Genomic DNA, 98542 nt, shown 5'->3' with positions numbered 1-98542 from the left:
GAACGCCGGAAGTAGTTGGGGGTTGCCCCCTGTGAGATATGGAAGTCGCTTAGCGTTTATCCGCCATAGCTCAGTTGGTAGTAGCGCATGACTGTTAATCATGATGTCGTAGGTTCGAGTCCTACTGGCGGAGTTTCAAAGAGGTTTTTACCTCTTTTTATTTTTAGTGATAGATATAATGGAGACAAGGTATTCTATAGTCTTATTGATGAGCTATGAAACTTCTATTAGTACTTAGTGTATTTTAAAGTTTGACTTTGTATTCTTTATAGTTGAATGAAAAAAGCAGAAGTTAGTCTGAGACTGGTTTCTGCTTTTTTGATTAGAGTTTATTTGATAAAAATGGTTCCTAGGTCTGGTCTTACTCCTGTGTTTGGGGTTCAAAGAAAGCTCGGTAAAGTGCACGAATGGCCGCTTTTTCCTGATTTTTTTCAACAACAAACATGATGGACACTTCGCTTGAGCCTTGGGACATCATTTGAATGTTGATGTTGTTTTCTGAAAGAGCTTTGGTTGCAGTGGCTGTAACCCCGATATGACTTTTCATTTTTTCACCAACAATCATGATAATGGAAAGGTCGTGTTCAATTTCTGCATGATCAACCTCAGCTTTTTGGACAAGTTGTCGAAGGATCTCTTCCTCTTTGATAGGAGTTAATTCGCGCTCGCGCAAGATAATAGAGAGGTCGTCGATTCCTGTAGGCATGTGCTCCCAACCAATATTCAAATCTTCTAGAATTTGAAGGACGCGTCTACCAAAGCCGATTTCTCTGTTCATCAAGTACTTGGACATGTTAATGCTGACAAATCCTGCATCTCCAGCAATCCCAACGACCGGGAGATGGTCCTTACTGTGTTTATGGACAATTTGAGTACCTGGATGTTTTGGGTTGTTGGTATTTTTAATAACCAGCGGGATTTTGCCGCGGTAAGCTGGAAGCAGAGCTTCATCATGGAGAACTGTAAAGCCTGCGTAAGCTAATTCTCGCATTTCCCGATAGGTTAGCTCAGGAATGGAATGTGGCTTGTGAACGATGCCGGGATGGGCAGCAAAGATTCCGTCAACATCAGTGAAGTTTTCATAAATATCTGCTTTGACACCCGCAGCAATGATTGATCCTGTAATATCAGAACCTCCACGAGAAAATGTACAGATTTGGCCATCTTGAGTTACACCAAAGAAACCAGGAATAACTAGAACTTCATCAGAATTGTTGAGTTCTTCTATTTTGTCATAGCTGGAAGGGAGAATTCGAGCATTACCTGGCTCATTGGAAACAAGGAGTCCTGCTTCTCTCGGATGAACATAGCGAGCTGGAACGCCATTTTGACTGAAATAAGCTGCAATTAATTTAGCGTTGTTGTTTTCTCCTGCTGCAAGAAAAGTATCATAAAGAAATGCGTTATCTTCAATTGGCAAAGTTGCAAGGCTTGTGATGCTTTTGGAAATTTTCTCCAGAACTTTTGGTTTCAAACCTAATTCCGCCACAATATCTGCATAGCGATTGATAATCCACTGTTGGTTTGGTGTGACATCATTTCCTGCAATATACTCTCGGTAATATTTAATCAGAGCATCGGTTACTTTGATATCGTCATCATGGCGTTTTCCTGGCGCTGATACTACAACAAATCGACGTTCAGGATCAGATTTGACAATGTTCAAAACTTTTTCTAATTGAGTCGCAGAAGCCAGTGAACTTCCGCCAAATTTTACAACTTTCATTGGTTCTCCTATCTTATTTTAAAAATTATAACAAAATTCTGAAAATTATTCAAACGCTGTTTTTATACTATTTTTATCCAAATTATTACTTTTACACTTCAAATTTGAAGAGCATCTAATTTTTCCCATTTTTTATTTCCTTTCTTTTATATTTTATGATAAAATATAAGTTGTGTATAATTTGAATATCAAATTATTTAAGAATAAAATAAAACGGCTGATTTGAGATCAGGTCGGGAATGGAGCTGAAATGACATTTAATGGAATTCTCTATCATGTAGCAGATGAAGTAGCAACGATTACTTTCAATCGTCCTGAAGTTTCAAATGGCTTTAATATTCCTATGTGTGAGGAAATTTTAGAGGCTATTGAACTTGCTGCTAAGGATGAGTCCGTCAAATTTTTAGTTATCAATGCGAATGGAAAGGTTTTTTCAGTGGGTGGAGACTTGGCTGAGATGCAGAGAGCAGTCAGTGATGATGATGTCCAATCCTTGGTGAAAATCGCTGAATTGGTCAATGATATTTCTTTTGCTATGAAACGCCTTCCTAAGCCAGTTATCATGAGTGTTGATGGTCCTGTTGCTGGTGCGGCTGCCAATATGGTCGTTGCAGCGGATTTCTGTATTGCGACTGAAAAATCCCGTTTCATTCAAGCATTTGTCGGAGTTGGTCTGGCGCCAGATGCTGGCGGTCTTTTCTTACTGACTCGTGCTATTGGGGTGACTCGGGCGACCCATCTGGTTATGACTGGGGAAGCTCTGACTGCAGAGAAAGCTCTGGATTATGGCTTGCTTTATAAAGTCTGTGAAGCAGAGAAATTAGAAAAAACAACGGAACAGTTGCTCAAGAAGCTGAAACGTGGCTCTCTGAATTCTTACAGAGCCATGAAAGAAATGGTCTGGAAGAGTTTGTTCAGCGGCTGGTCTGAGTATGCAGAACTAGAGTTGGAACTGCAGAAATCGCTGGCTTTCACAGAGGATTTCAAAGAAGGTGTTCGGGCTTATTCTGAGAAACGTCGTCCAAACTTCACTGGTAAATAATGTATTGGTTCAAGGTTGCTTATTTTGCAAGTTGTTTACAAAAATATTTGAAAATCAAATTAATTTTCAAAAAAGCTTGCAAATTACTTTTCTATCTGATAAAATTTGATTGTCAAAGTATTTTCTTAAGGAGGGTTGGTTTTGAATTTTCAGTTAGTAAATGATTACTTAACGTCTATTTTCAATAATGTCTTGGTTATTGAAGAATCGAGCCTAAGAAGCAGTCGCTTCAACGATGTCTCCATTAAGGAAATGCATACAATAGATGTCATTGGAACAACCCCAAATGCTACTCCAAGTGATATATCACGAGAATTGATGGTTACTTTGGGAACTGTTACAACCAGTTTGAATAATTTGGAGCGTAAGGGTTATATTGAGCGGCGTCGGTCGGAAGTTGACCGTCGTGTGGTACATCTGAATTTGACAAAGAATGGGCGGCTTTTGTATCGTCTTCACAAGCGATTCCACAACCGCATGGTCATGCAGGTAGTGGATGGGATGAGTCCAGAAGAGAGACAAGTGATGCAAAAGGGCCTGCAAAATTTATATAGTTTCCTAGAGGATTTGAAATAATGAACTATGCTAAGATTAGTCAGGTGGCTCATTATGCTCCCCGTCAGGTTGTCAGCAATGATGATCTGGCCGAGATTATGGATACCAGTGATGAGTGGATTTCAAGTCGAACTGGGATTAAAAACCGCCATTTATCGTCAGATGAAACGACCAGTGATTTAGCTACAAAAGTAGCAGAGAATTTGCTGCAAAAGTCAGGGACTTCTGCTCAAGACCTGGACTTTATCATTGTTGCCACCATTACGCCGGATTCTTTAATGCCTTCAACGGCTGCGAGAGTACAGGCCAATATTGGGGCCAAGAATGCATTTGCCTTTGATCTGACGGCGGCCTGCAGTGGCTTTATCTTCGCCTTATCAACTGGGGAAAAATTAATTTCTTCTGGCCGTTATCAAAAAGGTCTAATCATAGGTAGTGAGACCCTTTCTAAGACGGTAGATTGGTCGGATCGTTCAACGGCTGTTCTCTTCGGAGATGGTGCTGGCGGTGTACTGTTGGAAAGTGCTTCAGAACAGCATTTTTTGGCAGAAAGTCAGTTTACGGACGGATCTCGCGGAGATAGTCTGACCTGCGGAAAAATGGGTTTGGCTTCACCTTTTTCTGAAAAAGGTGAGAATCAACCTTATCTGACAATGGACGGTCGAGCTATTTTCGACTTTGCTATTCGTGATGTTGCTCGTTCTATCAAAGAAACCATCGAAAGCAGTCAGCTTTCAGCGGAAGATTTGGATTTTCTGTTGCTGCATCAAGCCAATATCCGTATTTTGGATAAAATGGCTAAGAAGCTTGGTGTTGCTCGTGAGAAACTTCCGGCCAACATGATGGAATATGGTAATACTAGCGCAGCTAGCATCCCGATTTTATTATCTGAGTGTGTCGAGCAAGGACTAATCAAACTGAACGGAAATCAGACAATTTTGATGTCAGGTTTCGGTGGAGGTTTGACATGGGGCACGCTTATTGTTACAATTTAGTTAATCAAGTGGAAACACATGATAAAAAATATTTTATTTTTAAAGGAGTCTATCCATGGCAGTATTTGAAAAAGTACAAGAAATTATCGTTGAAGAACTTGGCAAAGAGCCATCAGAAGTTACTCTTGAGTCAACTTTCGATGATCTTGAAGCAGATTCATTGGATTTGTTCCAAGTGATTTCAGAAATTGAAGATGCATTTGACATCCAAATCGAAACTGAAGAAGGTTTGAACACAGTTGGTGATTTGGTTGCTTATGTAGAAGAAAAAACTAAATAAGCAAGTAACTGAGAGTATCGAAAGATATTCTCTCTTGTTTAGGTAATAGTTTGACTGTCAAAGTAAAGAAAATACATCCAGTATGTGATAGTTTGAGATCAAGCTATTACTTAAGCAATGATAAAAGGAAGGTATTATGCAAACACGTATTACAGAATTATTGAATATTGATTATCCTATTTTCCAAGGCGGAATGGCCTGGGTTGCTGATGGTGACTTGGCTGGCGCAGTTTCAAAAGCTGGCGGTCTTGGTATCATCGGTGGCGGAAATGCACCCAAGGAAGTGGTAAAGGCTAATATTGACAAGATTAAGTCTTTGACGGACCGTCCTTTCGGAGTTAACATCATGCTCCTTTCTCCTTTTGCAGATGACATTGTGGATCTCGTCATTGAAGAGGGAGTAAAAGTAGTAACAACTGGTGCGGGTAATCCAAGCAAGCACATGGCTCGTTTCCATGAAGCGGGGATTACAGTTATCCCTGTTGTGCCAAGTGTGGCCTTGGCTAAGCGGATGGAAAAGATCGGTGCGGATGCAGTCATCGCAGAAGGTATGGAAGCTGGTGGCCACATCGGAAAATTGACTACCATGTCCTTGGTTCGTCAGGTTGCAGAAGCAGTTAGCATTCCGGTTATTGCTGCCGGTGGTATTGCGGACGGTTCTGGAGCTGCAGCTGGATTTATGCTTGGAGCCGAGGCCGTTCAGGTCGGTACACGCTTTGTCGTTGCTAAGGAATCCAATGCCCATCAAAACTATAAAGACATGATTTTGAAGGCTCGCGATATTGATACGACTATCTCTGCTCAGCATTTCGGTCATGCAGTCCGGGCTATCAAGAATAAGCTGACGCGTGATTTCGAAAAGGCAGAAAAAGAAGCCTTCAAGCAAGAAAATCCGGATTTGACTGTTTTTGAAAATCTGGGTGCTGGTGCTTTGGCCAATGCGGTTGTTCGCGGAGATGTGGAAAATGGCTCCGTCATGTCTGGTCAAATTGCTGGTTTAATCAGTAAGGAAGAAACAGTCGAAGAAATCCTCAAAGATATCTACTATGGTGCTGCTGAGAAGATTCAGCAGGAAGCAAAACGTTGGGCAGGAGTAACTAGAAATGACTAAAAGAGCCTTTCTCTTCGCCGGTCAGGGAGCGCAGTATCTTGGAATGGGGCGCGAGCTTTATGATCAGTATGTGCTTGTGCGGTCAACTTTTGATGAGGCTAGCCAAGTTCTAGGCTATGATGTCCGAGCTTTGATCGATCAGGATGAGGAAAAGCTCAATCAAACTCGCTATACGCAACCGGCTATTTTAACGACTTCAGTAGCTATTTATCGCCTCTTAGCTGATAAGGGAGTAGAGCCTGACATGGTAGCGGGTCTCTCTCTTGGAGAATATTCTGCCTTGGTGGCTGCGGGAGCCCTTGATTTCAAGACGGCGGTGGCCTTGGTTGCTAAGCGTGGTAGCTTCATGGAAGAGGCGGCTCCAGCTGGTTCTGGGAAAATGGTCGCAGTTTTAAATGCAGAAGTTTCTCTCATTGAAGGGGTCTGTCAAGAAGCAAGTGCTATTGGTGTAGTCTCACCAGCTAACTATAATACGCCTAGTCAAATCGTTATCGGCGGAGAAGTAGCAGCGGTGGACAAGGCTGTGGAGCTTTTGAAAGATGCCGGTGTCAAGCGCTTAATCCCGCTCAATGTATCCGGACCTTTCCATACAGCGCTTTTAAAGCCAGCCAGCGAACGATTGGCAGAAGTGTTAGAAACAGTTGAGTTTTCAGATTTTGTGCGGCCATTAGTCGGAAATACAGAAGCAACTGTGATGGAAAAAGAGAGAGTCAGAGAGCTTTTGACTCGTCAGGTAATGGAGCCAGTGCGTTTCTATGACAGCATTGCTAAAATGCAGGAAGCTGGTGTGACTGAGTTTATCGAAATTGGTCCCGGCAAAGTTCTGTCTGGTTTTATTAAGAAAATTGATAAGTCTGCGGATGTCCGCCAAGTTGAAGATGTAGAAAGTTTAAATGCTCTTCTAGAAAAATAATGAGGAATCATCATGGAATTACAAAACAAGAATGTATTAATTACTGGGTCCGCTCGCGGAATTGGATTGGCAATTGCGCATAAATTTGCTAGTGTAGGTGCCAATATCATCTTAAACGGACTAGCGGAGATTTCTGATGATGTTTTGGCTGGATTTGCCGGCTATTCTGGGAAAGTTGTAACTGTTATTGGAGATGTTTCCAAAGCTGAAGATGCCCAGCGAATGGTAGAAGAAGCTGTTGCAGCCTTGGGATCTGTTGATGTACTGATCAATAACGCTGGTATTACACGTGATAAGCTCATGCTGAAAATGACGGAAGAAGATTTTGAGCAGGTGCTGAAAGTGAATCTTACTGGGACATTCAATATGACACAATCAGTCCTGAAACCGATGACAAAAGCTCGTCAGGGTGCTATCATCAGTCTGTCAAGTGTCGTTGGTCTGGCAGGGAATGTCGGTCAGGCTAACTATGCAGCTTCCAAGGCTGGTCTGATTGGTTTTTCTAAATCAGTTGCCCGTGAGGTAGCAGCGCGTAATATCCGTGTCAACTGTATTGCCCCTGGTTTTATCGCATCTGATATGACAGATGTACTTCCAGAAAAAGTAAAGGCTGCGTCTCTGGCACTCATTCCAATGAAACGTTTTGGTACTCCAGAAGAAGTTGCAGATGTTGCACTCTTCTTAGCAAGTCAGGAATATTTGACGGGACAAGTCCTCACGATTGATGGCGGCTTTACCATGCAGTAAGTCACAGTTTTTGAATATTAACGAGTATAAAATCAGTTGATTCATCTAAATAAAGGAGCTCAATATGAAACTTAATCGAGTTGTTGTAACAGGATACGGCTTAACTTCACCTATCGGGAATACTCCAGAAGAATTCTGGAATAACTTAAAAGAAGGTAACATTGGAATCGGTCCAATTACTAAATTTGATCATAGTGAATATAGTGTTCACAATGCGGCGGAAATTCAGGATTTCCCTTTTGATAAATATTTTGTCAAAAAGGATACCAACCGTTATGATAATTACACTCTTTATGCGCTTTATGCTTCTCAAGAAGCGGTCAACAATGCTCACTTAGATGTAGATGCGCTGGATAAGGATCGCTTTGGTGTCATTGTAGCTTCAGGTATCGGCGGGATTCAGGAAATTGAAGAACAGGTTGTTCGCTTGCATGAAAAAGGTCCTAAACGTATCAAACCTTTGACCTTGCCAAAAGCCCTGCCAAATATGGGGGCGGGAAATGTGGCTATGCGCTTTGGAGCCAATGGTATCTGTAAGTCTGTCAATACAGCCTGTGCCTCAGCAAACGATGCGATTGGTGAAGCTTTCCGCTTAATTAAGTTCGGTTATCAAGATATCATGCTGGTCGGTGGTTCAGAGGCTTCTATTACACCATTTGCGATTGCTGGTTTCCAAGCTCTGACTGCTCTTTCTACCACAGAAGATCCTAAGCGCGCTTCTATTCCTTTTGATAAGGACCGCAATGGTTTTGTCATGGGTGAAGGTTCTGGTATGCTAGTTCTGGAAAGTTTGGAACATGCTGAGAAACGCGGAGCTACTATCTTGGCTGAGGTGGTAGGATACGGTCATACTTGTGACGCTTACCATATGACTTCTCCGCATCCAGAAGGTTTGGGAGCTATCAAGGCTATCAAACAAGCGGTTGAAGAAGCTGAAATTGAGCCAAAAGATGTAGCTTATGTCAATGCTCATGGTACATCAACCCCTGCTAACGAAAAAGGTGAAAGCGGAGCCATTGTTTCTGTCTTTGGTAAAGATGTAGCGGTGTCTTCAACTAAATCCTTTACAGGACACCTGCTCGGAGCGGCGGGCGCAGTTGAGGCTATTGCGACGATTGAAGCAATGCGTCATAGCTATGTGCCAAAAACAGCTGGTACAACAGAGCTGCCAGACTATATTGAAGCCAACGTTATTTACGGTCAAGGTAAGGAACAGGAAATCCCTTATGCGATTTCCAATACATTTGGCTTTGGCGGTCACAATGCCGTTCTTGCCTTTAAACGCTGGGAGGCTTAAAAATCTATGAATATCAACGAAATTAAAGATTTAATGGCACAGTTTGACCAGTCTAGTCTGCGTGAGTTTTCTTACAAAAATCAGAGCGATGAGCTAACTTTTAGTAAGAATGAAGGTCAGGTTGCAGTTCCAACAGCCAGTGCAGCTCCAATTGCTGCACCTTTGCAGGCTGCGAGTGCGCCTGTGATTGAGCCAACTCCTCAAGCAGCTCCGCCTGCAGAGCCAGAAACAGTTTCAGAAGCTCCGGCACCTGCTGCTGAAGGTGATGTTGTGGAAAGTCCTTTGGTTGGTGTGGCTTACTTAGCAGCTGGTCCAGACAAGCCGCCGTTTGTATCAGTTGGAGACCAAGTTAAAAAAGGTCAAACCCTGATGATTATTGAAGCAATGAAAGTCATGAATGAAGTTCCAGCACCTAAAGATGGTCTGGTTACAGAAATTCTGGTTCAGAATGAAGAAATGGTTGAATTTGGGAAAGGGCTGGTACGCATCAAATGATTGATATCAATGCAATAAAAGAAGCACTTCCGCACCGCTACCCAATGCTTTTGGTAGACCGCGTTTTGGAAGTTAGTGAAGATGAGATTATTGCTCTGAAAAATGTGACAGTCAATGAGCCATTCTTTAACGGACATTTTCCTCAATATCCTGTTATGCCAGGTGTCTTAATCATGGAAGCTTTGGCTCAAACGGCTGGTGTGCTGGAATTGTCTAAAGAAGAAAATAAGGGCAAACTGGTCTTCTATGCTGGCATGGACAAGGTTAAGTTCAAGAAGCAAGTTGTACCAGGTGACCAGCTGATTATGACAGCTAAGTTTGTCAAGCGCCGCGGAACGATTGCGGTTGTAGAGGCGAAAGCAGAAGTTGATGGAAAACTTGCAGCCAGCGGTACTTTGACCTTTGCGATCGGCCAGTAGATAAAAGGAGCTTTCACCATGTTTCGTAAAATTTTAATTGCTAACCGTGGGGAAATTGCGGTCAGAATTATTCGTGCAGCCCGCGAGTTGGGAATTGATACGGTAGCTGTTTATTCAACGGCTGACAAGGAAGCACTCCATACCTTACTGGCTGATGAGGCCGTCTGCATCGGTCCAGCCAAGTCCACTGATTCTTATCTGAATATGAATGCAGTCCTGTCTGCTGCTGTTCTGACAGGTGCAGAAGCCATTCATCCTGGTTTTGGTTTTTTGAGTGAAAACTCTAAATTTGCGACCATGTGCGAAGAGGTCGGCATTAAGTTTATTGGACCTTCAGGCGCTGTTATGGACTTGATGGGGGACAAGATTAATGCTCGGGCTCAGATGATTAAGGCGAAAGTGCCGGTCATCCCAGGATCTGATGGAGAAGTTCATACCTCTGAAGAAGCCTTGGAAGTCGCCGAAAAGATTGGTTATCCAGTCATGCTTAAAGCTTCTGCTGGCGGCGGCGGCAAGGGCATTCGTAAGGTTGAAAAGGCTGAGGATTTAGTAGCGGCCTTTGAGTCTGCATCTAGCGAAGCCAAAGCGGCCTTTGGTAATGGTGCCATGTATATGGAGCGAGTCATCTATCCAGCGCGCCATATTGAAGTGCAGATTCTGGCAGATCAGCAGGGGCATGTGGTCCACTTGGGCGAGCGGGATTGCTCTTTGCAGCGTAATAATCAGAAAGTGCTGGAAGAAAGTCCATCTGTGGCGATTGGTAAAACCCTGCGCCAGCAGATTGGTGAAGCAGCTGTTCGGGCTGCTCAGTCTGTCGGCTATGAAAATGCTGGTACAATTGAGTTTCTGCTTGATGAAGTTAAGGGTGAATTCTACTTTATGGAGATGAACACTCGGGTGCAGGTTGAGCATCCAGTCACCGAGTTTGTTACTGGTGTGGATATTGTAAAAGAGCAAATCAAGATTGCAAACGGTCAAGAGCTGTCCTTCAGTCAGGATGATGTTGAAATCCGAGGGCATGCGATTGAGTGTCGGATCAATGCTGAAAATCCAGCCTTTAACTTTGCGCCGAGTCCTGGTAAGATTTCAAATGTTTATCTACCAAGCGGTGGAGTGGGGTTGCGTGTGGATTCGGCCGTCTATCCTGGCTACACCATCCCCCCTTACTACGATAGCATGATTGCGAAGATAATTGTTCATGGTGAAAATCGTTTTGATGCTCTGATGAAGATGCAACGTGCACTCTATGAACTAGAAATTGACGGTGTTGTAACCAACAGCGGCTTCCAACTGGACTTAATCTCAGATTCCAATGTGATTGCTGGTGATTATGACACAGCCTTTCTCATGGAGAAGTTCCTTCCGGCTTATCAAGAGAAACAATAGATACGACATGTAAGAGCTGCTCTGTAAACTAAAAAGACGGCGGCTCTTGCTGTTTGATGTGCCTGAGTATAAAATCTTGAAAAGGAGAAGACGTAAACGATGGCTTTGTTTTCAAAGAAGGATAAATATATCCGTATCAATCCTAATCGAGCGAGTCGGGAAAAGCCTCAAGCAAAGCCTGAGGTACCAGACGAACTCTTTTCGAAATGCCCAGGTTGTAAGCATACCATTTACCAAAAAGATCTTGGGAATGACAGTGTGTGTCCTAACTGTGGCTATAATTTCCGTATCTCTGCTCATGAGCGCTTAAACCTAACTGTGGATGAGAACAGTTTTGAGGAGATGTTCACTGGAATTGAAACCAAGGATCCTCTGAACTTCCCAAACTATCAGGAGAAGTTGGCTCTTACCCGTGAGAAGACGGGACTTGATGAGGCTGTTCTGACTGGGACGGCTAGCATCAAGGGGCATAAAACGGCTCTTGGAATCATGGATTCGAACTTTATCATGGCTTCTATGGGGACAGTTGTGGGTGAAAAGATTACCCGCCTCTTTGAGTATGCGACAGAGCATAAATTGCCAGTCGTTCTGTTTACGGCTTCTGGCGGTGCCCGCATGCAAGAGGGCATTATGAGCTTGATGCAGATGGCTAAGGTCTCTGCGGCTGTTCAGCGGCACTCTGCTGCAGGCCTCTTCTATTTGACTGTCTTGACAGATCCGACAACTGGTGGTGTCACAGCCTCTTTCGCTATGGAGGGTGATATTATTCTGGCTGAAACTCAGGCTCTTGTTGGATTTGCCGGGCGTCGGGTCATTGAGTCTACAGTTCGTGAGAAGCTGCCAGATGATTTTCAAAAGGCTGAATTTCTCATGGAGCATGGTTTTGTTGATGCCATCGTCAAGCGTGGTGACATGAGAGATACACTTGCTACCTTATTAGCATTTCATGGAGGTCAAGCATGACAAAAATCACTCGGATTATTAAAGAAGCGCGTGATCAGGCTCGTTTGACTGCGCTGGATTTTGCACAAGGAATTTTTGACAACTTCGTTGAGTTGCATGGGGATCGCTCTTTTCGAGATGACGGTGCGGTGATTGGCGGTATTGGGACGCTAAATGGTCAGCCTGTAACAGTGGTCGGTATTCAAAAGGGTCGCAATTTGCAGGATAATTTGCGACGAAACTTTGGACAGCCGCATCCGGAAGGCTACCGTAAGGCTCTGCGCCTCATGAAACAGGCGGAAAAATTTGGCCGTCCTGTGGTAACCTTTATCAATACGGCAGGTGCTTATCCTGGTGTCGGTGCTGAGGAACGTGGCCAAGGGGAAGCCATTGCCCGTAACTTGATGGAAATGAGCAATCTCAAAGTACCGATTATTGCCATCATCATTGGTGAAGGTGGCTCAGGTGGTGCCTTGGCTTTGGCTGTAGCAGACAAGGTCTGGATGCTGGAAAACTCTATGTATGCAGTTCTCAGTCCGGAAGGTTTTGCTTCCATCCTCTGGAAAGACGGTAGCCGCGCTATGGAAGCTGCCGAGCTGATGAAAATTACTTCACACGAGCTCTTGCAGATGGAAGTGGTAGATAAGGTTATTACTGAAAGAGGCTTTAACAACCATGAATTACTGGCTGCAGTGAAAGAAGAAATCGCAACTGAGTTGAATAGTCTGTCTCAGCTACCCTTGGAGCAATTACTGGAAAATCGTTACCAGCGATTTAGGAAATATTAAAAAATCGAAGCCAAAAGGCTTCTTTTTCTCGTTTCGAATTCTCGTTTGAAATTGATGTGGAGCTACCTTACGAGGGAAATATATTTTAGTTTGAAAAATCGCATTATATTCTCTTTATAGGACTTATATAAAATATATATTATACAAGCCATTGGTCCTATGTTAAGATAGTTTCTAATTAAAAGAAATGAGGTTTCATATGTCAGAATTTACTATCCACACGATTGAGTCCGCACCAGCTGAGGTAAAAGAAGTCCTGGAAACTGTTCAAAAAGATAACGGTGGCTACATTCCCAATCTTATCGGTCTTTTGGCCAATGCGCCAACGGCTTTGGAAACTTATCGGACGGTTGGAGCTATCAATCGCCGTAACAGCCTGACACCGACTGAGCGTGAAGTAGTGCAGATAACGGCTGCAGTTACCAACGGTTGTGCTTTCTGTGTAGCCGGTCATACAGCTTTTTCAATCAAGCAGATTCAAATGAATGATGATCTTTTGGAGGCTCTGCGCAATCGTACTCCGATTGATACAGATCCGAAGTTAGATACACTTGCTAAATTTACCATTGCTGTCATTAATACTAAGGGACGGGTCGGAGACGAGGCTTTGGCAGACTTCCTAGAAGCGGGCTACACACATGAGAATGCTCTGGATGTAGTTCTGGGTGTCAGCCTTGCGACCCTCTGCAATTATGCCAATAATCTGGCCAACACGCCAATTAATCCGGAATTGCAGCCTTATGCCTAGTCTTTGAGGAGGTGGCAAATGACATTTTTTTCAGAAGAGTTTATCAACTGGTTGGATGACCACGCCGACCAAATTGACAAAGAATCCTGTGCAGCAGGCAATCAACTGATTGAGCGTATCGCCGCTGAAGGAGCCTTTCGGGTTGGCGTTCCAGAAGAGCTGGGAGGCCGAGGTGGCAATGATACGGATGTGGTTGAAGTGCTCAAGGAGCTGGCTCACCATTCTTTGACCGCTTCCTTTATCTCTTGGGGGCAAAGGACCTTTATTGATAACATTTTAAAATCTCCTAATCCCTACTTTAGAGACCACTATTTGGAAGGGCTCTTGTCAGGGGAATATGCAGGTGCGACAGCCCTGTCCAATGCTGTCAAATTCCTGTCGGACTTAGAAGAGTTAAATGTCTCTATTGTGGAGGAAGACGGGCAGCTTTATCTCCAGGGGCGTCTGCCTTGGGTAACCAATGCTCGCGCGGATCGTTTCCTCAGCATATTTGTTGCTGGTTTCGAAGACGGGAGCCACCAGCCGTTGGTTCTGGCTGTCCCGTCTGATGCGGAGAATTTCTCCCGTTCAGCGGATTTAGAGTTTGTATCTTTGCAAGGGGGAAATACAGCTGCCCTAACCTTTAACCATGTGACTTTGCAAGAGGAATGGATTCTTGCACAAGATGCCCTGGAATTTTTGGCGGAAAATCGCCCAACTTTTCTAGGTTATCAGTTTGGTCTGGCTCTTGGCCTAGCGGAGAAATCGCTGGCAGAGGTCGAAGCCAATCTATCAGTACGCTCCATTTTGAGAGAGGAGTGGGAGGAGCAAGTAGCTGCTCTGACTGCGATCCAGGATCAGCTCTATAGAGGTCTTCTCCAGCCTGGTTATTTTGTTGAGCGTCCTAAGGAGCTCTTCCAGCTGCGAATTGATATAGTTGATGTGGTAGCCCAAAGTCTGCTCTTGGAGCTGCAGGCTAGTGGAGGCAGAGGATATTTGAGTAATTCGACTTCTGGCTTTATTCGCCGTTGGAACGAAGGAGCTTTTCTTCCCATTGTCTCACCGAGTGCAGTCCAGCTGCGGCATATTTTAGAAGTTTCATAGAAATGATGGCAAACAAACGTCTGATTGTCATTGAAAAGGGGCTTCGATATATTACTATAAAGGAGTTGCTACGTGAACAGCAAACGACCGCCCATTCTCTTATCTGGGTTGATTCTTGGCCTATTTGGCTTAGCTAATCTTTTACTGAACTACCATTCTATCTTTTTCCACTTGTTAAATGGTCTGGCATTGATACTTTGGATTTATCTGACACTGGCTTTAGTACTGTCATTTTCGGACTATCGGCAAGATTTGCAAAAGGCCCCTTTCTTATCGAGCTTTGCGACTTATCCAATGGCTAGTATGCTCTTAGCTGCTTACCTGAACAAGCTTGGTTTACTTTGGATAAGCCAATTAATTTGGTACATGGCCTTGTTGCTGCATATTGTTCTAATAGCTATCTTTACATGGAAGTATGTGCTTAAGGCTGAGGGATTATCTTTGACCCCGAGCTGGACGGTTCTCTATGTTGGATTGGCCATGGCAAGCTTGACCCAGGGAGTAGTTCATCAGCTGCTTTTGGGCTATTTGGCTTGGTTTTTTGCTCTGCTACTGAGTTTGATTCTCTATCCCTTGTTTTACAAGGTTAGGCGGTCACAAAGGATGCCAGATACTTTAAAGCCACAGTGGGCCATTTACTGTGCACCTTTCTCGCTCCTGTTGGGAAGTTATATCCGTCTGGCTGGTTCTGATGCTGAAGGTTGGTTTGTCGCCTTGCTGCTCCTCTTATCGCAGGCCTTTTATCTCTTGGTTTTATGTCTTTTACCCCGCATTTTCCGACTGGGGCCTCAGCTTAGCTGGTCAGCCTTGACCTTTCCTCTTGTCAATACAGCTTTTGCCCTGAAACTAGGACTTGATTATCTAGGTTGGACCTGGCTTGTTTGGCTAAGTCATGCAGAAGCTCTGCTAGCTTTCGTAATCGTCCTCTATGTTTGTTTTTACTATACAGTCTCATTGCGAGCCAGAAAGATAACAAAAAATCCGAGATGATACTCTTTGAAACTCTGTTTTTGATTTTCTCTGAGTTAATCTCGGATTTTTTTATTTTAGCAAAATAAGTCTGCATTTAGACCGACTGATGAGGGCAAAGTGTCGGGATAATCTGCTTTTTATTTTGGCGCTATAACTTCTAATCCACCCATATACGGACGCAGAACCTCTGGGATAGTCACAGAGCCATCTTCGTTTTGGTAATTTTCTAAGATAGCTGCTACTGTGCGTCCGACAGCCAGTCCAGAACCGTTGAGAGTATGAAGGAGTTTGACCTTGCCATCTGCTTCGTCACGGTAGCGGATTTGAGCTCGACGGGCTTGAAAATCTTCTGTGTTAGAGCAACTAGAGATTTCACGGTAGGTGTTCTGAGCAGGAATCCAAACTTCCAAGTCGTAGGTCTTAGCAGCAGAGAAGCCCATATCTCCAGTACAAAGAGCTACAACACGATAAGGCAAGTTCAGCTTTTGCAGGATGTTTTCAGCGTTGACTGTCATCTTTTCTAGCTCTTCATAAGACTCTTCTGGCTTGGCAAACTTAACCATTTCAACCTTGTGGAATTGGTGCAGACGGATGAGACCGCGCGTGTCACGACCAGCAGAGCCAGCTTCAGAGCGGAATGATGGGCTCATAGCTGTGAAGTAGATTGGCAATTCTTTGCCGTCTAGAATTTCGTCTCGATAGTAGTTGGTCAGTGGAACTTCAGCAGTTGGAATCAGAACGAAGTTGGTATCGCTTAGCTCAAACGTATCTTCTTTGAACTTAGGATATTGCCCTGTCCCAAACATAGAATCATGGTTGACCATGTAGGGAGTGATGACTTCTGTGTAGCCTTCTTTGCCATGCTCATCCAGCATGAAGTTGTAGATAGCACGCTCTAATCGAGCTCCTAAGCCCTTATAGAAGAGGAAACGAGCACCAGTAACTTTTGCCCCACGCTCCCAGTCTAAGATGTCCAAATCCTCACCCAAATCCCAGTGTGCCTTAGCTTCAAAGTCAAATTGGCGAGGTGTCCCCCAGCGACGGACTTCGACGTTTTCGTCCTCATCTGCTCCGACAGGAACACTTTCGTGCGGGATGTTAGGCAGAGTGGTAGTGAACTCAGTCAACTTAGCATCCAGCTCAGCCAAGCTTGCGTCTAAGTTCTTGACTTCAGCAGAAAGTTTTTGCATAGCAGCAATCTTATTATCTGCATTTTCTTTGTTGCGTTTAGCTTGAGCAATTTCAGCAGAAACAGTATTGCGCTCTGCCTTGAGTTCTTCGACCTTGACCAATAAATCCCGACGTTCTTTGTCAATGGTTTTCATTTGGTTGAGGGTAGCGGCGTCAACACCTCTCGTAGCCAATTTTTCAGCGACAGAATCAAAGTCCGTACGGATGCGTTTTAAATCTAACATAGGTACCTCCAAAAATAAAAGCACTTTATGAAACTGTTGGAGCGGCATAACCGCGGTTCCATCCAACTTCACAAAAGTGCACTTGCTTAATTATTCATTTTTAAACTAACGGTAGAATTTCCTATTTTCTCCTTATCTGCTCACAGCCGCCGCAGACTTTCTGAAAAGTGTCCAATAGTACTTATCCGTTTCGACTATTATACAGGATTTTCCGGAAAATGTAAATCCTAGGATAGGAAAAATCTTGACAGAAAAAGATAACTATGTTACCTTTATCTAAAGATAACTATGTTATCTTTAGATAAAGGTAACGTTGTTATCTAAAGGAGTTCTTATGGTAAAACAAACAACGCGCGACCGTATGATTGAGAAGGTAAGCCAGCTTATCAGAGAATATGGTTATCAGAATATCCCCCTGAGGAAACTGGCATCTTTGCTGGGGGTTACGACTGGTGCTTTTTACAAGGCTTTTGAAAACAAGGAGGATCTTTACTATCAGGTCTGTCTTTTGGAAAACCAGAGCCAGCTTAGACGTTTAGAGGAGCAGTATCTTGACGGAGTATCTGATCCTTTGGATTGCATTTGGCAGATAGGAATCTTTCTTTTATCGGAATATGAGACCAACAGTCGGATGATGGATTTTCTCTTTTTCAGTCCTGTGGCGATAGAGGCTTACCGGAAAGGTGAGCTTCTGGAAATCGGGAACAAGACGGTGGCTTATCTGGATAGGCTGCCTATGGAGAGTGAGCAAGAGAAAAAGATTCTCTTGCTCAAGCTGGATACCTTCATCACAGGCTATGGCCATTTTATTGCCAAAGGTTTGGAGCCTTTTGATGAGGAAGTCTATCGCTCAATGTTCAATGATTTACTAGGAGGTTACAAACATGATTAAAAATCTCATTGTTTATGCACATCCCTATGATAAAAGCTTTAACCATGCTATTTTAGAGCAGGTTCAGGACTTGTTGGAGAAGAAAGGTCAGACCTATGAACTGATCGATCTCTATGAGGATGGTTTTAATCCAGTCTATACCAAGGAAGAGCTAGCGCTTTTTAATAAAGGGCAGGCACTAGACCCGCTGGTTTTAAAATATCAGGAAGCTCTTGCGTCCTGTGACCGCCTTATCATGATTTTTCCTATCTGGTGGGCGGATATGCCAGCTATTGTCAAGGGCTTTGAAGATAAGGTCTTTTTGAAAAATAAGATTTACGAGGAGACGAAAACTCGCCAGTTAGTTGGTCGTTTGACCAATATTAAAGAGGTATTGGCTATTACTACTTCAGCAGCACCGACTTTCTATCTTAAGTATTTCTGTGGTGATGTCGTCAAGAAAGCCATGTTGGGCCATACCTTTAAGTCTATCGGTGCTAGACAGCGCCGTTGGTTGAATTTCGGGAATATTTCTCAGTCTACAGCCGAAAAACGGCAGGCTTTCTTAGAAAAACTAGCAGAAAAGATTTGAAGAGGTAGCTATTATGATTCATTTTAGAAGAGCAGATGAAAGGGATCTTGCTGCTGCGGTCTCGGTTTTAACTGCTGCTTTTGCTGAGCATGAGGTCTACAGAGAAAAATTCCGTCCTCTCTTTGGCAGCAGCCGGTCTTATATTGATTTTCTAAATAGATTGCATGCAGTTATGGTTAAGGCGGCGATGCGTCATCATATTTGCCTACTTGCTGAAGTGGACGGGCGTCTTATGGCGGTCGCTACTATTCATAAGCTCGGTAGCCATCCTGTCGGTATACTTTCCTTTTTGCGGGCAGGAGCATGGAGGATGTGGCAATATATTCCCCAACTTTTAGCCTTTCAAAAAGTCTTTGGGGAGGGGAGTAAAGAAGCTAAGAAAAGGGGTGTTTCAACTCTATATCTTGAACTGCTGGGTGTGCTGCCTGATTATCAAGGACAGGGAGTTGGCGGTCTTTTTATATCAAAGGGACTTGAGCTACTTGCCAAAGAAGAGAAATGCCAGCGGCTTACTTTGATTACTCATACAGAAAGCAACTGTCGTTTTTACAAAAAGAACGGATTTAAACAACTAGATGTCCGTGATGTTGAAGGTGTCAAGACATGGACTTTCGAGAAAAATTTAGCTGATGTTTATACTTTTTAAAAATCTAATGATGCGGTCTTGCATTGATAATGTTAGCTTAGCCCACCCTATCATTTCAAGGGGCTGAAATAGCGCATTCTCAGATTGTTTCACTTTCCAATTTTTTGTGCTAGCTCCATCTTGCTGATACAAGCAGCTTGTATCTTAGTCGAAAATATAAAAAATAAGGTTGAAACTTTTTCAACCCTATTTTTTCTTCTTAAAGATTTCAGCAATTTTCTGTAACAGAGTCGGCAATCTAACAACCTTGTCGTTGCCGATATGCTCCCGCGCAATTTTGAGTATCTTACCAGAGTCTTTGGAGGCAAAGAGAAACTTTCCTTTGTCAGTCCAGATTTCAAAGTGGCGGCTGACTTTCTTGCCAGAAACATTGGCGCCGATAGCAGTGATGCTAATCCAAGGCAGCTGGATATAATCTTCTACATTGGCATCAGCGTAAAACTCCAGAGCAGTCTCGCCGATTAAAAATTTCCCAACCTTTCCGCCTAATCCAAGATAGGATACGCCAGTAGTATTAAACTCAACTGTTTTGTTTTGTGACTGTGCCATAGAGTAACTCCCTTTTAAATAATATAGCTATTATACCACAATAAAAAGAAGGCCGAAACCTTCTTTTTGATTACATCAAACCAGCAACGTGAGCTAGTACACCAACTACAAAGAGGGCGATGATGATAGTGATAGGGGATACTTTCTTCTTAAGCAACCACATACAAGCGAAAGTTAGAAGTAGTCCCATTAAACCAGGAATCAAGGAATCCAAGTTTTGTTGGAAAGTTGTAACTTTTTCAGGGGTTTGAGATAGTCCTTGACCTACTTGAGCAAAGGCTTCTTGGATACCCTTATAGCCACTAGACAATTTGTCCCAATGGATATATGCTTTATCATCTAGCTTAACAGATGAAACGTTAAAGACAAACTTAATAGATACCCAACGTTCAACCAGAACAGCCAAGATAAACATACCTAGAATTGAAGCACCTTTGGTAATGTCTTGGAGGATACCACCAGACATGTCCTTAGTGATTTCAGAACCAGCCTTGTAGCCCAATTCTTGTGTGTACCAGAGGAAAGCCATCCGGATAGCATTCCAAGCTAAAAAGAAGATAAGTGGACCAATGATATTTCCAGTCAAAGCAAGAGATGCCCCAAGTGCTCCAAGTATAGGACGAACTGTGAACCAGAAGACAGGGTCTCCGATACCAGCCAGAGGTCCCATCATACCGATTTTAACCCCTTGGATAGCCGCATCGTCAATTGCTGCACCATTTGCTTTTTCTTCTTCAAGCGCAAGTGTAACTCCGATGATTGGAGCTGCAACATACGGGTGAGTGTTGAAGAATTCCAAGTGACGCTCAAGAGCAGCAGCTTGATCTTCTTTTTTAGTATAAAGCTTCTTAATAGCTGGAATCAGTGAATAAGCCCAGCCCAAGTTTTGCATACGTTCGTAGTTCCAAGAGCCTTGCAAGAAAGTAGAACGCCACCAAACTTTTTGACGGTCAGCCTTTGAAAGAGTCAATTTTCCTGACTCATCAGGTTTTACAGTATTTAATTCTGTCATGATAGTGTGTCTCCTTTCTTAGTAGTCTTCTAGGATGTCGCCGATTGGATCGTTAGATGAAGCTGTTGCTCCACCGCCACCATTTCCGCCTTTTTTAGACAAGGCAAGGTAGATGAGGGCAATAGCGACACCAATTGCACCAAGGGCAATCAGAGTGAGTTCGCTGACAGCAGCCAAAGCAAAACCAATAGCGAAGAATGGCCATACTTCACGAGTTGCCATCATGTTGATAACCATAGCATAACCAACGGCTACGACCATACCACCACCAATTTGCATACCTTCTGATAGCCAAGCTGGCATAGCTTCAAGAGCAGATTTAACAGACTCAGCTGGAATCATCAAAAGAAGTGCTGCCGGGATAGCAATACGTGCTCCTTGCATGAAGAGAGCGATAAAGTGAGCGCGTTCAACGCCTTTAATGTCTCCTTTTTTCGCAGCAGCATCTGCACCGTGAACCAAACCGACTGACAAAGTACGGACAATCATAGTCAAGAAGAGACCAGCAACAGCAAGTGGAATAGCAACACCTTGTGCTACAGCGATTCCTTTGCTTGAGAAGTCTCCACCCAGTACCATGATGATGGCAGCGGCAACAGAAGCGAGGGCAGCATCAGGTGCTACAGCAGCTCCGATATTAGCCCAGCCAAGAGCGATCAGCTGGAGAGAGCCACCAAGCATAACACCGGCTGCCAAATTACCAGTTACCAGTCCAATCAAGGTACAAGCAACAAGCGGTTGATGGAATTGGAATTGGTCCAAGATACCTTCAAGCCCAGCTAGGAAGGCAACTAAGACTACTAAAACCATAGAAATAATAGACATATTCTAAATCCTTTCGTAAAAAATGAGAGTGAGATAGTTGATCTTACTGTACATTTGCTTTATTAATCAAGTCAAACAAATCCTTCTTAGAATCGTTTGGAACCTTCCGTACGTCAAATTCAACACCCAAATCACGGAGTTTTTCGTAAGTGGCTACATCCTCCTTGTCCATGGACAGTACATTGTTGACCATGGTCTTACCAGTAGAGTGAGCCATTGAACCGACATTAAGGGTCTTGATTGGCACACCGCCTTCAACAGCGCGGAGGGCATCTTGAGGAGTTTCAAACAGAATCAAGGCATGAGTGTTACCAAAGCGAGGGTCTTTTGAAACAGCAATCAATTTGTCGATTGGGACAACATTAGCTTTGACATTACCTGGTGCAGCTTGCTTAATCAATTCTTTACGAAGTTCGTCTTGAGCTACTGAGTCAGAAGCAACGATAATACGGTCTGCTTTTGAATCTGGAGTCCAAGCTGTTGCTACCTGACCGTGCAGCAAGCGTGTGTCGATCCGGGCAAGGTTGATTTTGAGCTTGCCGTCACCGATTACAGTCCCTTCAGGGATTGCTGCTTGGGCAACTGGAGCAGCTGCAGCAGGAGCATTTGCTTCTTCAGCAGCAGGATTCAGCTCTTCAGGCAGAGCTTTGACTCCTTCCTTGGCTTCTTTGATGATGTTAGCAACAACAGCTTCAACGCCGGCGTTGGCATCCATCATCCTTTCTGTATAAGCTTGAATCAGCATAGGCAGGTTCAAGCCTGTAATGATAGCGAACTTGCGGTCTGGATTTTCACCCATGACACGGCTAGCTTGGTTGAATGGAGAGCCACTCCAAAGGTCAGCCAAGACCAACACTTCATCGTCCGCATCAAACGAAGCCACAGCGTCATTGAACTTTGCATAGAGATCATCTGGTCCTTCGTTGGGCATGAAAGTTACAACTTGTACTTTTTCCTGCTCACCGAAAATCATAGAACCTGATTGATGAATACCAGCAGCAAATTCACCGTGGCTAGCAATAATGATTCCGATACTCATTATTGACATTCCTCCTTATAAAATGTTTGACTTAAGTTTTAAGAAAACTTTAAGGCAAGTTTATTATAAAACGTTTTCATGAAAAATGCAAGCGTTTGTTCCTAAAAACAACTTTTTCTTTCAAAAATGTCAGTATTTGCCGAAACCCTGATAAATATAGGTATAAGCAAACCTTAGCTATAGAAATGTTTTAATAAATTAGGAAAATAGAAAATACAATAGATTAATATATGAAAAAGATTGAAATAATATGAAAGAGACTTTTGAAATGACAGAAGAGAATTTTGTTTGAGAAAGTGTTTATTTATCAAAAAAGAAAGAGGAGGACCAAAGACAGAAAATCGCATCTTATGTCTTTAGTCTCCCTCTATAATGGCAAAAGTTTCTAAATAATATCAAGTCTGTCCATCATACGTTTCCAAGAGTTTGGTAAATGTTGGGACTGACATGCTTTAAAGCATTAGTGTGTGAAGTCAAGTACCATACGCCCCTGAATGGTACCCGCTTCCATTTCGTCAAAGACATCCACAGCATCTGAAACAGGACGCTTTTGAACGATAGGAACCACTAATCCTTCAGCGCCAAACTGGAAGGCTTCTTCCAAGTCCTTGCGAGTACCAACGAGGGAACCGATGACTTGGATACCATCTAGAACAGTTTTGACAATGCTGAGGTCCATCATTTCAGATGGCAATCCAACGGCAACTACCCGACCGCCAGCACGAACAGAATCAACAGCTTGGTTGAAGGCAACTTTAGAAACGGCTGTTACTACGGCAGAATGCGCACCGCCAGTTTTTTCTTGGATAAGAGCAGCGACATCTTCAACTTCATGGCCGTTGATGACGATATCAGCACCGACTTCTTTGGCCAAAGCTAGCTTATCATTGTTGATATCAACAGCGACAACATGGGCATTAAAGACTTTCTTGGCATATTGAACCGCTAGGTTACCCAATCCACCTGCTCCAAAGATAACTGTCCATTGGCCTGGTTGCAGCTGGGCTTCTTTGATAGCCTTGTAGGTTGTTACACCGGCACAAGTGATAGAAGAAGCTTGTGCAGGATCGAGTCCTTCAGGGACTTTGACAGCGTAGTCAGCTGCTACGATACATTGTTCTGCCATCCCACCATCAACGGAATAACCAGCATTTTTTACTGTACGGCAAAGGGTTTCGCGGCCAGTTGTACAGTATTCACAAGCGCCGCAGCCTTCAAAGAACCAAGCGACACTGACGTGGTCTCCGACTGTGAGACTTTTTATATCTGGAGCGATTTCTTTGACAATACCGATACCTTCATGCCCAAGAACGCGACCCGGTACCTTGCCAAAGTCACCATGTGCGACGTGCAAATCAGTATGGCAGACACCACAGTATTCGATATCAACGAGAGCTTCCCCTGTTTCAAGAGGACGCATTTCTTTATTTTCGATGAGTTGGACATTGGTTCCCTCTGGATTTACAACGACTGCTTTCATAAGTAGTTTCCTCCTGTTATTTAGTTTTTGATTATGTTAATTACATCACAAACTCAAACAAATGGAAGACGCTTACAATTATGAGTGAAAGTAACCTTTAAAACTATGATACGGCGGATAAGATCCAATTTTTAAAGCTTTTGAGCATGATTGGGGTCGATAGAAGACAAAAAAGAAAAGACAAACTCTCGAACAGAGTTTGCCTAATTGTCTACTTTTATAAAAAAAGTTTGTTGAGCTCGTGGGCGACACCATCTTGGTCGTTAGTCAGAGATAACTGCTGGTCAGCGTAGGGCAGCAGGGCGGCATTAGCATTTTTCATGGCATAGCCAGTGCCAGCAAAGGACAGCATCTCAGTATCATTTTGCTCATCGCCAAAGGCAATCAGATTTTTACGATCTACATTGAGAACATTAAGTAGGTACTGAAGGGCAAAGGCCTTATTGACCCCTTTGGGAGCACACTCTAGGATGTTGAGTGGTCCGCCCCAAGAGTTGATAGAAAGTTCATGCTGGTAAAAAGCATTCATTTCATCTGCCAGAGCATATTTGTCCGCTGCTCGTGTCTGCAGGAGAATGGCGTTAGGATTCTCCGTTACCAAGTTGGCTTGAAACTGGTTTTCTGGCTTGAAAGCATCGATGCCAAAGAGCTTGGGATCAGCGATTTCTTCATTGGGATTGGTGATGTAGAACTTATTGCGGTATTCGCCAGCAATGAAATCCGCTTCAATCTCATCCCTGCGCTTAACCATATCCAGCAGAAAGGATTTATCCAGCGTCAGCGATTTTTCAAAATCCCATTTCTTTTCTGGAATGTGAGTCAAAGAGCCGTTGAAGTTGATCATGGGCGTATTGAGCTCTAATTCTTTATAATATTTCAAAGCCATACGGTAGGGCCGGCCTGTTGTGATAATAACCTTGTGGCCCTTTTGGGAAATTTTTTTGATGGTTTCTTTGGTGAAATCAGACAGATTGCTATTAGAGTCCAGCAAGGTTCCGTCCAAATCCACGGCGATTACTTTTTTTGTCATGTGAGTCTCTTTTCAGTGATAATACAGACTATTATAACAGAATTCAGTGTAAATAACACGACTTATGTTATAATGGTGCTCTAATCAGTCACATTGTTGACACACCAAGGAGGAGCTTTTTGTATGCGTAAACCGATCATGATTCATGCTCTTTTTCTGATGATTGCCTTTTTTATCTATATCCAATCTCTAAATGGCGGTCCGACCTATCTCATCTGGAATATGACCTTGGCCTTAATTAGCTATGATGCAGCTGTCTTGACGCTTTTATTCAAGAAGCAGAAATGGATCTATCCTCTTCTTTTCCTCTCGTGGTTGCTTTTCTTCCCCAACACTTTCTATATGATTACTGATTTGATTCATATGACTTGGGTGACAGATGTTCTGAGTAAGCCAAGTGTTTTCCTGCTCTTTTTAGCTTTTGTTTCCAGTATTTTATTCGGGATTTTCTGTGGTATGGAGAGTTGGTATGTCATCAAGGAACGCTGGAAGTTTAACTGGTATTTGGACTTGTTGCTGACGGCAGCTCTGTCGGCTGTGTCCAGTCTGGCTATCTACATAGGACGTTATGATCGCCTCAATAGCTGGGATTTATTACTTCATCCACAGCTGGTTATACAGAAGCTTTTGCAAACTTTGCATCCTGATCGACTGCCATTCATTCTTGGTTTTGCTTTTTTGCAGTTTATGAGTTTGGTATTTCTGATGAGAGATAATAAAAAATAAGAAAAGCGAGACATTCATCTTGAAAAAGTGAATGTTTTTTATTATAATCTAAATTATCGTTCGCAAATAAACGGAATTCAATCTTTTTTCTTTGTTATTGAACTAGATATTAGAAATTTTACTCAAAAGGAGATTTGTTGAAAAATGGATAAATTTTTCAAACTGACCGAAAAAGAGACAGATATCCGGACAGAAGTTTTGGCGGGTCTGACGACTTTCTTTGCCATGTCCTACATTTTATTCGTCAATCCGGCTATGCTGGCTCAGACAGGCATGCCCAAGCAGGGTGTTTTTCTAGCTACGATTATCGGAGCTGTCGCAGGTACCTTGATGATGGCTTTCTTTGCCAACTTGCCTTATGCGCAGGCACCGGGCATGGGTCTGAATGCCTTTTTCACTTTTACGGTCGTCTTTGCCTTGGGCTACACATGGCAGGAAGCCTTGGCTATGGTCTTTATCTGCGGGATTATTTCGCTCATTATAACTTTGACCAAGGTGCGTAAGATGATCATTGAGTCAATTCCAGGCTCCTTGCGCGCAGCTATTTCAGCAGGGATCGGGGTCTTTCTGGCCTATGTAGGTATTAAAAATGCTGGCTTGCTCAAGTTTTCAATCGATCCAGGCAATTATACAGTAGCTGGCAAGGGAGCAGATAAGGCTGCAGCGGCTATTACGGCCAATTCGGCAGCAACTCCCGGTCTGGTAGACTTTAACAATCCAGCTGTCATCGTAGCCCTAGTCGGTCTTGCTATCACAATCTTCTTTATCGTGAAAAATATCAAGGGTGGTGTTATCCTATCCATCCTAGTAACGACAGTTGTGGCTATTCTGGTTGGCTTGGTTGATTTGTCAGCTATTGACTTTGGGCAGAATAACATTGGCACTGCTGTTAGTGAATTGGGACAGATTTTTGGGGTGGCAGTAGGTCCGAAAGGTCTGGGTGCTCTCTTAGCAGATTCGGCTCGCTGGCCTCAGACATTTATGGCTATTCTGGCTTTCTCCTTGACAGATATTTTTGATACCATTGGTACCTTGATTGGTACAGGTGAAAAGGTTGGGATTGTGGCGACTTCTGGGGAAAATCATGAATCAGAAGGTCTGGATAAGGCCCTCTATGCAGACCTCATTGGAACCTCTATTGGAGCCATTGCTGGAACCTCTAACGTGACGACTTATGTGGAGTCTGCAGCTGGTATCGGAGCTGGCGGCCGAACAGGTCTGACCGCCTTGGTCGTAGCTATTTGCTTTGCGGTGTCAAGTTTCTTTAGCCCTCTTTTAGCCATTGTTCCCAACGCTGCAACTGCACCGATTCTGATTATTGTTGGGATTATGATGCTGGCTAGTCTGAAAAATATCCATTGGGATGATATGGCAGAGGCCATTCCAGCTTTCTTTACTTCTATTTTTATGGGGTTTGCCTATTCTATCACTCACGGAATAGCAGCTGGATTTATCACCTACACCTTGGTCAAAATCTTCAAAGGTCAAACTAAGGATGTGCATTCTATGATTTGGATTTTGGATCTTCTATTTATTTTGAATTTCGTAAATCTGGCTTTAAATTAGGTCTAAACATTGCTGGATTTCCTTGATTTTAGTACCCTTTGTATAGGATATGTTTTTGGTATAAAAAATCAGCTTTCGATAGCTGATTTTTCTTTTGCAAAATTAAGCAGAAAAAATTTTTTTCTGGTATAATAAGAGAATGTTTAGTCATAATGAAGAAGAATTAATCCAGTGGGGTCAGCGCCTGGGCAAATTGCTTCAAGCAAAGGACGTACTGGTTTTAACGGGAGATTTAGGAGCAGGGAAGACAACCTTTACTAAGGGTCTGGCTCTAGGTTTGGGTATCAGTCAGATGATTAAAAGTCCAACCTATACCATTGTTCGGGAATACGAGGGTCGCTTGCCACTCTATCATCTGGATGTCTACCGCATCGGAGACGATCCAGACTCCATTGATTTGGATGACTTTCTCTTCGGGGAAGGCGTGACGGTCATTGAATGGGGGGAGCTGTTGGGAGAAAATCTGCCTGATAACTATTTAAAATTAAGCCTCTTGAAAAAGGAAGACGAGCGTGAATTGGTTTTTGAAGCCAAAGGAACACGAGCCCAAGAGCTACTTGAGGAACTGCAGAATGACTGAATATGAATTATGCTTGCGTGAAGCAGAGAAAACAGATGCTGCTGAGCTGATTGCCTTCCTCAATCAGGTTGGGTCTGAGTCAGATTATATGACGCTGGATGAAGATGGAATTTTGATGAATCAGGAGGAGATGGCTTCGTTCATTGAACATCAGGCTGCTTCTAGTAATCAGCTTTATCTGTTGGCGCTTTTAAATGGTGAGATTGCTGGCCTTGTCAGCATCACAGCTGATTTCCATGAGCGAATTCGCCATATTGGTCAAGTCTTTGTTGTTGTGAAGAAAGCTTTCTGGAATCAAGGACTGGGACGCATATTGCTGGAAGAGGCACTGACTTGGGCAGAAGATTCTCAGGATATTAGACGTTTAGAATTGAGCGTTCAGGTTAGAAATGAACGAGCGGTTTACCTTTATAAAGATTTAGGATTTGAAATTGAAGGCTTACAAAAAAGAGGAGCCTATTTAAAAGAAGGGATATTTCTTGATGTTTACCTGATGGGTAAACTGATAGACTAAAAAAGATATGTTTAAAAAGATTATAATGATGTTTCTTAGCCTCCTTGTCGTAACGACAGCTGGTATCGGTACTTATGCTTGGACAATCTATGGTCAGTCAACAGATGAGCTGTCCAAGACGTATAAGGGCTTGGGAAATGAGACAGATGTCATTTCTGCGACTAAGCCCATGACCATTTTGCTGATGGGTGTAGATACAGGGAGCGGATCCCGCGAGGATACTTGGGTCGGGAACAGCGATACCATGATTCTCCTGAGTGTCAATCCCAAGACCAAGAAAACAGTCATGATGAGTTTAGAACGTGATATTCTGACTCAGATTGATGAGAACGGTCAGACAGTTGAAGCTAAGCTGAATGCAGCCTATGCAACTGGCGGAGCAGAGTTAGCCATTTCGACTATTGAGGGCTTGATGAATATCCACATCGACCGCTATGTGATGATCAATATGCAGGGCTTGGTTCAGTTAGTAGACGCAGTAGGTGGTATTGAGGTCAATAATACCTTTGACTTCCCAATTTCTATTGAGGATAATGAGCCTGAGTATACTGCTAAGGTTGAGCCTGGCAAGCAAACCATCAATGGTGATCAGGCACTGGTCTATGCCCGCATGCGCTATCAGGATCCAGAGGGTGACTATGGCCGCCAAAAGCGTCAACGTGAAGTAATTAAGAAAGTGGTTGAAAAAGTTCTCAGTCTCAACAGTGTCAGCCATTATCAGGCTATTTTAAAAGCTGTCAGCAGCAATATGCAGACCAATATCGCGCTTGATTCAAAAAGCATTCCCCAACTGCTAGGCTATCAGGATGCCTTTAAGAACATTAAGTCTGAGCAGCTACGTGGAGAAGATGCGACCTTGCCTGACGGTGGAAGCTATCAGCTGGTGACGTCAGAGCATTTGCTGAGCATGCAGAATCTAATCCGCAAGTCTCTGGGCTTGGACACAGTTAAGAGTCTGAAGACCAATGCTGTTCTCTATGAAGATATTATGGGCGGCAACAGTCTAAGAAGCAGCAATAGCAGCAGTGCGTCTAGCAGTACAGAAAGCAATAGTAACTACGTGCCTCCTTATAGTCAGCCAACTTATAATAATGGCTATGAGAATTACTCTTATCCGACGACAGATACAACAGTTGGAACTACGAATACGACTCCAGTTGCTCCAGCAGCTTCCTCCGCCCCAGCGGCAGATGTCAGTGTCAGCGCCCCACAAAGTCAGCCAGTAGTCAATGCGACTACAGAGTAAAAAAGTTAAATATAAAAAGAGGCCGGGACAAAATGTCTCGGTCTCTTTTGGTTATGGCGGAAAACTCTTGACGCGGTGGCTGATTGGAATTTTTGTTACCCTATCACCCACCTTTACTCTATCAAGACTCGTACTTTGCCCAGATCTCTTTGACTTGCTGGAGCTGTACTTGAGCCTGATTTTCAAGGACTTTATATTTATAAGTAAGATCTTGAGCCATGTCTTTGACTTGCTCTTTTTGCTCTTGAATGATGGCAATATTTCGTTGGATATTGGCTAGACTGTCCTTTACTTTGTCTAGACTAACTGTTGTTTCAATGATTTCTTCTTGGATTTTTTGACGGTTTTCAACTAGCTTGTAGCTGGCTGCTGCGGCACCGATAAATAGGAAAATATTTGAAAGTTTCATATTCCCTCCTTAAGCTTGCGCAATCTTCTCAGCTAATTCGGCCAGAGCTGGGAAGTCTGGCTCGTGGGCTGCGAAAGTAATTTTGAGATCATCTGCATCACTGTAGCGTGGTGCCAAATGCACATGGGTATGAAATACAGTCTGTCCAGCAATTTCTTCGTTGTTGTTGATGATATTCATACCAGCTGCACCTGTGGCTTTCATGACCTTTCGAGCAATGTCAGGTACGCGAGCGAAGAGCTGACTGGTGCTGTCGGCATCCATATCCAGCACATTTCGGAAATGCTCTTTAGGGACAACCAAGGTATGACCTGGTGTTACTTGGGAAATATCCAGAAAAGCAAGGACTTTCTCGTCTTCATAGACTTTTGAAGAAGGGATTTCTCCGGCAATAATTTTACAAAAAATACAATCGGCCATAAATGGTACCTCTATTCGCTAGATTTTGTTATAATATAAGAACCATTATACCAGAATTCGGAGAAAATATGTTAGAAATCAAAGAGCTTACGGGCGGCTATGTTAATATCCCGGTTTTAAAGGATGTCAGCTTTGAAGTGGGCAATGGCCAGCTGGTTGGTCTGATTGGTCTCAACGGTGCGGGCAAGTCCACGACTATCAATGAGATTATTGGTCTTCTGACCCCTTATAAGGGGCAGATTCAGATTGATGGACTGGAGCTGCGAACCAGTCCCAGCGATTACCGCAAGAAGATCGGTTTTATTCCGGAAACGCCTAGTCTCTACGAAGAATTGACCCTGCGCGAGCACATTGAGACGGTAGCTATGGCTTACGACATTGAGCAGGAGACAGCCTTTGAGCGCGTGGATAAGCTACTGGAAATGTTCCGGCTCAAGGAAAAACTGGATTGGTTCCCTGTTCACTTTTCAAAAGGGATGAAGCAAAAAGTGATGATTATCTGTGCTTTTGTAGTTGATCCCAGCCTTTTTATTGTGGATGAGCCTTTTCTGGGTCTGGATCCGGTAGCTATTGCAGACCTTATCCAGCTCTTGAACGAGGAAAAGAAGAAGGGCAAGTCGATTCTGATGAGTACCCATGTCCTGGACTCTGCCGAGAAGATGTGCGATAGTTTTGTAATTCTGCACAAGGGTCAAGTGAGGGCCAAGGGCAGCTTGACTGAGTTGCGGACTCAATTTCAAATGCCGGATGCTAGTCTGAATGACATCTATCTAGCCCTGACAGAAGAGGCAGCGCTATGAAAGAATTATTTGCCAAACGAAAGCAGGATTTTCGTCAGCAGTGCCTGAAGTACCTGCGTTATGTTTTTAATGATCATTTCGTGCTCTTTCTTCTGATTTTTATGGGATTTTTAGGTGTTCAGTACAGTCAGCTTTTGCGGCATTTTCCGACCAATCACCTCCCTATTATTGCTAGTCTGGTTATTCTATCGCTCTTTATCCTACCCTTTGGACGGATTGCGACCTATCTGGAAAAGCCGGATGCTCTTTTTCTCTTGGTCAGAGAAGCAGAAGTCAGGGCTTTTATCAAGGCTCAGAATCTACGTTCCTATCTCTTGTACGCAGTCTTACAGACTGGGCTATTGCTACTGTTAGCTCCGCTTTTTCTGGCTTTGGGATTGCCTATTTGGGGCTTTGGGCTCTACTGCCTCCTTATGCTAGTCTTGAAATGGTTCTTGTTTCAGGCTAAGGCCAAGAAGTTCTTTACTGAAAATGGCCTAGATTGGCAGGTTCTGGTGGCTTATGAAGCTGCTCGAAAGCAGACGATTCTCCGTTTCTTTGCTCTCTTTACAAATGTTAAAGGCATTTCAAATAGTGTCAAGCGCCGGGCCTATCTGGATGGTTTGACGAGACTTGTGGGCAAGCAGCATAGCAAGACCTGGCAGAATCTCTTTTTGCGCTCTTACTTGCGAAATGGAGACTTCTTTGCTCTGACCTTGAGACTGCTCTTTTTGGCTCTTTTGGCTTTGGTTTTTGTCAGTCAAGTTTGGATTGCTGCAGCTTTTGCGGTCTTGTTCAATTACCTCTTGCTCTTCCAGCTGACAGCCTTGTACGAAGCTTTTGACTATCAGTTTTTGACCCAGCTTTTTCCGATAGAAAGAGGGGAAAAGCTGAAGGGAGCAAGACAAATTATTACATCTATTGGCAGCAGCGTTCTCTTGGCTGAAGTGCTGACTGCTCTGCTATTTTTCCAAGACAAGTTAGCAGTGCTGGCCATGCTGGGAGCGACTGCCCTACTCTATCTGTTCTATCTGCCGTTCAAGTTACGGAGATTGGTTGACTAAAAGAGGTAAAACTAGTAAAATGATAAAGAAACTTTTTACGGAGGGGAAACATGGACTTGGTTGATAACGAGCTGACCCTGACACCGATAGCTGGTAAGAGCGGAAAGGCCTATATGGGGACTTATCCGGACGGGGGGCGCGTTTTCGTCAAGATGAATACAACCCCTATCTTAGCAGGCTTAGCTCGAGAACAAATCGCACCGCAGCTTTTGTGGAGCCGCCGGATGCCGGACGGCAACGTTATGAGCGGGCAGGAGTGGCTTTCAGGCACTATTCTGACCCCAAATGATATGTCCAAAAAGCAGGTAATCAATATTTTGACACGGCTGCATCGCTCGCGCCCATTGATGACACAGCTGACCAAGCTGGGCTATACACTGGAAACGCCAACTGATTTGCTGAATGCTTGGCTCAATCAAGTGCCGCTTGCTTTGAGAAATAATCAATATCTGCAATCAGTTATCCGCGACCTGCGCCAGACAGTACCGGCCTTTCGTGAGGATTATGCGACCATCGTTCACGGAGATGTGCGCCACAGCAACTGGGTAGAGACCGACAGCGGGCTTATTTACTTGGTCGATTGGGATTCTGTGCGTCTGACAGACAGGATGATGGATGTAGCTCATATTTTGAGCCATTATGTGCCTGATTCAGGTTGGCAAGAGTGGCTGAGTGCTTATGGCTATAAATATAATCAGACAGTGTTCAATAAGCTATACTGGTTTGGACAGTATTCTTATCTGATGCAGATTGCTAAATACTATGAAAACAATGATTTAGAAAATGTGAACCGGGAGATTTACGCATTACGAAACTTCCGTTCCAAATACGGAAGAGGACAATGAGAGTAAGGAATCGTAAGGGAGCGACGGAACTGCTAGAGGCGCATCCCCAGTATGTGATTTTAAATCCAGCAGACGCCAAGGGCAGATGGCAGGAGATTTTTGGCAACGACCATCCCATTCATGTAGAGGTTGGCAGTGGCAAAGGAGCTTTTGTGTCCGGCATGGCCAAGGCCAATCCTGAGATCAACTACATCGGGATTGATATCCAGAAATCGGTTCTCAGCTATGCCTTGGACAAGGTACTAGCAACGGATGTGCCCAATATCAAGCTTCTCTGGGTTGACGGTTCGGATTTGACTGATTATTTTGAAGAGGGCGAGATTAACCGCCTCTATCTGAACTTCTCGGATCCTTGGCCCAAGAAACGTCATGAAAAGCGTCGTCTGACCTATCAGTCCTTTCTGGCGACCTATCAGCAGATTTTGCCGGAAAATGGAGAAATCCACTTTAAAACGGACAACCGCGGTCTTTTTGAGTATAGCCTAGTAAGCTTTTCACAGTATGGTATGAAGTTAAAGGGCGTGTGGTTGGATTTGCATGCCAGCGACTTCGAGGATAATGTCCTGACTGAGTATGAGCAAAAATTTGCTAACAAAGGACAAGTCATCTATCGGGTGGAAGCAGCATTTGAATAAGAAAGAGTCTTCGAGGAAATACTCCTTGAAGACTTTATTATTAGGAAAGAATTCTACTTAAAAATAAGAGTGTTTTAAGTGGAATTCGGTCTTTAAAAGCTTGCACAGCATATTTCCCTTGCATTCTGGGACTTGTCGTGCTATAATACTAGTAATGAATAAGGAAAGAGAGGCGAGGAAGTATCTTCGCCTCTTATCTGTGAGGAGGTGTCGTCATATCGCAACGATTGTTGAATTGGTGAGGGAGGTTATTGAACCAGCCATTTTGGCCCCTTATGAATTAGTCGATATTGAGTACGGAAAGATGGGCGGAGACTACGTTCTCAGTGTCTTTGTGGATAAGCCAGAAGGTATTACGGTCAATGATACAGCGGATTTGACGGATATTATCAGTCCGCTCTTGGATCAAATCAAGCCAGATCCTTTCCCGGAACAGTATTTTCTGGAAGTGACCAGTCCTGGCTTGGAGCGCCCGCTCAAGACCAAGGAACAGCTAGCCGATGCAGTCGGCAGTTATATCCATGTCAGTCTCTATAAGGCTGTTGACAAGCAGAAAGTCTTTGAAGGCACCTTGCTGAGCTTTGAAGAGGATGTTCTGCACATGGAATATCTGGACAAGACTCGCAGAAAAGAAGTCGAAATTCCCTACAGTCTGGTTTCCAAAGCCAGATTAGCCGTTAAGTTTTAGCCGCAGAAGCAATATAGAAAAGAAAGGAACACTTTTGTTTCGGCAAAAGTCACATGAAAATGAGTAAAGAAATGCTAGAGGCCTTCCGCATTTTGGAAGAAGACAAAGGAATCAAGAAAGAAGATATCATTGACGCAGTGACCGAGTCACTCCGCTCAGCCTATCGTCGTCGCTATGGTCAGGCAGACAGCGCAGCCATTGAGTTTGACGAAAAGTCAGGAGATTTCCGTGTCTATACTGTTCGCGAAGTCGTGGACGAGGTCTTTGACAGCCGTTTGGAAATCAGTCTCAAAGATGCCTTGGCTATTAGTTCAGCCTATGAATTGGGAGATAAGATCAAGTTTGAAGAAGCGCCTGCTGAATTTGGCCGGGTCGCTGCTCAGTCTGCCAAGCAAACCATCATGGAAAAGATGCGCAAACAAACCCGAGCAATCACCTACAATACCTACAAAGAACATGAAAATGAAATCATGTCAGGCACTGTGGAGCGCTTTGACAATCGCTTTATCTATGTCAATCTTGGCAGCATTGAAGCGCAGCTATCGAAGCAAGACCAGATTCCTGGTGAGGTCTTTGCCTCTCATGACCGTATCGAAGTTTTTGTATACAAGGTAGAAGACAATCCTCGCGGTGTCAATGTCTTTGTCAGCCGCAGCCATCCAGAAATGATCAAGCGCTTGATGGAGCAGGAAATCCCTGAAGTCTATGACGGAACTGTAGAAATCATGAGCGTGTCACGGGAAGCGGGCGATCGGACCAAGGTGGCTGTTCGCAGCCACAATCCTAACGTGGATGCTATCGGAACCATCGTCGGACGCGGCGGAGCTAATATCAAGAAAATTACGAGCAAGTTCCATCCTGCCAAATACGATCCGAAGAGTGGCCGTATGGTGCCGACTGAAGAAAATATCGACGTCATCGAGTGGGTCGCAGATCCAGCTGAATTTATCTATAATGCTATCGCTCCTGCAGAAGTTGACCAGGTTATCTTTAATCAAGAAGATAACAGGCGGGCCTTGGTTGTCGTACCGGACAGCAAGCTTTCTCTGGCTATCGGTCGTCGCGGACAGAACGTACGCTTAGCAGCTCATTTGACAGGCTTTAGAATTGATATCAAGTCTGCCACTGAGTTTGAAGAAATGGAAGCAGCCAATGAACTGGGCGGATTTGCTCAGGAAGCAGAAGAAATTCTTGCGGATGCAGCTATTCTAGAGACAGAAGTTTCAGCAGCAGAAGCAACTGACTTTGACGCAGCAGCAGAGGAAACTGTACTAGAAACAGCTGGTTTAGAAAGCGAAGCTGAAGAACTAGATTAAGGGGGCTGGAATGGCAAAAACAAGAAAAATCCCTTTAAGAAAATCAGTGGTGTCCAACGAAGTGATTGACAAGCGTGATTTGCTGCGGATTGTCAAGAACAAGGAAGGTCAAGTCTTTATCGATCCGACAGGCAAGGCCAACGGTCGTGGAGCCTATATCAAGCTGGATAATCAGGAAGCTCTTCAAGCCAAGAAGAAGCGGGTCTTTAACCGCAGCTTTAATATGGAAGTGGATGAGGCTTTCTATGATGAGTTAATCGCTTATGTTGATCATAAGGTCAAAAGAAGAGAGTTAGGTCTTGAATAAAGAGAAACTTGCAAATATGCTGGGACTGGCTCAGCGGGCTGGCCGCATCATTTCTGGTGAGGAGCTGACCGTCAAGGCTATTCAGGAGGGAAAAGCACGTCTGGTCTTTTTGGCCCAGGATGCAGCTCCTAATCTCAGCAAGAAAATCACTGATAAAAGTCGTTACTACCAAGTAGAAGTATCAACCGTGTTTTCAACACTGGAATTAAGCTCTGCCATTGGCAAGGCCAGAAAAGTGCTCGCCGTGACAGATGCTGGTTTTACAAAGAAAATGAGGTCTCTTATGTAATAGAAGAGGAGGACAAGATTTGTCTAAAGTAAGATTGTATGAAATCGCCAAAGAACTGGGAAAAGAAAGCAAGGAGGTAGTGGCTCGTGCTAAGGAGCTGGGATTGGATGTCAAAAGTCATTCATCCAGCGTAGAAGCTGACGCTGGTGAGCGAATCAAATCCAGCTTCAAGAAAGCAGCCGCACCTCAAGCTCCTGCAGAAAATCCTGCAGCAGCTCAGCCTTCATCGCAAAAAACTCCTGCCAAAGAGGCTGCGCCAGTCAAGGCAGAACAGACAGAAGCAAAAGCAGCTGCTAAGCTAGAAGCGAAAGCAGAAACGGCAGCACCAGTCAAGCGCCCGCAAAGCCGGAACTTTAAGGCAGAGCGTGAAGCGAGAGCCAAAGAAGAGGCAGAACGTCGTAAGCAGCAAGGCAACCGCAAACCACAAAACAAAGAGCAAGGCAAGCGTGAGGACCGCGATAATCGAAATAAGAATCGCGGAAACCGCAACGACCGAGATAGGGGCAATCGTCCAAATGAGCGTCGCGATAATCGTGGTCAAGATGGCCGCCGCAATGGTCAGAGTCATCAAGGATTTAATGGTCAAAACCGCCAACAGCCTCAAGGACCAAAGATTGACTTTAAGGCTCGAGCAGCAGCTTTGAAAGCAGAGCAGAATGCTGAATACGCTCGCTCAAGCGAAGAACGCTTTAAGCAAGCACAGGAAGCTAAAGAAGTTATGGAACGGCAAAACCGCCGCAAGGAGCAGCCTAAGGCAGAAGCACCTGCAGCAGCTCAGCCTGCACCAGCTCCATCTGCTCCAGCAGCGAATCCAAGCCCAGCGCCAGCCGCTGTGGATACGCGTCGTAAGAAGCAAGCTCGACCAGATAAGAAGCGCGATGATTTTGATCGCGAAGAAGAAGGTCCAAGAAAACAACAAAAGAATCGAAGCAGTCAAAATCAAGTGAGAAATCAAAGAAATAGTAATTGGAATAAAAACAAGAAAAATAAAAAAGGAAAGGGCAACAATAACCAGGCACCAAAACCTGTTACAGAACGTAAGTTCCATGAGTTGCCAACTGAATTTGAATATACAGACGGAATGACCGTTGCAGAAATTGCAAAACGGATTAAGCGCGAGCCAGCTGAAATTGTTAAGAAGCTCTTTATGATGGGCGTAATGGCAACGCAAAACCAATCTCTTGACGGCGATACTATTGAGCTCCTCATGGTGGACTACGGTATTGAAGCTAAGAAGAAGGTGGAAGTTGACACAGCTGACATTGAGCGCTTCTTCGTAGAAGAAGGTTATATCAACCAAGATGCCTTGGTAGAGCGTCCGCCAGTTGTCACCATCATGGGACACGTTGACCATGGTAAAACAACTCTCTTGGATACCCTGCGTAACTCTCGCGTAGCAACAGGTGAAGCAGGTGGTATCACTCAGCACATCGGTGCTTACCAGATCGAGGAAAGCGGCAAGAAGATTACTTTCTTGGATACGCCTGGACACGCGGCCTTTACTTCTATGCGGGCCCGCGGTGCTTCTGTGACCGATATCACTATCCTGGTCGTGGCGGCTGATGACGGTGTTATGCCGCAAACGATCGAAGCGATCAACCATTCCAAAGCCGCTGATGTCCCAATCATCGTAGCTATCAACAAGATTGATAAGCCAGGAGCGAATCCTGAGCGCGTGATTGGTGAATTGGCTGAGCATGGTGTCATGTCAACAGCTTGGGGCGGAGATTCTGAATTTGTAGAAATCTCAGCGAAATTCAATCAAAATATCGATAGCTTGCTGGAGACAGTCCTCTTGGTGGCTGAAATCCAAGAACTCAAGGCAGATCCGACTGTTCGAGCGATTGGTACGGTCATTGAAGCCCGTCTGGATAAAGGAAAAGGTGCTGTCGCAACCCTTTTGGTTCAGCAGGGAACTCTGAATGTGCAGGATCCAATCGTTGTTGGTAATACCTTCGGTCGGGTTCGGGCTATGACCAATGACCTAGGCCGTCGTGTTAAGGTGGCAGGACCATCTACACCGGTTTCTATCACTGGTCTCAATGAAACTCCGATGGCTGGTGACCACTTTGCTGTCTATGAAGATGAAAAAGCTGCGCGTGCAGCCGGTGAAGAACGTGCCAAACGTGCCCTTCTCAAACAGCGTCAAGCTACTCACCGCGTCAGTCTGGAAAATCTCTTTGATACCCTCAAAGCTGGTGAAGTCAAGTCTGTTAATGTTATCATCAAGGCTGATGTGCAGGGTTCTGTAGAAGCTCTGTCTGCTTCCCTGCAAAAGATTGAAGTGGAAGGCGTTAAGATTACCATCGTCCACTCAGCGGTTGGTGCTATCAATGAGTCAGACGTAACACTGGCGGAAGCTTCAAATGCTTTCATCATCGGATTTAACGTTCGTCCTACATCTCAAGCTCGCCAACAGGCAGAAGCTGATGATGTCGAAATCCGTCTCCACAGCATTATCTACAAGGTTATCGAAGAAATGGAAGATGCCATGAAGGGAATGCTGGATCCAGAATACGAAGAAAAAATCATCGGGGAAGCTCTTATCCGCGAGACCTTCAAGGTTTCCAAGGTTGGTACTATCGGTGGATTTATGGTTATCAACGGTAAAGTGACCCGTGATTCCAAGGTTCGCGTTATCCGTGATGGCGTCGTGATTTACGATGGTGAGCTTGCCAGCCTCAAGCACTTCAAGGATGATGTTAAGGAAGTTACTAACGGCCGTGAAGGTGGACTCATGATTGATGGCTACAATGACATCCAAGTAGATGATACGATTGAAGCCTACATCATGGAAGAAATTAAGAAATAAGATAAGAAGTCCGTTAAAAACTCGCAGTGAAATCATTGTTGGTGGAAGTCAGTATTTTTAGTCCCATGTTTTTTTCACCAAGAGTTTAAAACGAATCTTATTTAACCAAAACTAAACATATAAGCTAGGCCTAGCCTAGCTTATATTGCAGAAGAGAAAAATTAGAAAGGAAATCTCATGGCAAATAATTTTCGTACAGACCGTGTCGGCATGGAAATTAAGCGCGAAGTCAATGAAATCTTGCAGAAGAAAGTTCGTGACCCGCGGGTGCAGGGAGTAACCATTACCGATGTTCAAATGCTGGGCGACCTATCCATGGCCAAGGTCTACTACACGATTATGAGCAATCTAGCCTCTGATAATCAAAAAGCTCAGACCGGTCTGGAAAAAGCGACCGGTACCATCAAGCGAGAGCTTGGTCACAATCTGAAGATGTACAAGATTCCAGATTTGACCTTTGTCAAGGACGAATCCATCGAGTATGGAAATAAAATCGACCAGATGTTGCGCGATTTAGAGAAAAAATAAAGCAGAAACTCAGCTGTCATGGCTGGGTTTTCTGTTTTTTAAATTTAATATAACAATTTTTTGCAAAAATAGGTATATACCATTTACAAATAAAAAAGAAAGAGTTATAATATAGTCAAGAAAACTCAGAGATTCAAAAGCGGGGGGTAGAAAGTATCTATAGAAAGATGCTAGCTCTATCACAGACTTCCGCTTTGAATGGCAGAGAATATAGCATTCAAGAACAAGGGAGGCAGTCTTATGCCTACATATATCAAAGCAGATCAATTTTTCTATCCTCAGGGAATCCGTCAGGGCGGTTATTTAGAGCTGATTGACGGCAAGTTTGGCAAGCTGGTGCAGTCTGTTCCGCAGGATGCAGAAGTCATAGACTACAGTGGCTACTCGATTGCACCAGGTCTGGTGGATACTCATATTCACGGCTTCGGCGGTGTTGATGTCATGGACAACAACATCGAAGGAACTCTTCATACCATGAGTGAGGGTCTCTTGACTACCGGTGTGACCAGCTTTTTACCAACAACCTTGACCTCATCCTATGAGCGACTCTTAGCAGTAACTGAAAATATCGGTGCTCGCTATCAAGAAGCTAGCGGGGCCAAGATTCGCGGTCTCTATTTTGAAGGGCCTTACTTCACTGAGAAGTATAAAGGTGCCCAAAATCCGGCCTATATGAAAGATCCTAGCATGAATGAGTTTCGTGCTTGGCAGAAGGCCGCAAATGGCTTGCTCAATAAAATTGCTCTCGCGCCAGAACGTGATGGCGTTGAGGAATTTGTCCGCACGCTGACTGATGAAGGTGTGACCGTTGCTTTGGGACATTCTAACGCAACCTATGATGAAGCCAAAACTGCGGTCGAAGCAGGTGCCAGTGTCTGGGTGCATGCATACAATGGTATGCGGGGCTTGACCCACCGGGAGCTGGGCATGGTTGGTGCCATGTATGAGCTGCCCCACACCTATGCGGAACTGATTTGTGACGGCCACCATGTGGATCCTAAGGCCTGTGACATCTTGCTTAAGCAGAAGGGACATGAAAATATTGCTCTCATTACTGACTGTATGACCGCAGGAGGTCTTGAAGATGGAGACTACATGCTGGGAGAATTTCCAGTGGTTGTGGCGGAAGGAACCGCTCGGCTCAAGTCGACGGGCAATCTAGCTGGCTCTATCCTCAAACTCAAGGACGGATTGAAAAATGTGGTCAAATGGGGTATTGCCAATCCTCATCAGGCGGTTATGATGGCTAGCCTGATTCCAGCAAAATCAGTCCATATTGATGATGTCTGCGGACAGATCAAGGAAGGCTACGATGCTGACTTTATCGTTTTAGATAAAGATTTAGAGCTGGTAGCTACTTATCTTGATGGTCAAGAACGATTCCATGTATGAGAACCGCAGGTATTTTAAATTAGTCTCCTTATATTTTTCAGAAAGAGCAGGGCAACCTGTTCTTTTTGGTTGGCAGACGCCTTGATAGTCTTCGCCTAGATTTGAATTGCTTCCTTAGGCGTGATATAATGAGACTATAATGTAAACAGGAGTAGGCTATGAAACGAATTGATGCGAAATTTTTGATAATGGGACTTGCTTTGCTGCTGGCGGGACTGATCTTTGGACGAATCTTAATACTTGTCGCAGGAGTTGCTTTCATTATCTATAGCTTTTTCAGTAAAGGAATGGAGCCGACTAAGGAAAATATCTTCAAACCTAAGCCAATACTGAAGAAAAAGGAAAAGAAGTGAGCAGTTCTGCTCTTGTAATCACTGTAGCAGCTGCCTTGCTGAAGGCAAGCAGTAGATGGAACTTGTAAAGGAGACGTGAGATGAGAGAATATCTTTTGAACAATGGTGTTGGCATTCCGGTGCTGGGCTTCGGTACTTGGAAGGCTCAGGATGGCGAAGAAGCCTATCAAGCAACATTAGCCGCTCTCAAGGCAGGCTATCGGCACATTGATACGGCAGCTATCTATAAGAACGAAGAGAGCGTCGGACGGGCAATCAAGGACAGTGGCATCCCGCGGGAGGAACTCTTCATCACGACCAAGCTCTGGAATGACATTCATACTTACGAGGAAGCTCAAGAGGCCTTTGTGGCCTCAATGGAGCGGTTGGGACTGGACTATCTGGACCTCTACCTCATCCACTGGCCGAATCCCAAACCCCTGAGGGAAAACGATGCTTGGAAAAAGCGCAATGTCGAAGTCTGGCAGGCTATGGAAGATCTTTATAATCTCGGAAAGATTCGAGCGATTGGCGTCAGCAATTTCCTGCCTCATCACTTAGAAGCCTTGCTTGAAACATCACGTATGACTCCTGCTGTCAATCAAATCCGCCTGGCTCCAGGTGTCTATCAGACAGAGGCGGTGAACTTCTGCCGTGAGCATGAGATTTTACTGGAAGCTTGGGGACCATTTGGTCAAGGAGAGCTCTTCCAAAATCCAGCCGTACAGGCTGTGGCAGACAAGTATGGCAAGACCATTGCACAAGTCGCGCTAGCTTGGAGCTTGCAGGAAGGCTTCCTGCCCCTGCCTAAGTCGGTCACTCCGAGCCGGATTGCCAGCAATCTGGACTGCTTTGACATTGAGCTAGATACTGCGGACTTGGAAGTGCTCAAAAATGTCAGCGGTTTGGCCGGTGGCGCACCAAATCCGGATGGGATGGATTTTTAGATGCAAATCCGATTCTATCGAAGTTCAGATAGAGAAGCCTTGCAGTCTTACCATTTAACCGAATTGAGATTTACCAGCCATCCTAGCCAGGCTGTCGCTGACTTGGAAAATCGCTATGCCATCTTGGGTCTTGAAGAAGATCAAATCGTAACCTTTCTGATCTTGGATGCTGGAGAAGAGAAGTATACTTATGGCGGTCAGCCAGATAGCCTGCTCCTTCGTAGCTTTTCAACAGATGAAGACTTTCAGATGCGAGGATACGGTAGTCAGACGCTGAAGCTCTTGCCTGATTTCATAAGAGAGCATTTGCCTATGTATAAAAGCATCATCCTAGGTGTCAATGAGAGAAATCAAGTCTCCTCCTATATCTACCGAGAAACCGGTTTTAGCAAACAGCCCCAACGCATATTAGGACCAGCCGGCTGGCAGGAAGTCTATGAATTAAAAATATAAAGCTATCCCCGGTTTGAAAAGAACTGGGGATTTTTATCTCTACCGCCAGAAGAAACTATAAAAGAAGATATTTCAGTGCAATAATGAAAGGTGTAAAATAGGACTAATATCCAACGAAACACTAAGATAGGGGAGTTAGATGAAGAAGATCCAAGAATTGGAAATTACACCCGACTGATTTAGGAGGTCATCGAGCCCTTGAGAGCGGGGAGATAGAGTGAAAAGTAATCATCAAAACTTCGAAGAGTAAACTCTAGTTAAATATCCAATCAATCTAAAGGCTGAATACGAGTGTTTACTAAAATATTTAGATAAACTAGGTTTCGAATAGTCCTGTTTATGAAAAAATCCGTGCTTTCTAAGTATCACTTGATGCGGTTTGTCAAAATATTAAACCATTCTAAAGTTCGAATACTAGCGTTTATTAAAATTTTAAAGCATTCTAAGCGTGAAATGCCTTAATAATTCATTTTTAAAGAGAAATAATCCCTATCTGAAGTTGAAGAAATTATCGGGTGGGGATATTTTATGTCTTTGATTTTGAAAAAGTGTTATTTCAGGGATAAAAAATGACATTTCAGGGCAGCCTTGCAAAAGATTTATTGTCACATGCTATACTTAGTTCATCAAATTATTGGAGAGGTTTTATTATGACTACTAATTACACCATTCGTCCCCTGACCTATAGCAACTTTACTCACCGTGAGTTTGAAAGTTTGATGACAGATTCTCGTCAAATCATCACGGACTTTGTCAAAGCAAATAAGAACGAAGATATGTATGGCACGCACTTGGAGCCCTTTGCGAGCAAGCTAGAAGAGTTCCAAAAACAGCTAGCCAGTGTGGAAAAGAAACAGACCACGAGTCTGGCAGAGGTAGATAAGGATCGGGACAGCGCTCTGGTCGGGCTCTTTACCCTGCATAGGGGATTTGCTAAGATAAAGGAAGCAAAGTTCAAGGAAGCCCATGAGACGCTGGCTCCAGTCCTGATCAAGTACAAGGACATCACCAAGCATAATAACGATGTCGGCACTGCTGAGATTAAGAGTCTCCTCAAAACCCTCAAGGAAGAGCCCTACAATGCAGCAGTGACTACGCTGGGACTCTCACCAGTGATTAGCGCAGTGACGACTGCTCAGGAAGACTATGATAAGGCCGAAGCCCTAGCGCGTGCAGCCAAGTCCAGTAAGGAAGTCGGTAAGACCAAGCAGCTGCGTATGGAAATCTCCCGCACTTATGACCTCTTTATGCGCTATACTGCAGCCTCCGCAGAAGCCTATCCAGAGAAAGCTCACTTTGCCAAACTCCTCAAGGATCTCAACACCATCCGAGACAGCAAGCGCCGCCTGGCCAGTCCAAATAAGAAAACTAAAACTGAACCAGTGTCAGAAGTGGCAGGATAAAGAATAAAAGTTAATGAGATATAAGATTTCATTAGCTTTTTTATTTTAGACGTGATTATTCTATCTATAAGAAAGTGATATAATAAATAGAAAAAATTAAGAATTAGGAGAAGGAAAATGAATTGGTTATCGTTGCCTGGTATAGTTGTGTCATCAATTACTCTCATTAAGGTAGTGTTTATTGATAATCGTTTTGTTGAAGGAGATTCAAATAAAGAGAAGATTTCCAAATTTTTATCATCACTGTTCTGGAGCGGATCTTTGTTCGCTTTCATTTCTATCGTCTTTGTGTTAATTAAAATTATCAGATTTTCTCCTGCGGATGAATTCCGGCTCTGGATATTTTTATCAGTATTTTTAATTTCAGGTTTAATTACAAGTTTCTATTTTTCAAAAATGATAAACAAAATGGGAGAAGTTACGGTTATTGATAGAAAATACAATATAAAGAAATGCGAAAGGTATCAGTTTTGTTATGAAGTGACAGAATCTTATATTACTGATAATAAAAGCGAAAATAAGAAAATTAGGTTATTTTCATTTATTTTAAGACTTTTTGTCTTATTAAGCTGTTCAATGGTATTACTATCAATTCAGCTTATATATAGACAGATGACTTCATCGTATGATATTGATTATCCTTTTGTAGCAAATGAAAAAATTTATCTTTCTTCTAATAAGGAACTCACAGATCAGTTAGTAGATGAATCTGGAAATCCAGTTACGTTACCTGCAGGAACCATCTTCTCTATACATAAGGGTGAGAAATTTGATATTGAAAATAAGAAAAAAGATAAGTTAATTACAAATGAGTTCTTTACCTCTTATTATGATAGTAAATGGGGAATAGGACCGAATCAGAAAATTGTATTAAAAGAGGGCAGTCAGTTATTTTTTGAGCGAGTATATGACAGGAATCTTTATAGAAATGACAGTAAATACCATTACACGATTAAAACGATACCTAGCAAATCTTCGTTAGTTTTGCCTAGTAAAATGAGCTTTAGCGTTCATCATCCGGCTGAGTTATCTGAAAAAAATTACTATGAATTTGTAATTGGAAAAAGTGCTGAAGCTCAGTTGGAGGATATATACTTAGCTTTCTTTGCTATCGTATTATTCATTTTATGGGGAATAGTTTGGACCATAACAAGAATTTATTCCATTCGAGGTATGCTTTATACAATTTGTATTGATATAGGAATTATTATTTTTATTAACTTATTATTAATATTTATAGACTATTATGTGTCCTTGATGGTAGCATTTATACTATTTATAGTCTCAATTTCAATAATTCAGAAGAGATTTGGGAAATTTTATGATAGTTACATTTTTATAAAAAAAGATGGTGAACAAAAATCTATCAGTTTTACACCTTTGATGGATAAAAGTGAATTTGATTTATATTTTGAAGATCAAACAAGAAACATAGATTTTGATATAAATAAAATTCAGGGCGACCAAGAAGTTTTAAAGCTCTACAATAAAGCCGGCGAAGAAAAAGATTCTATTAAAATCTTTTGGTATAAAAATAGATGGCAAATTTTTTCTGAGTTTATTAAAGAATTAAAGCAAAAAACAGTCATTTTTTTCAGAAGATTTCATAGCTCATAAAACTACGAGATGAGAGTGTGAGAAGTTGAACATTTATAGACTTAGCAATGCTGGATAGTTATCGTTTCGTTGTAGATATGCTTTAAAGATGGTGAGATAATTGGTATAATAAAGATTAAGGGAAACTATATAAAAGGGGAGAATTATGAAAATACAGCTCATAAATTATTCAGGAGATAATGTTAGTAGTTTGGAAGTAGAAGAATGTAATTCATTTGGTAACGCTGTTTCCTTGGATTCATTTGATTTAAATATCATTGACTTAAGTGACCAATTACTTTGGAGAAATACTAATTGTAAAGATGATTATCACCAGCTTGATTCTGATCAAGATTTATTTACATTATCCCAAAGTGTTGTGGATTCAATGAAAACAAGATTTCTTTATATATTGCCTAAGAATCATTTTTTTGGAACAAGCAATAATGGCTACTATTCTTCAAATGGCGTCTTTCAATGTGGACAATATTTAAAGGATATTCCAGAAGAATTTTATGGACATTTAAACAAAATAATTAAAACAAATTTTACTTTAACATATGAGAAAACTTTTACTACATTAGATGGAATAAAATTTTCTTCTGATTTTTACTTTCGTGACCCATCACGTTATGATTTTGGAGTAGATATAATCTCTGAGAATGAAATACGTTCAGACGGGAGTAATAAGTTAGTTTGTTTAACTAAGGCAAATGTCACTCTTACCACTTTGCAAGTAACAAATCGAAACGAATTATCTACTCTTATTACGAAAATATCTCCCAGTAATCCAGAAGAAGATGTTCCGGATTGGTTTAATACGATAAAGTTTTTTGATGACAATCAACAATTTAATATTATTGATAACGAAAAGCTCAAGATTGAGAAAGCACAAGATAAGATAAAAAAATCGGAAGAAATTATAAACTGCAATAAATATTATAAATCTATACTTTTCAAAGCAGGTTCTGATTTAGAGGCTGTTCTAACTAAAATGCTAGTAGAAATGTTGGAGGTAAAGTCTGATTTTGAAGACACCAAAGATGAAGATTTTTCATTTGAAAAAGACGGAGTACATTATTTATTTGAATTTAAAGGGTTAACTAAAGATGTAAAAAAATCTAATATTTCTCAGTTGATTACTCATGTACATAAATATTCAGAGAAGAACAAGGTTTCTGATGAGAACATTAGGAGAATTATCATCGTAAATCGTTTTAAGCATGTAGCTTCGAAAGATAGACCCTCAGTCAGTCATAATGTTATAGACGTAGCAAAAAATCAGGTGTATAATGTATTAATTATAGATACTTTACATTTTTTAAAGTTATTTGAAAAATATAAATCTGGAGAAATGACGGTTGATGACATTTTTTCTATATTTGACCAAACTGGAGTCTTTGAACTGAGTTAGGCATTGAATAAATATATCACTTCAAATTTTTTTATTATCAACGTTTTCCAATTGTTTCGGGAGAATGTAAATCAGGCCCTTATCCATATTATATGGCTAGGGGATTATTGATTATGTTTTTGATGGAGAGTATGCTTTATTAGCTAGAGATGCCGTAAATATCATTCTAAGAAGTAGTCCGTTTGCTTATTTATAAATGAGAAATAATATTTCATAAAGTTCCTATAACAAACCAATCAAACTGGTCCATTCTGCGCTAGTTCTGATTGGTTTTTTCTTATTTCCGGATTTTAACATGTATTTGTTCTATATTTCAAATAAATAGATGCTTGAAACTTTATTATATAGCCGTTTTTGACTATAATGTTCGCCATTATTACATTTTTGTTACATTTGTTATATGTGTATGAATTGTCAGAAAATTTTTATTATAATATGGTTTATAAATAAAGTAAGGAGACTTCTATGCAAAGACAACGTTTTTCACTCCGTAAATACAAGTTCGGTTTGGCTTCTGTTCTGCTGGGAACTGCTCTGGTTTTTGGTGCTGGACAGGCTCAGGCGGATGAGCAGACGACAGTTAGTTCGTCAGGGCAAGGTCAGCCGACTGCCGCTGTGGTATCAGCGACTGAGTCCGCTTCTCAAGCAGCTACACCTGAGAGTCAGCCGGTAACTCCAGCTGCTGTGGAGAAAGCAGCACCAGCTTCTTCTGAATCGGCTACTTCAAGTACAGAGCATTCTAGCCAGCCTTCTACGGCAGAGGCTAAGGAAGCAGCCGCAGCTCCTGTAGAAAAAGGAGCGACTTCTTCATCAGAACAGGCTTCTTCAAGTGCTGAGAAGGTAACTCAGCCATCTGCCACAGAGACCAAGCCGACAGCTCCAGCTAGTTCGACTGTAGAGTCTCCGACAGCCGCAAACTCAGAAAAGCCTGCTGCTAATCCTGATGCAGTAGCAGAGTCACCAACTTCTCGCGATGCTAAGCCAAGCAGCATCAGTACCAATGAGATTATCAAGGTTCCCCAGACCTGGTCACAGGGCTATAAAGGTCAAGGCCGGCTGGTAGCGATTATCGACTCAGGTCTGGATGTCCACCATGAGGTTCTGAAGATCTCTGACCCGTCAAAGGCCAAGTATCAAACAGAGGCAGCTCTGGAAGAAGCTAAGAAAAAGGCTGGTATTGACTACGGGAAGTGGTACAACAGCAAGGTTGTCTATGCCTATAACTATATAGACGGTGATGACAATATCAAGGAAAAGAACAGTTATTCGCATGGTATGCACGTAACAGGGATTTCAGTGGGAAATCCCAACAAGAAAGCTCCTAATGATGAGTATGTCTATGGTGTTGCGCCAGAAGCACAAGTTATGTTTATGCGGGTCTTCTCAGACCGTCAGCGCACAACTAGCGACGCTATCTATATCAAAGCTATTGATGATGCAGTAGCTTTGGGAGCTGATACCATCAATATGAGTCTAGGTTCAGCAACAGGTTCAACGGTTGACGTCAGCCCTAGTCTGCAGGCCGCTATTGAGCGCGCTCGAGCCAAGGGGGTGAGTGTGATCATTGCAGCGGGTAATGACAACACCTTCGGAAGTGAATACTCTAAACCGCTGGTTGAAAATCCAGACTATGGTCTAGTTGGCAGTCCTTCAACAGCAGAAAGCTCGATCTCAGTCGCTTCTGTCAATAACACTGTTCTGACAGAGGAAGTCATGGAAGTTCGTGGTCTGGAAAAGAACGATAAGCTTTTGAACGGTCATTTCAGCTACTCCATGGGTGAGACAAATGCAACCTTTGAAAAGGGCAAGGAATATGAGTATGTCCATGTTGGTCTTGGCCGTGAAGAGGACTTTGCTGGTAAGGATCTGACAGGTAAGCTGGCCCTAATCCAGCGTGGTTCCTTTACCTTTGCTGAAAAGGTTAGAAATGCTATCAGCCATGGTGCAGTTGGTGCTCTGATCTACAATAATGTTGACGGAGCTAACCTAACTATGAGTCTGGACAATGAATCTAAAAAGGTTCCATCAGCCTTTATCAGTAAGGAATATGGAGAGGCTTTGGCAGCTGGTAATTACAAGGTAGTCTTTAATGGTCTTAAGGTCAATCGGCCGCATCCAGGAGCTGGTAGTCTGTCTGACTTCTCTAGTTGGGGTGTAACGACAGATGGCTTGCTCAAGCCAGATGTGACAGCACCAGGTGGCGATATTTACTCTTCGCTTAATGACAATACCTATGGCTCTATGAAGGGAACCAGTATGGCTACGCCTCATGTGGCTGGTGTAGCGGCTCTTGTCAAGGAATATCTCCTTCAGCACTATCCAGAACTGACGCCTGCCCAGAATGCTGATTTGGTCAAAGCGCTCATCATGTCAACAGCTAAGCTGCACGTCAACAAGGAAACAGGTGCCTATACCTCTCCGCGTCAGCAGGGTGCTGGTATCGTAGATACGGCAGCGGCTATTTCTACCGGCCTCTATGTGACAGGGGACAACCAATATCCTAGCGTTTCCTTGGGCAATGTCCAAGACAGCTTCACCTTTGACGTTACGGTCCATAATATCACAGATAAGGACCGGACCTTGAAGATGATTGTCAATACCAACACGGATACGGTCAAGGATGGCTACTTTACCCTGACACCTCGCAAACTAACTGAAACGGTCTGGCCAGAAGTTACCGTCAAGGCTCACAGCAGCCAGAAAGTGACGGTCAAGGTAAATACTGCTAAGTTTGCGGAAGAGTTGATTAAGCAGATGCCGAATGGCTATTTCCTAGAAGGTTTTGTCCGTTTTGTCGATCCAGCGGATGACGGCGATGTGGTTAGTCTGCCATTTATGGGCTTCCGTGGGCAATTCCAAGATCTGCCAGCTGTAGAAAGACCAATCTATAATCTGGTCCAAGAAGGTAAGTCAGGCTTCTATTACCCAGTGCCAGAGGACAAGAGTATCCTATCTGATGACAATGTATCTTCCCTTGTGACAGAGTCAAATGATACACTCTACTCTACCGGTCGAACAGCTGCTCGCAGCTCAATTGTACTGGGAACTGCAGAAAATGCGGATGGTAAGCATGTGCTGCAGCTGGGAGCGGATGGCAAGATTCGTCTGGCCTTCTCACCTAATGGAGATGGCAATCAGGACAGCATCCAGTATCGGACAGTTCTCTATCGCAATATCAATAATCTGACAGCTAGTGTCTATACGGCAGATGATAAGGACTATCGCTTCCCAATCTGGCAGAGCAGCACGATTAAAGAAGGCCGCAAGAACTATTATAGTGGTCAGTCAGACAATCCTAAGTCCTACCTACTAGAAGATACATACTGGGATGGTCGTGACAGCAAGGGTGATAAGCTGGAAGATGGCCTCTATACCTATGTGGTTCGCTATACTCCAGATGTACCAGGTGCTAAAGAGCAGCAGATTACCTTTAACTTACAGATTGATACTCAGAAGCCTCTGATTAGCTCAGGCTATATCAGTACCAAGGATGGTGCGGAAACCTTTACGGCTCGCAAGCCAAAAGATGTTGGCAACGGCGGTATTTTGAGAGAACAGGTCTTCTATTTGCAAGCAGATGAAAAAGGGAAAGAGACCTATAAAGCCGTGGATGATTTTGGCATTGAGCGTGATTACGAGCGTCGGGTTTACATCTCAGCCAATGCGGATGGCAGCTACACCTTGCCAAAAGGGGTGGACAAGTCCAAGATTTTCTATGTGGTAGAGGACTATGCGGGTAACCGTGATGCCATAGCTTTGTCAGAGCTAGTCAGTGCTGAAAATGACGGGCGTATCCGTGTTGCTCTGGTTGATGCTAATACACGTCAGGATGTATCGTCAACCTTTGTCTATCGAATCAAGGATAGCAAGGGCAAGTATGTCGAACTGGACAAGGGCAAGAAAATTAATGCTCTGCCGTTTGGACGCTACACAGCTGAGATCTTTACTTATGATAAGGATGAGCTTCGTTTCTACAGCGATCTGACTCAGGAGTTTGAGCTGACAGCCCAAGATAGCTTTAAGACGATTGAGTTTCTAGTCAAGAAGCTGGTCTTTGCACCGGTCAGTGTTGCCTTTGATCAAGCTGTTCCGAAGAATACTCAAGTGGTTCTCAAGAATAACAATGGCGATGCCTATACGCTTCCAGCAGAACTGTTTGGCAAGCATGCCTTCGGAAGATCTGTAGCAGCTGGATTCTACTCTGTCTTTGTCAACCTACCGACTGGCTACGAGCTCTGGGAAACTGAGCCGACTGTTGAGGTCAAAGAGGGCAAGAATAACCTGCTCAAGCTGGGAGTTATCGTCAAGTCAGGCTTGCTGGCGGCTGTCAATCAGCAGTCTAGTCTGGTCGGCACTGCTCAGTATTACAATGCTTCTGCAGCGAAGCGCACAGCCTACGACCAAGCATATCAGGCAGCCAAGGAAGCTTTGACAAGTAAACTGACTCAAGCGCAAGTTGATGCCGTAAGAGCAAAACTAGAAACAGCATCTACTAATCTAGACGGCAAGGACTCTGATATTGCTGCGGTTAAAGCGGCTGTGGAGGCTTATGCAGCTACCACTAAGACAGGTGCTTATGCCAATGCTAAGGATAGAACTCGCCGAGCTTATGACAAGGCCTTCCAAGCAGTGGCTCTGCTCTTGGTGCAGGATAAGGTGACACAGGAGCAAATCGATACTGCCCTAGCTCAGCTGACTACAGCAGAGAAGAAGCTGGATGGTAAGGCGACTAACTTTACCAATCTCAAGAAGCTAGTCGATGATGAGGTGCATTACCAAGCTATCAGCAATAAGTTTATCTATGCGACTGACGCGGTTAAGGCGGCTTATCTAGAGGCTTATGCACAGGCTAAGGAAGTTTTGGCCAATCCAGGTGCCAGCCAGGAAGATGTCAAAGAAGCCATTGCCAACCTCAGAGCAGCCAAGAGAAAACTTGATGGCAGAAAGCCAAGAGTTGTGAGACCGAAAAAACCTAAACAAGTCTAATTGGTTTTCAAGTGAGTTAAAATCCCTTAAGTTGAAACTTGAGGGATTTTTCGATAAGTATTTTACATTGGCCCTATTTTCTGCTATAATCTTTTTTAGAAAGAATTCTCATTGTCTACTTTTTAGCGAGTTCGGGATAGTGTGAGCCGGATAGGGAAGCAGTGCAGATGGCGCTTTTGGTTAAATTTTTTAAAGTAATGAAGTAATAAATTAGGGTGGAACCGCGTCTTGACGCCCCTAGGTTGAAGAGCCTAGGAGTGTCGGACGTGGTTCTTTTGCGTACTGAGTCTATTGTTCGAAAGAAAGGAGATTCATGGAGAACCTTTATCTTGTAAAAGATGAGAATCAATTAGTAGCTTTTCGAGATTTCGTTTCAAAGAATGCCGCAAAGTTGCAGGATTATCTAGCTTTTTTAAAAGACAAGTTTGCGGTTTATGACTTGCCGCAAGCCATCATTTGGTCCGATTTTGATTCTGCTACGCAGATCATTCGGGAAATTCCTGTACCAGCCTATACAAATGATAGGCGGATGGTTATGACTCCCGAATTGACGGTTTGGAAAGATTTATATCTTCTTCAGTTGGAGAATTACGAGACCTCTCACCAAACTCGAGCAATAGAAAGCCACTATAAGTCTTTGTCAGGAAATTCCCTCTTGCAGATTGTAGGCCATGAGTTGGCTCATTGGTCAGAGCATTTTTCAGATGACTTTGATGGATACGGTGCCTACATCTGGTTTGAAGAAGGTATGGCTGAGTATATTAGTCGCAAGTATTTCTTTACAGATGAGGAATTTCTAGCAGAAAAAGCATATAATCAGTCTCTCGTAAAGCTCTTTCAGAAAAAGCACGGTTGGCACTCATTGAATGATTTCGGTACTTCGACTTATCAAGGGAATTATGTTAGTATTTTTTACGAATACTGGCGCAGTTTTTTGACAGTTGACAAGTTAGTAGAAAATCTAGGCAGTGTGCAAACGGTCTTTGATTCTTATCATCGGTGGGCAAATACAGATAAAACACTTACCTTGTTGGATTGGTTCATACAGCAGAAAATAATAGACAAAGAGATATAAACAAACTAAAGGAGTAAAAAATGTCTAAGAAGTTAACGTTTCACCTCGCTAAAGTCAATTGCGAACCTAAAGGTTCGATTGACTAACGACAACCGCTATGGGGCGGTTTGTCTAAGCGATGTACTAGCTTTTCAAAAGGGAAGTAATTGTTCCCTTTTGAACGCTTCGCAAGAATCTCAAGAAACTAAAGGAGTAACTAATGTCTAAGAAACTTACCTTTCAAGAAATTATCTTGACTTTGCAGCAGTTCTGGAATGACCAAGGTTGTATGCTCATGCAGGCTTATGATAATGAGAAGGGGGCGGGAACGATGAGTCCCTATACCTTCCTGCGGGCTATTGGGCCAGAGCCTTGGAATGCGGCTTATGTCGAGCCTTCTCGCCGGCCGGCAGATGGTCGTTATGGGGAAAATCCTAACCGTCTTTACCAGCACCACCAATTTCAGGTGGTTATGAAGCCATCGCCAAGCAATATCCAAGAACTTTACTTGCAGTCTTTGGAGCTCTTGGGTATCAATCCGTTGGAGCACGACATCCGCTTTGTCGAGGATAACTGGGAAAATCCGTCAACTGGCTCGGCTGGTCTGGGCTGGGAAGTTTGGCTGGATGGTATGGAAATCACGCAGTTCACTTACTTCCAGCAGGTCGGAGGTCTGCCAACTCAGCCGGTGACTGCTGAGGTGACTTATGGTCTGGAGCGTCTGGCTTCTTATATTCAAGAAGTGGACTCAGTCTACGACATTGAGTGGGCAGATGGCGTTAAGTATGGCGAAATTTTCACGCATCCTGAGTATGAGCATTCTAAATACAGCTTTGAAGTCAGTGACCAAGACTTGCTCTTGGGGAATTTTGAGAAGTTTGAAGCGGAAGCCAAGCGCTGTCTGGACGAGCATCTGGTGCACCCGGCCTATGATTACGTTCTCAAATGCTCGCATACCTTTAATCTCTTGGATGCGCGTGGAGCCGTATCTGTGACTGAGCGGGCTGGTTATATTGCTCGTATTCGTAATCTGGCGCGTGTTGTGGCCAAGACCTTTGTGGCTGAGCGCAAGCGTCTAGGCTATCCACTTTTGGATGCAGAGACTCGCGAGAAACTCTTGGCAGAGGAGGGAGAATAATCATGGTAAAAAATTTATTAGTTGAATTAGGCTTGGAGGAAATGCCAGCCTATGTCGTGACACCGAGCATGAAGCAGTTGCGCGACAAGATGGGAGCCTTCCTGACAGACCATCGTCTGACCTTTGAGAAAATTGAAATGTTCTCTACGCCTCGCCGTTTGGCGGTGCGCGTGGTTGGCTTGGCGGATAAGCAGTCTGATTTGACCGAAGATTTCAAAGGCCCTTCTAAGAAAATTGCTCTGGACGCTGACGGCAACTTTACCAAGGCTGCAGAAGGCTTTGTTCGTGGCAAGGGATTGACAGTTGAGGACATTACTTTCCGCGAAATTAAGGGTGAGGAATACGTCTATGTAACCAAGGAAGAGGTCGGTCGTCCGGTAGAGGAGATTATCCCAGCGGTGACGGAAGTTCTGCAAGCTTTGACCTTCCCTGTCAGCATGCACTGGGCCAACAACACCTTTGAATACATCCGCCCGGTCCACACCTTAACTGTACTCTTAGATGAGCGGGCCTTTGATTTGGATTTCTTGGACATCAAGAGCGGCCGTACTAGCCGTGGACACCGTTTCTTGGGGAAAGAAACAGAGATTGCTTCAGCAGATTCCTATGAAGACGATCTACGGGCTCAGTTTGTCATTGCCAATCCTCTTGAGCGGGGAGATATGATTGTCGAGCAGATTCGAGCACTGGAAGAGGAGCACGGGGTTTCTATCGAGATTGACGAAGACTTGCTCAATGAAGTCTTGAATCTGGTAGAATATCCAACTGCTTTCCTAGGTAATTTTGATGCTAAATATTTAGAGGTGCCAGAAGAAGTTTTGGTGACTTCCATGAAAGAGCACCAGCGTTACTTTGTTGTGCGCGATAGTGAAGGCAAGCTTTTGCCACACTTCATCTCTGTCCGTAACGGAAATGCAGAGCATTTAGAAAATGTCATAAAAGGAAACGAAAAAGTCTTGGTAGCTCGTCTGGAAGATGGGGAATTCTTCTGGCGGGAAGACCAAAAACTAGCTATTGCCGACTTGGTTGACAAACTGAGCAATGTGACCTTCCATGAAAAAATTGGCTCTCTGGCAGAGCACATGGAGCGGACTGGTAAGATTGTTGCTCTCTTGGCGCAAGAAGCAGGATTGGATGCTGATGAGGCAGCTGATTTGGCTCGCGCAGCGGCTATTTATAAGTTTGACCTGCTGACTGGCATGGTTGGTGAATTTGATGAGCTGCAAGGTATCATGGGTGAGAAGTATGCTCTTCTGGCTGGTGAGAATGCTGCGGTAGCAGCTGCTATTCGGGAGCACTATATGCCGACTTCAGCTGATGGCGAATTGCCTGATACCAAGGTCGGAGCGGTCTTGGCGCTGGCTGATAAGCTGGACACCATTCTGTCCTTCTTCTCAGTTGGCTTGATTCCGAGCGGTTCCAATGACCCTTATGCTTTGCGCCGTGCGACTCAGGGGGTTGTGCGTATCTTGGACAAGTTTGGCTGGAACATCGACTTGGCTCAGCTTCTTGGTCGACTTTACGAACTCAAGTTTGATAGTCTAAGCTATGACAATCAAGAGGCCGTGCTGGACTTCTTCCGTGCCCGTGTTGAGAAGATGATGGATCGCAGTATTCCGAAAGATATCGTGACAGCTGTTCTTCAAAGCACTAACTTTGTCGTACGCGATTTGGTAGAAACAGCTGCGCTTCTAGCAGAAAAAGCTCAGGAAGACATCTTCAAGTCAGCAGTTGAAAGCCTGTCTCGGGTCTTTAATCTAGTTGAGAAAGCCCAAGGGCAGACAGCTGTCAATCCAGCACTCTTTGAAAATCAAGAGGAAAAAGACTTGGCAGCTGCTATTGAAGCAGTGGAGCTGACGCCTGACTTAGCTGCCAATCTGGACCAACTCTTTGCTCTCAGTCCAGTTATCGATGCTTTCTTTGACCATACCATGGTCATGGCAGAAGATGAGGCTGTGCGTGACAATCGCCTGGCTCTCCTAGCTTCTTTGACAGCCAAGGCTGGCCAGTTGGCGCAGTTTAATCAGATTAATACCAAATAAAAGGTAAGAGAGAGGTAGAATCATGGATCCTAAAAAAATTGCCCGTATTAATGAACTGGCTAAAAAGAAAAAAACGGAAGGTTTAACTGCTGAGGAAAAAGTGGAACAAGCCAAGCTTCGTGAAGAGTATATCGAAGGCTACCGTCGCTCTGTTCGTCATCACATCGAAGGCATCAAGATTGTTGATGAGGATGGCAATGATGTGACACCTGAGAAGTTGCGTCAAGTTCAGCGCGAGAAAGGTCTTCATGGCCGAAGTCTGGATGACCCAGAGTCTTAAGTAGATATAAATAAAAAATCCCTCGCTAGGAAGCTAGAAAGTTCCTGTCGAGGGATTCTTTTATTCTTGTTTACGTTTTTTCAAAATGCGGAGGGCTACATAGATGCAGCTAACGATGATTGCTACATCCAGCCAGAAAATCCAAGGCTCCGTGATACGGAAAAAGAAATAAGCAGCAATGGCAATAATGAGGGATAGAATGCCTAAATCCATTTTTTCTTTGAGATTGAGTCTCATAGATCTTCTTCCTCCTTTTTTTGTGCTTGACGAATCTTTCCTTTGGAAATAAAATGCATCATCAGTCCAAATCCAAGACCTGCGGCTAATCCAGCTATAATGAGTTTAGGCTGAAGCAAAATTTGTAGGATATCTTTCTTTTCCATGATAGCTATCATGATGCCGAAGAGAGGGTAAAAGAGCAGCCAATAAGAGAAGCCTGCTTTTAGACCAGCATGTTTCATAGCTTTTTCTTCTTTTTCATCCTGAAGTCCTAGCTCTAGGTCATCAATTCCTTTGCGCCGTGCTTGGATGATTATATAGACACAGAAGCCAAGGATAAGGATTTCCAGCAGGATAGGATAGGCAACAGCGATAATTTTGGGCCAGCGAAAGGCTAGGGGAAAGGCGATGGCATTGCCAAAAATCAGGATAAAGAAAAGCCAAATAAAGCCTATATTTCCTAAGTGCTCAGCCTGTTGGCGCTTTTGCTCGTCCAAAGGTCCAGTAATACCGTAAAATCGTTTAATCATCTTGTCTGAGAATGTTTCTTTTTTCATGTTTGTTTCCTTTCTTTAGGTATGAATGTTGCTTCAGGGAAAAACTCTTAGTCATTTGAATCTTCATCTGTCAGCTGGGGTTCCCAAAAGAGGGCGTTGAGGTCAGTATCCAGCGCTCTAGCCAGATTGATACAGAGCTCGAGGGTGGGGTTGTATTTGTTGTTTTCAATCATATTGATAGTTTGCCGCGATACCCCGATAGACTTGGCCAACTCTAGCTGAGACATCTTTTTTTCTTTTCGAAATTCTTTGACACGATTCATTACACCCTTCCTTTCTAATACTATAACTAATAACTTTCAGACAGTTTGTCAGTTATATTTGACTTTTATTTTATGCTAGTATAATACTTTTTGGAAAAAGTGTCAAGTATATCTGACAAAAAATTTTAAAAAGGATTTCATCCGCTTACTTTTTCTTTTAAATTTTTTTTTGCTTTTGAATGTGATATAATAAGTAAGATATGACAAACGAATTTCATCACATTACGGTTCTTCTTCATGAAACGGTTGACCAGCTGGCTGTTAAGCCTGACGGCATCTATGTCGATGCGACCCTTGGGGGTGCTGGTCACAGCGAATATCTTTTGAGCCAGCTCGGAGATGAGGGGCATCTTTATGCTTTTGATCAGGATCAGACAGCTATTGACAATGCTAAAAAGCGCCTGGCTCCTTATGTAGAGCGGGGGATGGTGACTTTTATCAAGGACAATTTCCGCCACCTCAAGAGCCGTTTGCAAGAAGCCGGTGTGGAAGAAATTGATGGGATTTGTTATGACTTAGGCGTTTCCAGCCCTCAGCTGGATCAGCGTGAGCGTGGTTTTTCCTATAAACAGGATGCGCCTTTGGATATGCGCATGAACCGCGATGCGGCCTTGACAGCTTTTGAGGTTGTCAATCATTATAGCTATCAGGATTTAGTACGAATCTTTTTTAAATACGGCGAAGACAAGTTTTCTAAGCAGATTGCTCGCAAGATTGAGCAGGCTAGAAATGTCAAGCCTATTGAAACAACGACAGAACTGGCTGAAATTATCAAGTCAGCCAAGCCAGCTAAGGAGCTGAAGAAGAAAGGCCATCCAGCCAAGCAGATTTTTCAGGCCATTCGGATTGAGGTCAATGATGAGTTGGGAGCGGCGGATGAGTCTATTCAGCAGGCCATTGATTTGCTGGCGGTGGACGGTCGGATTGCGGTCATTACTTTTCATTCGCTAGAAGACCGTTTGACCAAGCAGCTTTTCAAGGAGGCTTCGTCAGTGGATGTTCCCAAGGGCTTACCTTTCATCCCAGATGAACTGCAGCCTAAGCTGGAGCTGGTCAGCCGCAAACCAATTTTACCAAGCAAAGAAGAATTAGAAAGTAATAACCGGGCTCATTCCGCCAAACTGCGCGTGGCCCGTAAGATACACAAGTGAGGAAGAAATGTCAGAAAAAAGACCAAACCCGCTTCAAGATCAGATGAGAAAATTTTCCCGAGTTGAGAAGGCCTTTTACGGCTCTATCGTTTTGACTGCCATTATTTTAGCGGTCAGCATCGTCTTTATGCAGACCAAACTATTGCAGGTGGATCGGGATTTGACGGAAGTCAATACCCAGATTGAAGCGGAGCAGACAGAACTGGCCGACATCAAGCAGGAAGTCAATGAACTGACCCGCTATGAAAGACTGTCTCAGTTAGCCAGCTCTCAGGATATGAAACTCCAGAAGGGAAATCGTAAAACAGTGAGTTCAACGGATGAAGAATAGAATTTTTGAAAAAATTAAAAAATACGCCCTGAAAAATAGGCAAACCCCTGAATACAATCGGCGGCAAGTGGGAAAGAGCATGAGTATCTTAGCTATCTTTCTCTTTTTCGTTTTCTTGATTAATTTTGCCATCATTATCGGGACAGACCAGAAGTTCGGTGTTAATCTATCAAAGGGAGCAGAAGTAGTCCATCAAAAGACGGTTACAGTCGCTGCCCGGCGGGGAACAATCTATGACCGAAATGGTGTTCCTATTGCTGAGGATGCAACGACTTATAATGTCTATGCCATTATTGACAAGAGTTACAAGTCAGCTACCGGCAAGATTCTCTATGTGGAAGAATCCCAGTACGATAAGGTGGCAGAGATTTTCAATCAATACCTAGAGCTGGATAAGGACTATGTCAAAACCCAGCTGTCGCAGAAAAATCTCAAGCAGGTTTCCTTTGGGGCCCAGGGCAATGGTATTACCTACAGTAATATGAATGCCATGCGGGAAGCCTTTGAAGCTGCTGGTATTGAAGGGATTGACTTTACTACCAGTCCTAACCGCAGTTATAGTAACGGAGTATTTGCCTCCCAGTTTATCGGTCTTGCCCAGCTGCAGGAGGATAAGGAAGGCAATAAGACGCTGAAAGGGACTTCTGGTATGGAGCAGGCACTGGATAGGATTCTTGCTGGTCAGAATGGGATTGTGACCTATGAAAAAGACCGGAATGGTAATGTTGTGCCTGGGTCAGAAAAGGTCTCTGTACAGGCAGAGGACGGCAAGGACGTCTATACAACGCTGTCGGCTGATTTGCAAACCTACCTAGAAACGCGGATGAATGCCTTCCAAGAAAAGGTCAAAGGCAAGTTTGTCAATGCAACCTTGGTCAGTGCTAAGACTGGTGAAATCCTAGCCACTTCTCAACGGCCGACCTATAATGCAGATACCAAGGAAGGCTTGAATGAGAAAAATCTGGGCAACTGGAACACCATGCTCTATCAAGGTCAGTACGAGCCTGGATCTACTATGAAGGTTATGACTTTGGCTTCAGCTATTGATAATGGTAGCTTTAATCCTAACGATACCTTTGACAGTAGAGAATACAAGGTCATGGATGCGACCATTCGGGACTGGAACGTCAACATGGGGATTTCAGAAGGGGGAACCCTGACCTTTGCCCAAGGATTTACCTATTCCAGTAACGTTGGTATGACTATTTTGGAACAGAAGATGGGCAATGACAAGTGGCTGGACTACTTGAGTAAGTTTAAGTTTGGTCTGCCGACTCGTTTTGGTATGGGTAATGAAACCTATGGCTCCTTGCCAGGTGATAACTATGTTACGATTGCCATGAGCTCCTTCGGTCAAGGGATTGGTGTGACCCAGGTGCAGATGTTGCGTGCCTTCTCGTCCGTTGCCAATGACGGCGTCATGGTAGAGCCTAAGTTTATCAATGCCATCCATGATCCAAAAAACAATACAGCTCGTAAGACAGCGACAGAAATTATCGGAAATCCTGTCTCAGAAAAAGCAGCTCAAACCACTCGGGATTATATGGTTCAGGTCGGAACAGACCCCTACCACGGAACCCTGAATGTTGGCGGAGAACCCGTCATTCAAGTGGCTGGTCAGAATGTCGCTGTCAAATCGGGGACCGCTCAGATCGCTTCTGAAAATGGTTATCTAGAGGGTGAGAATGACAATATCTATTCAGTTGTTGCCATGACACCGACAGAAAATCCTGAATTTATCATGTATGTGACAGTTCAGCAGCCCGAGGAAAAATTCCAGCCAATATTCTGGCAGGAAGTGGTCAATCCGGTCTTGGAAGAAGCAGTCGCTCTTAAAGACAGTCTTAATCTGACGACAGAGACGACTCCAGCTCTCGAAACAGTCACTGAAGAAACCAGCTATAAGATGCCATCACTGGAAGATCTGACCAAGCAACTAGGTCTGAAACATCAAGTCAGTCCTGACGGTCTGGCAGATGAATTGAGCCGCAACCTCGTCCAACCAATTGTGCTGGGAACAGGTGGCAAGATTAAAAAAGTATCTGTCAAAGAGGGCAAGAATCTCAAGGCCAATCAGCAGATTTTGATCTTGTCAGATGATTTAGAAAGTCTGCCCGATATGTACGGCTGGACCAAGGCCAATGTTGAACGTTTTGCGAAGTGGCAGGGCATTGAAGTCACTTTCAAAGGAGAGGGCTCCAAGGTCGTCAAGCAGAGCGAGAAGACCAATACTTCGCTGAAAAATCTCAAGAAAATAACAATTACAATGGGAGACTAATATGCTTATTGCTCTTATTGCAGGAATCGTAACTTTTATCCTAACTATCATAGGTATTCCTGCCTTTATTCGTTTTTACCATAAGGCTCGTATCACAGGCCAACAGATGCACGAAGATGTCAAGCAGCATCAGGCCAAGGCCGGAACACCAACCATGGGTGGTACTGTCTTTCTCTTGACATCTGTTCTGGCCAGCTTTGTTATCGGTCTGTTTTCGCACCAGCTGTCCAACGGCCTCATCATGATTCTTTTTATCTTGGTCCTGTATGGTGTTGTCGGCTTTTTGGACGACTTCCTCAAGGTGTTTCGTAAGATCAACGAGGGTCTAAATCCCAAGCAGAAACTGTTTTTGCAGCTGGTTGGCGGAGTTGTCTTTTACTTCTTTTATAATCAGCACGGTGCAGGTGACCAGCTGAATATCTTCACCGTTCCTGTCCAGATAGGCTTCCTCTATGTCTTTTTCGTCCTTTTTTGGCTGATTGGCTTTTCCAATGCTGTCAATCTGACGGATGGAATTGATGGTTTGGCCAGCATTTCTGTGGCCATTAGCTTGGTGGCCTATGCTGTGATTGCTATTGAGCAGAAGCGTTTTGATATTTTGATTGTCATCATTAGCATGATTGGCGGCTTGCTAGGCTTCTTTGTTTTCAACCACAAGCCTGCTAAAATCTTCATGGGGGATGTGGGAAGCTTGGCTTTGGGCGGTATGCTGGCTGCTATCTCCATTTCCCTTCACCAAGAGTGGACCCTCCTCTTGATTGGTATCGTCTATGTGTTTGAAACAACCTCTGTCATGATGCAGGTGACCTACTTCAAGCTGACCGGCGGTAAGCGGATTTTCCGGATGACTCCGGTTCATCACCACTTTGAGCTGGGCGGCCTAACTGGTCACGGCAAAGAATGGAGCGAGTGGAAGGTCGATTTCTTCTTCTGGGGAATCGGTATCGTGGGCAGTCTTTTGACCCTGGCTATCCTATACCTATAGCAAGAAGCGAGTCTCTGGCTCGCTTTTCTGCTTCTTAGATTTGAGGATAAGCAGGATGGTCAATTTTTTGGTATAATAGTTAGGATAATAGAATAGAGGATAAGATGAAATTTACAGAATTTAAGTTTAAAGATTATATTCAGGAAGCGCTCAGGGATCTGAACTTCGTTGAAGCGACTCCAGTCCAAGAGAAGCTGATTCCGGTGGTATTGTCAGGTCGGGATTTGGTCGGTGAGTCCAAGACAGGCTCTGGTAAGACCCACACGTTTTTGCTGCCCATCTTTCAAATGTTGGATGAGGAAGCAGACAGCGTGCAAGCTGTTATTACAGCCCCAAGTCGGGAGCTAGCAGCGCAGATTTATCAGGCTGCTCGCCAGTTAGCTAGTTTTTCTGAAAAAGAGATTCGGGTGGCCAACTATGTCGGTGGGACGGACAAGGCTCGTCAGATTGGGAAGTTAGAGTCTAGTCAGCCGCATATCGTCATCGGAACCCCTGGGCGGATTTATGACCTGGTAGAGTCTGGCGATTTGGCTATTCACAAGGCCAAGACCTTTGTCGTTGACGAGGCAGATATGACACTGGACATGGGCTTTTTGGCGACGGTTGATAAGATTGCAGGCCGGTTGCCTAAAGATCTGCAGTTTCTCGTTTTTTCAGCGACTATTCCACAGAAGCTTCAGCCATTTTTGAAAAAATACCTGTCTAATCCAGTGATTGAGCAGATTAAGACCAAGACGGTCATTGCGGACACCATTGAAAACTGGCTCTTGTCAACCAAGGGACGAGACAAGAATGCTCAGATTTATCAAATCAGTCAGCTTCTGCAGCCTTATCTGGCTATGATTTTCGTCAATACCAAGACGAGGGCAGATGAGCTACACAGCTATCTGACAGCTCAGGGACTCAAAGTTGCTAAAATTCATGGAGATATTGCTCCGCGGGAGCGCAAGCGCATCATGAATCAGGTCAAGAATCTGGATTTTGAGTACATTGTCGCTACTGACTTAGCAGCGCGGGGGATTGATATCGAAGGTGTCAGCCATGTTATCAATGATGCCATTCCTCAGGACTTGTCTTTCTTTGTCCATCGGGTAGGCCGGACTGGTCGTAATGGTCTTCACGGTACAGCCATTACCCTCTACCAGCCGAGTGACGACTCAGATATTCGTGAACTGGAAAAGATGGGGATCAAATTCACTCCCAAGATGATAAAGGATGATGAGTTTCAGGATACCTATGACCGAGACCGTCGAGCCAATCGGGAAAAGAGCCGGGAGAAGCTGGACACAGAAATGCTGGGGTTGGTCAAGAAGAAAAAGAAAAAAATCAAACCAGGCTACAAGAAAAAAATCCAGTGGGCAGTGAACGAAAAGCGCCGCAAAACTAAGCGAGCAGAGAATCGTGCACGTGGCCGGGCAGAACGTAAAGCTAAGCGCCAAACCTTTTAGTGATATACTTTTCTTATCGCTGTGATAAGAAAAATATATTAGTCTTTGTGAGATAGATATGATAGACTAGTGAAACTAGTCTATTTTTATATTGGGCTTAGTGTGGCTTATTTGATATTTAGGAACACGAGATTTGCACTAGCTACTCACGTTTTGACTGCTAAAAGACAGTAAAAGCGAAGCAAATTCTTTGTTTTGTTCTAGAATTGTGTTAAAATATTTCATTATCAAGAAAAGGAAGTAATAATGGTGGTTACAACTTATCTTCTGACAACTGGTTGGTATGAGGAGTTCCTCAAGTTCATTCCAGATGGTAAATTATTTAGTTTAAGGGCTGTTTTTGAGGCTATTCCTGGTATTTTGCAAAATCTGCCAATCACCCTTCTCTTGACGGTGGGTGGTGCAGTCTTTGGTATTCTGCTTGCCATGGTTTTTGCTATCGTCAAGATTAATCGGGTTAAAGTCCTGTATCCGATTCAGGCTTTCTTTGTCAGCTTTCTGAGAGGAACACCGCTGTTGGTCCAGCTCATGCTGACCTATTTTGGGATTCCTTTATTGCTCAAGGCCATCAATCAGAAGTATGGGACAAGCTTTAATATCAACGATATTCCAGCGTCTGTCTTTGCGATTGTTGCCTTCGCTTTCAACGAAGCAGCTTATGCTAGTGAGACCATTCGGGCAGCAATCTTGTCCGTGGATTCGGGAGAAATTGAAGCTGCTCGCAGTTTAGGGATGACCAACAAGCAGGTTTATATGCGTGTCGTTATCCCCAATGCAGCAGTAGTCGCGACACCTAGTCTGATTAATTCCCTGATTGGCTTAACCAAGGGAACTTCTCTGGCCTTTAGTGCCGGTGTAGTGGAAATTTTTGCCAAGGCGCAGGCTATCGCGGGGGCGGACTACCGTTACTTTGAGCGTTTTATTTCGGTTTCGCTGATTTATTGGGCAGTCAATATTCTCATTGAGCAACTTGGCCGCTGGATCGAAAAGATGATGGATATCAAACAGCCGGATAAATTTGAATCGCTTCAGCAAGCAGAAGGAGAAGGAATCTGATGATTAATATTTCACATTTAAGTAAGACTTTTTCAGGTCAAAAGGTTCTGGATGATCTCAGTTTGGACATTCAAAAAGGTGAAGTAGTGGCTTTGATTGGCTCTTCAGGTGCTGGGAAGTCAACCTTCCTCCGCAGTCTCAACTATCTGGAACAGCCAGACAGTGGAAAGATTGCTATTGACGGCTTTAAAGTAGATTTTTCAAGGATTTCCAAAGATGAGATTTTGCTGCTGCGCCGCAAGCTAGCTATGGTCTTTCAGCAGTTTAATCTCTTTTCTCGCCGGACTGCTCTGGAAAATGTCAAGGAAGGTCTGCTGGTAGTTAAGAAACTGTCAGACCAAGAAGCGACCAAGATAGCCAAGGAAGAGTTAGCAAAGGTTGGCTTGTCAGACCGAGAAAATCACTATCCTAGACATCTGTCAGGCGGTCAGAAGCAGAGGGTAGCCTTGGCAAGGGCTTTAGCTATGAAGCCAGATGTTCTTTTGCTAGACGAGCCGACCTCAGCCTTGGATCCTGAGTTAGTCGGAGAAGTAGAGAAATCGATCGCTGATGCAGCCAAGTCTGGCCAGACCATGATTCTGGTCAGTCATGATATGTCCTTTGTCGCTCAGGTTGCGGATAGAGTACTCTTTTTGGACAAGGGGAAAATCATAGAGTCTGGGACACCAGATGAAATTATTCATCATCCAAAGGAAGAAAGAACCAAGGAATTTTTTGCTAGTTACAAACGGACCTATATTTGATATAATAGAGACAGTGAAGGCTCAGTTGGCTATACCAGCTGAGTTTGTTTTCAGTCTCAGCATACTGCGGAGCAGGCTTTCTTGTCTAGTGGGTGTTTTATGCAGATGGCAAGATTTGGAATTGTTCCCTTTCTTTGCGCTATGAGGCTGATTGACCTTTGAGGAGTTGACATGTTAGATCAAATATTTGCACTTTATATCGAGAGCTTGATTTATACTGCAGTCGGTGTAGGGATCATTGCGGGTTTATGGATTGGACTGCGGATGATTCGCCGCAAGGACAAGACAGCCAAGGAGCGCCAGAGCCATCTGTACGATGTCCTTTTGATTGTCATTATGACGATTCCAGTCCTGTCTTTTGCGACGCTGGGCCTGCTCATTGTCCTAAAAGCTTAAATGCTTGTAAAACTGTAGAAAAGTTGTTAGAATAATTCTAGTTACAACAAGGAGAAAGAAAAGTTATGTATGATACAATTATTATTGGAGCTGGGCCTGCCGGCATGACAGCTGCCCTTTATGCAGCCCGCAGCAACCTAAAAGTTGCCCTGCTGGAGCGTGGTATTCCTGGTGGTCAGATGAATAATACTGCTGACATTGAAAACTATCCAGGCTATGCCAATATCAGCGGTCCTGAGCTAGCAGAGAAAATGTTTGAGCCTCTTGAGAATCTAGGGGTTGAACATTTATTTGGCCTAGTAGAAAAAATTGAAGACAGAGGCGATTTTAAGGAAATCATCACAGAGGATGAGCGTTTTGAAACTAAAACAGTCATCATTGCTTCTGGTGCTAATCATCGTCATCTGGGGGTTCCTGGTGAGGAAGACTACAACAGCCGCGGCGTTTCCTACTGTGCGGTCTGTGATGGTGCCTTCTTCCGTGATGAAGACCTGCTGGTTGTCGGTGGTGGCGACTCAGCGGTAGAGGAAGCTATTTTCCTGACGCGCTTTGCAAAAAGTGTGACCATTGTTCACCGTCGTGATGAGCTACGAGCACAAAAGGTGCTGCAGGATCGCGCCTTTGCCAATGAAAAGATTCGTTTTGTCTGGGATTCTGTAGTGGAAAGCATCCATGGTGATGAGCGTAAAGTGACAGGCGTAACCTTCAAGAATGTCAAGACAGGTGAGATTAGTCAGGCAGAGTTTGGTGGTATCTTCATTTATGTTGGCTTAGATCCAGTTAGCGAATTTGCTGCGGACTTGGGCATCACTGATGAGGCAGGCTGGATTCTGACGGATCATCAGATGAAGACTTCAGTAGCAGGCATTTACGCTGTTGGTGATGTTCGCCAGAAAGACCTGCGCCAGATTACGACGGCTGTTGGCGATGGTGCCATTGCCAGTCAGGAAGCCTACAAATATCTTACAGAGCAAGCATAAAAATATAAGCTAAGCAAGCGTGTCTATTCAAGTGAGTTGACAGGATTTGCTTAGCTTTTTTGGAATTATGATATAATAAAAGGTATCTAGCGTAAAGGAGCAAGAAGATGTACCCAGATGACAGTTTAACTCTGCACACTGATTTGTACCAAATCAACATGATGCAGGTTTATTTCAAGCAAAATATTCACAACAAGCGTGCAGTTTTTGAAGTTTTTTTCCGTAAGAATCCTTTCAATAACGGCTACGCGGTTTTTGCGGGCTTGGAAAGAATTATTTCCTATCTCAATAATCTGACATTCAGCCAGAGCGATTTAGATTATTTGCAATCCTTGGGCTATCACGGAGAGTTTCTGGATTATTTGCGAAATCTCAAGATGAGCCTGACAGTAAGATCTGTTCAGGAAGGTGATTTGGTTTTTGCCAATGAGCCAATCGTGCAGGTGGAAGGTCCACTGGCTCAGTGTCAGCTGGTTGAGACTGCCCTGCTCAATATCGTTAATTTTCAGACCCTGATTGCCACTAAGGCAGCCCGTATCCGCTCTGTTATCGAAGATGAGCCACTGATGGAGTTCGGTACGCGCCGGGCTCAGGAAATGGATGCTGCTATTTGGGGGACCAGGGCTGCGGTGATTGGCGGAGCTAATGGCACCAGCAATGTCCGGGCTGGCAAGCTCTTTGATATTCCAGTCTTGGGAACGCATGCCCATGCTCTCGTTCAAGTCTATGGAAATGATTATGAAGCCTTTAAAGCTTACGCTGAGACTCATCATAACTGTGTTTTCCTAGTAGATACCTATGATACATTGCGCCTAGGTGTTCCGGCAGCCATTCGGGTGGCGCGTGAGCTAGGAGACAAGATTAAGTTTCTGGGAGTCCGCATTGATTCGGGAGACCTTGCCTATATTTCTAAGAAGGTTCGGCAGCAATTAGATGAAGCTGGCTTCCCTGATGCTAAGATTTATGCGTCCAATGATCTGGATGAAAATACCATTCTCAACTTGAAAATGCAAAAGGCCAAGATAGATGTCTGGGGTGTGGGAACCAAGCTCATTACGGCCTACGACCAGCCGGCTTTAGGAGCAGTTTATAAGATTGTTGCTATTGAAGATGAGACTGGAGAATTGCGCAATACCATCAAGCTGTCCAATAATGCTGAAAAGGTTTCGACCCCAGGCAAGAAGCAGGTTTGGCGTATTACCAGCCGCGAAAAAGAGAAGTCCGAGGGAGACTACATTACCTATGATGGCATTGATGTCAATAGCTTGGAAGAGCTGGAAATGTTCCATCCTACCTATACCTACATCAATAAAAGGGTCAAAAATTTTGATGCCGTACCGCTGTTGGTGGATATTTTCCAAGAAGGAAATTTGGTCTATTCTCAGCCGAGCCTGACCGAGATTCAAGTCTATGCCCGTAAGGAATTTGATAAACTTTGGGACGAGTACAAACGAGTTCTCAATCCACAGGATTATCCAGTTGACCTGGCTCGAGATATCTGGCAGGATAAGATGGATTTGATTGACCAGATGCGCAAGAAAGCCTACCAGACAGGAGCAGAAAAATGAGTCTACAAGAGGAAATTATCGCTCAACTGGGCGTCAAACCAAACATTGATCCGGAGGAAGAAATCCGCAAGTCGGTGGACTTTCTCAAGGCCTATCTGAAAAAGCATCCTTTTTTGAAAAGTTATGTTCTGGGAATTTCTGGTGGTCAGGACTCAACCTTGGCTGGCCGTTTGGCCCAGCTGGCTGTAGAGGAAATGCGGGCTGAGACTGGGGATGATAGCTACCGCTTTATCGCTGTCCGCCTGCCTTACGGTGTTCAGGCAGATGAAGATGATGCCCAAAAGGCTCTGGCTTTTATCCAGCCTGATGTCAGTCTGACAGTTAATATCAAGGAATCTGCTGATGCCATGACAAAGGCTGTGGAGACAACGGGGGCCAAAGTCTCTGATTTTAACAAGGGCAATATTAAGGCCCGCAGCCGTATGATTTCCCAGTATGCTTTGGCTGGTTCGTACAGTGGGGCTGTCATTGGGACCGATCATGCTGCAGAAAATGTCACCGCCTTTTTCACCAAGTTTGGGGATGGCGGAGCAGATATCTTACCGCTTTACCGCCTCAATAAACGACAAGGTAAGCAGCTTTTGGCCGCTTTAGGAGCAGATCCGGCTCTCTATGAAAAGGTGCCGACGGCTGATTTGGAAGAGGAAAAACCTGGGATTGCGGATGAAGTCGCTCTGGGCGTGACTTACAATGAAATTGATGACTACCTCGAAGGCAAGTCCGTTTCAGCCCAAGCCCAAGAAACTATCGAATCTTGGTGGCATAAGGGACAGCACAAACGGCATTTGCCGATTACAGTTTTTGATGAATTTTGGAAGTGAAAATCTCTATCGAATCTTTTTAGTCCGAGCCAAGAAATGAGGAAGCTATGAAAAAGATAGGTACACAGTCCATTGAAACCAAACGTCTTTTACTAAGACCTTTTCTGGAATCGGATGCTCAAGCTATGTATGACAACTGGGCTTCTCGTCCGGATAATTTGCTGCATGTGACCTGGGATGCTCATGAGAGCCCTGATGTCACCCAACAGTCTATTACTCGCTGGGTTGAGAATTATCAAAACATGGATTTTTACAAGTGGGGCATCTGTCTGAAAGAAAATCCTTATTCTGTAATCGGTGACATCAGTGTGGTGGACATGGATGAGGCAGTTAATGCTTGCGAGGTCGGTTATATTTTAAGTAAAGACTACTGGGGGCAGGGGCTGATGACAGAAGCTTTGAAAGCTGTTTTAATCTATCTCTTGCAAGACGCAGGATTCAATCGTGTCACAGCAAAATTTGTAACAGCCAATCCAGCTTCTGGGCGTGTCATGGCCAAAGCTGGCATGAGCTACGAGGGCACTTTCCGTCAGGCTGTATTTCATAAAGGACAAGTCAAAGATTTTTCCGTCTATGGAATCCTAAGATCCGATTTAGAAAAAGGCTAGGACTCTTTTGTCCAGCCTTTTTACTTGCGCTCCTTTTTTAAAGTTCTATAATAGATGTATAATGACAAGGAGGATTCTATGCATTCGTTAGAACAAGATTTTACAGATAAGCTGTATGCTGCTTATGAGGCCAATCCCAAGTTTGCAGCGATGGAAAATGCCATCAGTCACAATGGCCTTTTGGCTTCCTTAGAGAAGCGAAGCGCCGCTGTGGAAAATACACCTGTCTTTTCACTGGATCTTACTAAGGACAAGGTTAGTGACCAGAAAGCATCTGGACGCTGTTGGATGTTTGCAGCTCTTAATACTTTCCGCCACAAGATGATTGCTGGTTTCCAATTGGAAGATTTTGAGTTATCTCAGGCCCACACTTTCTTTTGGGATAAATATGAGAAATCCAACTGGTTCTTAGAACAGGTGTTGGCGACGGCTGACCAAGAATTGACGAGTCGCAAGGTCAAGTTTCTCTTAGATACGCCACAGCAGGATGGCGGTCAGTGGGATATGGTCGTGGCGCTTTTTGAGAAATACGGCGTCGTGCCTAAGTCAGTCTATCCGGAGTCAATTTCTTCCAGTAACAGCCGTGAGCTCAATCAAATTCTCAATAAGCTCTTGCGCCAGGATGCGCAGATTTTGCGAGAATTAGTGGCAGAGGGTGCAAACTCGTCAGAACTCCAGGCCAAGAAAGAAGAACTCCTACAAGAAGTCTTTAACTTCCTAGCTATGAATTTAGGCTTGCCGCCTCGCCAGTTTGACTTTTCTTATCGCGATAAGGACAATTATTTCCACAGTGAGAGCGGATTGACACCACAAGTTTTCTTCAAAAAATATGTTGATCTCAAATTAGACGATTATGTCTCTATCATCAATGCGCCAACTGTAGACAAGCCTTATGGTAAGTCTTATACAGTTGAGATGCTGGGTAATGTCGTTGGTAGCAAGCCAGTTCGTTATTTGAATGTTGAAATGGACAGGCTAAAAGAGCTGGCTATCGCCCAAATGCAAGCTGGCGAGACCGTGTGGTTTGGTTCTGATGTTGGACAGTCTAGCAATCGTAAAGCGGGTATTATGGCTGACGGCATGTATGACTTCACTTCTAGTATGGATATCCAGTTGACTCAAGACAAGGCAGGACGTTTGGACTATAGCGAAAGTCTGATGACCCATGCAATGGTTTTGACAGGGGTGGACTTGGATGAAAATGGAAAAGCCAAGAAATGGAAGGTCGAAAACTCCTGGGGAGAAAAGGTTGGTAACAAGGGTTACTTTGTAGCCAGTGACGCTTGGATGGACGAGTATACCTATCAAATCGTCGTCCGAAAGGAGTTTCTGACAGCCGCAGAATTAGCTGCTTATGAAGCAGAGCCTCTTGTCCTAGCTCCGTGGGATCCTATGGGGGCTTTGGCAAAGTAAGCTTTGATGAGAGAATAAGAAAAGAGTAAGAATTTTTCATTCTTACTCTTTTAGTTTGTATTTTAATCTTCGTCACTCTAGTCATCTCCACCGTTACCGGAAGATGAGTCGTTGTGGTTAGAAGAGCTATTGTTTGAATCACCAGAATGCTCACTGGAAGCTGATGTGTCAGAGCTAGCTTCTGTACTGTAACTGCTATAGCTAGAATAGTTATAGTACTGCTGGTTATTGTAGTAACGGTTATAGCCAGTACCACTGTTGAGGTAGACATAAGAGCCACTGCGGTAGAGACCATCTGGCATTTCCCAATCTTCTGAAGCAGAGCCATCTTGAGCTAGGTAAAGCATCATTTCGCGGTAGACATCTGTTGCTACCTTAACCCCGTCATCAAGGATTGGTGTCAGGCGGTTAGAGTAGCCGGTCCAAACAGCCATTGAATACTTAGGCGTGTAACCAACGAAGAGCTCGTCTGGTGTGACAATGCTAGAGTAGTAGTAAGGCTTGGTCAGTTTGGCTAATTCATCATCAGCATAGTTGGAGGTTCCGGTCTTACCGGCCTGATAAACCCCAGAGATAGCAGCGTTTGTACCTGTACCAGACTGCAAGACTGTTTTCATCATATCGGTCATCATGTAGGCTGTCGTTTCCTTCATAGCCTTGGAACCATTGTTGGAGAAGGTCTTCTCTGTTCCGTCGCTGAAGACAACGCGATTGACATACTGAGGCTTGTAGTAAGTACCACCATTGGCAAAAGCAGCATAGGCAGCAGCCATTTTTTCACTGCTGGCTCCGTATTCGTTGCCGGATTTGCTGGTATTACTTGAAAAGGCATTAACATAGAACATTTCAGGATAGTTAATCCCAATACGATTTAGGAACTTGAGGGACTCATCCAAACCAACGGCTTCCAGCGTTTTCACGGCAGTAACGTTACGGGATTCCTGAATAGCGTATTGAATCGTCATCCCGCCATAATATTTCTTATCCCAGTTGTAGACTGGTGTGCTGGAATACGGGAAATTATATGGAGCATCCGTGATAGGAGCAGCTGTCGAAGTATAGACTTCATTTTCCAGAGCTGGAGCATAATCGGTGATTGGCTTCATTGTTGAACCGAAGTCACGGTTGGTTTCAACAGCTTGGTTGGTACCAAAGGATACGTTGGTAGATTGGTTACGAGAACCGAGCTGGGCAATGACTTTACCAGTTTGCACATCCATAACAGTGGAGGCAACCTGCATTTCGTCATCTGGATAAGCTACATAATCTCCTGTGTTGTAAATATCCCAGAGTTTCTTTTGGGCATCAGTGTTGACGTTTGTATAGACTTCCATACCAGTTGTCAGGACATTGTAGCCAGTCTCTTCTTCTACTTGTTCAATTACTTCCTTAAGATAATTATCCATGTAAGCGGGATAACTAGTGGAAGCTTTCAAACTTTGAAGTCCGTCGGTTACAGGGGTATTCTTAGCTTGCTCATACTGCTCATCTGTGATGTACTTGAGATCATGCATCTCACGAAGTACCAGATTACGGCGGTTGGTTGCAGCCTCTGGGTGAGTGTAAGGGTCGTATTGGTTAGGTGCCTGAGGCATACCTGCCAGTAGAGCTGTTTGGTGTAAGCTCAAGTCTTTTAGGTCCTTGCCATAGTAGCTTCGGGCTGCTGTCTGCATACCGTAGTTACTGTTAGACATGTAGACTTTGTTGACATAATAGGTCAAGATTTGCTGCTTGGTTGCTTTGCGCTCAAGCTGAGCGGCCAGCCAAGCTTCTTGGATTTTACGTGAAAGGGTCGCGTCCGAAGAAGAAGTTGAGAAATAAGACAGCTTAATCAACTGCTGGGTTAGAGTTGAACCACCTTGACGGCCCCCGCCACGGATGTTACTGATAAGGGCACCTGCAATCCGAATAAAGTCCACCCCGCGGTGGTTGAAGAAGCGATGGTCTTCGATGGCGACAATGGCGTTAACCAAATCCGTAGGTATTTCACTAGTTTCAGCATTGACCCGCTTTTCAGCGCCTAGGTCCGCAATCAAATTGTTATTGCTGTCAAAAATCTTACTGGATGTGGTCGCAATCAGGTCTTTTTCAGAAAGCTTGGGAGCCTTGACCGCATAGTAGGTAAATACCAAACAGCCGATCACGAATCCAATCATAAGCAGGGTTATAAGTGCACTTGCAAGATATTTTAAAGCCTGCATAAGAGTTTGTTTATTCATTTATAATACCACCTAGTAGTTTTTGTTCGATAATTTCAAGATAAGGGATGCTGGGAAGCTGCTGCATTTCAATCGGATAACCATGCTCTTGAATATAGCTTAAGGGCATGGACTTCCCTCCCTTGTCGATCTTGTAAAACTCAATTAAATAAGAAGCGGGAAGTAGGTAAGTCTCCCTTAAGCTGGAAAAATGTAGTAAGACAAAGCAGATGCCCTTTTGCTCAAGGACAGCCTCCATGTGCTCAATCTGATGCGAATGAAAATTTTTCATGGGCATCGATTTTTTCTGTCGGGTTTCCTTGGCTTCAAAGTCAATATAATGGCCCTTGTAGACGCCAGAATAGTCTGTTGTGGAAGCTTGCCGAAAGTAAGCCTCTACAATCTTGGCTCGGCTACGGTGTGGATAATCAACCTTGACAATCTGAATGGGGGTGGGCTTTTTATGGATGACAGCGAGTCCTCTGCTAAGATAGTAGTTGTTGGATTCGTTGATCATCTTTTCAAAAGACATCCCACGGTTGGCAAAGTTAATCATGCCGGAAACCGGCCTATTGATACTGCTTTTTGCCTTTAGCTTATGCGGATAGTTGACCATAAAACTCCTTATTGGTACAATAGCATCACTCTATTATACCACAAAAAACTTTTTTAAGGGAGAATAAATGACCAGTCTATTAATAACAGGCTACAAAGCCTTTGAAATCGGCATTTCGACGGAAAAAGATATGAGAATAAACATCATAAAAGAAGCCGCTAAGAGGGACTTAATCCGTTTTTTGGAAGATGGAGTGGACTGGCTGGTTTTTATGGGTAATCTGGGCTTTGAGTCTTGGGTTTTGGAGCTAGCTAATGAATTGAAAAAGGATTATGAATTTCAGATGGCAACCATCTTTCTCTTTGAGAATCAAGGTGAAAATTGGAACGAAGCCAATCAAGCAAAATTAGCTGCTTTTAAGCAGACCGATTTTGTCAAGTATGCTTATCCGACCTATCAAAATCCCAGCCAGTTTCGTGATTACAATCAATTCATCATTCAAAATACCAACGGAGCCTATCTCTTTTACGATGAAGAACAGGAGACAAAACTAAAATATCTTTACCAAGAAATGAAAAAACAAGAACAATATTTTATCAAAAAATTAACATTTGATGACCTGAATGAAGTGGCCGAAAATTTTTCGGGAAATTAGATGATAAATCTTGATTTTTATTAGGCATTTTGTTTATAATTGAATATGATAAACTAGATTGGAGAGAGAAGATGGCAAGTATTATTTTTACAGCAAAAGATATTTTTGATCAGGATTTTAAACGCGAAGTACGCGGCTATAGTAAGTCCGAAGTGGATGAGTTTTTGGATGATATTATCAAGGATTATGAGACTTATGCAGCCTTGGTAAAGGAGCTGCGTGAGGAAAATCGCCGTCTCAAGGAAGAGTTAGCTGCGAAGCCAGTTGAAAAAGCACCGGTTGAGCCGACTCAGCCTGTCCAATCAACACAAGCGACTCAGTCAACTGCAGAAAGCTTCCCTCAGATGACTTCTGCGACTAATTTTGATATCTTGAAGCGCTTGAACCGTCTTGAAAAGGAAGTATTCGGAAAACAAATTCTGGATCGTGAATAATGGTTCTTTTTAGAACAGTGCAATTTTTGGATAATCGCGTGGAAATTTTAGATTTTCATGAGGAAAGTCCATGCTAGCACTGGCTGTGATGCCGGTAGTGTTTGTGCTAGGCGAAGAAATAAGCCTAGGGACGGATTTTTCCGTTACGGCGACCGAAAGGGCTAAGTCTTTGGATATGTCTGATTAGGTCTGAAAGTGCCACAGTGACGTAGTTCTTCTGGAAACAGAAGAAGTGGAACGCGGTAAACCCCTCAAGCTAGCAACCCAAACTTTGGTCGGGGCATGGAATGCGTGGAAACGAACATTGCATTCTGACTGGAAACAGTAGACAGATGATTATCGAAGGAAATGGTGCCTAGTCATTTCCGGAACAAAACATGGCTTACAGAAAATTGCATATAGGCTGAGGCTGGGACGGCAAGTCCTGTCCTCTTTAAATTTTATAATAGAATAGCAAGAGAGTGGCTGAGCGCTCTATTCTCTGCCAAGTTCAACTAGCTGTTGCTTCATTTGTCTGATGGACATTTCAAGGAATGAGCTAATTGATAAATGGCAGCGAAACCTTCTCAGCCCAAAATTTAAAAAGGGAGAGTGAGGAAAATCGATGTGACGAAATCACGATTTTTGTCTCACTCCCTTTGTTTGTATAGATTGGAATCCATTTAAAAAGCCAAGATGAAAGAAAAATTTAATTTAATTGCGACCGCAGCGGCAGGGCTAGAAGCTGTCGTCGGCCGTGAAATCAGAGAGCTGGGACTTGATTGTCAGGTCGAAAATGGCCGGGTTCGCTTTGAGGGTGATGTCAGTTCCATTATTCAAACCAATCTCTGGTTGCGCGCGGCCGATCGGATTAAGATTGTAGTTGGCAGTTTTCCAGCCAAGACTTTTGAAGAGCTCTTTCAGGGAGTTTTTGCTCTGGATTGGGAGAATTATCTACCGCTGGGAGCTAAATTTCCTATTTCCAAGGCCAAATGTGTCAAGTCAAAACTTCACAATGAGCCTAGTGTTCAGGCTATTTCTAAAAAGGCAGTTGTCAAGAAGCTGCAGAAGCATTATGCACGTCCGGAAGGGGTGCCCCTGCAGGAAAATGGAGCTGAGTTTAGGATAGAGGTTTCTATTCTAAAAGATGTAGCGACGGTCATGATTGATACAACAGGGTCTAGCCTCTTCAAACGTGGCTATCGTGTCGATAAAGGCGGTGCACCGATTAAGGAAAATATGGCAGCGGCCATTTTACTCCTGTCCAATTGGTATCCAGATAAGCCTTTGATAGACCCGACTTGCGGCTCTGGTACTTTTTGTATCGAGGCAGCCATGATCGGGATGAAGATAGCGCCGGGACTCCATCGTTCCTTTGCCTTTGAAGACTGGAATTGGGTGGATAAAGACCTGGTAGCTCAGGCTCGCTCGACTGCACTCAGTCAGATTGATCAGACCATCCAGCTGGATATTTCTGGATCGGATATCGATGGCCGTATGGTAGAGCTAGCTCAAAAAAACGCTGAGCAAGCAGGAGTAGCAGAGCAGATTCACTTTAAGCAGATGCGTCTGCAGGATTTGCATACAGATAAGATTAATGGTGTGATTATCTCTAATCCGCCGTATGGGGAGCGCCTCCTAGATGATGAGGCTGTGACTCGTCTTTATCAGGAGATGGGAGAAACTTTTGCTCCGCTCAAAACCTGGAGCAAGTTTATCCTGACTAGCGATGAAGCTTTTGAAAGCAAATATGGTAGTCAGGCCGATAAAAAACGCAAACTTTATAATGGAACTTTAAAAGTTGATTTGTATCAGTATTTTGGCCAGCGGGTTAAACGTCAGTTAGATTAGAAAGGATTTGCCGTGACGAAAGAAGAAAACTACTCACCGGAAGAAGAAAAGAAAGAGTCGGTCCTTGATTTTGAAGAGGCCAAGGAAATGACAGTCGGTCAAGCTACTCGTAAAAAAGAGGAGCTGGAAGCCGGTGTGAATGAAAGCGACAATGTGCTGGATAAGTATATCAAGCAGCACCGTCAGGAAATCGAAGCTGGAAAATTTGAAACCCAGAAAATCAGAAAGCTGCAGGAGCAGGAAGCGGCTCAAGCTGAGCAAGCCACTTCTGATTTGACCGATTTCATCAAAGAAAGACGGCAAGAGGTTGAAAGTGAGCAGGAGATTCCAACAGCACAGTCGCCCGGCACTGAGACAGCAAGTGAACCAGAAGCAGCTCCAAACCCCTTAGGTTCTCGCAGTCAACGCTCAGAGCAGGAAGATGCGGTTCCCGCTGCTCCCGTTCAAAAGACATCTTACGGTCCTATTCCAGAACCGCTTGATGAGAAGGAATTACAGGTTACTAAGACGCCTTTCTACAAGAAAAAAGCTTTCCTTTATCCAGTCTTAGGACTTTTAGGGATTGCTGTAGCGGGCACAGGGCTTTACTTTGCTCTGGGGCATAATTGGGGCCACAAGACCGTTACAAGCTCCAGTTCTTCAACATCGCAGTCCAGCAAAAAGAGCTCGTCTTCCTCTAGCTCTGATAATATTGCCAAGGATTTGAAGTCCTTTAATGATGAGTATGCTGCATTCTTCACAGATAGCAATCAGACAGCTGTCAAAAATAGTAAATTTGGCGACTTGGAAAAATTAAAAACCTTACTTGAAAAGCTAAAAGGCAGCAAAGACTATGATGCAGCCAAGAGCAAGTATGATTCCCTAGTAAAACAAATTTCAGCTATCCAAAGTGTCAATTCGCAGTTTGATGGCGGAGCGATCACTGACGGCGTCTTGAACAAGGAAGCCAAGGCCAATACCAATGCGACCTTCTCAGATGTATCAAGTGGCAATGCTAAATTAGATGAAGTTCTAAAAGCAGCGATTGCCCAAGGACGCGGCCAACAGATTCCAACACCGGCTCCTGCTACTGATCAGGGAGGCACCGGTACGGGTACAAGCGGCGGTTCAAGCTCGTCTGCTTCTGGTTCAGGCGCTTCCAGCTCATACTCTGGCTATGGTCTTCCAAGCAATGGAGTAAATCTGCAGAGAGATCTCAGTCGAGTCCCTTATAACCAAGCGGCTATTGATGACGTCAACAATCCAGCTTGGACATTCAACCCTGGCGTTCTGGAGAAAATTTTGCAAACTTCTCGTGAGCGTGGTTATATTTCTGGTGATAACTATATCCTGGAACGCGTCAATATTATTAAAGGAAACGGCTACTATAACCTCTTCAAGCCAGACGGCACCTACCTTTTCAGTATCAACTGTAAGACTGGATACTTTGTTGGAAATGGACCAGGTCATGCTGATTCGCTTGATTTCTAGTCATCTGTGAACATTTCTTCAGCAGCTGGCTTTCAAGTCTGTTGATGGATTTGATTATACATGCACAAAAAAAGTTCTCGATTTCGAGAACTTTTTATTGTTTTAAATCACATGGCGTTCAAAGGCATCATCAGAGATCCCTTGGCTGAGAATGAGCTTAGCCCATTCTTTGGCTGAGAAGAGGCTGTGATCCTTGTAGTTTCCGCAGGATTCAATGGTTGTTCCAGGGACATCTTCCCAGCTAGTTGACTCAGCGATTTCTTCCAGACAGGATTTGATGACCTGAGCAATCTGGCTGGAGCTGTGTTGGCCCCACATAATCATATGAAAACCAGTGCGACAGCCAAAAGGCGAGCAGTCAATCATACCATCAATGCGCTTGCGAATCAGCATAGCCAGCAAATGCTCGATAGTATGCAGGCCAGCAGTCGGGATTGAATCTTCATTAGGCTGAACCAGACGGATATCAAAATTGGAAATGATGTCGCCTTTAGGGCCGGTTTCTTCTCCGATAAGGCGGACATAAGGCGCTTTGACGATGGTGTGATCCAGCTCAAAGCTTTCAACGATAACTTCTTTAGACATGGTTTCTCCTTTATAATGTAGCGAGTGCGAGAAGGTTTTTCTAGTGATATTAAGCCAAAGGTTTGTCTTGTTAGCGAAGAAAAAGCCTGTCTCATATACACAATTTCTTCTCTGATTATAGCATAAAAAATTTTTATTTGGGAATAAAGTTTACGTCTTAGAAAAATGAAAAGTTTGAATAATCCTGCTTATGTCTTGAAAAGGTTTTGGTGCTCATGCTTCTACAAACTTCGAAGATTTTGTCTCTAAAAAATGGACAAAAGCTTTCTTGATTTTCAAAAAATAGGTTTGTGAATTTTTTAGATTTGTGATAGAATAGTATGGAATTTTGAATTCAACAATTAAATAGATTTGGAGTAAAAACATGGACCTATTTCCTATAATTATGTCTGTTTTTGCTGCCATCATTGGTTTAGTGATTGGATATGTAAGTGTCTCGGCTAAGATGAAATCATCTAAAGAAGCTGCAGAGCTTACTCTTTTAAATGCTGAACAAGAAGCAACCAATTTACGCGGACAGGCTGAACGCGAAGCTGATTTGATTGTCAAAGAAGCCAAGCGAGAAACAAGTTCGCTTAAAAAAGAAGCACTTTTGGAGGCAAAAGAAGAAGCCAGAAAATATCGTGAACAAGTTGATGCAGAATTTAAGTCTGAACGTCAAGAGTTAAAACAAATCGAAAGCCGCTTGACAGAGCGTGCTTCTACCCTTGACCGCAAAGACGATAATTTAAGCAACAAAGAAAAGGCTTTGGAGCAAAAAGAACAAAGTCTCTCAGATAAATCTAAACACATTGATGCGCGTGAAGAACAAGTAGCGGAACTTGAAAAGCAGAAGGCAGCAGAGCTGGAGCGAGTTGCTTCGCTATCGCAGACAGAAGCGCGTGATATTATTTTGACGCAGACCGAGGACAAGCTTTCTAAAGAGATTGCGACTAGAATTCGGGATGCTGAGCAAGATATCAAAGAGCGGTCTGATAAGGTTGCGAAGAATATCTTGGTCCAAGCCATGCAGCGTATTGCCGGTGATTATGTAGCTGAGCAAACCAACTCAACGGTGCATCTGCCAGATGACAGTATGAAGGGTCGGATTATTGGCCGTGAAGGTCGCAATATCCGAACTTTTGAAAGTCTGACTGGTATTGATGTCATCATTGATGATACGCCTGAAGTGGTTACTCTCTCAGGTTTTGATCCGATTCGACGTGAGATTGCTCGTATGACCATGGAAGCACTCTTGAAAGATGGCCGCATTCATCCAGCCCGCATCGAGGAGTTGGTTGAGAAGAATCGTCTGGAAATTGACAATCGCATCCGTGAGTACGGGGAAGCAGCAGCTTATGAAATCGGAGCTCCTAACCTGCATCCTGATTTGATGAAAATCATGGGTCGCTTGCAGTTCCGTACTTCTTATGGTCAGAACGTCCTGAGGCATTCTATTGAGGTTGCCAAGCTTTCCGGTATCATCGCTGCTGAGCTAGGTGAAAATGCTAATTTAGCTCGCCGTGCTGGATTCCTCCATGATATTGGCAAGTCTATCGACCGTGAGGTTGAAGGCAGCCACGTGGAAATCGGGACAGAACTGGCTCGTAAGTACAAGGAGCATCCAGTTGTTGTTAATACGATTGCCAGTCACCACGGAGATGTGGAAGCGGAAAGTGTCATTGCTGTTATCGTAGCTGCAGCAGACGCTCTCAGTGCTGCTCGTCCAGGTGCCCGCAGTGAATCTCTGGAAAGCTATATCAAGCGTCTCCAAGATTTGGAAGAAATCGCTAATAGCTTCAAGGGTGTCAAGAACAGCTTTGCTTTACAAGCCGGTCGTGAAATCCGGATTATGGTTCAGCCGGACAAGATTAAGGATGACAAGATTACGATTTTGGCTCACGATGTTCGTGAAAAGATCGAAAATAACTTAGAATATCCAGGCAATATCAAGGTAACAGTTATCCGTGAGATGCGAGCCGTTGACTACGCAAAATAAAGAAGAAATGCAGTCTGGTAACAGATTGCTTTTTTCTTGAATGTTCTGCTGGCCTATTTAGTTTTCCGTATGATTGCTTGCTTATTTTTTCTATTTTCTCAAAACTCTAGACACATACATTTCTTCCTATCCTCTTGAAATATCAGCCTAATTTTGTTACACTAGATAGAAAGACTGTGAAGGAGACATGATGACGGAACGAGGCTTACTAATCGTCTTTTCTGGTCCCTCTGGTGTAGGAAAAGGGACTGTTAGACGAGAAATTTTTGAAAGCACTGATAACCAATTCCAGTACTCGGTATCCATGACGACTCGTCCTCAGCGTCCAGGTGAAGTGGATGGAGTTGACTATTTCTTCCGCACTCGCGAGGAGTTTGAAGAGCTGATTCGTCAGGGACAGATGCTGGAGTATGCAGAGTATGTAGGAAACTACTACGGGACGCCTCTGACTTATGTCAATGAAACGTTGGATAAAGGTATTGATGTCTTCTTAGAGATTGAGGTTCAGGGAGCTTTGCAAGTCAAGAAAAAAGTTCCAGATGCCGTCTTTATTTTTTTGACTCCTCCAGACTTAGAAGAACTCAAAGACCGCTTGGTCGGCCGTGGGACAGACAGTGCTGAGATTATCGCCCAGCGCATTGAAAAGGCCAAAGAAGAAATTGCCCTCATGCGCGAGTATGATTATGCCATTGTCAATGATCAGGTTCCGCTGGCTGCCGACCGAGTCAAGCGCGTGATTGAAGCAGAGCATTTCCGAGTAGACCGTGTTATCGGGCATTATCAGGATATGCTTCCCAAAAATGAAACGATTATTCGATAGAAAGTTAGAAATTAGGTAGAAAATTATGATGTTAAAACCGTCTATTGACACTTTGCTGGACAAGGTTCCGTCAAAATATTCCTTGGTTATTTTAGAAGCTAAACGCGCTCATGAGCTTGAAGCTGGAGCTCCTGCTACGCAGGAATTCCAGTCTGTTAAATCCACTCTTCGTGCTTTGGAAGAAATTGAATCCGGCAATGTCGTTATCCATCCAGATCCAGAAGGCAAGCGCGAGGCAGTTCGCCGTCGGGCAGAAGAAGAGCGCCTGCGTAAAGAAGAAGAAGAACGCAAGATTAAAGAGCAAATCGCTAAAGAAAAAGAAGAAGGTGAGAAGATTTAAGGTTGGGGATGCTCAATCTTATTTTTTCTGTGACGATGTTGAGGAAAGTGGGGTGAGAATATGAAGGTGGCAAAGATTATTGTGGATGTTCCTCTGATGCAGACGGACAAGCCCTATAGCTATGCTATTCCAGAAGAGTTTGTAGGGATGCTGACAGCTGGCATGCGGGTCCATGTTCCTTTTGGGCAGGGAAATCGCCTGATTCAAGGGATTGTGGTTGGTTTTGATGAGACAGGAGACCAAGAAGAGCTGAAGGAGATTGCGGAAGTCCTTGATTTCAGTCCCGTGCTGAATCAGGAACAGCTCTGGCTGGCGGATGAGCTGCGCAAGTCAGTCTTTTCCTATAAGATTAGCCTTTTAAAGGCCATGCTGCCTAGTCTTCTCAACTCCAGCTATGATAAACTACTCTATCCGACGGAGCTGCTGAATGATGAGGAGCATTCAGCTATCTTTGGTCAGGAGGACAGTCTTCGCTTTTCTGATTTGGACAAGAAAAGTCAGGCCAAGCTGATGCGACTGACCCAGACTGGCCGCATTCGGCTGGAGTATCAGGCAACGGACAAGAAGCATATTAAGACTGAGAAATGGTATCAGGTCAATCATACCGCTCTGCAAAATCATGACCTTCCCCGACAAGCCAAGAAAAAACAAGCATTAAAAGAAGTCTTGCTGGAGCAGCAGGATAGCCAGCTCTTGGCAGATTTGCGAGAAAATTTTTCGCGCGATATTATTAATTACTTTATCAAAGAAAACCTAATTAGCATTGAGGATAGAGAAATCAGCCGTTCTGTTGCTTATTTCCAAAAGGAGCGACAGCAGCAAAGTCTGACCTTAAATGATGAACAAGCTGCAGCGGTTGCGGCAATCACTCAGAAAATTGGTCAGAGTCATTCTCAGCCAGTTCTCTTAGAAGGGGTTACTGGCAGCGGGAAGACTGAAGTTTACCTTCAGGTCATCGCAGAGGCACTGGCCCAGGGCAAGACCGCTATCATGCTGGTTCCGGAGATTTCTCTGACTCCGCAGGTTACAGATCGCTTTATTTCTAGATTTGGCGACCAAGTTGCAATTTTGCATTCAGGTCTGTCTGACGGTGAGAAATATGATGAGTGGCGCAAGGTGGAGCGAGGAGCTGCCCAGGTCGTTGTCGGCGCGCGTTCAGCTATTTTTGCTCCCTTGACAAATATTGGAGCCATTATCATTGATGAAGAGCATGAGTCCTCCTACAAGCAGGATTCTAATCCTCGCTATCATGCTAGAGAGGTGGCTCTCCTGCGAGCTCAGTATAATCAAGCTGTCTTAGTGTTAGGTTCGGCAACTCCGAGCTTGGAGAGCCGTGCCCGAGCAAGCCGTGGAGTCTATGATTTTCAGCTGCTCAGCAAGCGTGCAAATCCGCTGGCGCAGATTCCTCAAGTGGAAGTGGTGGATTTTCGGGATTATATCGGGCAGCATGAGGCCAGTAATTTCACCCCAGTCCTGCTAGAGGCTATTCAAGATCGTCTGGATAAGGGAGAGCAGACGGTTCTCATGCTCAACAGGCGGGGGTATTCCAGCTTTGTTATGTGTCGGGAATGTGGGACCGTTGACAGCTGTCCCAACTGTGATATTTCTCTGACCCTGCATATGGACACTAAGACCATGAACTGCCACTACTGTGGTTTTACTAAGAATATTCCTCAGAGTTGTCCTAACTGTGCCAGCCGCAGCATTCGCTATTATGGTACTGGGACGCAGAAAGCTTATGATGAGTTGATTCAGCTCTTTCCACAGGCTCGCATTTTGCGGATGGATGTAGATACGACCCGTAAGAAAGGCAGTCATGAAGCCATTTTAGAAAGCTTTGGTCAGGGTCAGGCAGATATTCTCTTAGGCACCCAGATGATTGCTAAGGGGCTGGATTTTCCAAACGTGACGCTAGTTGGTGTTCTCAATGCAGATACTGCTCTTAATCTACCGGACTTTCGCTCTTCAGAGCGAACCTTCCAGCTGCTGACTCAGGTGGCGGGCCGGGCTGGTCGGGCTGAAAAGGCTGGTCAGGTCTTTATCCAGTCCTACAATCCTCATCATTATGCCATTGAATTTGCCAAGCAGCAGGATTACGAGGGCTTTTATGCTTATGAAATGGGAATCCGCCGGCAGCTAGGTTATCCGCCTTATTACTTTACGGTCGGACTGACTCTTTCGCACAAGGATGAAGAGACAGCAGTGCGAAAAGCTTATGAGGTTATGGATATTCTGCGGAGCGGTCTGTCAGAAAAAGTGCAAATACTGGGTCCAACGCCGAAGCCGATTGCCCGCACCCATAATCTCTATCATTATCAGATTTTGCTCAAATATCGCTTTGAAGACAAGCTGCAGACGACGCTAAATCAAGTCTTGGACTGGACACAAAATCGGGACAATAAAGATTTACGCCTGACAATTGATAATGAACCACAAAATTTTATGTAAAGCTTTTTAGCCGAGATTAAGGTTGTTGTAGACGACTTCTGATATAATAAGGGAAGGAACAAAAAAGGAATCAATAGTTGAAAATGATGAAAATAATATTTATGGGAACACCGGACTTCTCAGCGACTGTCCTAAAAGGGCTGCTGGACAGCGGTCAATACGAAGTGTTAGCAGTGGTAACGCAACCGGACCGTGCCGTCGGCCGTAAAAGAGAGATTCGCATGACTCCAGTAAAAGAATTGGCCTTGGAATACGGGCTGCAAGTTTATCAACCGGAAAAGCTGGCTCAAAGCTCGGATTTAGAGGAGCTGATGAACTTAGAAGCAGATGGTATTGTCACAGCTGCTTTTGGGCAGTTTTTACCTAGCCGCTTACTGGACAGTGTTGACTTTGCGGTGAATGTTCATGCTTCTTTGCTGCCTAAATACCGAGGTGGTGCGCCCATTCACTATGCTCTGATCAATGGTGATGAGCAAGCGGGTGTTACGATTATGGAAATGGTCAAGGAGATGGATGCTGGAGATATGATAGCCAGCAGAGCGGTGCAGATTGAAGAGACTGACAATGTTGGAACTCTCTTTGAAAAATTGGCGCTTATCGGTCGAGATTTGTTGTTGGATGTGCTGCCAGCCTATAGGGCAGGGCAGATTATCCCTCAGCCGCAAGATCCTAGTCAGGTCACTTTCTCTCCGAATATCAGCCCAGAAGAAGAGAGGATAGACTGGAGCAAAACAAACCGCCAAATTTTCAATCAAATTCGCGGCATGTATCCTTGGCCAGTAGCTCATACCTTGCTGCAGGGGCAGCGCTTTAAGATTTATGAAGCAGATATGGTAGATGGCGACGGTCAGCCTGGACAGATATTGTCTATTAGTAAAAAAGAACTGGTGGTTGCAGCTGGTAAGGGAGCCCTCTCGCTGAAGACGGTTCAGCCTGCTGGCAAGCCCAAGATGGCTATCGTTGATTTTTTGAATGGACTGGGCCGCAGCCTGTCCATAGGAGATGCTTTTGGAAAGTAAGCAAAAAACGGCCCGTTGGCAGGCCTTGGAAATTTTGGAAGAAGTTTTTGAAGAAGGAGCCTATTCCAATATCGCCTTAAACCGAGCTCTGAGTCAAAGTCCGCTGAGCCAAGCAGATAAAGGTCTGGTAACAGAGCTGGTTTACGGCACAGTTGCTCGGAAAATCACTCTGGAATGGTATCTATCCCATCTGATTGAGGATAGGAACAAATTAGATAACTGGCTCTACATTCTGCTTATGCTCAGTCTGTACCAGATGCTCTATCTGGATAAAATCCCTCAGCATGCAGTTGTTCATGAGGCTGTTGAGATTGCGAAAATCCGTAAGCGTGGCAGCGAGAAATTTGTCAATGCCTTGTTACGTAGGATTGAGCGTGAGGGTGTGGCTGATTTTGAAACAATCAAGCGCAAAAACAAACGCTATTCGATCCAGTATTCTTTGCCGGTCTGGCTGGTCAAAGACCTGATAGAAGAGTTTGGCGAAGAAAGAGCTCTAGCTATCTTTGCCAGTCTCTTTGTTCGCAGCAAGGCCAGCATTCGCGTGACGGATATGTCGCGCAAGGCAGAGCTTCGCCAGCTTTTAGGGGCTGAGAACTCGCTTTTATCTCGGTCAGCCTTGGTTAAAAGACAGGGGCATTTTGCTGGGCATCAGCTCTTTGAAAGCGGAGCGATTACGATTCAGGATGAGTCTAGCCAGCTTGTGGCTCCAACTCTGGACATCGAAGGAGAGGAGGAGATTTTGGATGCTTGCAGTGCACCGGGGGGCAAGACTGTTCACATGGCTTCCTATCTGACGAGCGGCCACATTACAGCCTTGGACCTCTACGATCATAAGTTAGAGCTCGTAGAAGAAAATGCAGAAAGAGTGGGCTTGGCAGATAAAATCACAACTAAAAAGCTGGACGCGACCAAGGTATTTGAGACTTTTGGCCCAGATGCTTTCGATAAAATCCTGGTGGACGCTCCTTGCTCAGGTATTGGCTTAATTCGCCGCAAACCAGATATAAAATATAATAAAGAAAATGCAGATTTTGAGAATTTACAAAAAATTCAGCTGGATATACTAGACAGCGTTTGTCAAAGTCTACGTAAAGGTGGTATAATAGCTTATAGTACTTGCACGATTATGGCCAAAGAGAATTTTGAGGTTGTTGAAAAATTTCTGGCCAGTCATCCGAACTTTGAGCAAGTCTTATTAGACCATGAAAGAAAAGATATCGTCAAAGACGGCTGTATCTTAATTACGCCGGAATTATATGAAAGCGACGGATTTTTTATCAGTCAATTTAGGAAGATATCGGAATAAGAGGAGGAAACTGACAGTATGGAAATTTCATTATTAACAGATGTTGGTCAAAAGCGTACAAATAACCAAGATTATGCCAATCTTTTTGTGAATCGGGCGGGCAAGACCCTGATTATCTTGGCAGATGGTATGGGCGGTCACAGAGCTGGAAACATTGCCAGCGAAATGGCTGTGACAGACTTAGGAGCTGCCTGGGTTGATACTCAGATTGATTCGGTGAATCAGGTGCGTGAATGGTTTGCGGAGCACTTGGAAGAGGAAAATCAGCGCATTCATCAATTTGGTCAAGATGAAGAATACAAGGGCATGGGTACGACTTTGGAAGCCTTGGCTATTATTGATAATCAAGCCATCTATGCTCATATCGGTGATTCTCGTATCGGCTTGATTCGCGGTGATGAATACCGTCAGCTGACTAATGATCACTCGCTTGTTAATGCTTTGTTGAAAGCTGGACAGATTACTCCAGAAGAAGCGGAGCGTCATCCGCAGAAGAATATCATTACCCAGTCTATTGGTCAAAAAGACGAAGTGCAGCCTGACTATGGCATGATTACCTTGGAAGATGGTGACTACCTTCTGCTTAATAGTGACGGTCTGACCAATATGATTTCAGATAGTGAAATTTGTGACATTGTCACCAGCGACATCAGCCTGTCTGAAAAAACAGAAACCTTAATTCGCTTTGCCAACAATGCTGGAGGACTGGATAACATCACAGTTGCTCTGGTTCGCTTTGACAAGGAGGATAAGGCATGATTCAAATCGGCAAAATCTTTGCCGGGCGATATAAAATCATCAAGCAGATTGGCCGCGGAGGCATGGCAGATGTCTATTTGGCCAAGGACTTGATTTTGGATGGTGAGGAAGTTGCGGTAAAGGTTCTTAGGACCAATTACCAGACAGATCCTATCGCTGTCGCGCGTTTCCAGCGGGAAGCTAAGGCGATGGCTGACTTGGACCATCCGCACATCGTTCGGATTACTGATATTGGGGAAGAAGATGGCCAGCAGTATCTGGCTATGGAATACGTGGCAGGTCTTGACCTCAAGCGCTATATCAAAGAGAATTCTCCGATTTCAAATGAAGAAGCAGTCAGAATCATGGGACAAATCTTGCTGGCAATGCGCTTGGCGCATACACGAGGTATTGTCCATCGTGACCTGAAACCACAAAATGTCCTCTTGACCCCAGATGGCAATGCCAAGGTAACAGACTTTGGGATTGCGGTGGCCTTTGCAGAGACAAGTCTGACTCAGACTAACTCAATGCTAGGCTCGGTTCATTATCTATCACCTGAGCAGGCGCGTGGCTCTAAAGCAACTGTTCAAAGTGATATTTATGCGATGGGGATTATTTTTTATGAAATGCTGACTGGTCATATCCCTTATGATGGGGATAGTGCCGTTACGATTGCCCTGCAGCATTTCCAAAAGCCGCTGCCATCCATCATTTCTGAAAATCCTAATGTGCCTCAAGCCCTGGAAAATGTGGTCATTAAGGCGACAGCCAAAAAACTGACGGATCGTTATCAGTCAGTTGCAGAGATGTATGTTGACTTGTCCAGCAGCTTATCTTATGAGCGTCGTAATGAAAAGAAATTAGTCTTTGATGATGTAGCGAAAGCAGACACCAAGACCTTACCAAAAATCTCACCTGTACCGCAGCCAGCAGTTCCACCTGTTAAGCCAACTCCAGCTAAAACGGAATCGGATGAAGTTAAGGAAGAGACAGCTGATACGGTTAAGAAAGTTCCAAAGAAACGTCGTTTGAGAACGCGTTACAAGGTGCTTTTCTTTGCAGTCCTATTGGTTTTGGCAGCTTTTGTTGTCCTTCTCTATAACAGCCCGTCTAATACTAGCGTGCCAGATGTTTCTGGTCAGACTGTGGCAGAGGCTCGCTCCGCTATAGAAGCTAAGAAGCTGGTTGTCGGAGAGGAAAAGGAAGAATACAGTGACAATGTTGAATCTGGCAAAGTCATTAAAACTGATCCACAGGCAAATAGTCAGCGCCGCGAAGGCAGCAAGATTGACCTGATTATTTCCAAGGGACCAAAGACCTTTGTGATGGAAGATTATGTCGGTCAAGCAAAATCGGCCGTGTTTGAAAATCTGAAAACAAACTATAATGTTTCTGAGAAATTGATTGAGGTTGTTGAGGAAGAATCGGACGAGTATGAGCCAGGTCAGGTCATTCGCCAGTCACCGGCAGCTGGTTCGACCTATGATTTGACTTCTAATCATAAGATCAAGCTGACAGTGGCGAAAGAAGTAACTAGTGTGTCCATGCCGGACTTTGGCAGTATGCAGTATACCTACGCTAATGCACGGTCTTACTTGATTCAAATGGGAATTTCTTCTTCTCGAATTGAGCGAGTTGTTGACCGTTCAGTCACTTCGACTCAGGCAGACTTGGTAACTTCTCAGTCACCAGCGGCTGGTCAGACAATTGACCTCAAATCTAATGAAAAAATCACTCTTTATGTGACAGAAGCAACGACACCATCATCATCTAGCTCGTCATCATCATCGTCTAGTAGCAGCTCAAAGAGCAGCTCATCGTCTGAAGATAGTGGACATGGAACTAATTCCAGCTCATCTGATAGTTGATTAATAAACCATCCATTTCAAGTTTTTTATCTTAAAACGGATGGTTTTTTCTTATTTACTGGACAAATTTCCCCATTTCATGCCTTGGACGGAGGATTTTTGGTCTAATTTTGTTAAAATAGGAAGGTAGAGAAAGGAAACGGCTATGTGGAAAGTTCAATTATTTGTCTTTGTTGAAACAGTCTTATTATCCATGGCATTGGTGACCATGCTGGCAGCTGATTTTTCACGAGTTGTCATTATCTTGGTCCTTTTTTTGCTGCTGCTCTATTATTACTTCGGCAAGCAAAAAGGGAATTTTCTGCTGGTCGCTTCCATGATTATGCTGTTTTTCATTATTATGCTCAATCCCTACGTCATTGCTGCCCTTTTATTTGCGCTTTTTTATGGGATGATTGTGGCCTACCCTTATATCTATAAGGAAAATCAAGAAACCCATCTCGTTTACGAAGAAGATGTGGAAATTCAGAGTGAAAAGAATCGCTGGTTGGGGGACCTGCAGCATTTTTCTAAGGATAGCTGTCAATTCCACGATATCAATCTTTTGCGTATCGTTGGGAAAGACACCATTCATTTGGAAGACGTGATTTTGGTTAATCATGATAATGTCATTGTTATTCGAAAGGGGTTTGGCGATACCAAGATTATTGTGCCGCTGGATGTGGAAATTCAGCTGCAAATCAATACTCTTTACGGGGAGCTGAACTTTCTGCATCATCCATCTCGCAAGCTGCGCAACGAAACCATTTCGCTGACGACACCAGACTATAAACGGGCCAATAAGACAGTGAAGATAGTCCTCGTCAGCTTCTTAGGAAATGTGGAGGTTGTCAGAAAGTGAAGAAATCAAATTATTTTCTCATTCTCCTCTATACTTTCTTTGTTTTATTTATCATTTTCCACTATATTTTTAATATTTTTGATTTCACTTGGCAGGAGCTCTTTAATGATTTGGAGCTGTTGCAGTCGTTTGTGTTCTTTGTTGTGATTATCGGTTTATCACTGACTATTCTGATTGTGATTGCGGCCCGCTTGATACAATATCTGTCGGTAGCCCATGTGCAAAAAAATCTTCGGCATTTGCTGGATGGACGGAGGCTGGAGCCGACAGACCAGCCCGAGCTGGATCGTTCTCTGCATCAGCTCGAGAGAAGGCTGCACCGTCTGACAGAGAATCTCCAAAAGTCTGAAAATCAGACCCTGCAGACAGAAGAAAAAATTATCGAAAAAGAACGGCGGCGGATTGCGCGTGATTTGCACGATACTGTCAGTCAGGAATTATTTGCAGCCAATATGATTCTTTCAGGAGTGGCTGGAAATGTAGAACGGCTCGATGGAGAAAAACTGCAAAAGCAGCTCAAGGGGATTGCCGATATTCTGGACACAGCCCAGAAGGATTTGCGGATTCTCCTACTCCACCTGCGGCCTACAGAGTTGGAAAATAAGACTCTGGTCGAAGGTATGGATGTGATTATCAAGGAGCTGACTGATAAAAGCGACATTGATGTTCACTTCAATCATCAGGTTGGGCATCTACCCAAACAGATGGAGGAGCATGTCTTCAGGATTATGCAGGAAATTATCAACAACACACTGCGGCATGCCCAAGCCAGCCGACTAGATATTTACCTCTATCAGGCACCTAATGAACTTAAAATCAAGGTATCTGATAATGGCGTTGGTTTTGATCCGCTGGCCCAGGATGAACTCAGCTACGGCTTGAAAAATATGGAAGACCGTGTACGGGATATGGCGGGGACCTTTAAGCTTTTGACTGCCCCCAGAAAAGGTCTTTCTATTGAAATCACGATACCTTTACTAGAAGGAGAAGATCATGAAGATATTGTTAGTGGATGACCATCAGATGGTCAGATTGGGATTGAAAAGTTATCTGGAACTGCAAGATGATATAGCAGAAGTATCTGAAGCAGTCAATGGTAAAGAAGGAGTTGAGCAGGCTTTGGCAAGTCGTCCGGATGTGATTATCATGGATATTGTCATGCCTGAGATGAATGGGATTGAAGCGACACTGGCCATTTTAAAAGAGTGGCCAGAAGCAAAGATTTTGATTTTGACTTCTTATCTGGATAATGAAAAAATTTATCCTGTTCTGGATGCAGGGGCTCATGGATACATGCTCAAGACTTCTAGCGCTGAAGAAATTCTCCGTGCTGTCAAAAAAGTGGCCAAGGGAGAATTTGCCATTGAAACAGAAGTCAGCAAGAAAGTGGAATATCATCGTAACCATATCGAGCTCCATGAAGATTTGACAGCTCGTGAGCGTGATATTTTAGGGCTGTTAGCCAAGGGTTATGAGAATCAACGGATTGCGGATGAGCTCTTCATTTCCCTCAAAACGGTCAAGACTCATGTCTCCAATATCCTGTCCAAATTGGAGGTGAGCGACCGCACTCAGGCAGTTGTTTATGCTTTTCAGCACCATCTTGTCCCACAAGAAGACTTTTAATGGTATAATAGAAAAGATTAAGATTGGACAAGGGGAGATATGGACGCAAAATTAAAGTATAAGGCAAAAAAGATAAAAATTGTCTTTTTCGATATAGATGATACCCTGCGGGTCAAGGATACAGGTTTTATCCCAGACTCTATCCAGACAGTTTTCAAGCAGTTGAAGGACAAAGGGATTTTGACGGGTATTGCGTCTGGACGGGGAATGTTTGGTGTCGTGCCGGAGCTGAGAGCTTTGCAACCAGACTTTTTCGTTACCCTGAACGGAGCCTATGTCGAAGATAGCAAAGGGAAGGTGATTTCTCAGACGGTTATCCCAGCCGATAGAGTGACTTCCTATATTGCTTGGGCTCAGGGGGAAGGGATTGACTATGGTCTGGTCGGCAGCCATGGAGCAGCCTTGTCCAATCGAAATTCTCTGATTTCAGAGGCCATTGATGTGGTTTATCCAGATTTGCCCGTTAATCCAGTCTTTCATTTAGACAAGGATATTTATCAGCTTTGGACCTTTGAAGATAGAGGAGATAGCCTGCAGCTGCCAGAGGCGTTAGCGGAGCATCTGCGTTTGGTTCGCTGGCATCCTCATTCGTCAGATGTTGTACCGACAGAAGGTTCCAAGGCAGCCGGAGTTTCCAAGGTTGTCGAACATCTGGGCTTGAAACCTGAAAATGTCATGGTTTTTGGCGACGGACTCAATGATTTAGAATTGTTTGACTATGCAGGAATTGGCATTGCCATGGGCGTTTCCCATGAGGAACTGCGAAAAAGAGCAGATTATATTACAAAAACAGTAGAAGAAGACGGTATTTTTGCCGCTTTAGAGGAGTTAGGTATGGTAGAAAAAGAATTACATTTTCCACAAGTAGAACTTGCAGCAGCAGAAGGTCCAAAAGCGACTATCAAGACTAATCATGGGAACATGAAAATTCAGCTGTTTCCAGAACAGGCACCAAAAACAGTTGCTAACTTTATTGGACTTGCTAAAGAAGGATACTATGACGGTGTGATTTTCCACCGCATTATTCAGGACTTTATGATTCAGGGTGGTGATCCTACTGGTACCGGTATGGGCGGTCAGTCTATCTATGGCGAGAAATTTGAAGATGAGTTTTCACCTGAGTTATACAATATTCGTGGGGCTCTTTCCATGGCAAATGCTGGGCCGAATACTAACGGCAGTCAATTCTTCATTGTTCAAAATAAAGATCTTCCTTATTCAGCTAAGGAATTGAGCCGCGGCGGCTGGCCTGAAGCTATCGCTGAAGTCTATGCCAGTCAGGGAGGAACACCGCATTTGGATCGGCGCCATACTGTCTTTGGTCAGCTTGTTGATGAAGCATCCTACCAAGTTTTGGACAAGATTGCAGCTGTTGAGACGGGTGCGATGGACAAACCCGTGGAAGATGTTGTGATTGAGACCATTGAGGTAGAAGACTGATGAAAATCGGTGATAAATTAAAAGGCAAAATCACTGGGATTCAGCCTTATGGAGCTTTTGTTGAGCTAGAAAACGGAACGATTGGCCTGATTCATATTTCAGAAATTCGTCCGGGCTATATTGAAAATATCCATGATAGTGTAAAAATTGGGCAGCAAGTCTTAGTGCAGGTTGTGGACTATGATGAATTTTCTGGGAAGTCCAGTCTGTCCATGCGGACCTTAGAAGAAGAAAAGCATCGCCTTCCTAGACGCCACCGCTTTTCAAACGACCGCTGTAAAATTGGTTTTGAGCCTTTAGGCAGACAGCTGCCTATCTGGATTAAAGAGGCAAAAAAATTCTTAAAAGAAGAAAAAGTTTAAAAAATATCCTGTTCTCTTATCGAACAGGATATTTTGCTTAGATAGACTTGCTATTCAATTCATAGCCGACTGCTAAGTTGAAACGGACTTGTTTTTCAAAAAATACTAAGCATCAAATTCATAGAGGGCGGTAGACAGGTAGCGTTCGCCGTTATCAGGTGCCAGAGCAAGGACTTTCTTGCCAGCTCCTAGTTTTTTCGCTACTTCAATAGCTGCGAAAATAGCGGCAGCAGATGAAATCCCCACTAAGAAGCCTTCCTGACCGCCAATATAGCGTCCGAATTCCAGTGCTTGATCAGAAGTTACGCGGACAATACCGTTGTATGCTTCTGTATCTAAGGTCTCTGGAATGAATCCAGCTGAAAGTCCTTGGATTTTGTGAGGACCTGGCTTCTCACCAGAAAGGATAGCAGATTCGTCTGCTTCAACTGCGTAGATTTGGATGTCCGGATTAACTTTTTTGAGAGCGTGAGATACACCGGAAATAGTTCCGCCAGTTCCGACACCGCCAACAAAAGCGTCCAGTCCAGTTTCACCGAAAGCAGCAATAATTTCTGCTCCTGTTGTTCGTTCGTGAACCTCTGGATTGGCCGGATTGTTAAACTGCAGTGGCAGCCAGCCATTTCGTTCTTGGGCGATTTCCTGTGCTTTTGCAATAGCACCCTTCATTCCTTCGCTACCCGGAGTCAAGACTAATTCAGCACCATAAGCTTGGATAATTTTGCGGCGCTCCACACTCATGGTCTCTGGCATAACAATTACAACCTTGTAGCCTTTGGCTGCTCCAACCCATGAAAGGCCAATACCAGTATTTCCGCTGGTTGCTTCAACGATAGTATCGCCAGGCTTAATAAGGCCATCGCGTTCAGCCGCCTCAATCATGCTGAGAGCAATCCGATCTTTAACAGAAGAGCCGGGATTGAAAGCTTCTAACTTCACATACACCTCAGCAGCTCCTTCTGGAACCAAGTTGTTCAATTTGACAATGGGGGCTTGCCCAATTAATTCTGTAATATTTTGATAAATACGTGACATAGGATACATACCTCAATATAATTTAATAGAATTAGTATAAAATGAAACAAGCGCTTTGTAAAATATAAAAAAGCTATGAGAGCCATAGCTTTTCTTTATGTCAAAACGTCAAGGGGAGTTCTACTTGGCGCAGTCCGTGATCCATCATCTCCAATTTGCCCTTAAAAAACTCAGTCAGTTTGTCTTTAAGCAGTTCTCTTTCACCTTTGTCAACGAAAAGAAGAGTGGAGACAGTATCTGTAAATTCAGTATCGTATTCAGCAAGATTTTCCGCCTTGAGAAAATTCGCAAAATCCTGATATTGGCTGTAAGACAGTTGTAGGCGCAGGCCAGCCTGTTCTTTTATCTCAACCAGTCCAATCTCCTTAATAGCCAGAGCAACACTGCCGGCATAAGCTCGAATCAGACCGCCGGCTCCTAGTTTAATACCGCCAAAATAGCGAGTAACCACAACGCAAAGATTGGTCAAATTGTGCTTTTCTAGGACTCCCAGCATAGGAACTCCGGCTGTTCCGCTGGGCTCACCATCATCGCTGGTTCGCTTTATATCACTCTTTTCCCCAATGATAAAAGTAGAGCAGTTATGAGTGGCCTTGTAATGTTCTTTTTTTATAGCAGCTATAAAAGCGCGAGCCTCTTCCTCAGAGTAAACTCGTTTTACATGGCAGATAAAGCGGGATTTTTTAATTTCCTCTTGAAACATGCCATCTTCTTTAATTGTCTTAAATTCCATAACTATATTTTACAAAAAAAGATGGATTTTGCCAAAAAATTACGAATAAATAAGTATGTTAGAGTTACAAGATTGTTTAGGACGGATATTTACAGAAAATCAGTTAGAGTCTAGCTTGCGAGCAAAAGCAAAAGAAATTCCCAGTATCCGAGAAGAAAAAGGCAAGCTCCGCTGCGGACGCTGCAACAGCTTGATTGAACGAGAAAATCAGCTACCTGTTGGAGCTTATTATTGTAGAGAATGCTTAATCTTGGGTCGGGTACGGAGTGACCAACAACTCTACTATTTTCCTCAAGAGGATTTTCCTAAAAATCAGGTGCTTAAATGGCAGGGGCAACTGACAGAGTTTCAGGGGAAAATCTCCAAAGGCTTACTTGATGCGCTAGAGAAAAGGCAGAATACGCTAGTGCATGCTGTTACTGGCGCTGGAAAAACAGAAATGATTTACCAAGTGCTTGCAAGAGTTATTGATAGAGGTGGTTCTGTTTGCTTGGCCAGTCCGCGGATTGATGTTTGTTTAGAGCTTTATCGGCGCCTTAAAGAAGATTTTTCTTGTGAAATAACCCTTCTGCATGGGGAGTCAGAAGCTTATTTTCGCAGTCCCTTGGTGATTGCGACCACTCACCAGCTCTTGAAATTTTATCAGGCTTTTGATTTGCTGATTGTGGATGAGGTAGACGCCTTTCCTTATGTGGATAATCCCATGCTGTATCACGCTGTAGAGCGTTCAGTTAAAGAGGATGCTACAACTATTTTTCTGACAGCTACTTCCACGGATGAACTGGATAAAAGGGTTCAAAAAGGTGAGCTGAAACGCCTGAGTCTTCCCAGAAGATTTCATGGTAATCCCTTGACTATCCCTCAGAAAGTTTGGTTATCTGATTTTCAAAAATATCTTCAGAAGAAGAAAATAGCACCTAAGCTTTTAAAATATATACAAAAACAGAGGGAGACTCAATTTCCTCTTTTGATATTTGCTGCAGAAATTCAAAGAGGAGAGGATTTTGCTCAGGCTCTGCAGATTGCTCTGCCGGATGAAAAGCTAGCTTTTGTCGCCTCCACAACAGAAAATCGTCTGGAGATTGTTGAACAGTTTCGTCGCAAGGAGATCACTATTTTGGTGACAACGACTATCTTAGAGCGTGGGGTGACTTTTCCTGGCGTAGATGTCTTTGTCTTGGAAGCCAATCATCGCCTATTCAGTCGTAGTGCTCTGGTTCAGATTTCAGGCCGAGTTGGCCGTAGTATGGATAGACCGACGGGACAGTTGCTATTTTTTCATGATGGGACTACCCTTGCTATGGAAAAGGCAATTCGGGAAACGAGAGATATGAATAAGGAGGCGGGATTATGACAGAGTGTCTTTTATGCAAAGGGCAAATTGAGGACAAAAGTAGTTTTTTACGGCTTTTTCTATTAAAAGAAGAAGGACCAAGCTGCTGCTCCACTTGTTATCAAAATTTTGAACGCATATCTGAAGAGCATTGCCCTCGCTGTTTTCGCGACGGGAAATCAGATTTATGCACGGATTGCAAAAAGTGGGAGGAAGAGGGAAATCAAGTCCAACACCAGTCACTATTTACTTATAATCAAGCAATGAAGGCTTATTTCAGTCAATATAAGTTTCAGGGAGACTATGCATTGCGCTTTGTATTTGCAAAAGCAGCTAGAAAAGCAGTCAGAATGTTTAGAGAGCATACCATTGTTCCGATTCCAGTCAGTGTCGAAAAATTTCAAGTTCGAGGATTTAATCAAGTGCAGGGGATTTTAGATGCAGGAAAAGTAGCATATAGAAATATCTTAGAGAAAAAAGACACCATAGCCCAGTCTAGCAAGACTCGTGAGGAGCGTCTGCAGACGCAGCAGGCTTTTAAAATTAAGAATGGAGTTGATTTACCAGATAAAATTTTGCTGGTTGATGATATCTATACGACTGGAAAAACCTTACAATTAGCCAAGCAAATCTTATTGGAAGCCGGTGTGAAAGAAGTATTGTCATTTTCAATCGCAAGATAAGAAAAAATTTGCAAAAAAGGAATGAAAGCGTTATAATGATATTATAAATAAAACATTTATGTTTAGAAAGAAGGTACTTATATGCTTAAATATAGTATCCGTGGTGAAAACCTAGAAGTAACAGATGCTCTCCGTGACTACGTAGTTTCTAAACTTGAGAAGATTGAGAAGTATTTCCAAGCAGAGCAAGAACTTGATGCGCGTGTGAACCTCAAGGTTTACCGTGAAAAGACTGCGAAAGTGGAAGTGACAATTCCGCTAGGCTCCATCACTCTTCGTGCAGAAGATATCTCTCAGGACATGTATGGATCAATTGATTTGGTCACAGATAAGATTGAGCGCCAAATCCGCAAAAATAAGACCAAGATTGAAAGAAAGAATCGCAATAAAGTTGCTACAAGTCAGCTTTTCACAGATTCCTTTGCTGAAGAATCAGAAGAAGTTCCGTCAAAAGTTGTCCGTTCAAAACATATAGATTTGAAGCCGATGGACTTGGAAGAAGCGATTCTGCAGATGGATTTACTGGGGCATGATTTCTTTATCTATTCCGATGCAGAGGACAGCAGCACAAATGTTATATACCGTCGTGAGGATGGAGATATTGGACTGTTAGAAGTCAAATAAATAAGAAAAGAGGGTTGAGAGCATGTTTGAACCGCACCCCAAAAGTTAGACAGAAAAAATCTAACTTTTGGGGTGTTTTTA

97 protein-coding genes, 1 tRNA gene and 1 other RNA gene are annotated in these 98542 nt (G+C 43.8%); 81 read left to right on the top strand and 18 right to left on the bottom strand.

Annotation, left to right across the window (positions count from 1 at the left end; translation table 11 throughout):
- Positions 1-59 precede the first annotated feature (59 nt).
- Positions 60-133, top strand: a tRNA-Asn gene (locus tag RWS24_RS05250).
- A gap of 228 nt (positions 134-361) precedes the next feature.
- On the opposite strand, the gene RWS24_RS05245 is transcribed toward RWS24_RS05250, so the two are convergent.
- The gene (locus RWS24_RS05245; RefSeq protein WP_314366005.1) at positions 362-1726 is read right to left on the bottom strand and encodes an aspartate kinase; all 1365 of its coding nucleotides are present in this window, start codon (positions 1724-1726) and stop codon (positions 362-364) included.
- Positions 1727-1976: 250 nt separating this feature from the next.
- Here RWS24_RS05245 and RWS24_RS05240 point away from each other — a divergent pair, with 250 nt between their 5' ends.
- From RWS24_RS05240 to RWS24_RS05165, 16 genes are all read left to right on the top strand, one after another.
- A complete protein-coding gene (locus RWS24_RS05240; protein WP_247908707.1) occupies positions 1977-2768 on the top strand; it encodes an enoyl-CoA hydratase in 792 nt (263 codons plus the stop codon).
- Between the two features lie 141 nt (positions 2769-2909).
- Positions 2910-3344: a MarR family winged helix-turn-helix transcriptional regulator gene (locus tag RWS24_RS05235; protein WP_002901186.1), complete on the top strand. Its 435-nt coding sequence runs from the start codon at positions 2910-2912 to the stop codon at positions 3342-3344.
- Positions 3344-4318, top strand: a complete 975-nt coding sequence (locus RWS24_RS05230) for a beta-ketoacyl-ACP synthase III (RefSeq protein WP_002925836.1) — start codon at positions 3344-3346, stop codon at positions 4316-4318. The genes RWS24_RS05235 and RWS24_RS05230 overlap by 1 nt, the downstream gene beginning before the upstream one ends.
- 55 nt (positions 4319-4373) lie before the next feature.
- The gene (locus tag RWS24_RS05225) at positions 4374-4598 is read left to right on the top strand and encodes an acyl carrier protein (RefSeq protein ID WP_002893611.1); all 225 of its coding nucleotides are present in this window, start codon (positions 4374-4376) and stop codon (positions 4596-4598) included.
- A gap of 136 nt (positions 4599-4734) precedes the next feature.
- Entirely contained in the window at positions 4735-5709 is a 975-nt protein-coding gene (gene fabK / locus RWS24_RS05220; protein WP_002896881.1) for an enoyl-[acyl-carrier-protein] reductase FabK, read from the top strand.
- Positions 5702-6622, top strand: a complete 921-nt coding sequence (fabD, locus tag RWS24_RS05215) for an ACP S-malonyltransferase (RefSeq protein WP_314366004.1) — start codon at positions 5702-5704, stop codon at positions 6620-6622. Before fabK ends, fabD begins: the two co-directional genes overlap by 8 nt.
- 12 nt (positions 6623-6634) lie before the next feature.
- A complete protein-coding gene (fabG, locus tag RWS24_RS05210) occupies positions 6635-7369 on the top strand; it encodes a 3-oxoacyl-[acyl-carrier-protein] reductase (RefSeq protein ID WP_314366003.1) in 735 nt (244 codons plus the stop codon).
- A gap of 64 nt (positions 7370-7433) precedes the next feature.
- Positions 7434-8666 carry a beta-ketoacyl-ACP synthase II gene (gene fabF, locus RWS24_RS05205; protein ID WP_314366002.1) on the top strand — a complete coding sequence of 411 codons (1233 nt, stop codon included), beginning with the start codon at positions 7434-7436 and terminating at the stop codon, positions 8664-8666.
- Positions 8667-8672: 6 nt separating this feature from the next.
- Complete coding sequence (gene accB, locus RWS24_RS05200) at positions 8673-9161, top strand: acetyl-CoA carboxylase biotin carboxyl carrier protein (protein ID WP_176798405.1); 489 nt, start codon at positions 8673-8675, stop codon at positions 9159-9161.
- Positions 9158-9580, top strand: coding sequence for a 3-hydroxyacyl-ACP dehydratase FabZ (gene fabZ, locus RWS24_RS05195; RefSeq protein ID WP_314366001.1), 423 nt, complete (start codon positions 9158-9160; stop codon positions 9578-9580). Before accB ends, fabZ begins: the two co-directional genes overlap by 4 nt.
- Before the next feature lie 18 nt (positions 9581-9598).
- On the top strand, positions 9599-10966 hold the full coding sequence (locus RWS24_RS05190; protein WP_314366000.1) for an acetyl-CoA carboxylase biotin carboxylase subunit: 1368 nt from the start codon (positions 9599-9601) through the stop codon (positions 10964-10966).
- Between the two features lie 99 nt (positions 10967-11065).
- Positions 11066-11929, top strand: a complete 864-nt coding sequence (gene accD, locus RWS24_RS05185; protein WP_002901174.1) for an acetyl-CoA carboxylase, carboxyltransferase subunit beta — start codon at positions 11066-11068, stop codon at positions 11927-11929.
- Positions 11926-12696 (top strand): acetyl-CoA carboxylase carboxyl transferase subunit alpha, encoded by a 771-nt coding sequence (locus RWS24_RS05180; RefSeq protein WP_314365999.1) that lies wholly within the window; start codon positions 11926-11928, stop codon positions 12694-12696. Before accD ends, RWS24_RS05180 begins: the two co-directional genes overlap by 4 nt.
- Before the next feature lie 199 nt (positions 12697-12895).
- Positions 12896-13444 (top strand): carboxymuconolactone decarboxylase family protein, encoded by a 549-nt coding sequence (locus tag RWS24_RS05175; protein WP_009659051.1) that lies wholly within the window; start codon positions 12896-12898, stop codon positions 13442-13444.
- A gap of 18 nt (positions 13445-13462) precedes the next feature.
- The gene (locus RWS24_RS05170) at positions 13463-14527 is read left to right on the top strand and encodes an acyl-CoA dehydrogenase family protein (protein WP_314365998.1); all 1065 of its coding nucleotides are present in this window, start codon (positions 13463-13465) and stop codon (positions 14525-14527) included.
- A gap of 72 nt (positions 14528-14599) precedes the next feature.
- On the top strand, positions 14600-15517 hold the full coding sequence (locus tag RWS24_RS05165; protein ID WP_314365997.1) for a TDT family transporter: 918 nt from the start codon (positions 14600-14602) through the stop codon (positions 15515-15517).
- 119 nt (positions 15518-15636) lie between these two features.
- On the opposite strand, the gene serS is transcribed toward RWS24_RS05165, so the two are convergent.
- Positions 15637-16914: a serine--tRNA ligase gene (gene serS / locus RWS24_RS05160; protein WP_314365996.1), complete on the bottom strand. Its 1278-nt coding sequence runs from the start codon at positions 16912-16914 to the stop codon at positions 15637-15639.
- A 334-nt stretch (positions 16915-17248) separates the two neighbouring features.
- Between serS and RWS24_RS05155 the strand changes: the two genes are divergently transcribed.
- Genes RWS24_RS05155 through RWS24_RS05145 form a run of 3 tightly spaced genes read left to right on the top strand, consistent with a single transcriptional unit; the run spans position 17249 to position 19023 of the window.
- The gene (locus tag RWS24_RS05155; RefSeq protein ID WP_314365995.1) at positions 17249-17806 is read left to right on the top strand and encodes a TetR/AcrR family transcriptional regulator; all 558 of its coding nucleotides are present in this window, start codon (positions 17249-17251) and stop codon (positions 17804-17806) included.
- Positions 17799-18377, top strand: coding sequence for an NAD(P)H-dependent oxidoreductase (locus RWS24_RS05150; RefSeq protein ID WP_111724035.1), 579 nt, complete (start codon positions 17799-17801; stop codon positions 18375-18377). The genes RWS24_RS05155 and RWS24_RS05150 overlap by 8 nt, the downstream gene beginning before the upstream one ends.
- A gap of 13 nt (positions 18378-18390) precedes the next feature.
- A complete protein-coding gene (locus RWS24_RS05145; RefSeq protein ID WP_314365994.1) occupies positions 18391-19023 on the top strand; it encodes a GNAT family N-acetyltransferase in 633 nt (210 codons plus the stop codon).
- A gap of 186 nt (positions 19024-19209) precedes the next feature.
- On the opposite strand, the gene RWS24_RS05140 is transcribed toward RWS24_RS05145, so the two are convergent.
- The 6 genes from RWS24_RS05140 to RWS24_RS05115 form a co-directional block, all read right to left on the bottom strand.
- Complete coding sequence (locus RWS24_RS05140) at positions 19210-19572, bottom strand: DUF956 family protein (RefSeq protein ID WP_004189848.1); 363 nt, start codon at positions 19570-19572, stop codon at positions 19210-19212.
- A 70-nt stretch (positions 19573-19642) separates the two neighbouring features.
- Positions 19643-20584, bottom strand: a complete 942-nt coding sequence (locus RWS24_RS05135; RefSeq protein WP_002893579.1) for a PTS system mannose/fructose/sorbose family transporter subunit IID — start codon at positions 20582-20584, stop codon at positions 19643-19645.
- Positions 20585-20602: 18 nt separating this feature from the next.
- A complete protein-coding gene (locus RWS24_RS05130) occupies positions 20603-21409 on the bottom strand; it encodes a PTS mannose/fructose/sorbose transporter subunit IIC (protein WP_314365993.1) in 807 nt (268 codons plus the stop codon).
- A gap of 43 nt (positions 21410-21452) precedes the next feature.
- Positions 21453-22448: a PTS sugar transporter subunit IIB gene (locus tag RWS24_RS05125; RefSeq protein WP_314365992.1), complete on the bottom strand. Its 996-nt coding sequence runs from the start codon at positions 22446-22448 to the stop codon at positions 21453-21455.
- Between the two features lie 460 nt (positions 22449-22908).
- Positions 22909-23928, bottom strand: a complete 1020-nt coding sequence (adhP, locus tag RWS24_RS05120; RefSeq protein ID WP_314365991.1) for an alcohol dehydrogenase AdhP — start codon at positions 23926-23928, stop codon at positions 22909-22911.
- A 217-nt stretch (positions 23929-24145) separates the two neighbouring features.
- On the bottom strand, positions 24146-24958 hold the full coding sequence (locus RWS24_RS05115) for a Cof-type HAD-IIB family hydrolase (protein ID WP_314365990.1): 813 nt from the start codon (positions 24956-24958) through the stop codon (positions 24146-24148).
- A 96-nt stretch (positions 24959-25054) separates the two neighbouring features.
- Between RWS24_RS05115 and RWS24_RS05110 the strand changes: the two genes are divergently transcribed.
- The 5 genes from RWS24_RS05110 to brpA all read left to right on the top strand — a co-directional run bounded on the left by RWS24_RS05110 (position 25055) and on the right by brpA (position 29590).
- A complete protein-coding gene (locus tag RWS24_RS05110; RefSeq protein ID WP_314365989.1) occupies positions 25055-25684 on the top strand; it encodes a DUF1361 domain-containing protein in 630 nt (209 codons plus the stop codon).
- Between the two features lie 144 nt (positions 25685-25828).
- Positions 25829-27250: an NCS2 family permease gene (locus tag RWS24_RS05105; protein WP_314365988.1), complete on the top strand. Its 1422-nt coding sequence runs from the start codon at positions 25829-25831 to the stop codon at positions 27248-27250.
- A gap of 139 nt (positions 27251-27389) precedes the next feature.
- Positions 27390-27830, top strand: a complete 441-nt coding sequence (tsaE, locus tag RWS24_RS05100) for a tRNA (adenosine(37)-N6)-threonylcarbamoyltransferase complex ATPase subunit type 1 TsaE (protein WP_314365987.1) — start codon at positions 27390-27392, stop codon at positions 27828-27830.
- A complete protein-coding gene (locus tag RWS24_RS05095; protein WP_314365986.1) occupies positions 27823-28344 on the top strand; it encodes a GNAT family N-acetyltransferase in 522 nt (173 codons plus the stop codon). The genes tsaE and RWS24_RS05095 overlap by 8 nt, the downstream gene beginning before the upstream one ends.
- Positions 28345-28351: 7 nt before the next feature.
- On the top strand, positions 28352-29590 hold the full coding sequence (gene brpA, locus RWS24_RS05090) for a biofilm formation/cell division transcriptional regulator BrpA (protein WP_125331967.1): 1239 nt from the start codon (positions 28352-28354) through the stop codon (positions 29588-29590).
- Between the two features lie 121 nt (positions 29591-29711).
- On the opposite strand, the gene RWS24_RS05085 is transcribed toward brpA, so the two are convergent.
- Together RWS24_RS05085 and RWS24_RS05080 are read right to left on the bottom strand one after the other, a co-directional pair.
- On the bottom strand, positions 29712-29999 hold the full coding sequence (locus tag RWS24_RS05085) for a hypothetical protein (RefSeq protein WP_314365985.1): 288 nt from the start codon (positions 29997-29999) through the stop codon (positions 29712-29714).
- A gap of 9 nt (positions 30000-30008) precedes the next feature.
- Positions 30009-30419 carry an HIT family protein gene (locus tag RWS24_RS05080; RefSeq protein ID WP_002893566.1) on the bottom strand — a complete coding sequence of 137 codons (411 nt, stop codon included), beginning with the start codon at positions 30417-30419 and terminating at the stop codon, positions 30009-30011.
- 68 nt (positions 30420-30487) lie between these two features.
- Here RWS24_RS05080 and RWS24_RS05075 point away from each other — a divergent pair, with 68 nt between their 5' ends.
- From RWS24_RS05075 to RWS24_RS04970, 22 genes are all read left to right on the top strand, one after another.
- A complete protein-coding gene (locus tag RWS24_RS05075) occupies positions 30488-31219 on the top strand; it encodes an ABC transporter ATP-binding protein (RefSeq protein ID WP_314365984.1) in 732 nt (243 codons plus the stop codon).
- Complete coding sequence (locus RWS24_RS05070; protein ID WP_314365983.1) at positions 31216-32262, top strand: ABC transporter permease; 1047 nt, start codon at positions 31216-31218, stop codon at positions 32260-32262. Before RWS24_RS05075 ends, RWS24_RS05070 begins: the two co-directional genes overlap by 4 nt.
- A gap of 50 nt (positions 32263-32312) precedes the next feature.
- A complete protein-coding gene (ccrZ, locus tag RWS24_RS05065) occupies positions 32313-33107 on the top strand; it encodes a cell cycle regulator CcrZ (RefSeq protein ID WP_002893562.1) in 795 nt (264 codons plus the stop codon).
- A complete protein-coding gene (trmB, locus tag RWS24_RS05060; protein ID WP_314365982.1) occupies positions 33104-33742 on the top strand; it encodes a tRNA (guanosine(46)-N7)-methyltransferase TrmB in 639 nt (212 codons plus the stop codon). The genes ccrZ and trmB overlap by 4 nt, the downstream gene beginning before the upstream one ends.
- 199 nt (positions 33743-33941) lie before the next feature.
- Complete coding sequence (gene rimP, locus RWS24_RS05055) at positions 33942-34430, top strand: ribosome maturation factor RimP (RefSeq protein WP_032908080.1); 489 nt, start codon at positions 33942-33944, stop codon at positions 34428-34430.
- Positions 34431-34489: 59 nt separating this feature from the next.
- Positions 34490-35746 carry a transcription termination factor NusA gene (gene nusA, locus RWS24_RS05050; RefSeq protein WP_268684519.1) on the top strand — a complete coding sequence of 419 codons (1257 nt, stop codon included), beginning with the start codon at positions 34490-34492 and terminating at the stop codon, positions 35744-35746.
- 10 nt (positions 35747-35756) lie between these two features.
- On the top strand, positions 35757-36053 hold the full coding sequence (gene rnpM / locus RWS24_RS05045) for an RNase P modulator RnpM (protein WP_002923338.1): 297 nt from the start codon (positions 35757-35759) through the stop codon (positions 36051-36053).
- A complete protein-coding gene (locus tag RWS24_RS05040; RefSeq protein ID WP_314365981.1) occupies positions 36046-36342 on the top strand; it encodes a YlxQ-related RNA-binding protein in 297 nt (98 codons plus the stop codon). The genes rnpM and RWS24_RS05040 overlap by 8 nt, the downstream gene beginning before the upstream one ends.
- Positions 36343-36361: 19 nt before the next feature.
- Positions 36362-39154, top strand: coding sequence for a translation initiation factor IF-2 (infB, locus tag RWS24_RS05035; protein WP_314365980.1), 2793 nt, complete (start codon positions 36362-36364; stop codon positions 39152-39154).
- A gap of 177 nt (positions 39155-39331) precedes the next feature.
- The gene (gene rbfA, locus RWS24_RS05030; RefSeq protein WP_002893555.1) at positions 39332-39682 is read left to right on the top strand and encodes a 30S ribosome-binding factor RbfA; all 351 of its coding nucleotides are present in this window, start codon (positions 39332-39334) and stop codon (positions 39680-39682) included.
- A gap of 240 nt (positions 39683-39922) precedes the next feature.
- On the top strand, positions 39923-41074 hold the full coding sequence (gene nagA, locus RWS24_RS05025) for an N-acetylglucosamine-6-phosphate deacetylase (RefSeq protein ID WP_032909589.1): 1152 nt from the start codon (positions 39923-39925) through the stop codon (positions 41072-41074).
- 158 nt (positions 41075-41232) lie between these two features.
- Positions 41233-41427 carry a hypothetical protein gene (locus RWS24_RS05020; RefSeq protein ID WP_314365979.1) on the top strand — a complete coding sequence of 65 codons (195 nt, stop codon included), beginning with the start codon at positions 41233-41235 and terminating at the stop codon, positions 41425-41427.
- Positions 41428-41507: 80 nt separating this feature from the next.
- A complete protein-coding gene (locus RWS24_RS05015; RefSeq protein ID WP_314365978.1) occupies positions 41508-42353 on the top strand; it encodes an aldo/keto reductase in 846 nt (281 codons plus the stop codon).
- Positions 42354-42806, top strand: a complete 453-nt coding sequence (locus RWS24_RS05010) for a GNAT family N-acetyltransferase (protein ID WP_314365977.1) — start codon at positions 42354-42356, stop codon at positions 42804-42806.
- Positions 42807-43456: 650 nt separating this feature from the next.
- Entirely contained in the window at positions 43457-44209 is a 753-nt protein-coding gene (locus RWS24_RS05005; RefSeq protein WP_314365976.1) for a DUF6261 family protein, read from the top strand.
- Positions 44210-44326: 117 nt separating this feature from the next.
- Complete coding sequence (locus RWS24_RS05000) at positions 44327-45826, top strand: hypothetical protein (RefSeq protein WP_314365975.1); 1500 nt, start codon at positions 44327-44329, stop codon at positions 45824-45826.
- Between the two features lie 145 nt (positions 45827-45971).
- Positions 45972-47219, top strand: a complete 1248-nt coding sequence (locus RWS24_RS04995; RefSeq protein ID WP_314365974.1) for a hypothetical protein — start codon at positions 45972-45974, stop codon at positions 47217-47219.
- A 465-nt stretch (positions 47220-47684) separates the two neighbouring features.
- The gene (locus RWS24_RS04990; RefSeq protein WP_314365973.1) at positions 47685-52205 is read left to right on the top strand and encodes a S8 family serine peptidase; all 4521 of its coding nucleotides are present in this window, start codon (positions 47685-47687) and stop codon (positions 52203-52205) included.
- A 313-nt stretch (positions 52206-52518) separates the two neighbouring features.
- Positions 52519-53280, top strand: coding sequence for an elongation factor Tu (locus RWS24_RS04985; RefSeq protein WP_314365972.1), 762 nt, complete (start codon positions 52519-52521; stop codon positions 53278-53280).
- Positions 53281-53479: 199 nt separating this feature from the next.
- Positions 53480-54397: a glycine--tRNA ligase subunit alpha gene (gene glyQ, locus RWS24_RS04980; protein WP_002893545.1), complete on the top strand. Its 918-nt coding sequence runs from the start codon at positions 53480-53482 to the stop codon at positions 54395-54397.
- A gap of 2 nt (positions 54398-54399) precedes the next feature.
- Positions 54400-56439, top strand: a complete 2040-nt coding sequence (glyS, locus tag RWS24_RS04975; RefSeq protein WP_314365971.1) for a glycine--tRNA ligase subunit beta — start codon at positions 54400-54402, stop codon at positions 56437-56439.
- A gap of 22 nt (positions 56440-56461) precedes the next feature.
- Positions 56462-56719, top strand: a complete 258-nt coding sequence (locus RWS24_RS04970) for a DUF896 family protein (RefSeq protein ID WP_002901318.1) — start codon at positions 56462-56464, stop codon at positions 56717-56719.
- 60 nt (positions 56720-56779) lie between these two features.
- On the opposite strand, the gene RWS24_RS04965 is transcribed toward RWS24_RS04970, so the two are convergent.
- Genes RWS24_RS04965 through RWS24_RS04955 form a run of 3 tightly spaced genes read right to left on the bottom strand, consistent with a single transcriptional unit; the run spans position 56780 to position 57758 of the window.
- Entirely contained in the window at positions 56780-56956 is a 177-nt protein-coding gene (locus tag RWS24_RS04965; RefSeq protein WP_002927526.1) for a hypothetical protein, read from the bottom strand.
- Positions 56953-57495 (bottom strand): DUF3278 domain-containing protein, encoded by a 543-nt coding sequence (locus RWS24_RS04960; protein ID WP_314365970.1) that lies wholly within the window; start codon positions 57493-57495, stop codon positions 56953-56955. The genes RWS24_RS04965 and RWS24_RS04960 overlap by 4 nt, the downstream gene beginning before the upstream one ends.
- A 47-nt stretch (positions 57496-57542) precedes the next feature.
- Positions 57543-57758 carry a helix-turn-helix transcriptional regulator gene (locus RWS24_RS04955; RefSeq protein ID WP_002893537.1) on the bottom strand — a complete coding sequence of 72 codons (216 nt, stop codon included), beginning with the start codon at positions 57756-57758 and terminating at the stop codon, positions 57543-57545.
- Positions 57759-57958: 200 nt separating this feature from the next.
- Here RWS24_RS04955 and rsmH point away from each other — a divergent pair, with 200 nt between their 5' ends.
- The 13 genes from rsmH to pepC all read left to right on the top strand — a co-directional run bounded on the left by rsmH (position 57959) and on the right by pepC (position 71536).
- Positions 57959-58909, top strand: a complete 951-nt coding sequence (gene rsmH, locus RWS24_RS04950; RefSeq protein WP_314365969.1) for a 16S rRNA (cytosine(1402)-N(4))-methyltransferase RsmH — start codon at positions 57959-57961, stop codon at positions 58907-58909.
- 7 nt (positions 58910-58916) lie between these two features.
- On the top strand, positions 58917-59240 hold the full coding sequence (gene ftsL / locus RWS24_RS04945) for a cell division protein FtsL (RefSeq protein ID WP_002893529.1): 324 nt from the start codon (positions 58917-58919) through the stop codon (positions 59238-59240).
- Positions 59230-61518, top strand: coding sequence for a penicillin-binding protein PBP2X (gene pbp2X / locus RWS24_RS04940; RefSeq protein WP_314365968.1), 2289 nt, complete (start codon positions 59230-59232; stop codon positions 61516-61518). Before ftsL ends, pbp2X begins: the two co-directional genes overlap by 11 nt.
- A 1-nt stretch (position 61519) precedes the next feature.
- Positions 61520-62503 (top strand): phospho-N-acetylmuramoyl-pentapeptide-transferase, encoded by a 984-nt coding sequence (mraY, locus tag RWS24_RS04935; protein ID WP_314365967.1) that lies wholly within the window; start codon positions 61520-61522, stop codon positions 62501-62503.
- 104 nt (positions 62504-62607) lie between these two features.
- Positions 62608-63951, top strand: a complete 1344-nt coding sequence (locus RWS24_RS04930) for a DEAD/DEAH box helicase (protein ID WP_125376575.1) — start codon at positions 62608-62610, stop codon at positions 63949-63951.
- Between the two features lie 246 nt (positions 63952-64197).
- Positions 64198-65007, top strand: a complete 810-nt coding sequence (locus tag RWS24_RS04925) for an amino acid ABC transporter permease (RefSeq protein ID WP_185756537.1) — start codon at positions 64198-64200, stop codon at positions 65005-65007.
- On the top strand, positions 65007-65750 hold the full coding sequence (locus RWS24_RS04920; protein WP_125348582.1) for an amino acid ABC transporter ATP-binding protein: 744 nt from the start codon (positions 65007-65009) through the stop codon (positions 65748-65750). Before RWS24_RS04925 ends, RWS24_RS04920 begins: the two co-directional genes overlap by 1 nt.
- Before the next feature lie 171 nt (positions 65751-65921).
- Positions 65922-66146, top strand: coding sequence for a DUF4059 family protein (locus RWS24_RS04915; protein ID WP_002896945.1), 225 nt, complete (start codon positions 65922-65924; stop codon positions 66144-66146).
- 65 nt (positions 66147-66211) lie between these two features.
- Positions 66212-67126 (top strand): thioredoxin-disulfide reductase, encoded by a 915-nt coding sequence (trxB, locus tag RWS24_RS04910; protein WP_125348581.1) that lies wholly within the window; start codon positions 66212-66214, stop codon positions 67124-67126.
- Positions 67127-67233: 107 nt separating this feature from the next.
- Positions 67234-68694 carry a nicotinate phosphoribosyltransferase gene (locus RWS24_RS04905; RefSeq protein WP_125348580.1) on the top strand — a complete coding sequence of 487 codons (1461 nt, stop codon included), beginning with the start codon at positions 67234-67236 and terminating at the stop codon, positions 68692-68694.
- Positions 68691-69515, top strand: a complete 825-nt coding sequence (gene nadE / locus RWS24_RS04900; RefSeq protein WP_125348579.1) for an ammonia-dependent NAD(+) synthetase — start codon at positions 68691-68693, stop codon at positions 69513-69515. The genes RWS24_RS04905 and nadE overlap by 4 nt, the downstream gene beginning before the upstream one ends.
- A gap of 47 nt (positions 69516-69562) precedes the next feature.
- Positions 69563-70123 (top strand): GNAT family protein, encoded by a 561-nt coding sequence (locus RWS24_RS04895; RefSeq protein WP_314365963.1) that lies wholly within the window; start codon positions 69563-69565, stop codon positions 70121-70123.
- Positions 70124-70201: 78 nt separating this feature from the next.
- On the top strand, positions 70202-71536 hold the full coding sequence (pepC, locus tag RWS24_RS04890) for an aminopeptidase C (protein ID WP_314365961.1): 1335 nt from the start codon (positions 70202-70204) through the stop codon (positions 71534-71536).
- Between the two features lie 77 nt (positions 71537-71613).
- Here the strand turns inward: pepC and pbp1a are convergent, their stop codons facing one another.
- Entirely contained in the window at positions 71614-73755 is a 2142-nt protein-coding gene (gene pbp1a / locus RWS24_RS04885) for a penicillin-binding protein PBP1A (RefSeq protein ID WP_314365959.1), read from the bottom strand.
- Complete coding sequence (recU, locus tag RWS24_RS04880; RefSeq protein ID WP_002908157.1) at positions 73748-74350, bottom strand: Holliday junction resolvase RecU; 603 nt, start codon at positions 74348-74350, stop codon at positions 73748-73750. The genes pbp1a and recU overlap by 8 nt, the downstream gene beginning before the upstream one ends.
- A gap of 67 nt (positions 74351-74417) precedes the next feature.
- Here recU and RWS24_RS04875 point away from each other — a divergent pair, with 67 nt between their 5' ends.
- From RWS24_RS04875 to RWS24_RS04855, 5 genes are all read left to right on the top strand, one after another.
- Positions 74418-74945, top strand: a complete 528-nt coding sequence (locus tag RWS24_RS04875) for a DUF1273 domain-containing protein (protein WP_314365956.1) — start codon at positions 74418-74420, stop codon at positions 74943-74945.
- A gap of 71 nt (positions 74946-75016) precedes the next feature.
- Complete coding sequence (gene gpsB / locus RWS24_RS04870; protein ID WP_050540614.1) at positions 75017-75379, top strand: cell division regulator GpsB; 363 nt, start codon at positions 75017-75019, stop codon at positions 75377-75379.
- 22 nt (positions 75380-75401) lie between these two features.
- Positions 75402-75769: RNase P RNA component class B (rnpB, locus tag RWS24_RS04865), an RNA gene on the top strand.
- A 285-nt stretch (positions 75770-76054) separates the two neighbouring features.
- Entirely contained in the window at positions 76055-77209 is a 1155-nt protein-coding gene (locus RWS24_RS04860; RefSeq protein WP_149566090.1) for a class I SAM-dependent RNA methyltransferase, read from the top strand.
- Positions 77210-77221: 12 nt separating this feature from the next.
- Positions 77222-78679, top strand: coding sequence for a cell division site-positioning protein MapZ family protein (locus RWS24_RS04855; protein ID WP_314365952.1), 1458 nt, complete (start codon positions 77222-77224; stop codon positions 78677-78679).
- 102 nt (positions 78680-78781) lie between these two features.
- Here RWS24_RS04855 and RWS24_RS04850 read toward each other — a convergent pair whose 3' ends face one another.
- On the bottom strand, positions 78782-79264 hold the full coding sequence (locus tag RWS24_RS04850) for an S-ribosylhomocysteine lyase (RefSeq protein WP_002893508.1): 483 nt from the start codon (positions 79262-79264) through the stop codon (positions 78782-78784).
- A gap of 364 nt (positions 79265-79628) precedes the next feature.
- On the opposite strand from RWS24_RS04850, the gene RWS24_RS04845 reads away from it, so the two are divergent.
- From RWS24_RS04845 to RWS24_RS04785, 13 genes are all read left to right on the top strand, one after another.
- Complete coding sequence (locus tag RWS24_RS04845) at positions 79629-81242, top strand: ribonuclease Y (RefSeq protein ID WP_002893506.1); 1614 nt, start codon at positions 79629-79631, stop codon at positions 81240-81242.
- A gap of 187 nt (positions 81243-81429) precedes the next feature.
- Positions 81430-82062 (top strand): guanylate kinase, encoded by a 633-nt coding sequence (gmk, locus tag RWS24_RS04840; protein WP_011837407.1) that lies wholly within the window; start codon positions 81430-81432, stop codon positions 82060-82062.
- Positions 82063-82087: 25 nt separating this feature from the next.
- The gene (gene rpoZ / locus RWS24_RS04835) at positions 82088-82402 is read left to right on the top strand and encodes a DNA-directed RNA polymerase subunit omega (RefSeq protein ID WP_314365947.1); all 315 of its coding nucleotides are present in this window, start codon (positions 82088-82090) and stop codon (positions 82400-82402) included.
- 60 nt (positions 82403-82462) lie between these two features.
- Complete coding sequence (locus tag RWS24_RS04830) at positions 82463-84850, top strand: primosomal protein N' (RefSeq protein ID WP_314365945.1); 2388 nt, start codon at positions 82463-82465, stop codon at positions 84848-84850.
- An 83-nt stretch (positions 84851-84933) separates the two neighbouring features.
- Positions 84934-85869 (top strand): methionyl-tRNA formyltransferase, encoded by a 936-nt coding sequence (gene fmt, locus RWS24_RS04825; RefSeq protein ID WP_314365943.1) that lies wholly within the window; start codon positions 84934-84936, stop codon positions 85867-85869.
- Positions 85859-87175 carry a 16S rRNA (cytosine(967)-C(5))-methyltransferase RsmB gene (gene rsmB, locus RWS24_RS04820; RefSeq protein ID WP_314365941.1) on the top strand — a complete coding sequence of 439 codons (1317 nt, stop codon included), beginning with the start codon at positions 85859-85861 and terminating at the stop codon, positions 87173-87175. The genes fmt and rsmB overlap by 11 nt, the downstream gene beginning before the upstream one ends.
- A gap of 18 nt (positions 87176-87193) precedes the next feature.
- A complete protein-coding gene (locus RWS24_RS04815) occupies positions 87194-87934 on the top strand; it encodes a Stp1/IreP family PP2C-type Ser/Thr phosphatase (protein ID WP_002893499.1) in 741 nt (246 codons plus the stop codon).
- A complete protein-coding gene (gene pknB / locus RWS24_RS04810) occupies positions 87931-89784 on the top strand; it encodes a Stk1 family PASTA domain-containing Ser/Thr kinase (RefSeq protein ID WP_314365939.1) in 1854 nt (617 codons plus the stop codon). The genes RWS24_RS04815 and pknB overlap by 4 nt, the downstream gene beginning before the upstream one ends.
- 145 nt (positions 89785-89929) lie before the next feature.
- Positions 89930-90625, top strand: a complete 696-nt coding sequence (liaF, locus tag RWS24_RS04805) for a cell wall-active antibiotics response protein LiaF (protein ID WP_314365937.1) — start codon at positions 89930-89932, stop codon at positions 90623-90625.
- Positions 90622-91641 (top strand): sensor histidine kinase, encoded by a 1020-nt coding sequence (locus RWS24_RS04800; RefSeq protein ID WP_125408163.1) that lies wholly within the window; start codon positions 90622-90624, stop codon positions 91639-91641. The genes liaF and RWS24_RS04800 overlap by 4 nt, the downstream gene beginning before the upstream one ends.
- Entirely contained in the window at positions 91619-92251 is a 633-nt protein-coding gene (locus RWS24_RS04795) for a response regulator transcription factor (protein ID WP_002926512.1), read from the top strand. The genes RWS24_RS04800 and RWS24_RS04795 overlap by 23 nt, the downstream gene beginning before the upstream one ends.
- Before the next feature lie 39 nt (positions 92252-92290).
- Entirely contained in the window at positions 92291-93691 is a 1401-nt protein-coding gene (locus RWS24_RS04790; RefSeq protein ID WP_314365930.1) for a bifunctional Cof-type HAD-IIB family hydrolase/peptidylprolyl isomerase, read from the top strand.
- Positions 93691-94053 carry a S1 RNA-binding domain-containing protein gene (locus RWS24_RS04785; RefSeq protein ID WP_002901252.1) on the top strand — a complete coding sequence of 121 codons (363 nt, stop codon included), beginning with the start codon at positions 93691-93693 and terminating at the stop codon, positions 94051-94053. Before RWS24_RS04790 ends, RWS24_RS04785 begins: the two co-directional genes overlap by 1 nt.
- Positions 94054-94158: 105 nt before the next feature.
- Here RWS24_RS04785 and cysK read toward each other — a convergent pair whose 3' ends face one another.
- Positions 94159-95088 (bottom strand): cysteine synthase A, encoded by a 930-nt coding sequence (cysK, locus tag RWS24_RS04780; RefSeq protein WP_314365927.1) that lies wholly within the window; start codon positions 95086-95088, stop codon positions 94159-94161.
- A gap of 100 nt (positions 95089-95188) precedes the next feature.
- Positions 95189-95821 carry a YigZ family protein gene (locus RWS24_RS04775; RefSeq protein WP_314365925.1) on the bottom strand — a complete coding sequence of 211 codons (633 nt, stop codon included), beginning with the start codon at positions 95819-95821 and terminating at the stop codon, positions 95189-95191.
- Positions 95822-95876: 55 nt separating this feature from the next.
- Here RWS24_RS04775 and RWS24_RS04770 point away from each other — a divergent pair, with 55 nt between their 5' ends.
- The 3 genes from RWS24_RS04770 to hpf all read left to right on the top strand — a co-directional run bounded on the left by RWS24_RS04770 (position 95877) and on the right by hpf (position 98461).
- Positions 95877-97175, top strand: a complete 1299-nt coding sequence (locus RWS24_RS04770; protein ID WP_314365923.1) for a DEAD/DEAH box helicase — start codon at positions 95877-95879, stop codon at positions 97173-97175.
- A complete protein-coding gene (locus tag RWS24_RS04765) occupies positions 97172-97837 on the top strand; it encodes a ComF family protein (protein WP_314365921.1) in 666 nt (221 codons plus the stop codon). Before RWS24_RS04770 ends, RWS24_RS04765 begins: the two co-directional genes overlap by 4 nt.
- A gap of 81 nt (positions 97838-97918) precedes the next feature.
- A complete protein-coding gene (gene hpf / locus RWS24_RS04760) occupies positions 97919-98461 on the top strand; it encodes a ribosome hibernation-promoting factor, HPF/YfiA family (protein ID WP_314365919.1) in 543 nt (180 codons plus the stop codon).
- Positions 98462-98542: the final 81 nt, after the last annotated feature.

Origin of the sequence: uncultured Streptococcus sp., from assembly GCF_963528215.1 — a bacterium.
In the GTDB taxonomy this organism is placed as follows: Bacteria; Bacillota; Bacilli; order Lactobacillales; family Streptococcaceae; genus Streptococcus.
The sequence above is the reverse complement of the archived record's forward strand: the minus strand, read 5'-3'. Positions and strand labels throughout refer to the sequence as shown.

Bases quoted from the DNA above. Each gene is read 5' to 3' on its own strand.
- RWS24_RS05245 (WP_314366005.1), bottom strand. From the start codon at position 1,726: ATGAAAGTTGTAAAATTTGGCGGAAGTTCACTGGCTTCTGCGACTCAA.
- RWS24_RS05240 (WP_247908707.1), top strand. From the start codon at position 1,977: ATGACATTTAATGGAATTCTCTATCATGTAGCAGATGAAGTAGCAACG.
- RWS24_RS05230 (WP_002925836.1), top strand. From the start codon at position 3,344: ATGAACTATGCTAAGATTAGTCAGGTGGCTCATTATGCTCCCCGTCAG.
- RWS24_RS05225 (WP_002893611.1), top strand. From the start codon at position 4,374: ATGGCAGTATTTGAAAAAGTACAAGAAATTATCGTTGAAGAACTTGGC.
- fabK (WP_002896881.1), top strand. From the start codon at position 4,735: ATGCAAACACGTATTACAGAATTATTGAATATTGATTATCCTATTTTC.
- fabD (WP_314366004.1), top strand. From the start codon at position 5,702: ATGACTAAAAGAGCCTTTCTCTTCGCCGGTCAGGGAGCGCAGTATCTT.
- fabG (WP_314366003.1), top strand. From the start codon at position 6,635: ATGGAATTACAAAACAAGAATGTATTAATTACTGGGTCCGCTCGCGGA.
- fabF (WP_314366002.1), top strand. From the start codon at position 7,434: ATGAAACTTAATCGAGTTGTTGTAACAGGATACGGCTTAACTTCACCT.
- accB (WP_176798405.1), top strand. From the start codon at position 8,673: ATGAATATCAACGAAATTAAAGATTTAATGGCACAGTTTGACCAGTCT.
- fabZ (WP_314366001.1), top strand. From the start codon at position 9,158: ATGATTGATATCAATGCAATAAAAGAAGCACTTCCGCACCGCTACCCA.
- RWS24_RS05190 (WP_314366000.1), top strand. From the start codon at position 9,599: ATGTTTCGTAAAATTTTAATTGCTAACCGTGGGGAAATTGCGGTCAGA.
- accD (WP_002901174.1), top strand. From the start codon at position 11,066: ATGGCTTTGTTTTCAAAGAAGGATAAATATATCCGTATCAATCCTAAT.
- RWS24_RS05180 (WP_314365999.1), top strand. From the start codon at position 11,926: ATGACAAAAATCACTCGGATTATTAAAGAAGCGCGTGATCAGGCTCGT.
- RWS24_RS05175 (WP_009659051.1), top strand. From the start codon at position 12,896: ATGTCAGAATTTACTATCCACACGATTGAGTCCGCACCAGCTGAGGTA.
- RWS24_RS05170 (WP_314365998.1), top strand. From the start codon at position 13,463: ATGACATTTTTTTCAGAAGAGTTTATCAACTGGTTGGATGACCACGCC.
- serS (WP_314365996.1), bottom strand. From the start codon at position 16,914: ATGTTAGATTTAAAACGCATCCGTACGGACTTTGATTCTGTCGCTGAA.
- RWS24_RS05155 (WP_314365995.1), top strand. From the start codon at position 17,249: ATGGTAAAACAAACAACGCGCGACCGTATGATTGAGAAGGTAAGCCAG.
- RWS24_RS05150 (WP_111724035.1), top strand. From the start codon at position 17,799: ATGATTAAAAATCTCATTGTTTATGCACATCCCTATGATAAAAGCTTT.
- RWS24_RS05145 (WP_314365994.1), top strand. From the start codon at position 18,391: ATGATTCATTTTAGAAGAGCAGATGAAAGGGATCTTGCTGCTGCGGTC.
- RWS24_RS05140 (WP_004189848.1), bottom strand. From the start codon at position 19,572: ATGGCACAGTCACAAAACAAAACAGTTGAGTTTAATACTACTGGCGTA.
- RWS24_RS05135 (WP_002893579.1), bottom strand. From the start codon at position 20,584: ATGACAGAATTAAATACTGTAAAACCTGATGAGTCAGGAAAATTGACT.
- RWS24_RS05130 (WP_314365993.1), bottom strand. From the start codon at position 21,409: ATGTCTATTATTTCTATGGTTTTAGTAGTCTTAGTTGCCTTCCTAGCT.
- RWS24_RS05125 (WP_314365992.1), bottom strand. From the start codon at position 22,448: ATGAGTATCGGAATCATTATTGCTAGCCACGGTGAATTTGCTGCTGGT.
- adhP (WP_314365991.1), bottom strand. From the start codon at position 23,928: ATGAAAGCAGTCGTTGTAAATCCAGAGGGAACCAATGTCCAACTCATC.
- RWS24_RS05115 (WP_314365990.1), bottom strand. From the start codon at position 24,958: ATGACAAAAAAAGTAATCGCCGTGGATTTGGACGGAACCTTGCTGGAC.
- RWS24_RS05105 (WP_314365988.1), top strand. From the start codon at position 25,829: ATGGATAAATTTTTCAAACTGACCGAAAAAGAGACAGATATCCGGACA.
- tsaE (WP_314365987.1), top strand. From the start codon at position 27,390: ATGTTTAGTCATAATGAAGAAGAATTAATCCAGTGGGGTCAGCGCCTG.
- RWS24_RS05095 (WP_314365986.1), top strand. From the start codon at position 27,823: ATGACTGAATATGAATTATGCTTGCGTGAAGCAGAGAAAACAGATGCT.
- brpA (WP_125331967.1), top strand. From the start codon at position 28,352: ATGTTTAAAAAGATTATAATGATGTTTCTTAGCCTCCTTGTCGTAACG.
- RWS24_RS05085 (WP_314365985.1), bottom strand. From the start codon at position 29,999: ATGAAACTTTCAAATATTTTCCTATTTATCGGTGCCGCAGCAGCCAGC.
- RWS24_RS05080 (WP_002893566.1), bottom strand. From the start codon at position 30,419: ATGGCCGATTGTATTTTTTGTAAAATTATTGCCGGAGAAATCCCTTCT.
- RWS24_RS05075 (WP_314365984.1), top strand. From the start codon at position 30,488: ATGTTAGAAATCAAAGAGCTTACGGGCGGCTATGTTAATATCCCGGTT.
- RWS24_RS05070 (WP_314365983.1), top strand. From the start codon at position 31,216: ATGAAAGAATTATTTGCCAAACGAAAGCAGGATTTTCGTCAGCAGTGC.
- ccrZ (WP_002893562.1), top strand. From the start codon at position 32,313: ATGGACTTGGTTGATAACGAGCTGACCCTGACACCGATAGCTGGTAAG.
- trmB (WP_314365982.1), top strand. From the start codon at position 33,104: ATGAGAGTAAGGAATCGTAAGGGAGCGACGGAACTGCTAGAGGCGCAT.
- nusA (WP_268684519.1), top strand. From the start codon at position 34,490: ATGAGTAAAGAAATGCTAGAGGCCTTCCGCATTTTGGAAGAAGACAAA.
- rnpM (WP_002923338.1), top strand. From the start codon at position 35,757: ATGGCAAAAACAAGAAAAATCCCTTTAAGAAAATCAGTGGTGTCCAAC.
- rbfA (WP_002893555.1), top strand. From the start codon at position 39,332: ATGGCAAATAATTTTCGTACAGACCGTGTCGGCATGGAAATTAAGCGC.
- nagA (WP_032909589.1), top strand. From the start codon at position 39,923: ATGCCTACATATATCAAAGCAGATCAATTTTTCTATCCTCAGGGAATC.
- RWS24_RS05020 (WP_314365979.1), top strand. From the start codon at position 41,233: ATGAAACGAATTGATGCGAAATTTTTGATAATGGGACTTGCTTTGCTG.
- RWS24_RS05015 (WP_314365978.1), top strand. From the start codon at position 41,508: ATGAGAGAATATCTTTTGAACAATGGTGTTGGCATTCCGGTGCTGGGC.
- RWS24_RS05010 (WP_314365977.1), top strand. From the start codon at position 42,354: ATGCAAATCCGATTCTATCGAAGTTCAGATAGAGAAGCCTTGCAGTCT.
- RWS24_RS05005 (WP_314365976.1), top strand. From the start codon at position 43,457: ATGACTACTAATTACACCATTCGTCCCCTGACCTATAGCAACTTTACT.
- RWS24_RS05000 (WP_314365975.1), top strand. From the start codon at position 44,327: ATGAATTGGTTATCGTTGCCTGGTATAGTTGTGTCATCAATTACTCTC.
- RWS24_RS04995 (WP_314365974.1), top strand. From the start codon at position 45,972: ATGAAAATACAGCTCATAAATTATTCAGGAGATAATGTTAGTAGTTTG.
- RWS24_RS04990 (WP_314365973.1), top strand. From the start codon at position 47,685: ATGCAAAGACAACGTTTTTCACTCCGTAAATACAAGTTCGGTTTGGCT.
- RWS24_RS04985 (WP_314365972.1), top strand. From the start codon at position 52,519: ATGGAGAACCTTTATCTTGTAAAAGATGAGAATCAATTAGTAGCTTTT.
- glyQ (WP_002893545.1), top strand. From the start codon at position 53,480: ATGTCTAAGAAACTTACCTTTCAAGAAATTATCTTGACTTTGCAGCAG.
- glyS (WP_314365971.1), top strand. From the start codon at position 54,400: ATGGTAAAAAATTTATTAGTTGAATTAGGCTTGGAGGAAATGCCAGCC.
- RWS24_RS04970 (WP_002901318.1), top strand. From the start codon at position 56,462: ATGGATCCTAAAAAAATTGCCCGTATTAATGAACTGGCTAAAAAGAAA.
- RWS24_RS04965 (WP_002927526.1), bottom strand. From the start codon at position 56,956: ATGAGACTCAATCTCAAAGAAAAAATGGATTTAGGCATTCTATCCCTC.
- RWS24_RS04960 (WP_314365970.1), bottom strand. From the start codon at position 57,495: ATGAAAAAAGAAACATTCTCAGACAAGATGATTAAACGATTTTACGGT.
- RWS24_RS04955 (WP_002893537.1), bottom strand. From the start codon at position 57,758: ATGAATCGTGTCAAAGAATTTCGAAAAGAAAAAAAGATGTCTCAGCTA.
- rsmH (WP_314365969.1), top strand. From the start codon at position 57,959: ATGACAAACGAATTTCATCACATTACGGTTCTTCTTCATGAAACGGTT.
- ftsL (WP_002893529.1), top strand. From the start codon at position 58,917: ATGTCAGAAAAAAGACCAAACCCGCTTCAAGATCAGATGAGAAAATTT.
- pbp2X (WP_314365968.1), top strand. From the start codon at position 59,230: ATGAAGAATAGAATTTTTGAAAAAATTAAAAAATACGCCCTGAAAAAT.
- mraY (WP_314365967.1), top strand. From the start codon at position 61,520: ATGCTTATTGCTCTTATTGCAGGAATCGTAACTTTTATCCTAACTATC.
- RWS24_RS04930 (WP_125376575.1), top strand. From the start codon at position 62,608: ATGAAATTTACAGAATTTAAGTTTAAAGATTATATTCAGGAAGCGCTC.
- RWS24_RS04925 (WP_185756537.1), top strand. From the start codon at position 64,198: ATGGTGGTTACAACTTATCTTCTGACAACTGGTTGGTATGAGGAGTTC.
- RWS24_RS04920 (WP_125348582.1), top strand. From the start codon at position 65,007: ATGATTAATATTTCACATTTAAGTAAGACTTTTTCAGGTCAAAAGGTT.
- RWS24_RS04915 (WP_002896945.1), top strand. From the start codon at position 65,922: ATGTTAGATCAAATATTTGCACTTTATATCGAGAGCTTGATTTATACT.
- trxB (WP_125348581.1), top strand. From the start codon at position 66,212: ATGTATGATACAATTATTATTGGAGCTGGGCCTGCCGGCATGACAGCT.
- RWS24_RS04905 (WP_125348580.1), top strand. From the start codon at position 67,234: ATGTACCCAGATGACAGTTTAACTCTGCACACTGATTTGTACCAAATC.
- nadE (WP_125348579.1), top strand. From the start codon at position 68,691: ATGAGTCTACAAGAGGAAATTATCGCTCAACTGGGCGTCAAACCAAAC.
- RWS24_RS04895 (WP_314365963.1), top strand. From the start codon at position 69,563: ATGAAAAAGATAGGTACACAGTCCATTGAAACCAAACGTCTTTTACTA.
- pepC (WP_314365961.1), top strand. From the start codon at position 70,202: ATGCATTCGTTAGAACAAGATTTTACAGATAAGCTGTATGCTGCTTAT.
- pbp1a (WP_314365959.1), bottom strand. From the start codon at position 73,755: ATGAATAAACAAACTCTTATGCAGGCTTTAAAATATCTTGCAAGTGCA.
- recU (WP_002908157.1), bottom strand. From the start codon at position 74,350: ATGGTCAACTATCCGCATAAGCTAAAGGCAAAAAGCAGTATCAATAGG.
- RWS24_RS04875 (WP_314365956.1), top strand. From the start codon at position 74,418: ATGACCAGTCTATTAATAACAGGCTACAAAGCCTTTGAAATCGGCATT.
- gpsB (WP_050540614.1), top strand. From the start codon at position 75,017: ATGGCAAGTATTATTTTTACAGCAAAAGATATTTTTGATCAGGATTTT.
- RWS24_RS04860 (WP_149566090.1), top strand. From the start codon at position 76,055: ATGAAAGAAAAATTTAATTTAATTGCGACCGCAGCGGCAGGGCTAGAA.
- RWS24_RS04850 (WP_002893508.1), bottom strand. From the start codon at position 79,264: ATGTCTAAAGAAGTTATCGTTGAAAGCTTTGAGCTGGATCACACCATC.
- RWS24_RS04845 (WP_002893506.1), top strand. From the start codon at position 79,629: ATGGACCTATTTCCTATAATTATGTCTGTTTTTGCTGCCATCATTGGT.
- gmk (WP_011837407.1), top strand. From the start codon at position 81,430: ATGATGACGGAACGAGGCTTACTAATCGTCTTTTCTGGTCCCTCTGGT.
- rpoZ (WP_314365947.1), top strand. From the start codon at position 82,088: ATGATGTTAAAACCGTCTATTGACACTTTGCTGGACAAGGTTCCGTCA.
- RWS24_RS04830 (WP_314365945.1), top strand. From the start codon at position 82,463: ATGAAGGTGGCAAAGATTATTGTGGATGTTCCTCTGATGCAGACGGAC.
- fmt (WP_314365943.1), top strand. From the start codon at position 84,934: ATGATGAAAATAATATTTATGGGAACACCGGACTTCTCAGCGACTGTC.
- RWS24_RS04815 (WP_002893499.1), top strand. From the start codon at position 87,194: ATGGAAATTTCATTATTAACAGATGTTGGTCAAAAGCGTACAAATAAC.
- pknB (WP_314365939.1), top strand. From the start codon at position 87,931: ATGATTCAAATCGGCAAAATCTTTGCCGGGCGATATAAAATCATCAAG.
- liaF (WP_314365937.1), top strand. From the start codon at position 89,930: ATGTGGAAAGTTCAATTATTTGTCTTTGTTGAAACAGTCTTATTATCC.
- RWS24_RS04795 (WP_002926512.1), top strand. From the start codon at position 91,619: ATGAAGATATTGTTAGTGGATGACCATCAGATGGTCAGATTGGGATTG.
- RWS24_RS04790 (WP_314365930.1), top strand. From the start codon at position 92,291: ATGGACGCAAAATTAAAGTATAAGGCAAAAAAGATAAAAATTGTCTTT.
- RWS24_RS04785 (WP_002901252.1), top strand. From the start codon at position 93,691: ATGAAAATCGGTGATAAATTAAAAGGCAAAATCACTGGGATTCAGCCT.
- cysK (WP_314365927.1), bottom strand. From the start codon at position 95,088: ATGTCACGTATTTATCAAAATATTACAGAATTAATTGGGCAAGCCCCC.
- RWS24_RS04775 (WP_314365925.1), bottom strand. From the start codon at position 95,821: ATGGAATTTAAGACAATTAAAGAAGATGGCATGTTTCAAGAGGAAATT.
- RWS24_RS04770 (WP_314365923.1), top strand. From the start codon at position 95,877: ATGTTAGAGTTACAAGATTGTTTAGGACGGATATTTACAGAAAATCAG.
- RWS24_RS04765 (WP_314365921.1), top strand. From the start codon at position 97,172: ATGACAGAGTGTCTTTTATGCAAAGGGCAAATTGAGGACAAAAGTAGT.
- hpf (WP_314365919.1), top strand. From the start codon at position 97,919: ATGCTTAAATATAGTATCCGTGGTGAAAACCTAGAAGTAACAGATGCT.